The following is a 115,343-nucleotide window of genomic DNA, read 5'->3' as shown; positions in this document are numbered from 1 at the left end:
TTCGGTGCACCCGTACATCCGGCGCAAGAACGGCCAGGAACCGGTGACGTACCCGCACCCGCTGATGCGCAACGCGCTGGAGAAGACCCTCGGGGTGCCGCTGTTCCAGGAGCAGCTGATGCAGCTCGCCATCGACCTGGCCGGCTTCGACGCGGCCGGGGCCGACGAGCTGCGCCGGGCGATGGGGGCGAAACGGTCGGCGCAGCGGATGGCGCAGCTCGCCGACCGGCTCTACGCCGGGATGGCCGAGCGGGGGATCACCGGCGAGCTGGCCGACGACGTCTACCGCAAGCTGACCGCGTTCGCCAGCTACGGCTTCCCGGAGAGCCACGCGATGAGTTTCGCCTACCTGGTGTACGCCAGCTCGTGGCTCAAGCGCCACCACCCGGCGGCGTTCCTGGCCGCCCTGCTCAACGCCCAGCCGATGGGGTTCTACTCGCCGCAGACCCTGGTCGACGACGCCCGTCGGCACGGTGTCGAGGTCCGCCGGCCGGACGTCAACGCCAGCGCGGCCAAGGCGGTGCTGGAGTCCACCCCGCAGACCCGGTGGGGCGGGGTGCCGGGGGAGCCACCGCACGCCTGGGGGCTGGGCGGTCCGGCGGTCCGGCTCGGGTTGGGCGGCGTGCGTACCCTCGGCGATCCGGTGGCCGAGCGGATCGAGGCGGAGCGGACGGCGCACGGGGCGTACCGGGACATGCCGGATCTGGCCCGGCGGGTCGGTCTCACCGCCGGGCAGCTGGAGGCGCTGGCCACCGCGGACGCCTTCGCCTGTTTCGGGCTGACCCGGCGACAGGCGCTCTGGGCGGCCGGGGCGGCGGCCCAGGACCGGCCGGGCCGGCTGCCCGGCACGGTGACCGGCGCGGCGGCGCCCACCCTGCCCGGAATGGCGGCGGTGGACCGGCTCGTCGCCGACGTCTGGGCCACCGGGTTGTCCCCGGAGAGCCACCCGGCCCGGTTCGTCCGGGACCGGCTCGACGCGCTCGGTGCGGTGCCGATCGCCCGACTCGGCCGGGTGGAGTCGGGTCGGCGGGTCCGGGTCGGCGGGATCGTCACCCACCGGCAGCGGCCGGCCACCGCCGGTGGGGTGACCTTCCTCAACCTGGAGGACGAGACCGGAATGCTCAATGTCACGTGTTCGCCGGGGCTGTGGCAGCGCTATCGTCGAGTCGCCCGCACCAGCGTCGCCCTCGTGGTCCGCGGTCGGTTGCAGCGGCACGAGGGGGTCACCAACCTCACCGCCGACCGGCTGGACCCGATCACGCCGCCGGTTGCGCCCGCCTCCCGCGACTTCCGGTGAAGTGATCCACATTACGGTTTTCCGGGCCGGGAGACGGGAGACTTCCGGCACGCGCGGGCAGAGCGGCCCGCTCGTGGCAAGGGGGATGACCAGTGACGATGGACAGTACGTACACCGGTGGACTGGCGAACGCCCGGCGCACCCGGCTGGGTGCCGGTTGGACGCCCGCCCAGGACGCCGAGCCGCGCGAGTACCAGGTGACCGAGGGCCCGGTGGCGAACGACCGCCGGTCCCGTGCCGAGGAGGACCCGGCCGGCGGCGGGGAGATCTGAGCCGTCGACGTCGGTACCGCCAGCGGGGGGTCGGGTGGCACGGGTGACTAGGCTCCACCGGGTGGAACAGCGCACCCGAGGCCGGTTCGTCGAGCCGCCGTTGACCCCCCGTACCGCCGTCATCTGGTCGGTGCTCGCCGCCGAGCTGGACCGGCGGGCCGATGTCGCGTTGACCGTGCTCGACGTGGGCGGTGGCACCGGCGGGTTCGCCGTGCCGCTGGCCCAGGCCGGCCACCAGGTGACCGTGGTGGACGCCAGCCCCGACGCGCTCGCCGCGCTCACCCGCCGGGCCGCCGAGGCCGGGGTCGCCGACCGGGTCCACGCCGTGCAGGGCGACGGCGACGCGCTGACCGGCCTGGTCGAGCCGGCCTCCGTCGACCTGGTGCTGTGCCACGCGGTGCTGGAGGTGGTCGACGATCCGCTGCCGGTGACGACCGCGCTGGCCGCCGCGTTGCGCCCCGGTGGCGCGGCGAGTGTGCTGGTCGCCGGCCGGGCCGCCGCCGTGCTGGGCCGGGCGATGAACGGCCACCTCGACGTCGCCGCCGCCCTGGCCGCCGCCGCCGACGGCGCAGCCGGTCCACGGGACACCCTGCGTCGCCGGTTCGCCGCCGAGGAGGCCGCCACGCTGTTGCGCGCCGCCGGCCTCACCGTGGAGGAGATCCACGGGGTACGCGTCCTCGCCGATCTGCTGCCCGCCGCCGTCGCCGACGGCCAGCCGGGTGCCCTGGTCGAGCTGGAACGGGCGCTGGCCGGGCACCCGCCGTACCGGGATCTCGCCGCCCAACTGCACCTGTTCGCCCGCCGACCGGCATGACCGACCTGCCCCCGGCCGGTGCGCCGGTGCCGCCGGCCGGGACGGCCGTGCCGCCGGCCGGTGTGCCGGCGGACCGGCCGGCCGGTCCCGTGCCCCCGGCGGACCCGCTGGCGGTGGTGTCGCCGCGTTACGGCGGGGGCAGCCTGGCCGACGTGCTGCCCAGCGCGCTGGCCGTGCTCGGCGTGCCGGGCGCGGTCGACCTGCTCGGGCTCGCCCCGGGCCTGGCCGGGGTACGCCGGGTCGCCGTGCTGCTCGTCGACGGCCTCGGCTGGTACCAGCTCCCCACCGCCGCCCGGTACGCCCCGACCCTGACCGGGCTGGCCGCGACGGTGGGTCGCCCGCTCACCTCCGGCTTCCCCTCCACCACCCCGACCAGCCTGGTGACCCTGGGCGCGGGCGCGGCCCCCGGCGCGCACGGGGTGCTCGGGTTCACCGTCCGGGTGCCCGGCACCGACCGGGTGCTCAACCACATCGACTGGAACGGCGACCCGGACCCGCTGCGCTGGCAGCCGGTCCGCACCCAGTGGCAGCGGGCCCGTGCCGCCGGGGTCGCGGTGACCGTGGTGAGCCGCCCCGAGTACGCCGGCAGCGGGCTCACCCTGGCCGCCAACCGGGGCGGCGACTACCGGGGGGCCGCCGGGGTGGACGCCCTGGCCCGGACGATGCTGGCGGCGCTGGCCGCCGGGACCGGGCCCACCCTGGTCTCCGGTTACCACCCCGACCTGGACCGGCACGGGCACCTCAGCGGGGTCGACTCCGCGCCCTGGCGGATCGCCGTCGCCGAGGTGGACGGCCTGCTCGCCCGGCTCGTCGACGGGTTGCCGTCGGACGCGGCGTTGCTGGTCACCGCCGACCACGGCCAGCTCGACGTGCCGGCGGCGCACCGCTTCGACCTGGACACCGACCTGCGGCTGCGGGCCGGCGTCCGGGTGGTCGCCGGGGAGCCCCGGGTGCGTTACCTGCACGTCGAGCCGGGTGCGGTCGACGACGTGGTGGCCACCTGGTCGGCGGTGCTCGGGCCGGCCGCCCGGGTGCGTACCCGCGAGGAGATGGTCGCCGAGGGCTGGTTCGGCCCGGTCGGCGAGGACCACCTGCGCCGGGTCGGCGACGTGGTGGTGACCTGCCGTGACACCTACGCGGTGCTGGCCACCCGGTCCGAGCCGCCGGCGGCGTCCCGGCTGGTGGCCTACCACGGGGCGGACACCGCGGCGGAGATGACCGTGCCGCTGCTGGTGGTCCGGGGCTGACCGGCGGGTCGGTTGTCGTACCGGCCGGCGGGGCGGGACCTGTGCGGCGGCCGGCGGGTCGGTTGTCGTACCGGCCGGCGGGGCGGGACCTGTGCGGCGGCCGGCGGGTCGGTTGTCGTACCGGGCGGCTAGCCTGCGGTGATGGGTCGGAGTCAGTCGTTGCCGCGCGGTGGTGACCCGCGCTTCGGGCCCGACGCCGACGACTCGGCCAGCCCGATCCTGCACGTCGACATGGACGCCTTCTTCGCCTCCGTCGAGGTGCGCCACCGGCCCGAGCTGCGCGGCCGGCCGGTGGTGGTCGGCGGCATCGGGCCGCGCGGCGTGGTCAGCTCCGCCAGCTACGAGGCCCGCCGGTACGGCGTCCGCAGCGCGATGCCCACCGCCCGGGCGCGGGCGCTCTGTCCCGGTGCGGTCTACCTGCCTCCCGACTTCGCCCGCTACCGGGCGGCCTCCGACGCGGTGATGCGGATCTTCCGGGACGTCACCCCGCTGGTCGAGCCGCTCTCCCTCGACGAGGCGTTCCTCGACGTGACGGGTGCCCGCCGGCTGTTCGGCGCGCCCGCCGCCATCGCCCGGCGGGTTCGTGCCCGGGTGACCGCCGAGCAGGGGTTGACCTGCTCGGTCGGGGTGGCCCCGAGCAAGTTCGTGGCGAAACTCGGCTCCACCCGGGCCAAGCCGGACGGCCTGCTCGTGGTGCCGGCGGGCCGGGTGCTGGAGTTCCTCCACCCGCTGCCGGTCGACGCGCTCTGGGGAGTGGGGGAGCGGTCCGCCGAGACGCTGCGTCGGCTCGGCCTGCGCACCATCGGCGACCTGGCCGAAGCGCCCGCCGGGATGCTCCGCAAGGCGCTCGGGGTGGCGTCCGCGACCCACCTGCACGAGCTGGCCCGGGGGCGTGACCCCCGCCCGGTCAGCCCGGACCAGGTGGAGAAGTCGATCGGGGCCGAGGTGACCTTCGACGTCGACGTCGTCGACCCGCAGCAGATCCGCCGGGCGCTGCTCGCCCTCAGTGAAAAGGTGGGCAGCCGGCTGCGCGGGGCCGGTCAGGTCGGCCGGACGATCTCGCTCAAGGTTCGACTGTCGGATTTCCGCACCGTCAACCGGTCCCGCACCCTCGGCGTGGCGACCGACGTGGCCCGGGAGATATTCGACACGTCCTGGGGTCTCTGGACGGTTCTCGACCCGGGTGAGCCGGTCCGCCTGGTCGGCGTCCGGGTGGAGGGACTGGCCGGGACGGTCGAGACGCCGAGACAGCTCACCCTGGGCGCACCGGAGCGGGGTTGGCGGGAAGCGGAGACCGCAGCCGACGCGGCGGCTGCCCGTTTCGGGCGGTCCGTCATAGGTCCGGCCAGTCTGCTCGGTAAACGTGATCCCCGGCGCGGAGAAAATAGCAGTCGGCCGTAGGTCGTCCCGCTTTCCGACGCGCGACCCCCCTCGTAGACTTGGCGGCAAGCAGCCGGATGGCTGCCACGGTCTGTCGGCCCGACCGGGCCGACCAACGTGACCGGGGAGGAGTGCCGTGCCGCTCTCGGAGCACGAGCAGCGGCTGTTCGAGCAGATCGAGCGGTCGCTTGCCGAGGACCCCAAATTCGCCTCGGCCGTGCGCGCCAGCGACCCGCGTTTCCATACGCGGCGTCGCCTGCTCGTCGCTGCCGGCGTGGTGGTCGTCGGCCTGGCCCTGTTGGTCTACGGCGCGGTGATCAAGACACCGCCACTGGCAGTGGCGGGCTTCGTCGTCATGCTGGCCGCGTTGGGCTACGCGGTGCAGTCGCACCGGCGGGCGCAGTCACCGGACCTGCACGTGGTGGGCGGCACGACGAGTCGTCGTCCGCGTGGCCGGGGCGGCCGTCGGCCGTCGCTGCTGGACCGCATGGAGGATCGGTGGCGGCAACGTCCGGAGGGACATCGCTGAACCCGCCCACCCCCGAGGTGGACGGGCGTCACCGACGACGGTAGGTGCCGGACCTGGTCCGGCCACCTCCGTCGCATTGGCATGCCCGGGCCCCTGACGGGTTGCCGCCGTCCTTGATCCACTCCTGTGCGGCGACATGGCGGTATCCAGCACAGCTGATACCGCCATGTCGCCCCATGGTGGGCGTCGGGACGGACGAGGGCGGGTCAGGCGCGGCGGGTGGCGATCAGCCGGCGCGGGTTCCAGCGCAGCATCAGGCGACGGAGCCGACCGGAGGCCGTCACCAGTCGCGCCGAGGTGTCACCGAGCGAGGTACGCCAGCGCAGCAGCACCGAGGGCGGCAGCACGGCGGCGAGCAGCCGGGTACGCCGGTCCGCCCGCGCGGCGAGGGTGCCACGTACCGTCCGCAACGCCGGGTGCAGTGGTTCGCCGGTGAGCGGGTCCCGGGCGTACCGGGCACGTTCCTCGGCGCGGCCGAGCAGCCGTACCGCCGTGGCCGAACCGGCGTCCTCGCCGACCGCCTCCCGGGCCAGCCGCTCGGCGGTCGCCCGGGGGGTCTCCGTCCGGTCGATCCGGACCCGGTAGTCGACAAGCGTGTCGAGCAACTCGTCCCAGGCCGCATGGGCGTCCGCCCGGGCCCGTTCGGCGTCCGCGCCCAACACCGTCATCGGGATGCTCCCGCCCGCCCCGTCGTCCGGGGCCACCCCGGCCGCCACCGGGGTCGGCCGGTGGTGCCGTTGCCGGCGCAGCGCGCGCCGACGCAGCGCCGGGACGGCCAGCAGCGCCAATAACGCGAGCAGCGCGCCCACCGTCCACCAGGGCCAGGTCGGGGCGCGTTCGACGGGTGCGCCGGTGGTCGGGTCGAAGCCGGCATCGGTGTCCTTGTCGGCGGGCTCGTCCCGCTGCGGCCCGGTGGTGGCCCCCGGGTCCTCCGGTGCGGCCGGTGCGGCGGTGTCCGACGGCTCCGGGTCGGGGGCGTCGGAGTCCGGCGCCCACGCCGACCGGGACGACCCCTGGACGCCGTACGCCGGGGTGGCGTCGAACGGGACCCAGCCGAACCGGTCGAAGTAGACCTCCGTCCAGGCGTGCAGGTTCCGGTTGGTCAACGTGTAGGTGTCGCCGTTGGCGCTGCTGCCGTTGGTGAAGCCGAACGCCACCCGGGCCGGGATGCCGGCCTCCCGTACCAGCCAGGCCAGCGCCGCCGCGTACTGCTGGCAGTAGCCGACCTTGTTGCTGAGGAAGTCGACGATCTCCTGGCCGCTGGTGCCGCCCTTGGTGCTCAGCGAGTAGCTGAAGCCGTTCTCCCGGGAGAAGTAGTCGTAGAGCGCCCGGACCCGGTCGTAGTCGCTGGACTTCCCCGCCACCAGCCGGTTGACCAGCTCGCCGACCTCCCGTACCTCCGGGGTGCGGGTCTGTTGCAGCCGGATCGGGTGCTCGGCCGGCAGCGGCCGGGCCCGGCGCAACGCCGCCGGGGTGTACGTCGAGCGCACGTACTCGAACGAGTAACGCTTGCCCCGGGAGTTGTCCCGGTTGGAGAAGACCACCCCGAGGTTCTGGTCGTACGACCAGTTGCCGTTGAGCCCGTCGAAGCTGACCGGGTCGGTGTAGAGCGGCACGAAGGGCATGTTCAGCGTCCGGTTGACCTCCACGGTCGCCCGGTAGGTCTGCTGCTCCACCCCCGGCCCGGCCCGGCCCGACGGGTCGGGCAGCTCCCGGTTCACCGGCCGGCCGTTGGGCGGGCGTACCCGGAAGCCGTCCGGCCGGAGCTCGTCGGCGACGCCGAAACGCAGGTAGAACGGGCTCTGCTCGGTGGTGGTGACCTTGACCATGTCGGCCACCTCGGACTGGTTGAGCTGCCCGCTGAGGGAGGCGAAGAGGTCGATCCGGCCGGGGCCGCCGCCCTGCCCGGCGCGTCCGTTGCCGGTGCCGTTGCCGGCGGTGTTGAACTGGTCCAGCAGTCCGCCGGTCATCCCCGGCACGGCCAGCGGCAGCACCACGGCCAGCGCCACCCCGACCACCGCCAGCCGGCGACCGGCGGCGGCCAGCGGGGAGGACTCCCAGACGTCCACGTCACGGCCCTCGCCGGTGAACCGGCGGCCGAACCGGCGGACCCGGTCGACGTTGTCGGTCACCAGCAGCCAGAGGTAGCCGGCGGCGCCGACCACGAACGGCAGCGCGGGGACGCTGTCCACGTAGACCGCGACCGGCACCGAGTAGATGGCCAGCATCGGCAGCCCGGCCAGGGCCGGTCGGCGCAGCCCGACGGCGAGGACGTCGACCACCACCGCGACCGAGCCCACCCCGAGCACGCTGATGAACAGCAGCGGGGTGGTGTCCGGCACCTTCACCCCGTAGGAGCGCATGTCCTGCAACGAGCCCTGCGCCAGCTCGCCGAAGTGGGCGAGCGTCGCCGGCGTGGGCAGGAAGGCGATCAGCTCGCCGCCGCCCGGGAAGAGCCAGGTCAGGGCGAGCAGCAGGCCGGCGAGCATGCCCAGCACCTGACCCCAGAGCGGGGCCCGGACCAGCCGGGTGAGCGCCGCCGCGCCGGCCACCACGGCGACCGCGATGGTCGACTGGATCAGCCAGGTCCACTGTTGGAAGATCGACGACAGTGGGGCGGCGGCGAACAGGGTCGCCACGGCGGCCACGAAGCCGATGTTCCGGGACGCGATCACGACGTCACCCTCTCTGTCGTCGGACACCGGCGCCGGCATCCGGACCGGCGCGGTGGCCGGCGGTGGCGCGGACACCGGTGGGGCCTGCGACGGGCGCGCGGCGCGGGTGCGTCGGACGGCTCACCGGACCGCCCCGGCGACCGTCTCGGCGAGGGCCGCGCGCAGCGCGAAGCCCTGCGAACCGCGCCCCGCCTGTGGCCAGAGCACCGGTAGCTGACCGTCGTGGTCCACCCCGATGATCCGCCAGCCGCCCTGCAACAGGGCCAACGCGGCGGCGGCGTGGGTCTGTTCGGCCTCGAACCGGGCCCGTTCCGGCAGGCTGAGCCAGGTGGAACTGTTGAGCACGAAGCCGACACACGTCGCGCCGCTGCCGCGCAGCCCGCTCAGCAGCTCCGCCTCGCTGGTGGTCAGCGAGCCGAACAGCGCGATGATCAGGCCCCCGTCGGCGCGTTGCCGGACCCGCTGCACCAGGCTCGCCACGTCGCCGCGCTGGTCGAGCCGGACGTCGGCGAGCTGGTCGAGGAGCAGGCCGTCCCCGCTGGCCTCGGTGGCGTCCACGTCCACCCCGTCCCCGGTGACCAGGCGGAGCTTGTATCCGGCCTGCCGCAGGTGCGAGGCGATGCTGGCGGCGGCGGAGACCGACCACTCGAAACTGGCCGTCGGACCGTCGCCCCGGTGACCGTGCGCCCGGGTGTCCAGCAGCACCGTGGCCCGGCTCTCCCAGGGCTGCTCCTCCCGGCGCACCATCAACTCACCGGTGCGGGCGGTCGACTTCCAGTGCACCCGGCGCAGGTCGTCGCCCCGGCGGTATTCCCGGGTGGCGGCATCGTCCTCGCCGTGCACGGCCACCGACCGGGCCCGGCTGTCACCGCTGCCGGCGTACTCGCCGGGCAGGCGTACCGAGGGCAGCGGGGTGACCTGGGGGATCACGGTGAGCTGCTCGGTGCTGGGGAAGGCCCGGCTCAGCTCGCACAGCCCGAACGGGTCGGTCATCCGGACCACCAGGGGGCCCACCTCGTAGCGGCCGCGCACGTCGGCGCGGACCGTGTACGCCACCGAACTGGCCTGGTGCGCGCCGAGCCGTTCCAGCACCACCCGGGGCCGGCTGCCCAGCGCGTACGGCAGCCGGTCCTCCAGCAGCAGGGTGCCGGTGGGCAGCCGGGACATGTTCTGCAACCGCAGCACCACCCGGGAACTGGCCCCGACCGGCACCCGGTGCGGGTCCAGTGAGCGGTTGCAGGCCAGCTTGTACCGGGTCCGGCCGACGTACAGCGCGGCGAGCAGCGGCAGGACGCCGAGCAGCACCGCCACCCGCAGCAGGTCCCGTTCGCCGAGGATGCCGGCGGAGATCGCCGCGGCGATCGCCGCCGCCAGGAACGAACGGCCCCGGGTGGTCAGACCACGCAGCCCGGCACGCACGTCACGGCCTCCGCGGCTCGAACGGCGGGCGGCCGTTGCCGGCGGCGGGCCGGGGTGTGTCGTACCCGGTGGGGCGCTTGCGGTCGGCCGGCAGGGCCAGCCGGTGCACCAGCTCGGCGACGATCGCGTCGGTGGTGCGGCGGGCCAGCTGGGCGTCCGCGGTGGGGATGATCCGGTGCGCCAGCACCGGCACCGCGAGCGCCTGGAGGTCGTCGGGCAGCACGTAGTCCCGCCCCTCCAGGGCGGCCACCGCGCGGGCGGTGCGCAGCAGCTGGAGGGTGGCCCGGGGGGACGCGCCCAGCCGCAGGTCCGGGGCCTCCCGGGTGGCGGTGACCAGGTCGACGGCGTACTGCTTGACGGCGTCGGCGACGTGCACGTTACGGACGGTGGCGATCAGCCGCCGCACCGTGTCGGCGTCGGAGACCGGCCGCAGCTCCTGGAGCGGGTCGGCCGCACCGTGCCCGTCCAGCATGGCCAGCTCGGCCTCCGGGCCGGGGTAACCCATCGCGATGCGGGCGGTGAACCGGTCCCGCTGCGCCTCGGGGAGGGGGTACGTCCCCTCCATCTCGATCGGGTTCTGGGTGGCGATCACCATGAACGGCGTCTGGAGCTGGTAGGTCACCCCGTCGACCGTGACCTGGCGCTCCTCCATGCACTCCAGCAGTGCGGACTGGGTCTTCGGCGAGGCCCGGTTGATCTCGTCGCCGACCACCAGGTTGGCGAAGACCGCCCCCGGCCGGAACTCGAAGTCGTGCGTCTCCTGGTTGTAGACGCTGACCCCGGTGACGTCGCTGGGCAGCAGGTCGGGGGTGAACTGGATGCGCCGGACCGAGCAGTCGATGGACCGGGCGAGCGCCTTGGCCAGCTTGGTCTTGCCGACACCCGGGACGTCCTCGATCAGCAGGTGACCCTCGGCGAGCAGGACGGCCAGGGCGAGTCGCACCGTGGCTGTCTTGCCCTCGATGACCTGCTCGATGTTGGCCACGACGGCCTCGCTGGCGGCGCGGAACTCGTCGTGCGGCAGTACGCCGCCCACCTCGTCCCAGGTCTGTTGTGTCACGGGCCTTCTCCTCGTCGCGACGGCAGCTCGGTAAAGAGCACCTGGACCCGTCGTTCGGTTCGCAACGGGAAGCCTCGTCTGCCGCAGGAATCGCACTGGTCTCTCAGGCTAACCATGTTTGCGGTGAACGCCGAACCCTGCCGGAAGTCAGCCGGCCACACAGCGGATATTCGTCAGGTCGGGGGACCCGACGCGGCGGGGTGATCACGCAAGGTGACCGTCGGGTCGGGCGCGGTCCCCGGCCGGCGGAGGTCAGGGGGTACACTGCGGAACATGACCGGAGTCTCCCTGCTTCTTACCGGGCCGTGCTGATGCGCTGACGCGCGACAGCACGGCGGCCCCTCCTGTGCGAGGGGCTTTTTCGTGCCCGCGGCAGGGGCCCCGGGCCCTGACGCTCCCCAGATCCGACACGACCGCGCCGGTCCCGTCCGAGGGCACCGGTCCCCGATGATCGCGCCAGTGCGACATGACCGCGATGACCGCGCCAAGGAGAAGGCATGAGTGAGGCAGCTGCACCGGCGGGTGACATCCCCCCGTTCCGGTACACCGCGGTCCTGGCCGACGAGATCGAGCGTCGGTGGCAGGACACCTGGGCGCGGGAGGGCACCTTCCACGCCCCGAACCCGACCGGCCCGCTGGCCGACCCGGACCACCCGCGGGCGGGCGCGGAGAAGCTGTACGTGCTGGACATGTTCCCGTACCCGTCCGGTGCGGGGCTGCACGTCGGCCACCCGCTGGGCTACATCGGCACCGACTGCTACGCCCGTTACCAGCGGATGGCCGGGCGCAACGTGCTGCACGCGATGGGCTTCGACGCGTTCGGCCTGCCTGCCGAGCAGTACGCCGTGCAGACCGGCACCCATCCCCGGACGACCACCGTGGCCAACATCGCGCGGTACAAGACGCAGCTGCGCCGGCTGGGGCTGGCCCACGACGAGCGGCGCTCGGCGGCCACCATCGACACCGACTTCTACCGGTGGACGCAGTGGATCTTCCTGCAGATCTTCAACTCCTGGTACGACTCCGACGCCGCGAAGGCCCGGCCGATCGCCGAGTTGATCGCCGAGTTCACCGCCGGTGACCGGCCCACCCCGGACGGCCGGGCCTGGGCCGAGCTGACCGACGCCGAGCGGCGGCGGATCGTCGACGACCACCGGCTGGCGTACGTCTCGCAGGCGCCGGTGAACTGGTGTCCGGGGCTGGGCACCGTGCTGGCCAACGAGGAGGTCACCGCCGACGGCCGTTCCGACCGGGGCAACTTTCCGGTCTTCAAGCGTCACCTGAAGCAGTGGATGATGCGGATCACCGCCTACGGGGACCGGCTGCTGGACGACCTGGACACCCTGGACTGGCCCGAGTCGATCAAGCTGCAGCAGCGCAACTGGATCGGCCGGTCGACCGGCGCGCACATCGACTTCCCGACCGGGACCACTGATTCCGGTGTCGCGGGCGAAGCCCGCATCAGAGTCTTCACCACCCGGCCGGACACCATCTTCGGCGCCACCTACCTGGTGCTGGCCCCCGAGCACGAGTTGGTCGACGCGCTGGCCCCGGCCGCCTGGCCGGCCGGGACCCGGGACGCCTGGACCGGTGGGCACGCCAGCCCCCGGGCGGCCGTCGAGGCGTACCGCAAGGCGGCGGCGGCCAAGACCGACGTGGAGCGGCAGGCCGACACCAAGGAGAAGACCGGCGTCTTCGTCGGCGCGTACGCCACCCACCCGGTCACCGGCGGGCAGATCCCGATCTTCATCGCCGACTACGTGCTGGCCGGCTACGGCACCGGCGCGATCATGGCGGTGCCCGCCCAGGACGAGCGGGACTGGGCGTTCGCCGAGGTGTTCGAGCTGCCGATCGTGCGGACCGTGCAGCCGACCGACGGGTTCGCCGGGACGGCGTACACCGGGGACGGGCCGGCGATCAACAGCGCCGCGCCCGAGCGTGGCCTGGACCTGAACGGGCTGCGGGTGGCCGAGGCCAAGGCGGCGACGATCGGGTGGCTGGAGGCCAACGGCCACGGCGTCGGCGCGGTCACCTGGCGGCTGCGGGACTGGCTGTTCTCCCGGCAGCGCTACTGGGGCGAGCCGTTCCCGATCGTGTACGACTCCACCGGCGCGGCCATCGCGCTGCCCGAGTCGATGCTGCCGGTCGAGCTGCCCGAGGTGGACGACTTCTCGCCGAAGACGTTCGACCCCGACGACGCCGGGAGCAACCCGGAGACCCCGCTGTCCCGGCGGCGCGACTGGGTCGAGGTGGAGCTGGACCTGGGCGACGGGCCGCAGCGGTACACCCGGGAGACCAACGTGATGCCGCAGTGGGCCGGCTCCTGCTGGTACGAGCTGCGCTACCTGGACCCGACCAACACCGACCGGTTCGCCGACGCCGAGAACGAGCGGTACTGGATGGGGCCGCAGGCCGGAGGTGACTGCGGGGGCACCGACCTGTACGTCGGCGGCGCCGAGCACGCCGTGCTGCACCTGCTGTACGCCCGGTTCTGGCACAAGGTGCTGTACGACCTGGGCCACGTGTCGTCGTTCGAGCCGTTCCGCAAGCTGTTCAACCAGGGCATGATCCAGGCGTACGCGTTCACCGACCCGCGGGGCGTCTACGTGCCCGCGGAGGAGGTCGTCGAGGTCGACGGCCGCTGGTTCCACGGCGAGCAGGAGGTCACCCGGGAGTACGGCAAGATGGGCAAGTCGCTGCGCAACGTCGTCACCCCGGACGACATGTGCGCGGCCTACGGCGCGGACACCTTCCGGGTGTACGAGATGTCGATGGGCCCGCTGGAGGTGTCCCGCCCGTGGGAGACCCGGGCGGTGGTCGGGTCCTACCGGTTCCTGCAACGGGTCTGGCGGGCCGTGGTCGACGAGCAGACCGGCGCGCTGCGGGTCACCGACGCGTCCGCCGACGCGGAGACCTGCCGGCTGCTGCACCGGACCGTCGACGGGGTCCGGACCGACATGGAGGGCATCCGGTTCAACACCGCCATCGCCAAGCTGATCGAACTGACCAACGCGGTGACCCGGCTGGCGGAGACCCCCCGGGAGGTGGCCGAACCGCTGGTGCTGATGCTGGCCCCGTTCGCCCCGCACGTCGCCGAGGAGCTGTGGCGCACGCTGGGCCACGACACCTCCCTGGCGTACGCGGACTTCCCGACCGCCGACCCGGCGCTGCTGGTCGCCGAGACGGTCACCTATCCGGTGCAGGTCAACGGCAAGGTGCGGGGCCGGGTCGAGGTGCCCGCGGACGCGTCGCAGGACGTGGTCCGGGCGGCGGCCCTGGCGGCCGTCGCGTCCGCGCTGGCCGGCAAGGAACCCCGCAAGGTCATCGTGGTGCCGGGCCGGCTGGTCTCGGTCGTCGCCTGAGGCGCCGGGAAGGGCTCCTTGTCAGCGCTTCTGCGCAGCAAGGGGCCCTTCCTGACACCCTGTGCCGCCGGTCGGCGTGCGGCCGTGGCCGGCGGCGAGCCGGCCCCGGAGCTGCTCGGCTGCCGGATGTCCCATCTGCGTGAGGATCTCCAGCGCGCGGACCCAGCAGTGGCGGGCAGCCACCGGATCGCCGAGGACCTCGTGGTTGTCGCCGAGGTGCTGCAACGCCTCCGCCTCGTTGTAGCGGTGCCCCAACTCGCGGCTGAGCGCCAGCGCCCGCCGGAAGCAACGGGCCGCCCGCCGGTGGTGCCCGAGGTGGTGGTGGGCGTAGCCCAACGTGTCCCAGCTGTTCGCCTCGCCGAGCGCATCGCCGAGCCGCCGCTGCAGCACCAGCGCCCGCTGGCAGTAGCGCACCGTCTCGCGGTGTTCGCCGAGCACGGCATGGTCCCAGCCCACCGCGTTCAACGCCCGGGCCTCGCCCGCCTCGTGACCGGCGGCGCGAAAGAGCCGCAGCGCGACCTGATCGTGGCCCAGCGCGGTCGCCTGGTCACCCTCCTTCTCGCTGACCCAGCTCAGAGTCAGCAGGGTCTGCGCCTGGCCGACCTGGTCGGCCTGCTCCGCCAGCAGGGCCAGGGCCGACTCCAGGTGCGCCCGGGCCGACGGCAGCCGACCCGTCTCCGAGTAGGCGGCGGCGACGTCGCGATGTGCCTGCGCCGCCGCTGCCGGCTCGCCGGCGCGGTCGGCGGCGGCCAGTGCGTGTTTCTGCACGACGATCAGGTCCTCCCAGTAGCCCCGGCGGCTCAGGAAGGTGGTCAGCGCCGACGCCAGCTGCCACACGTGCCGGTCGAAGCCGTGCCGGCCGGCCATCTCGACCACCCGGACGAGGACCTGGTGCTCTTCGGCGAACCAGGCCAGGGCCCGGCCGCTGTCCGCAGGTGCCTCCGGCGTCACGCCGAGCCGCGCCGGTGGCGGCGTGATCGTGCTGCGCAGCGGGGACAGCCGTCCGTCGGCGGCCCGGGCGCTGTGTAGGTAGTGGTCCACGATCCGGTGCCGGGCCGCGCGGCGTACCTCCTCGGGCTTCGACTCCACCAGCTCGGCCGCGTACGCGCGCAGCAGGTCGTGGCAGCTGTACCGACCGGGCACCCGCTCCACCACCAGCTGTGCGCGGGCCAGCTCGGCCACGACGGGACGCGCCTGCCGTTCGGGCAGGGCGACGAGGCTGGCGGCGGCCCGGACCGAGATGTCCTGCCCCGGGTGCAGCGCGAGCAGGCGGAACATCCGGGCGGCGGGTTCGCCGAGGGCGCGGTACGACCAGGAGAAGACGGACCGTAGGTCGGTGGTCGGGTCCCCGGCGGCGAAGCCGTCGAGGCTGCCCTGCGACTCCGCGAGTTCGTGGGCCAGCGCGGTCAGCGAGAAGCCGGGATGGGCGGCCGCGCGGGCCGCCACGATCGCCAGGGCCAGCGGCAGCCGGGCGCACCGTTCGATGATGCCGTCGACCGACCCCGGCTCGGCGGCCATCCGACCGTCGCGCAGCCGTGTCGCCAACAACTCGCGGGCCTCGGCCACGGTGAGCAGGCCGAGCGTGATCGGGCGTGCGCCCTCGACGGCCACCAGGCCGGGCAGCTGCGACCGGCTGGTGACCACCACCGCGCATCCCGGCGTGCCGGGCAGCAGCGGGCGCACCTGCTCGGCGTCCCGGGCGTTGTCCAGCACGATCAGCATCCGTCGTGGTGACAGCAGGGAACGGTAACGGCCGGCCCGGCCCTCCCGGCTCGACGGAATCTGCTCCGGCGGCACCTGCAACACATCGAGAAAGAGCCGCAGGGCCTCGTCGCCCGAGAGTGCCGCGCCACCGGGGTCGAAGCCGCGGAGATTGACGTAGAGGCATCCGTCCGGCAGGTCACCGGCCAGCAGGTGCGCGAGTCGGACGGCAAAGCTGGTCTTACCCACTCCGGCCGCGCCGGTGACCAGCAGGATCTGGTTCCGGGAGGGGGCCAGGCAGTGCCGCCGGGCGTCGTCGAGTTCGGCGGCCCGGCCGACGAACTGTGGTGGGTTCGGCGGCAGCAGATCGAGCGGCGGCGGCGTGGACCTGGCAGCGACCGGCGTCGGCGTCGCGACGGGCAACTCCTCGCGGCGCAGGATCGCCGTGTGCAGCCGCTGCAACTGAGGCGCCTCCATGCCCCGGGCCCGCAGCAGGGCCGCGCCCTGACGGCACACCTCGGCGGCCTCGTCCACCCGCTGCTCGGCGTAGAGGGCCAGCGCGAGCAGGCGGCGCAGGCCCTCGTCGTACGGAAACTGGGCGACCGCGCCGGTGAGATCGCCGGCCGCTGCGGAGTGCCGGCCCAGCGCGATCAGCGCCTCGGCCGACCCCCGTCGGGCCGTGCGGCACAGCGCCTCCAGCCGGGCCACTTCGGACAGGGCGTACGGCCGGTCGGCCACGTTGGCGAATGCCGGCCCGCGCCAGCGGGCCAGTGCGGTGCCGAAGAGTTCCGTGGCGGGCAGGAAACCGGTGGGATCGCCATGGTCGAGCAGCCGCCTACCCTGCGTGATCTCCTCTTCGAACAGGTGGGCGTCCAACTGGTCGGGCGGAAGGTCCAGGCGGTACGCCAGGCCGGCGCCGGTGCCGACGGTGGTCACGACCGCCTCCCCGGCGTTGCCCTGTCGACCGGGGGCCAGGGTGCGACGCAGATGCGAGACGTGGCTGCGCAGGGTCGCCGCCGCGCCGTCACCGGCCCCGGCATCCCAGAGGAGGTCGACCAGCCGGTGGGCCAGCACCGGCCGGCCCAGCGCGAGGACCAGCACGGAGAGGAGTTCCGCCTGCCGGGGGCCGAGCGGCACGGTGACGCCGTCCCGTTCGACCTCCAGGGGACCGAGTACGGCGATCCGTAGCTGCGCCATCCGAATGCCCCCGAGCCCTTCGCATCTCGCCTCGCCGCACAGTGTATGGATTCGAAGCAATTATCGCGTGCGGGATTTGCACGCGTCTTCCACGCCGGTTCCACGGGGTGCCGGGAGGGTGTGCCTGCACGGGGCGGGAGAACCACCCCGGGACGTCGGGAACAGGCGACGTCCACACACCACACGGGAGGACACGTGAACAGAACCTGGCTACGCGGTCTGCGCATCGCCGTCGCCACCGGCCTGGTCGGATCCGCCGCGATCGTGCTGTCGCCCACGGCGGCCTCGGCGGCGGCCTGCCGCACGGGCACGAGCACGATCTCCGGCGCGAGGCTGCAATACCAGATCTGCCCGGAGGCGGTCACCACCGGCCTGAGCTACTTCCTGGAGGACACGGCCAAGGACGGTCGCCGCGCCGAGGTGTGGCTCCGCACCCCGAGCACCTCGTCCTCCGGCGTCAAGCTCGACGAGGCGACCCGCGGCGCCGGCGACTGGGCCGAGGACGAGTGGTACGGCCCGTTCAGCTCCGGCGTCTCCCTGAAGGTCTGCACCAGCGACGCCAACACCGACCGACGCTGCGGTTCCTGGCTGTGAGCCGGAGACAGGAGACTCGATTCCCCATGAAATCCATCCGCATGGCCCTGGTGGCCGTGGTCGCCACCGCCGCGGGCCTCGTCGTCGGCCCCGGCGTCGCGCACGCCGCCGACACCCAGCTCGGCATCGACGTCGGCAACATCGCCTGGGAGCAGTACACCTCCACCAACTCGGACGTGGCCTACCGGCTGAAGGAGCGCAGCGGCGCGGACTGCAACTTCTACACCGGCTTCTGGGCCGACCCGAACAACGACCGGTACGACGGTTCGGGCTACGGCACGTGCGGACCGGTGAGCCCGGGCTACATGTACCGCAACGGGTCGAAGACCTGGGACGACGTGCGGTGGCGGGCGCGGGCGTGGTGCGCCGACTTCGCGAAGTTCGCCTTCTACTGGGGCGGCGCGAAGTACACCGGGCTCACCGCCGCCGCCGGCAGCTTCCGCACGTACGGCATCAACAACGGCACCTGGCACGGCCGCGGCAGCGGTTACGTGCCGCGCAAGGGTGACGCGGCGGTCTACGACTGGGACGGCAACGGAAGCTACGACCACGTCGCGATCGTCACCTCGTACTACGACACCACCACCGACGGCAACCACTACGTGGTCGGCGGCAACCAGTCGAACGCGGTGACGCACGTCCTGCACGGCAACTGGGAGTCGGGCGTCGTCGGTTACGCGTCACCGGCGAAGAAGTAACCCCCCGTTGCGGGTGCGCGACCGGTCCGGGGCTGCGCGGCCCCGGACCGGTCGCGTGGTGCGCGGACCGGCCGGCGCGGTGTCCCGGGCGACCGGATGCGGTCGCCGCGGGTTGCGCCGACCAGGTCAGCCCGGGCCGGGCCGGCGCTGCCGCTCGGCCCGCCACCACTGGTACGCCAGCACCGCGCTGGCGATCAGCCCGAGGCTGGCCGGGGCGGCGGCGTACCAGTTGATGTGGCCGGGGGAACTGGCCGCCGCGCCGATGGCGGCGTAGCCGAAGGCGGTCGGGGCGGAGGCCAGCACGCTGCCGGTCAGGAACGGCAGCACCCGGGCCCCGGTGGTGCCGTAGCCGTAGCTGACCAGCCCGAATCCGGCGATCGGCAGCATCCGTACGGTGATCACGCCCAGCACGCTCTGCCGGGCGAACCAGCCGTCCAGCCGGGCCAGCCGGCCGCGTACCCGTTCGGCGACGAACTCCCGCCCCAGCACCCGGCCGACGGCGAAGCCGAGCGCGGCGGCCAGCAGCGCCGCGCCCAGCGCGTACGCCGCGCCCTCCAGCGGGCCGAAGACGGCCCCCGCCGCGAGCGTGACGAAGGTACGCGGGACCAGTGCCACCAGCAGCAACGCCCCGATGACGACCCCGGCGACCGGGGCGTACCCGCCGAGGGTGCCGGCGAGCCGGGGCAGCTCGGTGAGGTCCGGACGGGGTGCCAGCAGCAGCAGCGCCGCGAACCCGGCGAGCATGACCAGCAACAGGACGAACCGGCGTGCGGACGGCTGGCCGAACGACCGCCGGGCGGCGGCGATCGCGGCCGCCCGACGGTGGGTCATGTCCGGGCGGCGGCGGCCACCGCGGCGCGGCGTTCGGAGCGGAGCCGGTCGGTCCAGGTGTCGTCCAACGGCGGGAGCTGGTGGCTGCCGGTGGCCCAGCGCAGCAGCAGGTCGGCCAGGGCCGGGTTACGGGCCAGCGCCGGCCCGTGCGAATAGGTGCCCAGCAGGCTGCCCCGCCAGGCCCCCTCGGTGACGCCGTCGTTGCCGACCCCGGCGCTGACCCGGGCCAGCGGGGACACACCGGGGCCGAGGTGGGTCCGGCCGCCGTGGTTCTCGAACCCGGACAGCGCCGGCACCCCCAGCCTCGGGTCGATCTCGCCGGCCAGCTCGCCGACCGCCCGGGTGGGACCCCGGTCGGAGGAGAGGTCGAGCAGCTCCAGCCCGGCGCATTTGGTGCCCTTGGCGAAGAAGGAGGTGCCGAGGAGTTGGTAGCCGGCGCAGACGCCGAAGACCACCGAGCCCTGGGCGGCGGCCCGGTGCAGGCCGCCGTCGGCGCGCAGCCGCTGCGCGCCGAGCGCCTGTGGGCCGTCCTCGCCGCCGCCGAGCAGATAGATGTCGGCGGTGGCGGGCAGCCGCTGGTCGGAGCGGACCTCCAGCACCTCGACCGGCATCCCGCGCTGCTGCGCCCGGCGGGCCAGGATCAGCAGGTTGCCCCGGTCCCCGTAGGTGGAGAGCAGGTCGGGGTAGATCCAGACGATGCGCAGGCTCTCAGTTGACACGGTCCAACTCCGCTCGGATGTCCTGGAAGGCGGTGTAGTTCGCGATGACCTCCAGCCGGCCCGGCGGGACCGCCCGGACCGCCTCGCCGAACGCCCGGACGTGCTGGAACGGCACCCCGTTGACGTCGAGCCGGACCGCCAGGTCGTACGCCCGGTCACCGGTGATCAGCACCTGCCGGCCGCGCAGCGGCGCGAAGTCGACGTCGAAGAGCCAGGAGGTGTCCAGCCCGTCGGGGTCGCGGGCGTTGATGGAGAGCAGGGTGGGCGCCTCGTCTGCCATGTCGAACGCCTCCAGCCAGCTGGCCGGGTTCTTGGCCAGCAGCAGCCGGATGTTGCGACCGTCCCGGTCGACCTGGGCGTACCGGCCGGCGACCGAGCTCACGGTGTGCAGCCGGGAGACCGCGTCGACGGGGCGTACCCCGAACTCGGCGGCGACGGCGAGGGCGGTGGCCGCGTTGCCGAGGTTGACCTTGCCGGGGAGCTGGAGGGTCACCTTGTGCCAGGCCCCGGTGGGGTCGAGCACCCCGTCGTCCTCCACCGTCCACTGGGCGTCCGGGCGGCGCAGCGGGCAGCCGGTGCACCACCACTGCTCGCCGGAGCGCTGGATGGTGGAACCGCACTCCGGGCAGACCCAGGAGTCGTCGTGCCAGCGTTGGCCGGCGCTGAACCAGGTGACGTGCGGCGGTCGGACGCCCTGTGCGGGGTCGGCCGGTGGGGTGGCCGCCCAGACCACCATCGGGTCGTCGGCGTTGGCCACCACCCGCACGTCGGTGTGCCGGACCAGCGCGGCCCGCCAGAGCTGCGCCATCATGGCCACCTCCTTGGCCCGGTCGAGCTGGTCGCGGGAGAGGTTGAGCAGGGCCACCACGTGCGGTTCGGTGGCCTCCAGCACCTGCGCGAGATAGTGCTCGTCGACCTCCAGCACCGCGTACGGGGTGCTGCCGGCCTTGGCCAGCGCCGAGGTGTGCCCGGTGGGCATGTTGGCGCCGAAGGAGTTGGTCGCGACCCGGCCGAGCACGCCGACGGCGGCGGCGCTGAGCCGGGTGGTGGTGGTCTTGCCGTTGGTGCCGGAGACCAGCGCGATGGCGCGCCCGGCCGAGAGGTGGGCCAGCAGGTCCGGGTCGATCTTCAGCCCGATCCACCCGCCGATCACCGAGCCGTCGCCCCGGCCGGCGGCGCGCGACAGTGCCGCGGCGGTCCTCGACACGGAGCTGGCCACCTTCGCCCGCAGGGGCATCTTCGCGTCTGTCACCCGAGCGAGGTTACCGGACCTCCGCGCCCGCCAGATCGCCGCCGACGGCGAACCGTTCGGTCGGGGTGGGCCGGGCATCCGGTCGGCGGACGCTCCACCGGATGGAGTCGATCAATGTCGGGTAGCGGACGCGGGGCGGGAGCGCTCCGCCCCTCCACTTTGCTCCACCGGCTCTGACGTGCGGTTTTAGCCGCGACGGCGACGCGCCGGGCGGGCGATTCTGGTTGCAGGTGGAGGGAAGTGGAGTAGAGTGGGGCGCATTGGTGAGGCCGGGAGGGCCCACCGGCCCAGGGGGTCAGCGGCGCCGCGAACGCCGCTCAGGGCGAGGGGGTTGGGCCGATGTTCCTCGGCACCCACACTCCGCGCCTGGACGAAAAGGGCCGGCTGATCCTTCCGGCCAAGTTCCGGGACGAACTGGCGGGGGGTGTCGTGATCACCAAAGGACAGGATCGCTGTCTCTACGTCTTCCCCACGCCCGAGTTCCAGCGGATCGCCGACCAGTTGCGCGCGCAGCCGATGACGAACAAGGCGGCCCGGGCCTACAGCCGGGTCTTCTTCGCCAGCGCGCACGACGAGGTCCCCGACAAGCAGGGCCGGGTCACCATCCCCGCCCACCTCCGGTCGTACGCCGCGCTCGACCGGGACCTGGTGGTGATCGGGGCGAGCACCCGGGTGGAGGTCTGGGACCGGGCGGCCTGGGAGACCTACCTCGCCGAGAGCGAAGACGACTTCGCCGACATCGAGGAGGGGGTGCTGCCCGGCGGTCTGTAGGGCGTGGCGACGCCCGACGTACTGCGAGATCTCCAGCCGCTTTCGAGTTCCTGGCGCCCCTTCCCCGGTGCCAGGGGCACGATCTCCACCCCGGGCCGTGGCCCGGGGCCGGAGCGGGAGCGGATGGGGATCTGGCGGTACGACGGCACGACGTCGTCCGACGAGCAGAGCGCGACACGAAGAACTATTTCCACAGTGGGGGTCGACATGGGGGAGCTACGCGGCACGCACGTGCCGGTGCTGCTCGAGCGGTGTCTCGAGCTGCTGGCCCCCGCGCTGGACCGGGGCGGCCGGACGGTCCACGTCGATGCCACGCTGGGCCTGGCCGGGCACGCCGAGGCGGTGCTGGAACGGCATCCGCACACGGTGCTGATCGGCCTGGACCGGGACACCGAGGCCCTGGCGCACGCCCGGGTCCGGCTGGCCCGGTTCGCCGACCGGATCCACCTGGAGCACGCCGTCTACGACGAACTGCCCGAGGTGGTGGCGCGGCTCGGCTATCCGGGCATCGACGGGGTGCTGTTCGACCTGGGTGTCTCCTCGCTGCAGCTCGACGCGCCCGACCGCGGGTTCGCCTATGCCCAGGACGCGCCGCTGGACATGCGGATGGACCAGACCCGGGGGGTGACCGCCGAAGAGGTGGTCAACAGCTACTCCCACCCTGATCTGGCCCGGGTGCTGCGGGTCTACGGCGAGGAGAAGTTCGCCGGCCGGATCGCCTCGGCGGTCCTGCGGGAGCGGGAGCGGGGCCGGATCACGTCCTCGGCCCGGCTGGCCGAACTGGTCAGGGAGAGCATTCCGGCACCAGCACGACGAACCGGGGGACACCCGGCCAAGAGAACGTTTCAGGCTTTACGGATCGAGGTAAACAGGGAACTGGCAGTGCTGGAGACGGCGCTGCCGGCCGCCCTCGACACGCTCGATGTGGGCGGCCGCATGGTGGTCCTGTCCTACCACTCGTTGGAGGACCGGCTCACCAAGCAGGCGCTCGCCGACCGGGTCCGCAGTAAGGGCCCGGTCGACCTCCCGGTGGAGCTGCCCGGGTCGGGTCCGACGTTCCGGCTGCTCAGCCGGGGCGCCGAACTCGCCGGGGAGGCGGAGGTCACCGCGAACCCGCGGGCCGCATCGGTCCGGTTGCGGGCGGCGGAGCGACTCGACCCGGCCACCGGGCAGCAGGGGCGGACCGACCGCGAACGGTCCCGCCGACGGGTCAGGGCGACGCACCAACCGGAAACGGGGTCGACGGCGGGTCCCACAGTGGATCTGGGGTCGTCACCGGGGGACGGCAGGACGGACGAACAGGGGGAGGGGACATGAACGTCAACAAGCGTGACGGCCGCGACGCGGCCGTCGGGCAGCGCGCACCGCGGTCGGGGGGCCGGACCACGGCGCAGCGCACGAACCGCACCGCGACGCCGGCGGACCTCGCCGGTCAGCAGGGGGAGGCTCGCCGGGGGGCGCGCGAGTTCCCCACCCAGGGCAGCGCCGCGCTGCGGCCGGCAGAGCAGCCGGCCACCCGGGCCACCGGCACCGGGTCACCCCGGCTGCGGGTGGCGCCGCCGCCGCCGGTCCGGGTGCCCCGGGCGCCGTTCGCGGCGCTGATCGTGGTGCTCGTGGTCGGCGGGGTGCTGGGCATCCTCGCGGTCAACACCAAGATCAACGAGAATGCCTTCAAGCTCCAGCAGCTCCAGCAGCAGCAGGCCCGTCTCGACGTCGACCAGCAGCAGTTGGAGAAGGAGATCGAGGAGGCCAAGGAGCCGGGCAACCTGACCGCCGAAGCCCGCAAGCTGGGCCTGGTCGAGGCGGGCGAACCGGCGTACATCCGGCTGCCGGACGGTCGGCTGATCGGCGTGCCGCAACCGGCCGACGGGCAGCCGGCGATCACCAGCCAGCAGGGCAACGGGGGGTAGCGTCCGTGCCACCGAGATCGGACGAACCGCGCCGGGACGCCACAGGCTCCCGGCGCGGTGCGATTCGTGGTGGGACCGCCCGGGGCGGTGAGCCACGGACCGGTGAGCCACCCGCCACCGGACCGCGCACGGGGGAGTCCCGCACCGGGGAGCCCCGGGCCGGGGACGTCGGGGGGATCTCCGACGCGCGGGCGTACACGCCACGGGGCCGGACCATCCGGGAGAGCAGCGAGGAACGGGGCGGTCAGCGGCGTACCCCCCGGGCCGGCCGGTCCGGCGACCCGTTCCGCCCCGCCCTCCAGGTGCTCGACGGCGGTCGGGCCGCCGCCAACCGGGCCGGCCGCCGGGAGGCCGCCCCGACCAGGCGCACCGGTGTCATCCGGACCGTGCCGACCCGGGCCGCCCCCGACGACGACGAGTTCGCCGAGCCGCCCGCGCCGCGCCGTCGCCCCGGCCGCACCACCCCGCGTCGCACCGACACGTCCGGCCGGGGTGCCCCGCGCCGCACCGAGGCGCCCCGCCGTACCGACCGGCCCGCCGGCCGACGACCGGTGCGCAAGCCGCGCCGCCCGCCGAAGCTGGCCGAACCGCGTCGCCGACTGCGGCTGGGCACCGTGCTCGTGCTGGCGGTCTTCGCCGTGATCGGCATCCGGCTGGTCGTCCTGCAGGCCGTGGACACCCCGGCGTACGCCGGCGGTGGCGTCGGCAACCGGCTCAGCCGGGTCGACCTGCCGGCCCCGCGCGGGTCGATCGAGGACCGCACCGGCGCCCCGCTGGCCCGCAGCATCGAGGCGCGGTACGTCTTCGCCGACCCGACGATGGTCAAGGACCGGACGGAGACCGCGAAGCTGCTCTCCCCGCTGCTCGGCGTCCCCGCCTCCGAACTGGCCGAGAAGATGAAGCGCCAGGGCGAACTCCAGTTCCGCTACCTGGCCCGGGGTGTCGACATCGCCCGGGCCAAGCAGATCGAGGCGCTCGACCTCGCCGGCATCGGCACCCACCGCGACGAGCGTCGCGAGGTGCCCGGCGGCGACCTCGCCGCCAACCTGGTCGGCTTCACCAGCCTGGACCTGGACGCCCTGGAGGGGTTGGAGGCCCGCTACGACGACCTGCTGCGGGGGCAGGACGGCCGGTGGGTCTACGAGGCCGGCGCGGGCAACCTGAACGCGGCGATCCCCGGCGGCTACAGCCAGACCACCGCTCCCAAGCCGGGCAGCTCGCTGGTGCTCACCATCGACCGGGACCTCCAGTTCCAGGTGCAGCAGATCCTCAGCCGGCAGATGGCGCAGACCCGGGGCGCGATCGGCGCGGCCGTGGTGCTCGACGCCAAGACCGGTGAGGTGCTGGCCCAGGCCAGCAACCCCACCTACAACGCGGCCACGCCGGAGCAGAGCCGACCCACCGACCGGGAGGACGCGGCCACCAGTTTCGTGGTCGACCCGGGCTCGGTGCACAAGGCGATCACCTACGGCGCGGCCCTGCAGGAGGGGGTCATCACCCCGGACAGCGCCTGGCCGGTCGCCAACACCGTCACCAGGGGCGGGGTGACCTTCCGGGACACCCACCCGGCCGAGGGCAAGAAGCTGAGCGTGGCCGGGATGCTGGCCTACTCGTCCAACGTCGGCACCATCGAGATCGGCGACCGGCTCGGCCCGGACCGGCTGATCGACTACCAGAAGCGGTTCGGGTTGGGCCAGCCCACCGGCGAGGGGATGCCCGGCGAGGCGTCCGGACGGCTGCTCCCGGCCGACCAGTGGAGCGGTTCGTCGTACGGGTCGGTGCCGATCGGGCACAGCGTCGACGCCACCCCGCTGCAGATGGCCGCCGCGTACGCCACCATCGCCAACGACGGCACCTACGTGCAGCCGCACCTGATCAAGGAGGTGGTCGGGGCGGACGGCAAGCGCACCCCCTCCGCCGCCCCGGTCACCCGTTCGGTGCTCAGCCCGCAGAACGCCGCCGCGCTGCGCACCCTGCTGGAGGCGGTCACCACCGTCGACGGCGCGACCGGCCGGGCCGCCGCGGTGCCCGGCTACCGGATCGCCGGCAAGACCGGCACCGGCCTGCGCTACGTCGACGGCAAGCAGCAGCCCGGCGAGGTGGGGTCGTTCATCGGGATGGCCCCCGCCGAGGCACCCCGGTACGTGGTGGCGGTCTTCGTGTGGAACCCCGAGGGCGGTGGCGGCGCGGTCGTCGCACCGGCGTTCCGCGAGATGATGGGCTTCACGCTGCGTCACTACCGGGTCCCGCCGTCGCGCGGGAAATCCCCCAACTTCGAGGTCTTTCCGCGCTGACCGGGAACGGCGGGACATCATCGGTGAGTGCCGACGAACCACCGGGGCGGCTGTGCGGCCGGAACCGGACGACCGGGTAGGGTCTGACGCCGTGCCCGGCAATCCACGCCCCCGTACCGTGCCCGGAGTCCGGATCGGCGACCTCGCCGACCGGCTCGCCGTAGCGCCGCCGGCAGACGCCGCCGAGCTGGTCGTGACCGGGGTGACCCACGCCAGCCAGGAGGTGCGCCCCGGCGACCTGTACGCCGCGCTGCCCGGCGCCCGTCGGCACGGCGCGGAGTTCGCCGCCGGTGCCGCCGCGGCCGGCGCGGTGGCCGTGCTGACCGACCCGTCCGGTGCGGTGGCGGCCGGCGCGACCGGGCTGCCCGTCCTGGTGACGCCCGACCCGCGGGCCGTGCTGGGCGAGCTGGCGGCCGCGGTCTACGGCGACCCGACCGACGGACTCACCGTGATCGGGGTGACCGGCACCGCCGGCAAGACCTCCACCGCCTACCTGATCGAGTCCGGGCTGCGCGCCGCCGGTCACGTCACCGGCCTGATCGGCACGGTGGAGACCCGGCTGGGCGACCTGGTGATCGACAGCGTCCGGACCACCCCGGAGGCCACCGACCTGCACGCCCTGCTCGCCGCCGCGCGGGAGCGCGGGGTGACCGCGGTGGTCATGGAGGTGTCCAGCCACGCCCTGGCGATGGGCCGGGTCGGCGGGGTCCGGTTCGCCGTGGGCGGCTACACCAACTTCGGCTCCGACCACCTCGACTTCCACGCCGACTCGGCCGACTACTTCGCCGCCAAGGCGAAGCTGTTCGACGGGCGTTGCCGGGTCGAGGTGCTCAACCACGACGACGCGGCCCTGCGCCCGCTGTTCCGCCCGGCGACGGTCAGCTACTCGGCGGCCGGCGACCCGACCGCCACCTGGTGGGCCGACCGGGTCGGCGGCGAGGGCTACGCCCAGCGCTTCACCGCGCACGGCCCCGACGACCTGGTCCTGCCCGCCGGGGTGGCCCTGCCCGGCCGGCACAACGTGGCGAACGCGCTGCTCGCCGTCGCCTGCCTGGTCGCCGCCGGGGTCGACCCGGTGACCGCCGCCGCCGGGGTGGCCGCCTGTGGCGGGGTGCCCGGCCGGTTGGAACTGGTCAGCGGGGACGCGCCGGTGCGCGGGGTGGTCGACTACGCGCACAAGACCGACGCCGTGGTGGCCGCCCTGGCCGCGCTGCGCGCCACCGGCGCCGGCCGGTTGATCTGCGTCATCGGCGCCGGTGGCGACCGGGACCGGGGCAAGCGGCCGGTGATGGGTGCCGCCGCCGCCCGGGGCGCCGACGTGGTGCTGGTGACCGACGACAACCCGCGCACCGAGGACCCGGCGACGATCCGGGCCGAGGTGCTGGCCGGGGCGTACGGGGCCGACGCCGCCGCCGAGGTCATCGAGGTGCCGGGCCGGCGGGAGGCGATCGCCGAGGCGGTGCGGCTGGCCGAGCCGGGGGACGTGGTGGCGCTGCTCGGCAAGGGACACGAACGCGGTCAGGAGATCGCCGGCCAGGTGCACCCGTTCGACGACCGCACCGAGCTGGCGGAGGCGCTGCGCGTCCGCTTCGGCGACCTGGCGGGTCAGCGGTGATCCCGCTGAGCCTGGCCGAGGTCGCCTCGGCGGTCGGTGGTCGACTGCACGCCGCCGACCCGGCCGCCCGGGTCACCGGTCCGGTCGAGTTCGACTCCCGCAAGGTCGTCGCCGGGGCGCTCTTCGTCGCCTTCCCCGGCGAGCGGGTCGACGGACACGACTACGCCGCCGGTGCGGTCGCCGACGGCGCGGTGGCGGTGCTCGGCACCCGGGAGCTACCCGGGGTGCCGATGGTGCTGGTGGACGACGCGCTGGCCGCACTGGGCCGGCTGGCCCGGACCGTGGTGGACCGGCTGCCCGGACTCACCGTGATCGGGCTGACCGGTTCGTCGGGCAAGACCACCACCAAGGACCTGATCGCCCAGCTCGCCGTCCGGCTCGGCCCGACGGTGGCCCCGCCCGGGTCGTTCAACAACGAGCTGGGCCACCCGTACACCGCGTTGCAGGCCACCGCGCAGACCAGGTACCTGGTGATGGAGCAGGGCGCCCGGGGCGTCGGGCACGTCCGTTACCTCTGCGACGTGGTGCCGCCGCAGATCTCGGTGGTGCTCAACGTCGGGGTCGCGCACCTGGGCGAGTTCGGTTCGGTGGAGAACATCGCCCTGGCCAAGGGGGAGCTGGTGGAGGCGCTGCCGGCCGAGGGGCTGGCCGTGCTCAACGCCGACGACCCGCTGGTCGCCGCGATGGCGTCCCGCACCGCCGCCCGGGTGGTCCGCTACGGCGAGTCCGCCGACGCCGACGTCCGCGCGGTGGACGTCACCCTGGACGGGCGGGGTCGGCCGTCGTACACGTTGGTCACCCCGGAGGGGACCGCGCCGGTGCGGCTCGGCCTGACCGGCCGGCACCAGGTCTCCAACTCGCTCGCCGCGGCGGCGGTCGCCCGCGAGCTGGGCATGCCGCTGGCCGAGCTGGCGGCGGCCCTGGGCGACCTGGGGCTGGTCTCCACCCGCCGGATGGACGTCTTCGCGCGTCCCGACGGGGTGACCGTGATCGACGACTCGTACAACGCCAACCCGGCCTCGACGGCGGTGGCGTTGCGCGCGCTGGCCGGGATGCACCGGGGTGGGCGGACGTTCGCCGCGCTGGGCTACATGGCCGAGCTGGGCGAGTACGAGGACGAGGGGCACCGGGAGGTCGGCCGGCTCGCGGCCGAACTCGGTGTCGACCGGCTGCTCGTGGTGGGTGAGCCGGCCGCGCCGATCCACGAGGGCGCGACAGCGGTAAGTGACTGGGGAGGAGAGTCGGTGCTGCTCACCGATCAGGCGGCGGCCGTCGAGGTGCTGCGCAGCGAGCTACGGCCGGGAGACGTCGTCCTGGTGAAGGGCTCCCGGTACCGCACCTGGGAGGTCGCCGACGCGCTGCGGGTCGACGCCTCCGGTGCCGGGGCCAGCGCGGGCGCGGGGGGTGCCGCGTGAGGGCGGTCATCGTCGCCATCGGCGTGGCGTTCCTGGTGTCGTTGCTGGCCACCCCGCTCGCGATCAAGGTGTTCGCCCGGCTCAAGGCCGGCCAGCCGATCCGCTCGAACCTCGGGCTGGCCAGCAACGAGGGCAAGAAGGGCACACCGACGATGGGCGGCGTGGTCTTCATCCTGGCCACGGTGATCGCGTACGTCGCCGGTCACCTCGCCCTGACCACCCTGCCGGACGCGCAGATCGCCCAGGTCGAGCCGACCATCACCGCGCTGGTGCTGCTGGGGCTGATGGTCTTCTCCGGGGCGGTCGGCTTCATCGACGACTTTCTCAAGGTGCGCAAGCGGCACAGCGGTGGGCTCAACAAGCGCGGCAAGCTGTTCGGGCAGATCCTGGTCGGGGCGATCTTCGGGGTGGTCGCGCTCTACTTCCCGAGCAGCATGACCGACGCCAGCGGCGCGACGACCAACACCGAGACCGTGGGCAGCAGCACGCTGAGCTTCATCCGGGACATCCCGGCCCTGGAGATCGGCAAGATCGCCTCGGTGATCGTGATCATCCTGGTGGTGATGGCGGCGACCAACGGGGTCAACCTCACCGACGGCCTGGACGGGCTGGCCACCGGCGCGTCGGTGATGGTCCTCGCCGCGTACGCGTTGATCGCGTTCTGGCAGTACCGGCACTGGTGCGCCGACCCGACGTACACCGCCAACCCGGACAACTACTGCTACGCCGTCCGGGACCCGTTGGAGATCGCGCTGATCGCCGGGGCGGCGGCCGGGGCGTGCGTGGGCTTCCTGTGGTGGAACACCTCGCCGGCCCGGATCTTCATGGGCGACACCGGCGCGCTGGGCCTCGGTGGCCTGATCGCCGGGATGGCGATGTCCACCCGGACGATCCTGCTGCTGCCCATCCTCGGCGGGCTCTTCGTGATCATCACGATGTCGGTGGTGATCCAGATCATCTCGTTCCGGACCACCGGCAAGCGGGTGTTCCGGATGTCCCCGCTCCAGCACCACTTCGAGCTGGCCGGCTGGAGCGAGGTCAACATCGTGGTCCGGTTCTGGATCATCGCGGGCATCGGGGTGGCCATCGCGCTCGGCCTGTTCTACAGCGACTTCCTGGCCAGCATGGGCTGATCGCGCGCCGGGTCCAGTGCCGGCCCGCGTGCCGGTTCCGGCCGGCCCGGACCCGCCGCCGGACGACCACGGACGCGGGCTCCTCCTACCGGAGGGGCCCCTGTTCCGCATTTCGACACGCCGACCGGGGGGAACGGCCGGAACGGGCCGCCCGCAGCGGCGATGATGGGCGGGTGGGGGAGGACCGAGGCACCAGCACCGGCACGACGGCGCAGACCCAGCCACGGCGGGTCGCGGGCGCGGGGCGTACCGCCGATCCGCCGGCGGGGCGGGCCGGGCTGGACCCGGCCGGTGGCCTGGCGGCGCTGCGCGGCCTGCTGGCTCGCCCGCTGGCCTCCTACTACCTGCTGCTGTCCAGCGCCGGCCTGCTGCTGCTGATCGGCCTGACGATGGTCTTCTCGGCGACCAGCGTGCGGGACTACGCCGAGGCCGGCGACGCCGCGGCTTCGGTGACCAAGCAGGCGATCTTCGCGGTGATCGGCATCGTCGCGTTCTGGGCCTGCCAGCGGCTGCCGGCCAGCACCTTCCGCTCGCTGGGCCGGCCCCTGCTCGGGGGCGCCGTGGTGCTGCTGCTGGTGCTCAACCTGCTGGTGGCTCTGGACGCGCTGTTCGGGTTGGAGTCCCTCGGGCCGCTGCGGGCCAACCTGCTCTGGCTCTATCTCGGGCCGATCCAGGTGCAGCCCGCCGAGCTGGCCAAGCTGGCGCTGGTGCTCTGGGGGGCGCACGTGGTGGCCCGCAAGGGCGCGGCGCTGGGTTGGTGGAAGGAACTGGCCACGCCGCTGTTCCCGGTGGTCGGGCTGCTCTTCGTGCTGGTCGGCTACAACGACCTAGGCAGCATGCTCTGCCTGCTGGCCATCGTGGTCGGGCTGCTCTGGGCGGCCGGGGTGCGGCTGCGGGTCTTCGCCGCCCTCTCCGCGGTCGGCCTGGCCGGCATCGGCCTGCTGGTCGCGGTGGCCTCGCTCGGGGCCGGCTCCGGGGCGCGCGGCCAGGACAACTACCGGCTGGCCCGGCTCACCTCGTTCCTCGACACGCCGGACCCGGCCAAGTGCGTCGAGGACGCCTGCTGGCAGATGGTCCAGGCCCGCAACGCCATCGAGCACGGCGGCTGGTTCGGCGTCGGGCTGGGCAAGGGCAGCCTCAAGTTCGGTTGGCTGCCGGCCGCCCACAACGACTTCATCTTCGCCGTCATCGCCGAGGAGTTGGGCGTGGTCGGCTGCACCGTCATCCTGGTGCTCTTCGCCGTGCTGGCCTACACCGGGCTGCGGATCGCCCGCCGGGTCGCCGACCCGTTCCGCCGGCTCGCCGCCACCGCCGTCACCGCCTGGCTGGCCGGCCAGGCGGTGATCAACGTCGGTGGGGTGACCAAGCTGCTGCCGCTGACCGGCGTGCCGCTGCCGTTCATCTCCGACGGCGGCAGCGCCCTGGTCGTCACCCTGGCGGCGGTGGGCATGCTCGCCTCCTTCGCCCGCGCCGAACCCGACGCGGCCCGAGCCCTGCACGCCCGTCCGCCCGCCCGATGGGTCCGACTAGTCTGGGCCCCGTTGCCGCCGCTTCCCGGCGCGCGGAGCCGACCGGCACCGCCGCCGGCTGCCCCGGGGTCCGTACCCCGGGCGCGCGGGCGGCGACCCGACGATCAGGCCGTACCGCGCGGCGTCCGGCAGGACCGGACCCGGGGCGGGCCGGCGAGCGAGAGGAGACGCTGATGGGTCCGCTGCGTTCGGTGGTGCTCTGTGGAGGGGGCACCGGTGGGCACATCTACCCGCTGCTCGCCTTCGCCGACTGCCTGCGCCGACACGACCCGGGCGTCCGGATCACCTGCCTCGGCACCCCCAAGGGGCTGGAGAACGAGCTGATCCCGCCGGCCGGCTACGACCTGCGGACGATCCCGGCCTACCAGTTGCCCCGCTCGGTCAACCTGGGCCTGATGCGCACCCCGGACCGGATGTGGAAGGCGGCCCGCGCCGCCGGCAAGGTGATCGACGAGGTCGCCGCCGACGTGGTCGTCGGCTTCGGCGGGTACGTCTCGGTGCCCGGCTACCTGGCCGCCTGGCGACGCGAGATGCCGATCGTCATCCACGAGGTGAACGTCCCGCCGGGAGTGGCCAACCGGCTCGGCATGAAGTTCACCAAGAACCTCGCGGTCGGCTTCCCGCACCAGCCGGCCCAGTCCGAGGCGCTGCGCGACGCCCGGGTGGTCGGGGTGCCGCTGCGCCGGGGCATCGCCGGGCTGGACCGCAACGCCGCCCGCGCCGCCGCCCGCGCGCACTTCGGGCTCCGCCCCGACCTGCCGGTGCTCTTCGTCGCCGGTGGCTCGCAGGGGGCCCGGTCGATCAACCTGGCGGTCTCCGGCGCGGCCAAGGAGCTGGCCCGCAACGGCGTGCAGGTGCTGCACGTGATGGGCGCCCGCAACGAGCCGGTGCCGATCCCCACCGATCTGCCGGTGCCGTACGTGGCGCTGCCCTACCTGTCCGAGATGGAGCTGGGCTACGCCGCCGCCGACCTGATGCTCGCCCGGGGCGGGGCGATGACCTGCGCCGAGGTGGCCGCCATCGGGCTGCCCACCATCTATGTCCCCTACCCGCACTCCAATCAGGAGCAGAAGCGCAACGCGCTGCCCGTGGTGGAGGCCGGCGGCGGGCTGCTGGTCGACGACGCCGAGCTGACCCCGGCCTGGCTGGAGCGCACCGTGCTGCCCCTGCTGCGGGACCCGCAGCGGCTGTACGCGATGAGCAACGCCGCCGCCGCGTACGGCCGACGCGACGGCGACGTGGCCCTGCTCAACTTCGTCTACGAGGCGGTGGCCCGGTGAGCCGGTCCACCGCGACGGGAAGGTACCTGGCATGAACACCGCGCAGTTCACCCCGGCCGGCACGCTCACCGCGGAGGACCTGGGCCGGATCCACCTGATCGGGGTGGGTGGGGTCGGCATGAGCGGCCTGGCCCGGCTCTTCCTCACCCGGGGGCTGCCGGTCTCCGGCAGCGAGCTGCGCGAGTGGCCGTCGCTGGCCGGGATGCGGGCGCTGGGCGGCACCATCCACATGAGCCACGAGGCGGCCAACCTCGACGGGGTGGACACCGTGGTCTACTCCTCGGCCATTCCGCAGGACCACCTGGAGATGGTCGAGGCGCGGCGGCGCGGGCTGCGGGTGCTGCACCGCTCCGAGGCGCTGGCGGCGGCGATGACCGGGCGGCGTACCGTCGCGGTGGCCGGCACCCACGGCAAGACCACCACCACCTCGATGGTGACCATGGTGCTCCAGCAGGCCGGCGTCGACCCGTCCTTCGTGATCGGCGGGGAGATCTCCGAGGTCGGCTCGGGCGCGCACCACGGCACCGGTGAGCACTTCGTGGTCGAGGCGGACGAGAGCGACCGGTCGTTCCTGATCTACCGCCCGTTCGTCTCGATCATCACCAACATCGAGGCCGACCACCTGAACACCTACGGCGACCTGGCGACCCTGGAGGCGGCGTTCGCCGAGTTCGCCCGGCTCACCGACCCGGCCGGGTTCGTCATCACCTGCGCCGACGACCCGGGCAGCCGGCGGTTGGCCGAGACGCTGCGCGCCGAGGGGCGGCGGGTCTGGACGTACGGCGAGGCGCCCGACGCCGACCTGCGGCTGTCCGAGATGGCCTCGTCCGCCCAGGGGGCGCGGTACCTGGCCGCGCTCGACGGCCGTTCGCTGGGCGAGATCCGGCTGCCGGTGCCCGGCCGGCACATGGGGCTCAACAGCGCCGCGGCGGTGCTCGCCGCCCACCTGCTCGGCCTGCCGGTGGCGGCGGCGGAGGCGGCGTTGGCCGTGTTCCCGGGGGTACGCCGGCGTTTCGAACGCAAGGGCGTCGCCGACGGTGTGCTGGTCTACGACGAGTACGCCTACCACCCGACCTCGATGACCCTGGCCTTGCGGACGCTGCGCGAGGTGGCCGGCGACGGCCGGTTGATCGTGGTCTTCCAGCCGTACCGGCTGTACCGCACCCGGGATCTGCAGGCGGAGATCGCCGCCGCCCTGGGCATCGCCGACGAACTGGTGCTGCTGGAGGTCTTCGGCCCCGGTGAGCTGCGCCAGCCGGGCGAGGGGTCGGCGGCGTTGCTGGCGGCGGTGCCGCTGGACGCCGCGCACAAGGTCTTTGTGGACTCGCTCGACGACGCGCCGGTGGAGGTGGCCCGCCGGGCCCGCCCCGGTGACGTGGTGGTGACCATGGGCGCCCCACCGATCTCGTTGCTCGGTGACCAACTGCTCGACACGCTGACCGCCCGGGTCGGCGGGGTCGCCGCCCCGATCGCCCCGGGCCCGGTCGTCGGCCCGGACGGCGCGGTCTCCACCGCCGGATGAGTCCGGGCCCGGCGCGGGGTCGTCCCGCGGGCGCGGACGGCGGCGGCTCCCGACGTGGTCCGGCACGGCGCTGGCAGCTCGTCCGGGCCGGCAGCGATGCGGTCCCGCCGTCCACCCGGCGGTTCATGGCGCGGGCCCGGCAGCGGCGGATGCGGGCCGCCCTGCCCTGGGCGGTGCTGACCGGGGTGCTGGTCCTCGCTGGTCTGGTGGCCTGGGCGGTGCTCGGCTCCGGCCTGTTCGGGGTGCGTGAGGTCCGGGTGGAGGGGGCCCGGCTGGTCACCCCGGTCGAGGTGCGCGATGCGGCGGCCGTGCCGGACGGGGTGCCGTTGGCCCGGGTGGACCTGGCCGCGACGGCCCGGCGGATCGGTGGGTTGGCCCCGGTCGAGCGGGCCACCGTCCACCGGGACTGGCCGGACACCCTGGTGGTGACGGTGGTGGAGCGGACCGGGGTGGCGGTGGTGCCCCGGGACGACCGGTTCGTGGTGCTCGACCGGACCGGGGTGGTGTTCCGGACGCTGCCCCGCCCCCCGCAGGGGCTGCCGCTGGTGCGGTTGGCCGACCCGGGGCCGGACGATCCGGGCACCCGGGCGGCGTTGCAGGTGCTGACCGTCCTCACCCCCCAGTTGCGGGCCGTCCTGGTCGAGGTGACCGTCGAGGGGTTGGCCCGGATCGGGCTGACCCTGCGCGACGAGCGGACGGTGGTGTGGGGCGACGCGACCCGGGGCGAGGACAAGGCGCGGGTGGCGACGGCGTTGCTGAGTCGCAAGGCCGACACGATCGACGTGAGCGCGCCGGACGTGGTGACCTTCAGGTGAGGCCCGTGTGGAACGTGAGTCGTTACGCTCGCGGCGGCGACACGCCGGTGAGGTCCTTGGCTCTCGGCGTGGAGGCGCTTACCTTGCCCCGAAGAGGATCAGTGGTTGACATAACTGTAAGCCTCTAGTAGAGGGTTAGGGTTCAGCTCTGATCCTCGCTGGTGACAGCTCGTCGACCACCGGTCTGGGCCACGCCGTACCGGGGCGGTGCGAGCCAATCTCGAACGGAAAGGACCGGAGATGACACCTCCGCACAACTACCTGGCGGTCATCAAGGTCGTCGGCATCGGCGGCGGCGGCGTCAACGCCGTCAACCGGATGATCGAGGTTGGGCTCAAGGGCGTCGAGTTCATCGCGATCAACACCGACGCGCAGGCGCTGCTGATGAGCGACGCCGACGTCAAGCTCGACGTCGGCCGGGAGCTGACCCGGGGACTCGGCGCGGGTGCCAACCCGGACGTCGGCAAGAACGCCGCCGAGGACCACCGCGACGAGATCGAAGAGGTGCTCAAGGGTGCCGACATGGTCTTCGTCACCTGCGGCGAGGGCGGCGGCACCGGCACCGGCGGGGCGCCGGTGGTGGCCAACATCGCCCGCAAGCTCGGCGCGCTGACCATCGGCGTGGTGACCCGGCCGTTCTCCTTCGAGGGCAAGCGCCGCCAGGTGCAGGCCGAGGCGGGGATAGACGAACTGCGCAATCAGTGCGACACGCTGATCGTCATCCCGAACGACCGGCTGCTGGCCCTGGGCGACCGTGGGATCAGCATGATGGACGCCTTCCGCACCGCCGACCAGGTGCTGCTCTCCGGTGTCCAGGGCATCACCGACCTGATCACCACCCCCGGCCTGATCAACCTGGACTTCGCGGACGTCAAGAGCGTGATGAGCGGGGCGGGCAGCGCGCTGATGGGCATCGGCAGCGCCCGGGGTGAGAACCGGGCGGTGGAGGCGGCCGAGGCGGCCATCTCCAGCCCGTTGCTGGAGCAGAGCATGGACGGCGCGCGGGGCGTGCTGCTCTCCATCGCCGGCGGCTCCGACCTGGGCCTGTTCGAGATCAACGACGCCGCGCAGCTGGTCACCGACGCGGCCCACCCCGACGCGAACATCATCTTCGGCGCGGTCATCGACGACGCGCTCGGCGACGAGGTGCGGGTCACCGTGATCGCCGCCGGTTTCGACGGTGGCACGCCCGCGTACAAGGCGTCGGAGTCACCGCGTAAGAGCAACCAGAACCAGCCGACCCCGCAGTCCCCGGCGGTCACCGCGCCGGCCACCATGCCGCCGCCGCAGCAGTCGCCGCGCCGGGTGCTCTTCGACGACGTCGACGTGCCCGACTTCCTCAAGAACGGCTCCTGAGCCCGCCGATGACGAGCAGCCCCGTCGGTGACCACGCCGCCCCGCCGACGCCGAGCGGTCCACCGGGTGGTGACGTCGCCCCGCCGGTGACCGGGCGGCCCGGCCGATGACCGGCCGGCCCGACCCGGTGGGTCCGGATCGCCGCGCCGCACTCGCGGCCGGACTGGCCGTGGTGCGTACCCGGATCGCCGACGCCTGTGCCGCCGCCGGCCGGGACCCGGCCGGGGTGACCATGATCGCGGTGACCAAGACGTACCCGGCCGGCGACGCGGTCGCGCTGACCGGGCTCGGGGTCACCGACCTGGGGGAGAACCGGGACCAGGAGGCGGCGCCGAAGGCGGCCGAGGTGGCGGCGGCGGGGGTGACCGCCCGCTGGCACTTCATCGGTCAGTTGCAACGCAACAAGGCCCGTTCGGTGGTCCGGTACGCCGATGTGGTCCACTCCGTGGACAGTGTCCGGTTGGCCCGCGCGCTGGCCACCGCCGCCGAGTCCGGCCGGGACTGTCCGTTGGAGACGTTGGTGCAGGTCAGCATCGATGGTGACGCGGCCCGAGGGGGCGCCCTGCCGGGTGCCGCCGACGCCGACCGGGGGCTCGGTCCGGTGGCCGAGGCGCTGGCCGGGTCGGGGTCGCTGCGGCTGGCGGGGCTGATGGCGGTGGCGCCGTTGGGCTGGGAGCCGGAGCGGGCGTTCGCCCGGTTGGCCGAGGTGGCGGAGGGGTTCCGGGCCGGGCATCCGGCGGCGACCGCGCTCTCCGCCGGGATGAGCGGCGACCTGGAGGTGGCCATCGGATACGGCGCGACACATGTCCGCGTCGGCAGCGCGTTGCTCGGAATGCGTTCCACGCTGCGGTAGCCTGACCGCGATAGAAGCAAATTACATCAGTGTTGTTCAGGAGCGGCGTCCCCAGGTCGGGGGCCACGACGGGCGAGCCGCGAATCGCGCGTCGGGGGATTGCCACTTCGATCCGGTGGGCATGGAAGTCCATTCGCGATCATGGCGACACGGCACGGGGGTGCGTGCCGCACGGCGGACGGAAGGGCGCGGGATGGGTGCACTGCGCAAGGCGGGGGTCTGGCTCGGTCTCGTCGAGGAGGATGACGAGCGGGGCTACGACGAGGGCTACGACAAGCCCGGCTACCGCGAGTCGCGGTACCGGTCGAGCCGGTACACCGAGGAGTTCGCCGACGACGACGAGGACGACGCGGAGGAGCCGCCGGCACCGCGTCCGCGCCTCGGCGACCGGGGTCGGCTGGCCGACCGGTCGAGCCGGCTCGCGGAGGCCGACCGCGCCGACGACGAGCGGGCCGAGCGGGCCGAGCGGTCGGAACGGGCCGAGCGGTCGGAGCGGGCGAGCGTCCGGTCGATCACCCGGTCCGGTGGGTCGGAGACCTCGGGCGCGCTGAGCTACCACACCCGGGACAATCTCGCCCTGGCACCGCAGGCGTCGCCGCGGGAGCGGCCGGTGGTGGCCGAGGAGGAGCAGCGCTACCAGATCACCACGCTGCACCCGACCACCTACCGCGAGGCGCGGACCATCGGCGAGCACTTCCGCGACGGTGTCCCGGTGATCATCAATCTCACCGAGATGGATGAGGCCGACGCCCGCCGGCTGGTGGACTTCGCCGCCGGGCTGGCGTTCGGGCTGCGCGGTACGATCGAGCGCGTGACCAACCGGGTGTTCCTGCTCTCGCCGGCCAACGTCCAGGTCACCGCGGAGGACAAAGCCAAGATCGCTGAGGGCGGCTTCTTCTCCCTGAGCTAAGTCCACCCGACCGAGGGACGTCGCCTGCTGTGTTGTCGATCATGTTCCAGCTCTTGTACCTGATTGTGTATCTTTTTCTTATTGTGCTGTTGGCCCGATTCGTTCTCGGTGCAGTCCTCCAGTACGGTCGTCGGTGGCAACCGGGGCGTGGCGCGTCCGCCGGACTAGAGTCCGTGTGGAGCGTCACTGATCCGCCTCTCAAGGCGTTGAGGCGGGTGATCCCCCCACTGCGAATTGGTACCGTGAGCATCGACCTGGCCTCCCTTGTGCTCCTGGTTATCCTGTTCGTGCTGATGAGGTTTGTGTTAGATCCGCTGATCAGGAACTTCTCCTGACCAGCGCGCGCTTTCGCGGCCGCAACTGACCCGAGGAGTTTCGATGCCGCTGACACCGGCCGACGTGCACAACGTCGCCTTCAAAAAGCCGCCGATCGGCAAGCGGGGGTACGACGAGGAGGAGGTCGACGCCTTCCTGGACGAGGTCGAGCGTGAGCTTGCCCGTCTGATCGAGGAGAACAACGAGCTGCGCGCGCAGGTGGAGCGCGGCGGTCGCGGTGGGGCCCCTGCCGGCCCCGGTGGCGACGCCCGGCTCGCCGCGGAGCTCAACGACGTCAAGGCCCAGCTCGACCGGGTGCAGCGCGACAAGGCCGCCGCCGAGCAGGCCGCCCGCGCGATGCAGGCGGAGCTGGAGCAGGTCCGCACCACCGGCGGCCCGGCCGCCGGCGGCGACGGCGAGCAGCAGGCGCTGCGGGTGCTGATGATGGCCCAGCGCACCGCCGACGACCACGTCTCCGACGCCCGTCGCGAGGCCGACCAGCTGCTCTCCGAGGCCCGCTCCAAGGCCGAGGAGGTCACCCGCGAGGCGCGGGCCAAGGCCGACGCCCTGGAGCGCGACGCCCGTCAGCGGCACCAGGAGGCCATGGGGGGCCTGGACGCCAAGCGGACCGCGTTGCAGAAGCACATCGAGGAGCTCAAGCAGTTCGAGCGCGAGTACCGCACCCGGCTCAAGGCCTACCTGGAGAGCCAGCTGCGTGACCTCGACGGTCGGGGCCAGGGCCTCGAGGCCGAGATGACCCGCGCCGAGGGCACCCGTGCCGTCGGTGGCAACGGTCTTGCCGCAGCGGGCCTCGCCGGCTCGTACGGCGGCGGTCGCTCCGGCGCCCTCGAAGCGGGCCGCTGATCCGCGGTCGGCGGCCGTCCCCCGACGGTCGCCGACCCAGCCACGACCCACGACGCGGCGGGGGTGAGCCGTGCTAGTCGCCAGTCTTCTGCTCATCCTCGTTGCGGTGGTCCTGCTGGTGCTCGGTCTCGTCGACGGCTCCAGCACCCTGCTGACCAGTTCCATCGCGGCCAGTCTGCTGGCCGCCGTCGCGTTGGTGACCGGTGCCCGCCAGGCAGCCGCGACCAGGGCGAGGGCGGCGGAGCGGACCCAGGCGGCCGGTCCGAGCGCGGCAGCCGCCCGCCCGCCCGCCTCGCCGGCCGTGACCGTGCCGTCGGAGACTCCGACGACGTACGCACCGACGACGATCGACGCCGGTGGTGCCGGGTGGCGGCAACCACCCGGCCCGCCGGTCGCCGGCGAACCCGTCGGCGGTTCCACCCGCCCCGACGTCGGCGCCTGGGAGCCCGACGCGGAGGCCCCGTGGGACCCGGTCGTCGTGCCCTCCCCGCCGGACCCGGGCCGAGCCGACCCGCCGACCGACCACACCCCGGGCCGGGTGACCGACCCCGTCCGGATCGACGCGGACGACTACCCGGACGATCCCCGCGGGGACCCCGTGGACGACCCGGCCTGGGCGGCCGGGGACGATCTCGGGCCCCCCTGGGAGCCGTCGGACGACGCCGCGTCCCCGTGGGACCCGCCCGCCCAGCGGGTTCCGCCCGGTGACGCCGCCCGGGTGGCCCAGCTCGACGCCGAGGTCCTCGTCGTCGACGGGCATCCCCGCTACCACCTGCTCTCGTGTGCCCATCTGATCGAGCGGGAACACGAGCCGCTGCCGGTGCACGAGGCGATCTCCCTCGGGTTCACCCCGTGCGGTCTCTGCAAACCGGACACTGCCCTGCTCGCCGACACCTACCCCCGCTGAGGCCGGCCTCGATGCCCACGGACGACACGCTGACCGTCGCGGTGCGGGTCAAGCCCGGCGCGTCCCGGGCCCGGGTCGGCGGCTGCTTCGCGGGCCCGCACGGTCCCGCCCTGGTGATCGCCGTGACCGCCCCGGCGGTGGACGGCCGGGCCACCGAGGCGGCCCGTCGGGCGCTGGCCGGGGCCCTGGGCGTCCGGCCGGCGGTGGTGGCGCTGCGCGCCGGTGCGGCCAGCCGGGACAAGCTCTTCCTGGTCGACCGTCCGGCACCCGGCCTGACCGAGCTGCTGCGGCGGCTGCGCGACGGATCGGTCGGGTGACGGCGCCCCGGGTCGGGCGCCCGTGACGCCGGGACTGGATCTGGCCCTGCTCCTCGGGGCGGCCGTGTTGCTGGTGGCGATCGGGGCGGTGCGGTTCTCCAGCCGGCTGGGCGTACCGAGTCTCCTGGTCTATCTGGCGCTCGGGGTGGCGATCGGCGAGGCCGGGTTGGGCATCCGGTTCGACGACGCCGAGCTGACCCGGGTGCTCGGCTTCTGCGCGTTGATCGTGATCATCGCGGAGGGCGGGCTGACCGCCCGGTGGAGCACCCTGCGCCCGGTGCTCGGGTTGGCCGGCGCGTTGTCCACGGTCGGGGTGCTGGTCAGCATCGTCGTCGTCGGCCTGGTGGTGCACCTGCTGCTCGGGCTGGACTGGCGGTTGGCGCTGCTCTATGGCGCGGTGCTCTCCTCCACCGACGCGGCGGCGGTCTTCGCCACGCTGCGCCGGCTGCGGCTGCCACCCCGGCTGGTGGCCACCCTCGAGGCCGAGTCGGGGATGAACGACGCCCCGGTGGTGATCCTGGTGGTGCTGCTGTCCCGCAGCGGCCCGGTCGAGCATCCGTGGTGGTTCGAGGTCTTCCTGGTGGGCTACGAGCTGGGGGTGGGCGCGGCGGTCGGGTTGGCCGCCGGGTTGGCCGGCCGGTTCGCGCTGCGTCGGGCGGCGCTGCCCTCGTCCGGGTTGTATCCGATCGCCGCCGTCGGGTTCACCGTGCTGGCGTACGCCGCCGGGGCGATGCTGCACGCCTCCGGCTTCCTCGCCGTCTATGTGGCCGGGGTGCTGCTCGGCAACGCCCGCCTGCCGCACCGGCAGGCCATCCTGGGCTTCGCCGACGGGCTGGCCTGGTTGGCCCAGATCGGGCTGTTCGTGCTGCTCGGCCTGCTGGCCACGCCGGAGCGGCTGCACACCGCGCTGCTGCCGGCGGTGGTCACCGGGCTGGCCCTGCTGCTGCTGGCCCGGCCGCTGTCGGTGCTGGTCTCCGCGCTGCCGTTCCGGGTGAACCTGCGCGAGCAGGCGTTCCTGTCCTGGGCCGGGCTGCGGGGCGCGGTGCCGATCGTGCTGGCCACCATCCCGCTGTCGGCCCGGGTGCCCGGGGCGGACCGGCTCTTCGACGCGGTCTTCGTACTGGTGGTGATCTTCACGGTGCTCCAGGCGGGCACGCTCGCGCCGGCCGCCCGTCGGCTGCGGGTGACCGCCCCGGCCGAGCTGGCGGAGATCCGGGTGGAGACCGCCCCGTTGGAGCGGATGCGGGCGGACCTGCTCCAGTTGGAGGTGCCGGCGGGGTCCCGGCTGGCCGGGGTGCACGTCGACGAGCTGCGGCTGCCGGTGGGCGCGTCGGTGACCCTGGTGCTGCGTGACGGGGTGGGCTTCGTGCCCGGTGCGGGCACCCGGCTCAAGACCGGGGACAGCCTGTTGATCGTGGCGACCGCCGGGGTGCGGGACGAGGCGGAGCGCCGGCTGCGGGCGGTCAGCCGGCGGGGTCGCCTGGCGAGGTGGTTCGGCGAGTACGGCGAGGATCGGGACGCCTGATCTGCTAGTCTTCCTTTTGCCCCATTTATGGGTTATTAGGGGCTGAATAGCGGCACGACGGTCCGGCACGTTGTCGGACGCCTGTACGTTCCGTATTCTTGCCAACCTCCGGAGTGCGCGGCCACCGTTGCCGTGCGCCCGTTTTGTTACCTGGGGACGCCACGTCGGCGGACCCTGTCCGGGCACCGCCGACCGCCGCGTCCCGCGGCTGAGGGAGCTGACGATGGCGAAGCCAGCCGACACCAGGACCGCCGGTCGCAAACCGGCGGCGAAGGCCACTGCGCAGGCCACCCGCAGCTCGGCGGAGACCGAGAAGATCCGGGCGGCCCTGGCGGCCCGACGGGACGAGCTGCGCGCCGAGTACGATCAGACGCTGAGCGAGATCACCGAGCTGCAGCGCGACCGGTTGACCGACTCGGCCGGGGACGACCAGGCCGACACCGGCACCAAGACGTTCGAGCGCGAGCAGGAGATCTCCCTCGCGAACAACATCCGGGAACGGATCACTCAGGTCGAGCGTGCCCTGGAGCGGCTCGACGAGGGTGGCTACGGATGGTGCGAGCGGTGCGGGAACCCGATCCCGGTGGAGCGGCTCGCCGCCTTCCCGTCGGCGACCCTCTGCGTGACCTGCAAGCAGCTGGCGGAGCGGCGCTGACGTCCACTCCCCGGTGATCTCGTGAGACGGCGGACCCACGTCGTCGAGACAGTCGATGGGGAGTCGATGACCACAGCACCGACCGCCGGACCCGGCACCACCGAGCCGGCCGGCCGCACCCCCCGCCGCAGGGCGGTCGTGGTCCTCGTCAGCATCGCGCTGCTCGCGTTGCTGACGGATCTGCTCACCAAGCACCTCGCCCTGCAACTGCTCGACGACCGGGCGCCGGTCCGGCTGCTCGGTGGGGTGGTCTACCTCACCCTGACCCGCAACAGCGGTGCGGCGTGGAGCATCGGCGCCGACCACACCTGGGTGTTCCCGTTGATCACCATCGGGGTGGTCGGCTGGATCAGTTGGATGGCGGTACGGCTGCGCTCACTGCCCTGGGCGGTCTCCCTGGGGCTGGTGCTGGGCGGCGCGCTGGGCAACCTCACCGACCGGATCTTCCGGGCCCCCGGCCACTTCGTCGGTCACGTGGTGGACATGGTCAGCCTCTTCGACCCGTACGGCCAGGTCTGGCCGGTGTTCAACCTGGCCGACAGCTGCCTGGTCTCCGGGGTGCTGCTGGCCGTGCTGCTGGAGCTGACCGGTCGCCAGCGCGACGGGCGGCGGGTCGGCGGCAAGGGCGACGCCGCCCCCGCCGACGCCACCCCCACCGGACCGGCCGCCGCCGGGTCGACGAAGGCCGACGCCGAGCCGCAGGAGCGGGCATGACCGCCGCCTTCGCCGCCGGTGGCGACCACCGCTCCCTGCCCGTTCCGGACGGCCTCGACGGCATGCGGCTGGACCAGGCGGTGTCCCGCCTCTTCGGGCTCTCGCGTACCGCCGCCGCCGCGCTGGTCGACGCCGGTGACGCGCTGGTCGACGGCGCGGCCCGGCAGAACTCGCACAAGGTCAAGGCCGGTTCCTGGCTGGAGGTGACGCTGCCCGCGCCGGTCGCGCCGCCGACCGTGGTGCCGCAGGCGGTCCCCGGGCTGACCGTGGTCTACGCCGACGACGACATCGTGGTGGTGGACAAGCCGGTCGGGGTGGCGGCCCACCCCAGCCCCGGCTGGACCGGCCCGACCGTCATCGGTGGCCTCGCCGCGATCGGCCACCGGATCTCCACCAGCGGAGCCGCCGAGCGGCAGGGCGTGGTGCACCGGCTCGACGTGGGCACCACCGGGATCATGACGGTGGCCAAGAGCGAGCAGGCGTACACCGCGCTCAAGCGGGCGTTCAAGTACCGCGAGGTGGAGAAGCGCTACCACGCGGTGGTCCAGGGGCACCCCGACCCGTCGCGCGGCACCATCGACGCCCCGATCGACCGGCACCCGCACCACGACTACCGCTGGGCGGTGGTCTCCGACGGCAAGCCGAGCATCACCCACTACGACACCATCGAGGCGTTCCCGTCGGCCAGCCTGCTCGACGTCCGGCTGGAGACGGGGCGTACCCACCAGATCCGGGTGCACTTCTCGACCCTGCGGCACCCGTGCGTCGGCGACCTCACCTACGGGGCCGACCCGACCCTGTCGGCGCGGCTCGAACTGCGCCGGCAGTGGCTGCACGCCCGGTCGTTGACCTTCGCCCACCCGCGTACCGGCGACGACGTCACCTTCGTCAGCGAGTACCCGGACGACCTGGCCCGCGCGCTGACGCTCCTGCGCGACTGACCGGTGCCGCGCCGACCGTCGGGTGTCGACCCGCCCGTTGTCCCGCCCCGGCCGCGCCAGGGGCTGGTCACCGCGGCGGTGCTCGCTGTCGGCGCGGTGCTGCTCACCGTCGGCTGGGCGGCCCGCCGGTCCGAGCCGATGGGTGACCGCACCGTCGGGCAGGTGACCCGGGTCGGGGTGCTGCCGGGCGACTCGCTGCCCGGGTACGCCGCCGCCACCCGGGCCGAACTCGCCGCGCTGACCGCCGGGGCGTACGCGCTGGTCAGCCTCGACCGCTACCTCGCGCCGGACCGGCTGCCGGCGCTGCTCGCCGACGTCGAGGTGGCGGCGGTGGTGGTCCGGGTGCCACTGCCGGACCGGCAGACCGAGGTGGTCCGGCTGCCGGCGCAGCTGCTGCCGCAGGACGTCACCGCCGGGATGGCCGGCCTCGCGGACCGCAAGGACCGGGAGGCCGCCGACCAGCGGAGCCGGGCCGCCGACACCGCCGACCCGACGACCCGCCAGGGGTACGAGACCGGGGCGCAGGTCGCCGCGCGGGAGGCGGCCGGCTACCGGTCGGCCTGCGCCTGCGTCTACGCGGCGGTGGTCCGCGCCGCACCGGCCGCCCTGCGCGCCCTGGCCGGACGGGACGGCGTGCGGGCGCTCGACCCGGCCCCCGAGGTGACCCGACTGGACCGGACGGTGTTCCTGCCCCCGCTGCCGGAGCAACGGGACACGGCCCGGCCACCGGCCGACACGGCCCGGCCACCCGCCGGACAGGCCCCGACGCCCGCCGACCCGGTACCGTCGCCGGGCGCGGCGATGGGCGATTCGTCGGAAGGAGCACCCGCCGTGATCGCCCCGGTACCCTCGCCGACCGGGACCGGATCGGCGCGGTCGGTGTCGACCCCCGCTCCCACCTCCCCGGACTCCCGTCGCAGCGGGTCGTCCGTCCGGTCGCCGTAAGTATTGTGCCCGGGGGATGTGTGCAGACCGGTGTGGTCCGAATAGGGTTTCGTTCGTAGCCTGTCAGGCGGAGATCGACGGCGCGGGAGGGCGAGCCTTGGACGGCAGCGAGACCGGCTGGGGTCGGTCGGCCGAACCGGCACCGCGATGGCGGGCGCTCTTCGAGCGCGCCCGCCTCGGCGGACGCGCCGCCGAACAGGCGGAGCCGGAGCGCCGCGGCGAGGACCCGGCCCGGGACCCGCTGCCCGGCCGTGGGCCCGCCGGTGGTTGGTCCGGACGGGGGTCGGCGGCCGTGCCGCCACCCGCCGACCCGGGCTATGGTGCGAACCCCGGCTACGACCCCGACCCGGGCTACCGGGCCGAAGCCAGCTACCGGGTCGACCCGGCCCACCGCGTCGCGGCGGACTATCCGGCCGAGCCCGGCGGCTACCGCGCCGAGCCGGGCTACCCGGCCGAGCCCGGCTACCCGGCCGACCCCGGCTACCGTGCCGCCCCCGGTTATCCGGCCGACCCCGGGTACCTGCCGGAGCCGGCCCGGCCGCCGGAGCCGCCGGTCGTCCCGTCCCGCTACGCCCTGCTGGACAACGGCTACCGGTCCGAGCCGCCACCCCCCGAGTCCCGGTACGCCCTGCTGGACAACGGTTACCGCGCGCCCGGCTACGCGCCGCCGGAGCCGACGTACCAGCCGCCGCAACCCGCCTACCCCGAGCCGGCGTACCCGGAGCCCGGCTACCCGGCCGCGCCGACGTACCAGCCGGAGCAGCCGGCCTACCAGCCGGAGCAGCCGGCCTACCAAGCGGAGCAGCCGGCCTACCCGCCGGCGGTGACCGCCGACCGGGGCTACCCGGCCCGGATCGAACCGGCCCGCATCGAGTGGCGTCAGCAGGGTCCCCAGGACGAGCAGGAACGGGCCGCCGGCATCCTCCGCCGCGACCTGGGCACCCCCCGGGTGCTCGCGTTCGCCAACCCCAAGGGCGGGGTGCACAAGACCACCGCCACGGTGCTCGCCGCCGCCACCGTCGGCAGCGTCCGGGGCCGGGGCGTGCTCGCCTGGGACGACAACGAACTGCGCGGCACCCTCGGCCTGCGCGCCGGCAGCGCCCGGCACGCCCGGACCATCCGGCACCTGATCAGCGACCTGGCGCACATCGAGATCCGGGACGGCGCCGAGCTGCTGGAGTCCCTCGACGACTACCTGCGGCACGCCTCCGACGGCTCGTACGACGTGCTGGCCGGGGAGGAGAGTCCCCGGTTCGCCCAGCGCCTCGACCAGTTCACCGTCAAACGGGTGCTGGAGCTGCTGCGCCGCACCCACGACGTGGTCTGCGTCGACACCGGCAACAACGTGGAGAGCCCCAACTGGCGCACCGTCATGCACGCCGCCGACCAGCTCGTGGTGACCACCGTGCCCCGGGAGGACGCGGCGTTCAGCGCCGACTGGATGCTCGACCTGCTGCACGAGGAGGGGATGGGTGAGCTGGCCGACAACGCGATCACCCTGATCTCCTGCCCCACCCCGGGCCGGTCGACCCTCCAGGACGACCTGGAGCGGCACTTCGCCACCCGGACCCGGGCCGTCGCGGTGGTGCCGTACGACCCGGTGCTGGAGACCGGTTCGTCGATCGAGTACCACCAGCTCCAGGCGGAGACCCGGGCCGCCTGGCTGCGGGCCGCCTCGGTGATGTTGGAGCCGTTCGCCCGCTGAGGGGCGGTACGGGCTCCGCCGCCCCGCCGCACCGCTACGCCTGAGAGGATCATCGGGTGAGCCCGGACACCCCCGATCCGCACCGCCCGGCCGACGCCCCGGCGGGTGTCGCGCCCACCCCGTCCGCGCCCGGGTACGACCCCGCGGGGTCGTACCTGCCGTGGCCGCCGCCGTCCGCCGCGCTGCCGCAGCCGCCCGACCAGCAGCCCCGGCACACCCCGGCGGTGGCGATCACCCTGGTGCTGGGCCTGACCGCGCTCGGGGCGCCGCTGGGGCTGCTCTGGGCGGCGCTGGCCCCGGACACCCCGGTGCTCAAGACCGCCGAGGGCGCCATCTACGCCCAGCCGCAGCCGGAGCAGCCGATCGCCGCCGACGGCTGGTTCAGCCTGCTCGGGCTCGGCTTCGGGGTGCTCGCCGCGATCGCGGTGTGGACGCTGCTGCGCCGCCGACGCGGGCCGGTGGGGTTGGTCGCGACGACCGTCGGCGCGCTCGGCACCGCCCTGGTGGCCTGGCAGTTGGGCCGCCGGATCGGGCTGGACGGCTACCAGCGGCTGCTCGCCTCCGCCCCCGCCGGCACGCCGTTCGACAAACCGGCGGACCTGCGGGCCGGGGGCATCGAACGGGTCCTCGGCGTGCTGCCGCTGCCGTACGGCAACCTGCTGCTGCCGGCGTTCGCCGCCGCCGTCACGTACACCCTGCTGGCCGGCTGGTCCCGCTGGCCCTCGCTGCGCCCGGAGCCGGAGCCCGACTGGCCGACCGGCCCCGAGGTCGCCGGTCGGCCGGGCCCCGCCGCCACCGACCGGCCCGACGGCCCGACCGGCACCGCCCCACCGACCGGCAGCACCGTCCCGGACCGCCCCGACGGCTACCGCGACTGGGACCGTCCCGACGCCTACGACCGCCAGGACCGGCCCGACGCCCACGGCGACCAGGACCGGCCCGGCGTCGACAGCGGTCGGGACCGGCCCGGTGCTCCCGGGGTGCCGGGCGGGGTCAGTTGGGGGCCGGTGGGGAGGCCAGCTCCGACAACGGCACCGGAACCGCCCGCACCTGACGCAGCAGGGCCGACTCGCGATTGAGCAGCCGCAGCTCGGCGCGGAGCCGGGCGGCGGTGTCGTCGATGGCGAGCAGCCGCTGCCGGTCCGCCACGGTCAGCACGGCGGTGGCCGCCACCAGGTGCGACAGCACCGTCGGGTCCTCCGGCAACTGCTCGGACAGCTCCTGCGGGTCGGCCCGGATCAGGCCCAGGTACTGCCGGAAGACCGCGATCACCCGGGCCGCCAGCAGCTCCGCCGCCTCGTCCGGGCCGGTCGGCTCGGGCAGCCACTCGACGGCGGCGGTCAGGTAGGGGGCGGACTCCCGGTCGACTTCGGCGACCCGGAACCGTCGCCGGCCCACCGTGACGATGTCGAAGCCGCCGTCGTCCAGCTCGGTGACCTGACGCAGCTCGGCGGTGCAGCCCACCTCGTGCAGGGTCACCTCGCCGCCGCCCGGGGTGGCCCGGCCCGCGCCCGGGGCGACCTCCCAGCCGGAGCGGATGGCCAGCACACCGAACTCCCGGGGCGCCCCCTCGGGCTGCCCGACCAGGTCCCGCACCAGGTGGCGGTAACGCTCCTCGAAGATGTGCAACGGCAGCACCAGACCTGGGAAGAGCACCGTGGCAAGGGGAAACACCGGCAGCCGTACGGTCACGTGTCCGAGCGTAGCCGGACCGTGCGACGTCGGCGTGTCCCGGCTCACCGTCTCGCGGTACGGGCGGCGCGGGTCGCCCTCCGGGCCGCCGCCTAGACTCGGGAGCGTGTTGAATCGGATCGACCTGCGCGGCGGGGTCCGTGACCCGCGCCGACTGCTGCCCCGTGCCCAACTCGACGTGTCCGTCGCCGTCGAGCGGATCCGCCCCCTCGTCGAGGCGGTCCGGGACCATGGGTACCCGGCGATCCGGGAGGCCAGCGAGCGGTTCGACGGCATCTGCCCGGCGGTGCTGCGGGTCCCGACCGAGGCGATCGCCGAGGCGGAGGGGACGCTCGACCCCGACGTGCGGGCCGCGCTGCTGGAGTCGATCGACCGGGCCCGCCGGGTGCACGCCGACCAGCGCCGCACCGACCACACCACCCAGGTGGTGCCCGGCGGCACGGTGACCGAGCGCTGGGTGCCGGTCGACCGGGTCGGCCTCTACGTCCCCGGCGGGCTGGCGATGTATCCGTCGACCGTGGTGATGAACGTGGTCCCGGCCCAGGTGGCCGGGGTCCGCTCGCTGGTGGTGGTCAGCCCGCCGCAGCAGGACAACGGGGGCCTCCCCGACGCCCGGGTGCTCGCCGCCTGCGCGCTGCTCGGCGTCGACGAGGTGTACGCCGTCGGCGGCGCCCAGGCGGTCGCCATGCTGGCCTACGGTGCGGCGGTCGACGCCGGGGGCACCCAGCACTGCGCGCCGGTCGACATGATCACCGGGCCGGGCAACATCTGGGTCACCGCCGCCAAGCGGCTGCTGCGTGGCGTGGTCGGCATCGACGCGGAGGCCGGTCCGACCGAGATCGCCGTGCTGGCCGACGACACCGCCGACCCGGTGCACGTCGCCGCCGACCTGATCAGCCAGGCCGAGCACGACCCGCTGGCGGCCAGCGTGCTGGTCACCCCGTCGGTCGAGCTGGCCGACGCGGTGGACCGGGAGCTGGCCCGGCAGGTGCCGGCCACCAAGCACGTCGAGCGGGTCGGCACCGCGCTCGGCGGGGAGCAGAGCGGCATCGTGCTGGTCGACGACCTCGACGCCGGGTTGCGGGTGGTCGACGCGTACGCGGCCGAGCACCTGGAGATCCAGACCCGGGACGCCCGCGACTGGGCGCTGCGGGTGCGCAACGCCGGGGCGATCTTCGTGGGCGCCTGGGCGCCGGTGTCGCTCGGCGACTACTGCGCCGGCTCCAACCACGTGCTGCCCACCGGCGGCTGCGCCCGGCACTCGTCCGGCCTGTCCGTGCAGTCCTTCCTGCGCGGCGTGCACCTGGTGGAGTACACCCGGGAGGCGCTGCGCGACGTCGCGCCGCACGTGGTGACCCTGGCCAACGTGGAGGACCTGCCGGCGCACGGCCAGGCGGTCGCGGTGCGCTTCGCCGGGGAGCCGTCGTGACCGGCCTGGACGACCTGCCGATCCGCGACGACCTGCGCGGTCGCTCGCCGTACGGGGCGCCGCAGCTCGACGTGGCGGTCCGGCTGAACACCAACGAGAACTCCTACCGGGTGCCCGAGCCGGTGGTGGAGGCGATCGGCAAGGCACTCGCCGCCGAGCTGCGTGACCTCAACCGCTACCCGGACCGGGACGCGCTGGCGCTGCGCGCCGACCTGGCCGGCTATCTCGGTCACGGGATCACCGTGGCGCAGGTCTGGGCGGCCAACGGCTCCAACGAGATCCAGCAGCAGCTGCTCCAGGCGTTCGGTGGGCCGGGGCGGTCCGCGTTGGGCTTCGTGCCGGCGTACTCGATGCATCCGTTGCTGGCCCTGGGCACCGGCACCCGGTGGGTCCCGGTCCAGCGGGGGGCGGACTTCGGGCTGACCGCCGACGAGGCGGTCGCCGAGGTCCGGACACACCGCCCCGACGTGGTCTTCCTCTGCTCGCCGAACAACCCGACCGGCACCGCGCTGGACCCGGCGGTGGTCACCGCCGTGCTCGACGTCGCGCCCGGCATGGTGGTCGTCGACGAGGCGTACGCCGAGTTCGCCCGACCGGGCACGAGCGACGCCCTGGCGCTGCTGCCGGGCCATCCGAGGCTGGTGGTGACCCGGACGATGAGCAAGGCGTTCGGGTTCGCCGGTGGCCGGCTGGGCTACCTGGTCGCCGACCCGGCGGTGGTGGCGGCGGTGCAGCTGGTCCGGCTGCCGTACCACCTCTCGTCGCTCACCCAGGCCGCCGCCCGCGCGGCCCTGGCCCACCGCGACGCCCTGCTCGGCACCGTCGACGCGATCAAGGTGCAGCGGGACCGGATCGTCGGCACGCTGCGGGACCGGGGTTTCCGGGTGGCCGACAGCGACGCCAACTTCGTGCTCTTCGCCGTCGGCGGCGACCAGGCCACCGCCTGGCGGACCCTGCTCGACGCCGGGGTGCTGGTCCGGGACGTCGGCCTGCCCGGCTGGTTGCGGGTCACCGCCGGCACCCCCGCCGAGACCGACGCCTTCCTCACCGCGATGGAGAAACTGTCATGAGTCGCACCGCCCGGGTGGAGCGGACCACCAAGGAGACCAAGGTCCTCGTCGAGATCGACCTCGACGGCACCGGCCAGGCCGAGATCAGCACCGGGGTCGGCTTCTACGACCACATGCTCCACCAGATCGCCCGGCACGGCGGCTTCGACCTGACCGTCCGCACCGTCGGCGACCTGGAGATCGACGCCCACCACACGATGGAGGACACCGCGCTCGCCCTGGGCGCCGCGTTCGACCAGGCGCTGGGCGACAAGGCCGGCATCCGGCGGTACGGCTCGGCCACCGTCCCGATGGACGAGGTGCTCGTCCGGGCCGCCGTCGACCTGTCCGGCCGCCCGTACGTGGTGCACGACGAGCCGGCGCTGGCCCCGTACATCGGGCCGGTCTATCCGACCAGCATGACCCGGCACATCTGGGAGTCCTTCGGCCAGTCGGCCCGGGTCACCCTGCACGTGGACGTGCTGCGGGCGGCCCGCCCGGGCGGCCACCCGGATGCGCACCACGTGGTGGAGGCCCAGTTCAAAGCGGTCTCCCGGGCGCTGCGGGAGGCCACCGCGCTCGACCCGCGCAACGCCGGCGTGGTGCCGAGCACCAAGGGCGCGCTGTGACCGGCCTGCCCCGACCCGACCGCGCCGTCGCGACCGGGCCCGGCCCGGACCGGCGCTTCCCGGTCGGGGCGGACCGGGCCGGGGGGCCGCGCTGATGGGCCCGGTGCTGCCGACCCTGCTGCTGATCCTCGCCGGCATCCTCGTCGGCGGGGCCTGGTCGTTGTACCGGCAGGACGCGCCGCGCGGTGCGATCGTGGTCACCGGGCTGCTCGCCGTGCTGGCCACCGTCGGCGGGGTGCTCTGGCTGCTACCCGGGGAGGGCTGATGGGCGCGCACGACACCGGCACGGCCGGGCGGGGGCGCGGCAAGCGGATCGTGGTGCTCGACTACGGCTCGGGCAACCTGCGTTCGGCCGAGCGGGCCCTGGCCCACGCCGGGGCGGACGTGACGGTCACCGCCGACCTGACCGCCGCCGCCGGGGCCGACGGGCTGGTGGTGCCCGGCGTCGGGGCGTACGCGGCCTGCATGGCCGGGATCGAGGCGTCGGGTGCCGGCCCGGTGATCGCGGAGCGGGTCGCCACCGGCCGCCCGGTGCTCGGCATCTGCGTGGGCATGCAGGTGCTCTTCGACCACGGCGACGAGCACGGTGTGGTGACCAAGGGGCTGGGGCTGTTGCCGGGCGGGGTGACCCGGCTGCCCGCCGAGCGGCTGCCGCACATGGGTTGGAACACGGTGACGCCGCCGGCCGGTTCGGTGCTCTTCGCGGGGCTGCCCGCCGACAGCCGGTTCTATTTCGTGCACTCCTACGGGGTGCTCGACCGGGCGGCGCTGGCCGAGGCGGGCGTCCGGGTCACCACCGCCCACCACGGCACGGACTTCGTCGCCGCGGTGGAGCGGGGTTCGCTGTCGGCCGCCCAGTTCCATCCGGAGAAGTCGGCCGAGACCGGTGCCCTGCTGCTGCGCAACTGGCTGGCCACGGTTGACTGAGACCCGGGGCGGCGCGTCCGGCCGGACCGGGTCGGGTGCGCGGTGAGCAAGGAGCGGGCCCGTCGGCGGGCCGTCCGGGAGGCGGAGGCCGCGCGCGACCGCGTCGTACGGCAGCGCAAGTTGGCGCGTCGGCAGCGTCGCCGCGCCCTGGTCCGCCGGGTCACCCCGCAGTGGCGGCGGGGCCGGACCGGCCGGTTGGCCCGGCGCAGCCGGGGGGAGCGGGCCGCCATCGTCGGGTTGACCGGGGCGGCGCTGGTGCTGATCTGGGTGTTCGTCGACGATCTTGCGCTGCGGGTGGCGCTGGTCGTGCTGTTGCTGCTGGTCCTGCCGGCGATCGTGGTGATCGCCCTGGACCGTCGGATCTGACCGAGGAGTAGGAAACGTGAGCCTGACCCTGTTGCCCGCTGTGGACGTCGCCGACGGCCAGGCCGTCCGGCTCGTGCAGGGCGCCGCCGGCAGCGAGACCGCCTACGGCGACCCGCTCGACGCGGCGTTGGCCTGGCAGAACGACGGGGCGGAGTGGATCCACCTGGTCGATCTGGACGCGGCCTTCGGTCGGGGCTCCAACGCCGCGCTTCTCGCCGAGCTGGTCGGGAAGCTGGACGTGCGGGTGGAACTCTCCGGGGGCATCCGGGACGACGCGTCGCTGCGGGCCGCACTCGGCACCGGCGCGGCCCGGGTGAACATCGGCACCGCCGCGCTGGAGGACCCGCAGTGGTGTGACCGGATCTGCGGCGAGTACGGCGACCGGGTGGCGATCGGCCTGGACGTGCGGGGTCGTACCCTCTCGGCGCGGGGCTGGACCCGCGACGGCGGTGACCTGTGGGAGGTGCTGGCCCGGCTGGACGCGGCCGGCGCGTCCCGGTACGTGGTGACCGACATCACCAAGGACGGCACGATGCGCGGGCCGAACCTGGAGCTGCTGGCCGAGGTCTGCGCCCGCACCGATGCCCCGGTGATCGCCTCCGGTGGCGTCTCGACCCTGGACGACCTGCGCGCGCTGGCGACCCTGGAGCCGGCGGGCGTGGAGGGCGTGATCGCCGGCAAGGCGCTCTACGCGGGCGCGTTCACGGTGGCCGAGGCGCTGGCCACGTTGCGCGCCGCCGGGTGACCGACGCCGGCCGGGAGCCGGGTGACGCGACCGTCACCCGGCTCGGCTCGGGCGGCCCGTGGGAGGCGGTGTACGGCTACTCGCGGGTGGTGCGGGCCGGTCGGTCGGCCTGGACGGCCGGCTGCACGTCGACCGCCGACGGGGTGGTGACGCACGTCGGGGACGCCGCCGCGCAGACCGCCCAGGCGTTGCGGATCGGCCTGGCCGCCCTGGCCGAGGTGGGTGCGAGCGCCGCCGACGTGGTGCGGACCCGGATGTACGTGACCGATCGGCTCTTCGTCGACGAGGTGGGCCGGGCCCACAACGCCGTCTTCGGCGCGATCCGGCCGGTCGCGACGATGGTCGTGGTCGCCGGCCTGGTCGATCCGGACCACCTGGTGGAGATCGAGCTGGAGGCGTACCTCCCGCCGTCCTGATCCGTTCCGGTCTCCCCGGTGCGAGACGTGGGTCACTTCGGGCCAGATAAGTTGTGCGCAATTGGATTGCGAGCTACGTTTCCCGGGTGAGTGACCATCTGGTGTTGCGGGGGCAGGTGTGCTTCGCCCTCTATGCGGCGTCCCGCGCGCTCACCGACGTCTACCGGCCCATCCTCGACGAGTTCGGACTCACCTACCCGCAGTACCTGGTGCTGCTGGTGCTCTGGGAGCGCGGCGACGACCCACCCACGGTCTCCGAGCTGGGTGCCGCGCTGCGGCTCGACTCCGGCACGCTCTCCCCGCTGCTCAAGCGGTTGGCGGCGGCGGGCCTGGTGGTCCGCACCCGCTCCGTGCTCGACGAGCGGCGGGTGGAGGTGGGGCTGACCGCCGACGGCGCGGCCCTGCGCCAGCGGATGACCGACGTGCCGTTGCGGGTGGCCTGTTCCACCGGCCTCGACGAGGCCGAGCTGGTCGCGTTGCGCGACACCCTCACCCGGGTCACCGAGACGATCCACCGACAGAAGGAGCAGTGATTCCCATGCAGGTGCTCTACACCGCGTCCGCGACGGCCACCGGCGACGGCCGCGACGGCCACGTCCGCACCTCCGACGCCACCGTCGAGCTGGACCTGGCCATCCCGAAGGAGATGGGCGGCGCGGGCGGCGCAGCCAACCCCGAGCAGCTCTTCGCCGCCGGCTACGCGGCCTGCTTCCACTCCGCGCTGCGCATGGTCGCCCGCCGCAGCAAGGCCGACGTGACCGGTTCGGTCGTCGAGGCCGAGGTCGGCATCGGCCCGAACGGCAGCGGTGGCTTCGGACTGGCCGTCACCCTGGTGGTGGACCTGCCGGCCGTCGAGCGCTCCGCCGCCCAGCAGCTGGTCGAGGCCGCCCACCAGGTCTGCCCCTACTCCAACGCCACCCGGGGCAACATCGACGTGGCGCTCACCGTGCGCGAGGCCGCCGCGGCCTGAGCGCCGCACCGGGCCACCACCATCGCGTACGAGAGGACGACAGCCGATGACCAGCAACCGTGAGATCCACCTGGCCTCCCGCCCACAGGGTTGGCCGACCGCAGACAACTTCCGTCTCGTCGAGACCGAGGTGCCCACCCCGGGTCCGGGGCAGATCGTGGTCCGCAACCAGTTCATGTCGGTCGACCCGTACATGCGCGGCCGGATGAACGACGCCAAGTCCTACGTGCCACCGTTCGCCCTAGACGCGCCGCTCGACGGCGGGGCGATCGGCGAGGTGGTGGCCGGTGGGGCCGACGGGATCAACGTCGGCGACACCGTGCTGCACGGGCTCGGCTGGCGGGAGTACGCGCTGCTCGACGGCGCGTCGGCCCGCCGGGTCGACCCGGACGTCGCCCCGGTCAGCGCCTACCTGGGTGTGCTCGGGATGACCGGGCTGACCGCGTACGCCGGGCTGCTCGACGTGGCGGCGATGCAGCCGGGAGAGACGGTGTTCGTCTCCGGCGCGGCCGGCGCGGTGGGCAGCATGGTCGGTCAGATCGCCAAGCTGCGGGGCGCCGGCCGGGTGGTCGGCAGCGCCGGCTCGCCGGCCAAGGTGCAGCGGTTGACGGCGCTCGGCTTCGACGCCGCCTTCGACTACCACGACGGGCCGGTGCGGGACGCGCTGAAGGCCGCCGCCCCGGACGGGATCGACGTCTACTTCGACAACGTCGGCGGCGAGCACCTGGAGGCCGCCATCGGCGCGCTGAAGCTGCACGGCCGGGCCGCGATCTGCGGCATGATCGCGCAGTACAACTCGGCCGAGCCGCCGGCCGCGCCGCGCAACCTGGCGCTGGTCATCGGCAAGCGGCTCACCCTGCGCGGCTTCCTGGTCGGCGACCACGGCGGCCTGCGCGAGCAGTTCGTCGCCGAGGTCGGCGGCTGGCTGCGCGAGGGCCGGCTCTCCTACGACGAGACGATCGTCGACGGCATCGGCAACGCCCCCGACGCGTTCCTCGGCCTGCTACGCGGCGAGAACCTCGGCAAAATGCTAGTCCGCCTCTAGCCCCCACCCACCCCGCCGCCCGCCCCGGCCCCGGGCGCCCCGCCGCCCCCGCCGCCGCAGCGGTGATCAAGAGGTCTGCGTCATTCTTGGAGATCGAACTGACGTAAACCTCTTGATCACCGTCGGGAGCCCCGGGTCGGTCGCACAGGGCGGTCGCCGGGGCGGGGGTGTTGGATAGGCTCATCGCATGACGGTGGCGGTACGGGTGATCCCATGTCTGGACGTGGACGCCGGTCGGGTGGTCAAGGGGGTCAACTTCCTCGACCTGCGCGACGCCGGTGACCCGGTGGAGCTGGCGGCGGCGTACGACCGGGCCGGCGCGGACGAGTTGACCTTCCTGGACGTCACCGCGTCCTCCAGTGACCGGGGCACCATGCTCGACGTGGTACGCCGTACCGCCGAGTCGGTCTTCATCCCGCTCACCGTCGGCGGCGGCGTCCGGCAGGTCGCCGACGTGGACACCCTGCTGCGCGCCGGGGCGGACAAGGTCGGGGTGAACACCGCCGCCATCGCCCGCCCCGAACTGATCGCCGAGATCGCCGACCGGTTCGGCCGGCAGGTCCTGGTGCTCTCGCTGGACGTCCGCCGGGCACCCGCCGGCACCACCCCCAGCGGTTTCGAGGTGACCACCCACGGCGGCCGCCGGGGCACCGGGCTCGACGCGGTCGAGTGGGCGGCGCGCGGTGCCGAGCTGGGCGCGGGGGAGATCCTGCTCAACTCGATGGACGCCGACGGCACCAAGGCCGGCTTCGACCTCACCCTGATCGAGGCGGTCCGCGCGGTCGTCGACGTGCCGGTGATCGCCAGCGGCGGTGCCGGCCGGGTGGCGCACTTCCCGCCCGCGATCGGGGCGGGCGCCGACGCGGTGCTCGCCGCCAGCGTCTTCCACTTCGGCGAGCTGACCGTGGGTGAGGTCAAGGACGCCCTGCGCGACGCCGGCCACCCCGTCCGCTGACGATCCACGCCACCGGGACACCCTGATCCCCGCGCGCTCTACACACGGCGGGTGGTCCGCGCTCCGCGCACGGGCGGGTGGCTCCCTTACCCAGCTGGCTGGGCAAGGGACACTGCCCCACGCGCGGGCGGGTGGCTCCCGGCGGAGCCTGGACAAGGCTCCGCCGGTCACCCCTGCTCCGCGCGCGGGCGGGTGGCTCAGCGGCCGGTCTGCCCCTCCGGGGAGCGGCGCGGGGCCGGAATCGACCGGACCACGTACTCCTGCACGGCGGCGGCGTGGTCCTCCTCGGGCAGGTGCCACTGCGCGCTGCCGGGGGCGTGCCGCCGGACCAGCACCCCCTGCACGCTGTCGACCGTGCCGCCCACGCCGGCCCGGGGCCGGGTACGCCAGAGCTGCTCGCCGTCCGGGGTGATCCGGAACCAGCCGTCGGAGACGGTGACCAACCCCGCGCCGACCAGCCGCTGGACCGCTGTCTCCACGTCGTGCCGTTCGGGTATCGCCTGGTTGAGGTGGTCGGCGGTGGACAACACGTCAGTGAGCCGGACCCCCTCCGGGCGGCGGGAATCCGCCGCGCGGCGGTGCCGTCCGGCACCGCTGGCGATCACCAGTGACACGAAGATCCAGGCGTCCGTCCAGCGCCACGCGTTCTCCCCCATGCACGAATGATGCCCGTAGGTGTCCGTTGAGGAAACACCTACTTTCCCCCTGTCGTGTCAGCGCAGCTCAGCGTGGTCACCTCCGGACCCTCGGGGAGCGGTTCCACCGGAAACCGGTTTCCCGGGGCCGGCGGGTCGGCGGACACCGGCGGCACGGACACCGGTGCCGTGCCGCCCGATGCTGTGCCACCCGATGCTGTGCCGCCCAACGCCGTGCCACCCGATGCCGTGCCACCCAACGCCGTGCCGACCGGTGCCGGGCGGCTCCGGTTCGACTGGACCGGTTCGGCGGGGACGGCGAAGCGGGGGATGAAGAACTGGGCCAGCGGGCCGATGCCCAGCGCGTACGCGACGGTGCCGATGCCGACCGTGCCGCCGAGCAGCCAGCCCAGGGCCAGCACGGTGATCTCGATGACGGTGCGGACCAGCCGGACCGAGCGGCCCGGTCGGCGGGCGACGTACCCGGTCATCAGGCCGTCACGGGGGCCGGGGCCGAGCCGCGCGCCGAGATAGAGGCCGGTGGCGGCACCGTTGGCGACGATCCCGCCGAGCAGCAGGCCGATCCGGGCGGCCAGCGGTAGCCCGGCCGGCAGCAGGGCCATCGTGGCGTCCACCACCAGCCCGAGCACCACCACGTTGCTCACCGTGCCGAGCCCCGGGCGTTGCCGCAGGGGGATCCAGAGCAGCAGCACCACCGCGCCGACCGCGATGGTCACGGTGCCGAACGACAGGCCGGTCTGCCGGGCCAGCCCCTGGTGGAAGACGTCCCACGGGTCCAGCCCGAGCCCGGAGCGGATCATCATGGCCATGCTGGCCCCGTAGAGGACCAGCCCGGCATAGAGCTGGGTGAGTCGCCGGGCGGGGCGGTGCCGGAGATTGCCAATCGGAGCCATGCATGCCACCCTAGGGTCCAATGTTGCCCATAGAAGAGCCAATTCCTCAGGGGTGGCCGTGACCAGCCAGGTGCGAGGGGTCCAATTGGCCCGGCTGCTCGGGCAGTGGCACGCGCTGCCGGGCCGCCGCCGCAGCCCCGACTACGCCGCGCTCGCCGCCGCCGTCCGGGGACTGCTCGCCGACGGCCGCCTCCCCCTGGGGGTACGCCTGCCGGCCGAGCGGGAACTGGCCGAGGCGCTGCGGATCAGCCGGACCACGGTCACCGCCGCGTACCGGCAGCTGCGGGAGACCGGCCACCTGGCCAGCCGGCGCGGCGCGGGGAGCTGGACCATGCTGCCCGGCACCCACCGGGTCGCCAGCACCGGCCTGTGGACCCCGTTGGACGACCGCGACATGATCGATCTCGGGGTGGCCGCGCTGGCCGCGCCGCCCGAGCTGGTGCCGGCCGCCCACGCCGCCGTGGAGGACCTGCCGCGCTACCTGTCCGGCGCGGGCTACCACCCGACCGGCATCATCGAGCTGCGCGAGGCGGTCGCCCGGGCGTACACCGCACGGGGGCTGCCCACCAGCGCCGAGCAGATCATGGTGACCAGCGGCACCCAGCACGCGCTGGACCTGGTGCTGCGGCTGGCCCTCGCACCCGGCGGGAACGTCCTGGTGGAATCGCCCACCTACCCGAACGCGCTCGCCGCGCTGGCCGCCCGACGGGCCCGGATCAGCACCCACGGCCTCGCCGTCGACGGCCCCGGCTGGGACGCCGACCTGCTGCTGGGCAGCGTCCGGCAGACCCGGCCCAAGCTTGCCTACCTGATCCCCGAGTTCCAGAACCCGACCGGTCACCTGATGCCTGCCGAGCTGCGCGAACGGCTCGTCGCCACGGCCCACGCCGCCGGCACCGACCTGGTCATCGACGAGTCCTTCGTGGACCTGCCGCTGGACGGCACGCCGCTGCCGCCGCCGACCGCCGTCTTCGACCGGCACTCCCGGGTGATCTCCATCGGGGGGATGAGCAAGCCGTACTGGGGTGGCCTGCGGATCGGCTGGGTACGCGCCTCCGCGCCGCAGGTGCAGCGACTGGCCGCCGCCCGGGTCGGGGTGGACATGGCCAGCCCGGTGCTCGACCAACTGGTGGCGGTGCACCTGCTCGCCCAGGCCCCGGCGATCGTCGCGGCCCGTCGTGACCAGCTCGTCACCCAGCGGGACGCCCTGCTCGACGTGCTGGCCGAGCGGCTGCCGGACTGGCGGGTCGAAGTGCCCCGCGGCGGTGTCACCCTCTGGGCCGAGCTGGACGGCCCGATCTCCAGTGCCCTGTCCCGCGCCGCCGAGGAGGTCGGCGTACGGCTGGCGCCCGGCCCCCGGTTCGGCCTGGACGGCACCCTGGAGCGCTTCCTGCGGCTGCCCTTCACCCTGCCCGCCGCCGACCTGGTGGAGGCGGTCGGCCGGCTGGCCGCGATCCGCTACGACCTCGACCGGGGCGCCGGCCGCCCGCGCTGGCGGGAACCGGCCGTCATCGCCTGACCCACCCGCCCCGGGGCCGCCGAGGGACCCGGTGGGGACGAACCGGCCCGGTCGGCCGGCGGCGGCTGGGAGACTGCCGAGGTGGGCAGCCCGGGGTGGTCGCGCGGCGTCCGGCTCGGTGCGCCCGGCTCCCGGACCACCCGGCTGGAACTCTTCTACGACCTGGTCTTCGTCTTCGCGTTCTTCAACGTCACCGCGTTGACCTCCCAGGAGCCCACTGCCAGCAACCTACTGCGCTGCCTGCTGGTGTTGGGGTTGCTCTGGTGGTGCTGGACCGGGTTCGCCGGCCTCGGCAACGCGGTCCGCGCCGACCAGGGGCTGCTGCCGGTGCTCGGCTTCGTCACCGTCACCGCCACCTTCCTGCTGGCGCTGAGCATGCCGGGGGCGTTCCTCGACGAGCCCGGCGGTCTGCACGGCCCGCTGGTCTTCGCCGGCTGCTACTTCCTGGTCAGGGCCAGCCAGCTGTCCGTCTTCGGGGTGGTGGCCCGGGGCGACCCGGTCCGGTGGCGGCAGTGGACCCGGCTCGCGCTGCTGCCGGTGGGCGCCACGGCGCTGCTGGTCGTCTCCGCGGTGCTGCCCCACCGGCTCGCCGGGGACGGCATCGCGACCGCCCTGCAACTCGCCCTCTGGACGCTCGCCCTGCTGCTGGAGTACGTGGCCGGGGTACGCCTGGGCGGGGCCTACTGGTCGGTGCTCTCCGCCGGGCACTGGGCGGAACGGCACGCCCTGATGGTGCTGATCGCCCTCGGCGAGTCGATCATCGCGCTCGGGGTCGGCCCGAAGTTCGTCACCGGCCTGCCGCTGACCTGGCCGGTGGTGATCGCCGCGACGCTCGGCATCGCCGTCGCCTCGGTGCTGTGGTGGACCTACTTCGACACCCTGGCGCTCGCCATGGAGCAGGCGTTGCACCGCAGCCGCGATCCGGTGTCCCGGGCCCGGCTGGCCCGGGACGCCTACACCTACCTGCACCTGCCGATCGTCGCCGGGGTGATCTTCTTCGCCCTCGGGCTCAAGGATCTGCTGGCCGAGGTGGCCGACCCGGGCAATCCGGACTGGGGCCTGCCGCTGGGCGGCCGGTGGGTGCTGGTGCTCTACGGCGGGGTGAGCCTCTACCTGCTCAGTCTGGTCGCCTGCGGACTGCGGACGGTACGGGTGCTGCGCTGGCCACCGGTGCTGGCGGTGCTGGCGCTGGGCGCGTTCGCCCCGCTGGGGGCCCGGGTGCCCGAGGTGGGCGCGTTGGCCCTGTTGGCACTGGTCTGCGTCGCCCTGGTCGTGCTGGAGACCCGGGGGCAGGGCCGTCGCCGGCACCGGGTGCGCCAGCTGGCCCTGGCGGAACAGGAGGCCACCGAGGCCGAGCAGAGCCGGTGGCGTCACGAGCACCTGTGACCGGTCGGCGGCCGTGTCCCGGGACGGGGGGACACGGCCGCCGACCGACCCGGACGGCTCAGATCTCGGCCAGGCTGCCCGCGTACATCCGGTCGATCTCGGCGGCGAAGTTGCTCTCCACCCCGCGCCGCTTGATCTTCAGCGACGGGGTCATCTCGCCGTCCTCGATGGTCAGGTCGCGGGGCAGGACGGTGACCTTCTTGATCGTCTCCCAGCGGTTGAGCTTGGCGTTGAGCTGGGCGACGTGCTCCTCGACCATGGTCCGGGCCTCGGGCGAGGCGACGATCTCGGCGTAGTCCCGTCCGTCGAGCGGGCCACCCGCCGCCCAGCCCCGGATCGCGTCCGGGTCCAGGCTGACCAGCATGGTGCAGTAGTTGCGGGCCTGACCGATCACGATCGCCTGCGAGGTGTACGGGCAGATCGCCTTGAACATGCCCTCGATGTGCGACGGCGCGACGTACTTGCCGCCTGAGGTCTTGACCAGGTCCTTCTTGCGGTCGGTGATGCGCAGGTAGCCGTCGTCGTCGAGGGTGCCGATGTCGCCGGTACGGAAGAAGCCGTCCTCGGTGAACGCGGCAGCCGTCTCCCCGGGCAGGTTGTGGTAGCCGCGCATCACCGGCCGACCCCGGACCAGGATCTCGCCGTCGGTGTCGATCCGGCACTCCAGGTCGCCCATCGCCCGGCCGACCGTGCCGATCCGCAGCCCGTCGGGCGGGTTGACGAAGTTGCCGGCGCTGGTCTCGGTCAGGCCGTACCCCTCGGAGATGGGCAGGTTCGCGGCGGCGAAGAAGGTGGCGATCTCCGCGCTCAACGGGGCCGCACCGGAGACGAGCACCCGGATCCGTCCGCCGAGCCGGGCCTGGAGCTTGCTGAACACCAGCTTCTCGGCCAGCGCGTACCTGAGCTTCAGGCCGCCCGGCACCGGCCGGCCAACCTGCTCCAGGGCGACCTTCTCCTTGCCGACCGCGACGGCCCAGGCGAAGATCTTCGCCTTCGCGCCGCCGGCGTCCTGCGCGGTGGTGACCGCCTTGTTGTAGACCTTCTCGTAGACCCGGGGCGCCCCGCACATCAGCGTCGGCCGGATCACCGCCAGCATCTCGACCAGCTTGTCCACCCGGCCGTCGACGTAGGTCGGCAGCCCGACGTGCGTCGAGCCGCAGAGCAGCGTCTTGCCGAACGAGTGCGACAGCGGCAGCCACAGGTACTGCACGTCGTCGTCGCGCAGCAGACCCGTCTCGGCCTGCACCACCCCCTCCCAGCACCAGCCCCCGTGCAGCAACTCGACGCCCTTCGGCCGGCCGGTGGTGCCCGAGGTGTAGATCAGTGTCGCCAGGTGCTCCGGGCCGACCGGGGCGACCAGCCGGGCGATCAGGTCGGGCTCGGCGGCGAGGGCCTGTGCCCCCTGCGCCTCCAACTCGGCGAGGGTGAGTTGCGGCACCGCGGCGGTCGGGTCGGGGGTGCCGTCGAAGAGCACCACGTGGGTGAGCGCGGGCAGTCGCGCCCCCGCGATCTTCGCCGCCTGGGTCGGGTTCTCCGCGAACAGCACCCGGGAACCGGAGTCGGCGATGATGTACGTCGCGTCCTGCGGCTCGGTGGTGGGATAGACGGTGGTGGTCGCCCCACCCGCGCACATGATGCCGAAGTCGGCGATGATCCAGTCCAGCCGGGTGTTGGCCAGGATCGCCACCGGGTCCTCCAGCCCGACCCCGAGCCCGTGCAGGCCGGCGGCGACCGCGTCGGCCCGCCGGCCGACCTGGGCCCAGGTCAACCAGACCGGGCCGGAGTCGTCCGGCGCCGGGTGGGCGAAGGCGTGCTGATCGGGGGTCGCGGCCACCCGCTTGCGGAACATGTCAGGGATGGAACGGTATGGGATATCGAGAGCCATCGTGATAGCCGCCTTCAGGGGGTGGGTGACGTGACGGGGGTCACGTCGCGCTGCGGTTACCGAAGGGTATTGCCTGCGCCGGGGCATCGGCTAGCCCCCGTACCTGTGAGGCGGCTGAGTCCCGACGGGGTCGGTCCGACGCCCGCGCCGGACCGGCTGCCGCGTGCGCTGCGGGGGCGCGGTCAGCCGTACCGGTCCACCCGCACCGACCAGTCGTAGGTGGCGCGCAGCCACGAGCGGCGGGCCGCCAGGTAGGGCGTCAGTGCGGGCCCGCCGTGCGCGACCAGCGCCGCCTCGCGGACCAGGTAGCCGGCCAGCCCGTCGTTGAACCACCCGGCGGCCAGTTGGAACGCCGCCGCCTCGCCCCGCCCGGTCTGCGTGGCGAGGACGGTCACCAGGTTGTGCGGGTCGGCCGCCGTGTCCCGTTCCTTGCGGTAGGAGAACAGGTCGTTGCACCAGCAGACCAGGTCGACCGCGAGGTCGTCCAGCGCGATCACCGCGGGATCGACCCGCCGCGTCGGGCCGGGCAGTCGGCCGTACGCCAGGTCGGTGAGGGTCAGGCTGGGGCGTACCCCGCCGGTGTGCCGCCGCATCTGGCGGTACTCGGCCACCCCCGGGACCCGTCGGTGCTCCCGGTTCGCCGCCTCCCACAGCAGCGCGAGCAGGTACGCCCGCAACTGGCTGACCAGCCGCAGCAGCAGCGTGGGGCGGCGCTGGTCGCGGACCCGGCGGCACAGGTCGGCCAGGGCGGCACCGAGCGCCCCGCCCGGTGCGCCCCGGCTGTCCGGCCCGGCGTGGTCGGTCGGCCTGCTGCCGGCGGGCCGGCTGGTCGGCCCGATGCGGTCGGTCGGCGCGGGCCGGCTGGTCGGTACGGCGCGGTCGGTCGGCGCGGGTCGGCCGGTCGGCACGGTGCGGCCGGCCGGGGGCGACCGGTCGGCCGGTGCGCCGTGCCGGTCGAGGACGTCCAGCAGCGCGGCGATCGTCGGCGCGAGGGTGGCCGGCGCGCTGCCCAGCCCGTCGTCATCGCAGACGTCGTCCATCACGAACAGCCAGGAGAGCAGGTCGGTGAGCAGCCGCAGCTGCGCCACCGACGCCTGCGGGCAGGCGCGTCCGGCCAGCTCGGCGGCACCGGCCCGGTGCAGTCGGGCCGTCGCCCGCCCGCCCTCGATCAGGCCCTGCCGGCGGGCCCACTCCGTACTCTCCGCCGCCACCCCGTCGGTGGCGGCGTGCCGCCGGCTGACGAAGGGTGGTTCGAGTAACGCCGAGACGTTGAAACTGTGCATGGTTTCCCCAGTCGGCCACCCCCCACCGGTGGCGTCGCCGGAGAGTACGCCAAGGGAATCGACATCGATCATTGCTGACGGGGGTCGAAGTGACCGATTCCACCGCTACCGCCAACAGCGACGTGGTCCGCTCCGTCGGGTGATCCGTCGGCCGCGCAGGGTGTTCGTCGCGGGGGCGAACGGTCCCGTGCCCGGGTGGGCGCGGTCGGTCCCGCCGGGTGCCGACGACCCCGGGGCCGGTCCCACCGCCGTGCCGACGACCCCAGGGGGCGGTCCCGCCGGGGTGCCTACAACCCCAGGGGGGCGGTACGCAGCCGTTCGGCCAGCGCCGGTGGACCGTCGATCTGGACCCGGGCCACCCGCTGCCGGCCGGAGAGGAACAGCACCAGCTCGCCGGGGGAGCCGACCAGGCGTACCCGGTCGCCACCCCGGCCGGCGGTCACCTCACCCTGGCCCGGTGCCTGCACCAGCAGGTTCGCCGGGAACCGTCGGGCCCGGGTCCGGGTGAGCAGGGCGACCGGCTTCCACAACCGGGCGGCCAGCCCGGGCGGGAGGTCCCGGGGTTGCCACCCCGGCCGGGCCCGCCGGACGTCCTCGTGGTGGATGAAGAACTCCATCGTGTTGGCCAGCTCGTCGGTGAGTGGGTTGCTGACCGGGCTCCACACCGGGGGGCGGCGCACCTGGTCGAGCAGCTCCGGCCAGGGCCGGGCGGCGACCCGCAGCCGCACCCGCTCGGCGTACCCGTGCAGGGGCGGCAGCAGGATGCCGCCGGCGGCGTCGGGGCGGCGCTCCCGCACCACCAGGTGGGCGGCGAGGTCCCGGGCGGTCCACCCCTCGTTGATCGTCGGGGCGTCCGGGCCCACTTCCAGCATCAGGTCGGCGAGCGCCTCGCGCTCCGCTCGGGCGTACCGCGGCATGCAGCGATCGTAGGTCGGTGGGCCGCCGTCGGCGCGGCGAGCGGTCCGCTCCACCGGCGGGGGACGCGTGGGGGCGGCGCGATCGGCGACGTGATGGTCGACATACCACGCCGGGCGGCGTAGGTGGCTGCGAGCGGTAAGGATAAGGGAGATAATTGCGGCTTACGGCGGGGGAGAGCGTGGCGAGCGGGACGAGTCGGGACGTGATCCACCGGGGGCTGTGGGTCCTTGGCCGGGCAATCCGGGAACAACCACGCATCTTCGCGGTGGCGGTCGCCGGCAGCGTGCTCTTCGGTGGGCTGGTGATCGTCAGCGCGTACGTGGTCGGCGCGGTCGTCGGCGACGTGGTGGTGCCGGCGGTCGAGTCCGGCGAGGTCGGCACCAGCACACTGGCCCTGGCCGCCGTGGCGTTGTTCGGGATCAGCGTGCTGCGGGTGGTCGGCATCTTCGGCCGCCGGCTCGGCGCGGGTTACATGCAGTTCCGCCTCCAGGCCGCCTACCGCCGCCGGGTGACCCGCCGCTACCTGGAACTGCCGCTGTCCTGGCACCACCGCAACGCCACCGGCACGCTGCTGTCCAACGCCAATTCCGACGTCGAGGCGGCCTGGTATCCGATCGCGCCGCTGCCGTTCGCGGTGGGCACGCTGGTGATGCTGGTCGGCGCGGTCGGCTCGCTCTTCTTCACCGACTGGGCGCTCGCCCTGGTCGGGCTGGCCGTGTTCCCCGCCCTGTTCGCGCTCAACGTGGTCTATTCCCGCCGGATGGCCCCCCGCCAGGCCCTCGCGCAGCGGTTGCGGGCCGAGGTCAGCGGCATCGCCCACGAGAGCTTCGACGGCGCCCTGGTGGTCAAGACCATGGGCCGGGAGGCCCAGGAGACCGCCCGGTTCGCCGGTCGGGCCCGGGAGTTGCGGGACTCGCTGATCTCGGTCGGTCGGCTGCGGGGGGTCTTCGACCCGCTGCTGGAGACGCTGCCCAGCCTAGGCACCCTGGCCGTGCTCGTGGTGGGCACGATCCGATTGCGGCAGGGCGCGATCACCGTCACCGAACTGGTCAGCGTCGCCTTCCTCTTCACCGTGCTGGCCTTCCCGGTGCGGGCCATCGGCTGGGTGCTGGCCGAACTGCCCCGCAGCGTGGCCGGTTGGGACCGGGTCAGCCGGGTGCTCGACGCCACCGGCGAGATGCCCTACGGGGACGACACCCTCGACGACAGCGGGACGCCCGCCACCCTCGCCTTCGACGGCGTCCACTTCGGGTACGAACCCGCCGAGGCGCACCTGCCCGGGACGCAGGTGCTCGGTGCGGTCGCCTTCACCGTGCCCGCCGGACGGACGGTGGCGCTGGTCGGCCCGACCGGCGCCGGCAAGTCCACCATCGCCTCGCTGGCGGTCCGGCTGGTCGACCCGGACACCGGCACGGTCACCCTGGACGGGGTGGACGTACGCCGGCTCACCGCCGCGTCACTCGCCTCGACCGCCGCCCTGGTCGCCCAGGTGCCGTTCGTCTTCGACGACACCGTCCGGGCCAACATCAGCCTGGACCGGCCGGGCATCGACGACGAGGACGTCTGGGCGGCGCTGCGGCTGGCCGAGGCGGACGGTTTCGTCGCGGCCCTCCCCGACGGGCTGGACACCATGGTCGGTGAGCGGGGCACCTCGCTCTCCGGTGGTCAGCGGCAACGGCTCACCCTGGCCCGGGCGTTGGCCGGCCGGCCCCGGCTGCTGGTGCTCGACGACGCCACCAGCGCGGTCGACCCCCGGGTCGAGGCCGCCATCCTGGCCGGGCTGCGCGCCCCGGCGCCCGGGCAGCAGGCCGCCGCGTCGATCCTGGTGGTGGCGTACCGGCGGGCCACCATCGCGCTCGCCGACGAGGTGATCTATCTGGAGCAGGGCCGGGTGCTGGCCCGGGGCACCCACACCGAGTTGCTGGCCACCGTGCCCGGCTACGTCGACCTGGTCACCGCCTACGAGCAGGCCGAGCAGGAGCGGGAACAGAACCGGACATACGACGAGGTCGCCCCGCTGCCGTCGGGCCTGGAGATCGAGGTGGACCGGTGAGCGCGAGGAGTGCAGCGCAGCGGAGCCCCGCAGTCGTGAACGAAGGGTTGGCCCGGTGAGCGTGAGGAGTGCAGCGCAGCGGAGCCCCGCAGTCGTGAACGGAAGGTCGGCACCGGTGAGCGCCAGTGATGGGGACGAGCGGGTCGAGGGGACCTGGCAGACGTTGCGGCGGGGGTTGGCGCTCTCGCCGGAGCTGCGTACCGGCCTGGCCGGCACCATCGCGCTGGCGCTGTTCTACATGGTCGGCCGGGTGGCCGTGCCGGTGGCCGTGCAGCGCGGCATCGACCAGGGGATCGCGGTGCCCGGTGGCCCGGATCTGGGGGTGATCGTCACCGTGGTCACCGCCACGGCGGCGGTGCTGGTGGCCACCACCGCCTGCGGTTACCTGATGATGCGGCGACTGTTCACGGTCAGTGAGACCGCGTTGGCCAACGTCCGGACCAGGGCGTTCCGGCACGTGCACGACCTGTCGATGCTGCACCAGCAGTCGGAGCGGCGCGGTTCGCTGGTCTCCCGGGTGACCAGCGACGTCGACCAGATCACCCAGTTCCTCCAGTGGGGCGGGGTCATCCTCCTGGTCAACCTGGGTCAGCTCGCGGTCACCACGGCGGTGATGCTGGCGTACTCCTGGCAGCTGACGCTGGTGGTGCTCGTCGCCTTCGCGCCGGCGGTGCTGATGATCCGGCTGTTGCAGCGTCGGTTGGCCGGGGCCTACGGGGTGGTCCGGCAGCGGATGGGCACCCTGCTCGGCACGATCGCCGAGAGCGTGGTGGGTGCGCCGGTGATCCGGGCGTACGGGGTTTCCGGCCGGACGGCCCGCCGGTTGGACACGGCGATCGAGGGGCAGCGGGTGGCCCAGCAGCGGGCGATCCGGATCAGCATCATGGGCAGCTCGGTGGGGGAGTTGGCGGCCGGGGTGGCGCTGGCCGGGGTGGTGGTGGTCGGGGTGTCGCTCGGGGCGGACCGGACGCTGTCCGTCGGCCAGCTCACCGCCTTCCTGTTCCTGGTCACCCTGTTCATCCAGCCGGTGCAGATCGCCACCGAGGTCCTCAACGAGGCGCAGAACGCCATCGCCGGTTGGCGGCGGGTGCTCGACGTGCTGGACATCGCGCCGGACGTGGCCGACCCGGGGGAGCAGGGCCGGGAGTTGCCGGCCGGGCCGTTGGACATTCGCTTCGCCGGGGTGACGTTCGCCTATCCGGGCGGGCCGCCGGTGCTGCACGGCGTCACCCTGGACATCGCGGCGAAGAGCCGGGTGGCGGTGGTCGGCGAGACCGGCAGCGGCAAGACCACCTTCGCCAAGTTGCTCACCCGGCTGATGGACCCGACCGAGGGGCGGGTGCTGCTGTCCGGGGTGCCGCTGGACGAGGTGCGGTTCGATTCGTTGCGGTCCCGGGTGGTGATGGTGCCGCAGGACGGGTTCCTGTTCGACGCCACGGTCGGGGACAATGTCCGCTTCGCCCGTCCCGAGCTGACCGACGCGCAGCTCACCACCGCCTTCACCGAGCTGGGCCTGGCCGACTGGTTGGACGGTCTGCCGGCGGGCCTGGCCACCCCGGTGGGTGAGCGGGGGGAGGCGCTGAGCGTCGGGGAGCGGCAGTTGGTGGCGCTGGCCCGGGCGTACGTGGCGGATCCGGATCTGCTCGTCCTGGACGAGGCGACCAGCGCCGTCGACCCGGCCACCGAGGTACGCCTGCAACGCACCCTGGACGCGGTGACCCGGGGTCGGACCACGCTGGCCATCGCGCACCGGCTCTCCACCGCGCAGGCCGCCGACGAGGTGGTGGTGGTGGACCGGGGCCGGATCGTGCAGCGCGGCCCGCACGAGGAGCTGCTCCGCGACCCCGACTCGGTGTATGCCCTGCTCTTCGCCTCCTGGCTGGAACAGACCCGCTGACGTTCGACGTGGGCACCGGGGCGGGGGAGCACCGCCCGGGTCGGGCGTCGCCGAAAGCGCGTCCCACGGTGGAGTCGGTGGTCGGTGGACGCCGTCGCCCCGGGTGCTCTACGCTGCGGTTAGGTAAGGCTAACCTTTATCGGAGGTGCCCGGTGGCCCCGACCCCTGCTGAGCTGATCCGCACCCTGGTGGCCGGTCGGCTGCCCGGCCTGGTGCACCTCGCCCACCGGCCCGGACCGTTCCACGTCCGGCACGCCACCGACCTGGAGGGGCGGGTGCTGCTGCTCGTTCCGGTCTTCAGCGACCTGGCCGCCGAACTGGACCCGGGTGCCGCCCGGGACGTCGCCGTGGTGCTCGACGTGCTCGACCTGCCCCCGGCCGCCGGAGCGCCGTCGGCCGGTCGGGCCTGGGTCTCCGGCTGGGCGGTGCCACTGGACGGCGAGTCGGCCCGCCGCGCCGCCGTCGACTTCGCCGCCGTGGACCCGACCGGTGATCTGCTCGACGTGGGGAGCCGCTTCCGGCTGCACCGCTTCGAGGTGGCCGAGGCCCGGCTGGAGACCGCCGGCGTGGTGCACCGGGTCGATCCCGGCGAGTACGCCGCCGCCGAGCCGGACCCGCTGCACGCCGACGAGGCCGCGCTGCTGGCCGACCTCGCCGACCACCACGGGCCGGAGGTGGTCGCGTACCTGCGCGGTCGGCTCCACCTGACCGGCGACGAACCCCGGGTGGTACGCCTCGACCGCTACGGCCTAGTCGTGGCGTACGGCCGCCCCGGCGACCGCCGCCGGGCCCGCCTGCCCTTCCCCCACCCGCTCGCCGACCCGGCGGACCTGCCCCACCTCCTGCACCCCCTGCTCCCCCTCCCCGCCCCCGCCCACCACCACCCCTGACCCGCCCCCCGCCCCCGCTCCACTCGCCGCCTCCCGCCCGCCGCCGGCGGCTCCCGGTGATCAAGAGGTTTACGTCATGCCGGACGGCTGTCGTGACGTAAACCTCTTGATCACCGGGGCGGGGCCGGACGGGACCGGGCGGGACGGGGCCGGACGGGCGGGGCACGGGGGGTTAGGGGAGGGGGGCGGTGAGGTAGCGGTGGATGGTGGGGCCGAGGGTGGCGGCCAGGGTGTCGGGGGTGGCGGAGGCGACCGGTTCCAGGCGGATGACGTAGCGCATCATGGCCAGGCCGATCATCTGGGTGGCCACCAGTGCGCCGCGTAGCGGCAACTCCGCCGGGTCCAGGTCGAGTTGGTCGAGCACCCGGCGGAGCACCTGGGTGACCAGGAACTCGCGCAGCAGCCGGGCCGTCCACTCGTTGTTGGTCGCCGAGCGGAGCAGCGCCACCGCCGCCGACCCGGCCGGCGAGTCCCACACCCCGAGGAACGTGCGGACCAGCCGTTCCCCGATCCGGTCCGGGTCGCCGACCAGCACGGCGGGCAGCAGCACGGCCGGGTCGATCGGGATGTCGATGGTGGCCCGGAACAGCTCCTCCTTGCTGCCGAAGTAGTGGTGCACCAGGGCCGGGTCCACTCCGGCGGCGGTGGCGATCTGGCGGATCGAGGCGGCGTCGAAGCCGCGTTCGGCGAAGGCCGACCGGGCGGCGGTGAGGATCGCCTCCCGGGTGTCCGGGTTGCCGGGGCGGCGGCCGGTCCGTCGGATCACCGGGATCACCCGCTGCGTCGGCGCAGGGTCGCCGCCGCCAGCACCAGGGCCGCCAGTGCCGCACCGGCCACGATCGTCACGTCCCGCCACATCAGGCCGGTCGGTTCGGCGTGTGCGCCGACCTCCTGGAGCGCCTCCACCGCGTACGACAGGGGCAGCACGTCGCTGACCGCCTGGAGCCAGCCGGCCATCTGCCCGCGCGGCACGAACAGCCCGCACAGCAGCAGTTGCGGGGCGACCACCACCGGCATGAACTGCACCGCCTGGAACTCGGTACGGGCGAAGGCGCTGCAGAACAGCCCCAGCGCGACGGCCAGCACGGCGTTGACCGCGGCGACCAGGATGACCAGCCCGGCGGCCCCGGCCGTGGCCAGCCCGAACAGCCAGTACGCCGCAGCGGTGGCGACGGTCGCCTGCACCACCCCGGCCAGCCCGAACGCGATGCCGTAGCCGAAGAGCAGGTCGAGCTTGCCCAGCGGGGTGGTGAGCAGCCGTTCCAGCGTCCCGCTGGTGCGTTCCCGCAGCATCGCGATGCTGGTCACCAGGAACATGATGATGAACGGGAAGAAGCCCAGCATCACCAGGGCGACCCGGTCGAAGGGGGCCGGTTGGCCGGGTGGGGCGGGCTGGTCGGCGTACATGTAGTAGACCAGGGTGAGCAGTACCGTCGGCACCACCACCAGCAGCGCCACCGTACGCCGGTCGTGCCGCAGTTGACGCAGGATGCGTCCGGTGGTGGCGGCCAGGATCGTCGGTTTCACGCCGCCTCCCCGGTGGTCGTCGGGTCGGTCCCGCCGGCCCGGATCAGGCGCAGGAACGCCTCCTCCAGGTCGTCCACCCCGGTCGCGGCGCGGACGGCGTCGGGGGTGTCGTCGGCGATCAGCCGGCCTTGACGGATCAGCAGCAGCCGGTCGCAGCGGGCCGCCTCGTCCATCACGTGGCTGGACACCAGCAGGGTGGTCCCGGCGGCGGCCAGGGCGTGGAACCGGGCCCACAGGTCGGCCCGCAGCACCGGGTCCTGCCCGACCGTGGGCTCGTCCAGGACGATCAGTTCCGGTTCGCCGACGAGCGCGCAGGCCAGCGAGGCCCGGCTGCGTTGCCCGCCGGAGAGGGTGCCGACCAGTTGGCCGGCGGCGGCGGCCAGGCCGACGTCGGTGACCGCCCGGTCGGCGTCGGCGGCGGGGCGCCCCTGGAGGGTGGCGAAGTAGCGGGCATTTTCCCGGACCGTGAGGTCGGCGTAGACGCTGGGTGCCTGGGTCAGGTAGCCGACCCGGTGGCGCAGCTCGGCCGTGCCGGCCGGTCGGCCCAGCACGGTGACCGTGCCCGAGTTGATGGTCTGCACCCCGACCACGGCCCGCATCAGGGTGGTCTTGCCGCTGCCGCTCGGGCCGAGCAGCCCGGTGACCGCGCCGCGCGGCACCGTGCAGCCGATGCCGTCCAGCACCCGTCGTCGACCCCGGTCGACGACCAGGTCGCGGACGGCGATGGCGTCGTCCATCGCGCCTCCTCAGAAACTCATCGTTCGTTGAAATCAACGCTAGATGAATTAACCGACCGCGCGCAACTGTTGACTTCGAGCGCGCTCGAACTGGAAGCCTGGAGCCCGTGGACATCAGCACGCGGGACAGCGGCCTGTCGGTCGGCGAGGCGGCGGCCCGGGTCGGCCTGACCACCTACACGCTGCGCTGGTACGAGCAGGAGGGGCTGGTCGCCCCGGTCGGCCGCGACTCGGCCGGCCGCCGCCGCTACACCCAGGGCGACCTGGACTGGCTGGTGCTGCTCACCCGGTTGCGCCGCACCGGCATGCCCGTGCGCGACATGCGCCGGTACGCCGAGCTGGCCCGCCTGGGCGACCGGACGCTGGCCGCCCGCCGGGCGCTGTTCGAGAGCCACCGCATCCGGGTGCTGACCCGGATGGCCGAACTGGAGGAGGACCTCAAGATGCTCGACTACAAGATCGATCTCTACCGCCGCACCGAGGAGGAACGATGATCCGTCGACAGATCGGGGCGGGCGGTCCGGAGGTCTCCGCCATCGGGCTGGGCTGCATGGGCATGAGCTTCGCCTACGGCGGGCCGGACGACGCCGAGTCGACGCGCACCCTGCACCGTGCCCTCGACCTGGGGGTGAACCACCTCGACACCGCCGACATGTACGGCTTCGGCGCCAACGAGCGGCTGCTCGCCCCGGTGGTGCGGGCCCGTCGCGACGAGGTCTTCCTGGCCACCAAGTTCGGCAACCGGCGCACCGCCGACGGCTCCGGGGCATACGTCGACAGCAGCGCCGCCTGGGCCCGTCAGGCCTGTGACGCCTCCCTCGGCCGGCTCGGGGTCGACACCATCGACCTGTACTACCTGCACCGTCGCCACCCGGGCACCCCGATCGAGGAGACCGTCACGGCGATGGCCGAGCTGGTCGAGGCGGGCAAGGTGCGCCTGCTCGGCTTGTCGGAGGTCAGCCCGGCGACCCTGCGGACGGCCCACGCGGTGCACCCGATCTCGGCCGTGCAGATGGAGTACAGCCTGTTCACCCGGGACGTCGAGGGGGAGATGCTGGACACCTGCCGGGAGCTGGGGGTGACGCTGGTGGCGTACTCGCCGGTCGGGCGGGGGCTGCTCACCGGGGCGATCACCGGCCGGGACCAGCTCACCGAGGGTGACTGGCGGGCGGCGGCGCCCCGGTTCGCGACGGAGAGCCTGGACGCCAACCTGCGCCTGGTGGCCGCCGTCCGGGCGGTGGCCGACGAGATCGGCTGCACGCCGGCCCAGGCCGCCCTGGCCTGGCTGCTCGCCCAGGGCCCGGACGTGCTCCCGATCCCGGGCACCAAGCGGGTCCGCTACCTGGAGGAGAACGCCGCCGCCGCCGAGCTGCGGCTCACCGCCGCCCAGCAGGCCCGGCTGCGGGAGGCGGTCCCCGCCGATGCGGTGGTCGGCGCGCGGTATCCGGCCTCCGGGATGCAGACGGTCGGGCACTGACCTGCGCACCGGGCGCGGCGCTGCCGGCACCGGCCGGCAGCGCCGCCGGGGCCGGCGCGCCGGCCCGACCCCGCGCTGCCGGCGTGCCACCTGCGCGGCGGGGCCAGGGTCCCGGCCGCATCGGTCGGCAGCGATCCATCGGGCGCCAGCCTTCGTATCGGACTTTAAGCATCGTCCCGGGCACTAGCCCCCGACTCGGGGCGCTTGTCTTGGGATCGGGCGCTAGCCTTCGGATCGGACAGGAAGTCCGCCTTCGGGCATTGCGCCCCGATCGGACCTACGGCACGATGGCGCGGTGGATCACGCTCCGTTGCCGGAGGCCGCCTTCCTGGCCGACTGGACCGACCGGTTGCGCGCTTCCGCCGAGCGCCCGGTGGTCGGGATACTGCTGCGCGGTAGTCACGCCCGGTCGGCCGCCACCGCCTACAGCGACGTCGACGTCGACGTCCTGGTCGCCGCGGCCAACCAGCCCGCCCCGCCGGGCTCGGCACACCCGCCGCCGCCGTCGGATTCGGCCGAGACGCCGTACGATGCCCGCCGCGCCTATCTGACCGAGGTGGACGGGCGGATCGTGCACGTCTCGGTGGCCGCCCGGGACGTCCGCACCTGGGTCGACCGGCTCGGCGAACCGGCCGACTGGGCGTTCGGGCTGCCGGTGACCACCCCCGCCCGACTGCTCTGGGCCGACCCGACCTGGCGTCGCCGGATCGACCTGCCGGTGCTCTGCCAACCCGCCGACCAGCCCCGCCTGGAGGAACTGGTCGCCACCCTCGGCAAGGTGGCCGGGGCCCTCGCCGCCGACGACCCGCTCGGCGTCCGGCTGGCCGCCGCCGACCTGGCCCGGCTCTGCCCGTGCGTGCTGCGACCGGCCAACCCGGGCGTCCGGGTGGCATCCCGCCGGACCGCCTTCGCCGCCGCCCTGGACCTGCCGGTCGCGCCGCCGGGCTACCGCGACGACATGCTGCTCTGCCTGGGGGTACGCCCCGCCACTGCCGTCGAGGTCGGTGCCGCCGCAGCCCGCCTGGTGACCGGGGTGCTCCCGCTGGTCCGCCCGTACGCGGACCGGATCGCCGAGACGGCCGGCCCGGACCTCGCCCTGGCGTTGCGCGACGGTCGGCTGGACGGGTACGTCGTCCAGTTGTCCCGGGCGATCGGGGACGGGGCGCAGGTGCCCGCGCCGCGTGCGGGACAATCGGTAACTGTGCCCGTACCTGACTCTGCTCCCAGCGACGGCGGACCCGCCGCCGCGGCCCGCCCGTCCCGTCTCGACCCGGCCATCGCCGCCCGGCTGCGCCGCACCCCGGACGGCCTGGTCGCCGCGGTCGTGCGCCAGCACGACACCGACGAGGTGCTGATGGTCGCCTGGATGGACGACGAGGCGCTGCACCGCACCCTGACCACCGGCCGGGCCACCTACTGGTCACGCAGCCGCCGGGAGTACTGGGTCAAGGGTGCCACCTCCGGCCACCACCAGTACGTCCGTTCGGTGGCGCTGGACTGTGACGGCGACGCGTTGCTGGTCGGCGTGGACCAGGTCGGCGCGGCCTGCCACACCGGCGAGCGCACCTGCTTCTTCACCGAACTCCCGGTCACCTCCCCGCAGGGAGCGTCCTCATGACCGACGGCGCGCTCAGCCCGGACCTGGCGGGCTTCGTGGCGGCGGCGGCCCGGTGGCGGGTGGTGCCGGTGACCCGGCGGCTGCTGGCCGACGCGGAAACCCCGGTGGGGGTCTACCGCAAGCTGGCCGGTGGGCCGGGCACCTTCCTGCTGGAGTCCGCCGAACAGGGTGTCGGCTCGGCCGGCATGGCCTGGTCGCGGTACTCGTTCATCGGGGTGCGCAGCAGCGCCACCCTGGTCGAGCGGGACGGTGTCGCGACGTGGACCGGCACCCCGCCAGCCGGGGTGCCGGCCTCCGGCGACCCGGTGCACGTGCTGCGGGAGACCGTCGCGGCGCTCGCCGGTGGGACCCCCGACCCGGATGCCGGCCTGCCGCCGCTGACCGGCGGCATGGTGGGCTACCTGGGGTACGACCTGATCCGCCGGTTCGAGCGGCTGCCCGAGCTGACCGAGGACGACCTCGGGGTGCCCGAACTGGGCATGATGCTCGCCACCGACCTGGTGGTGCTCGACCACTACGACGGCTCGGCGATCCTGGTCGCCAACGCGGTGCTGCCACCGCTGGACGACCCGGACCGGGCGGAGCGGGTCACCGCCGCCTACCACCATGCGGTGGGTCGACTCGACGCGATGACCACCGCGCTGTCCCGACCGATTCCGCCCATGATCTCGACGGTGGGTCGGCCACCGGCCGGCAACGTGGTCAGCCGGACCCCCGACGGCGGTTACCCGAAGGCGGTCGAGGCGGCGAAGGAGGCGATCCGGGCCGGGGAGTGCTTCCAGATCGTGCTGGCCCAACGGTTCGAGCGGGCCACCGACGCCGACCCGCTGGACGTCTACCGGGTGCTGCGGACCACCAACCCGAGCCCGTACATGTACCTGCTCCGCTTCGACGGGTTCGACATCGTCGGCTCCTCCCCGGAGGCACATCTCAAGGTCAACGCCGACACCGACGGGCAGCGCCGGGCGATGCTGCACCCGATCGCCGGGACCCGGCCGCGCGGGGCCACCCCGGTCGCCGACGCCCGGCTCGCCACCGAGCTGCTGGCCGACCCGAAGGAACGGGCCGAGCACGTGATGCTGGTCGACCTGGGCCGCAACGACCTGGGCCGGGTCTGCCAGCCGGGCACCGTCCAGGTGCCGGAGTTCGCCACCATCGAGCGGTACAGCCACGTGATGCACATCGTCTCCACCGTGGTGGGCACCCTGCGCGAGGACCGGACGGCCTTCGACGCGCTGGCCGCGACCTTTCCCGCCGGCACCCTGTCCGGTGCACCGAAGGTCCGGGCCATGGAGATCATCGAGGGGTTGGAACCGGTCCGCCGGGGCCTCTACGGCGGCACCGTGGGCTACTTCGGGTTCGGCGGCGACCTGGACATGGCGATCGCGATCCGTACCGCGCTGATCCGTGACGGTCGGGCGTACGTGCAGGCCGGGGCGGGGGTGGTGGCCGATTCCGATCCGGCCGCCGAGGACCAGGAGACCCGGAACAAGGCCGCCGCCGTGCTGGCCGCGATCGCCGCCGCCGAGACTCTGCGACCGGCCCGGTGAACGGCACCGGGGCCGGCGGGACGAACGCGACCGGCCCGTCCGCCGTTGCCTCGACCGGCCGGCGCGAGTTGACGTACGCCGTGCTGCTCTGCCTGGTCGGTGCGGGCCTGGCCAGCTGGGCGGCGACCCGGACCTGGTCGGTGGAGGTGCTCGCCCGGGGGGCGCTGCCGCCGACCCGGCAGGACCGCTCCGGGGCGGACCTGCTGCCGTGGCTCTCCGCGTTGGCGCTGGTCGCGCTGGCCGGTGGCGGTGCGGTGCTGGCCACCCGGGGACGGCTCCGGCAACTGCTCGGCGGCCTCATCACCCTGCTCGGCCTGGCGGTGGCGGTCGGCGGCGGCTACGGGCTGGTCGCCGACGTCGGTGCCGAGGCGCACCGGCAGTGGCCGGCGCTCTGCCTGCTCGGCGGGCTGGTGGCGGCCGGCGGGGGCCTGTTCACCGCACGGCGCGGTGGGGGCTGGCCGGCGATGGGCGCCCGTTACGAGCGGACGGCACGCACCGATGCCCCGGACGGGCCGGGCCTGCCGATCGCCGACCGGGGCAACCGGGCGGCGTGGGATGCGCTCGACCGGGGTGAGGACCCGACCGTCAGCTGACGGGCTGCGGGGCGCGGGCGGCGTGCCGGTCCTGGCTCGCGTGCCGGTCCCGGGCCGCGGCCCGGGTGGCGGCCAGTTCGGCGACCAGGCGGTCCAGTTCGGCGCGCTGGTCGGCGCGGGCCCGGTCGGCGCAGACCGCCTCCCAGGCGTTGCCCCGGGCGGTCCGCACCCGCCCCTCGCCCGCCACGACCCGTTCCAGGGTGTGCACGACCTCGACGGCCAGCGAGACGACGGTTCGGGAGATGGTGGTGAGTCCGATGCCGGCGTTCGGCTCCGCAGTGCTCATAGATCACCCCGCACGATGAGATCCGATGGTGGGCAGGCGCATCGTCGAGTCTGCCCGAAACCGATGCTGCCGGACTCACGTTTCGCCCTGGTGACGGGCCGGTCAACGGCCCTCACCTGCACCGGACGGGCGTCCTTGAGCTTCGTCACAGCCGCCGGGAGCCGGGCCGAGCTGCGCGCCGCGCCGGGACGTGATCTCATAGCGTATGGGTGTCGATCGATGGTCCGGAGTGCTCCGGACGACTGATGTCGATGACACCGACCGACGGGTATGGTGGCGCTGCGTGACATTCCGTTCACCGGAGGTCCGGCATCATGCCACAGCCCATTTCGTGAGGAGCGCCATACCCCCGGCGCTTGTCGCCAGGTGGCGCCCCCTAGCATCGGCCCATGACACCCGGAGAGGGGAGTCCGTTGGTGACTGCTGAGCATGCGCACGCAGAGGGGGACGGGGCCGGTTCGGCGGCGTCCACAAGCGTGCTCGACGAGATCCTGGCCGGCGTCCGCGAGGATGTGGCGCGGCGGCAGGAGCAGCTTCCGCTGGAGCGGCTGCGCGAACTGGCCGCCGCCGCGCCGCCGCCGCTGGACGCGTACGCGGCCCTGCGCAAGCCCGGCGTGGCGGTGATCGCCGAGGTGAAGCGTTCCTCGCCGAGCCGGGGCCGACTGGCCGAGATCGCCGATCCGGCCGAACTGGCCGGTGAGTACGCCTCGGGCGGCGCGCGGGCGATCAGCGTGCTGACCGAGGGGCGCTGGTTCGGCGGCTCGCTCGACGATCTGGCGGCGGTCCGCGCGGCCGTACAGGTGCCGGTCCTGCGCAAGGACTTCGTGGTCTCCAGCTACCAGGTGCACGAGGCCCGGGCGCACGGGGCCGACATGGTGCTGCTGATCGTCGCCGCGCTGGAGCAGAACGCCCTGGTCGGGCTGCTGGAGCGGATCGAGTCGCTCGGCATGTGCGCGCTGGTCGAGGTGCACACCGAGGAGGAGGCCGACCGGGCCCTGGAGGCCGGCGCGCAGGTGATCGGGGTCAACGCCCGTGACCTGCGTACCCTGGAGGTCGACCGGTCCGTGTTCGAGCGGATCGCCCCCGGCCTGCCCAGCAGCGTCGTCAAGATCGCCGAGTCCGGCGTGCGGGGCCCGCACGACCTGATCCGGTACGCCTCGGCCGGCGCCGACGCCGTCCTGGTGGGCGAGGGCCTGGTCACCCAGAAGAGCCCCCGCGAGGCGGTCGCCGAGCTGGTCAACGCCGGGAACCACCCGGCTACGCCCCGCCCGGCGCGCTGACCCGACGGGCAGATCTGCGCAGCGAGAGGACATCGCGATGAGCGAGCGCGAGCGATTCGTCACCGGCGACGCGACGGAGCGTCGGCGCGCGGCCGGCCGGGGAGCGGCGGCATGAGCGCCGACGTGTCGACCCCGGCCGAGCGGTTCCCCGACTCCGCCGGTCACTTCGGCCGGTTCGGTGGCCGGTTCGTCCCCGAGGCGCTGGTCGCCGCGCTCGACGAGCTGGACGCCGCGTACCGCAAGGCGATGACCGACGAGGAGTTCCTCGCCGAGTTCGCGGCCCTGCTGCGCGACTACGCCGGCACCCCCTCCCTGCTGTACTCCGCCGAGCGGTTCTCCGCCAAGGTCGGCGCGCGGGTGCTGCTCAAGCGGGAGGACCTCAACCACACCGGCGCGCACAAGGTGCGCAACGTGCTGGGCCAGGCGCTGCTCACCCGGCGGATGGGCAAGCGGCGGGTGATCGCCGAGACCGGTGCCGGCCAGCACGGGGTGGCCACCGCCACCGCCGCCGCCCTGTTCGACCTCGACTGCGTGGTCTACATGGGCGAGGTGGACACCGAGCGGCAGGCGCTCAACGTGGCCCGGATGCGGATGCTGGGCGCCACCGTAGTGCCGGTGACCACCGGCTCGCGCACCCTCAAGGACGCGATGAACGAGGCGATGCGGGACTGGGTCGCCAACGTCGACGACACCCACTACCTGATCGGCACCGCCGCCGGCCCGCACCCGTTCCCGGAGATGGTCCGGGACTTCGTGCGCGGCATCGGTGACGAGGCCCGTCAGCAGTGCCTCGACCTGACCGGTGGGCTGCCGGACGCGGTGCTCGCCTGCGTCGGCGGCGGCTCCAACGCGCTGGGCATCTTCCACGCCTTCGTGCCCGACACCGACGTGCGGCTGTACGGCTTCGAGGCCGGCGGCGAGGGCGTGGACACCGACCGGCACGCGGCCAGCATCACCGGCGGCAGCGCCGGGGTGCTGCACGGCGCCCGCACGTACGTGCTGCAGAACGCCGACGGCCAGACCATCGACTCGCACTCGATCTCCGCCGGCCTGGACTACCCCGGGATCGGCCCCGAGCACGCCTGGCTGCACGACACCGGCCGGGCCCGCTACCAGCCGGTGACCGACCGGGAGGCGATGGCCGCGTTCGAGCTGCTCTGCCGCACCGAGGGGATCATCCCGGCGATCGAGAGCGCGCACGCCCTCGCCGGCGTGGTGCAGGTCGCCCCGCAACTCGCCGCCGAGCTGGGCCGGGAACCGGTCCTGGTGGTCAACCTCTCCGGTCGTGGTGACAAGGACGTGCACACCGCCGGTGAGTACTTCGGCATCCTCGACAAGGAGCAGTGAGACCGTGAGCCGGATCGGGGTGGCCTTCGACAAGGCCCGGGCCGACGGGCGGGCCGTCCTGGTCGGCTGCATGCCGGCCGGGTTCCCCACCGTCGAGGGCAGCATCGCCGCGATGACCGCCATGGTCGAGGCCGGGGTGGACGTCATCGAGGTGGAGATCCCCTACTCCGACCCGGTGATGGACGGCCCGGTGATCCAGAAGGCCAGTGACATCGCGCTGGCCGGTGGCGTCCGTACCGCCGACACGCTGCGCATCATCGAAGCGGTCGCGGCCACCGGGGCGCCCGTGGTCACCATGACCTACTGGAACCCGATCGAGCAGTACGGGGTGGACGCGTTCGCCCGGGACCTGGCCGCCGCCGGGGGCACCGGCCTGATCACCCCCGACCTCATTCCCGACGAGGCCGGCGAGTGGCTGGCCGCCTCGGACGCGCACGGGCTGGACCGGACGTTCCTGGTCTCCCCGTCGTCCACGGACGCCCGGCTGCGGATGACCGTCGGGCACTGCCGGGGCTTCGTCTACGCCACCGCCATCATGGGGGTGACCGGGGCCCGGCCGCAGACCTCGGACGCCGCCCCGGTGCTGGTCTCCCGGCTGCGGGAGGTCACCGAGCTGCCCGTCGGGGTGGGGCTCGGCGTCGGCACCGGCGCGCAGGCGGCCACCGTCGCCGGGTACGCCGACGGGGTGATCGTGGGCAGCGCGTTGATCCGCCGCCTGCTGGAGGCACCGGACCTCGACGCCGGCCTGGCCGCCCTGCGTACCCTCTCCGCCGAACTCGCCGAGGGCGTCCGCAACCCCACCCGCTGAGCCGCCGCCCAGCGGGGCCTTCCCACCCGGCTCGACCCGGCCCCCGCCCGACCTGGCCTGTCTGGGGCTGATCAACTCAATGGGGGCGAAATGGCGGTATCCGCCGGAGTGGATACCGCCATTTCGCCCCACCGGTGTCAACCGTGGGACCGGGTCGCGGTGGGGTGGAGCGGCCCGGCGGCAGGTCTGACCGGACCGGGGTGCCACGGCGGGGGTCCGCAGCGGTAGCCTGTGCACCCGTGACCCACGTCTCGATGACGCCCTTGGCGGCGCTGCCCAGCCCGACGACCGCCGTCTGGCAGCTCGGGCCGGTCCCGCTCCGGGCGTACGCCCTCTGCATCGTCGCCGGCATCGTGGTTGCCTGTCTGGTGACCGAGCATCGGCTGCGCCAGCGCGGCGTCGCCCCCGGCGCGGTGCTCGACATCGCGGTCTGGGCGGTCCCGACCGGCATCATCGGCGCCCGGATCTACCACGTCATCACCTCACCCGAGAAGTACTTCGGCACCGGTGGCGACCCCTGGAAGGCCTTCGCCATCTGGGAAGGCGGTCTCGGCATCTGGGGGGCCGTCGCCGGTGGCGCGGTCGGCGCCTGGATCGCCGCCCGGCAGCTCGGCATCCCGCTCTCGGTGGTGGCCGACGCCCTGGCCCCGGGCCTGCCGCTGGCCCAGGCGGTGGGCCGGCTCGGCAACTGGTTCAACAACGAGCTGTACGGCGGGCGGACCAGCCTGCCGTGGGGCCTGGAGATCCACCGGATGGACCCGGACAATCCCGGGCACGCGCTGCGCGACGACGCCAACCAGCCCATCCTGGAACCCGGCCTCTACCACCCGACGTTCGCCTACGAGGCGCTGTGGAACCTCGGCGTCGCCGGCCTGGTGTTCGCCCTGGACCGCCGGTTCAAGCTGGGTCGTGGCCGGGCCTTCGCGCTGTATGTGATGGGCTACACCGCCGGCCGGTTCTGGATCGAGCTGATGCGCAGCGACGAGGCGAACCGGATCCTCGGTGTCCGGCTCAACGTGTGGACCGCCGGCCTGGTCTTCGTCGGCGCGCTGATCTACTTCCTGCGGGTGCGAGGCCCCCGTGACTACCTGATCCCGATCGACGCCCCCACGCCGGCCCCGGTGACCGGCGGCGACGTCTCCCAGGTCGACCTGTCCCGTACCGGTAAGGGATCCGCGCCGGTCGCGCCGGTGGGCTACCAGGTGGTCGACGAGGAACAGTTCACCACGTACCAGGAGACCGGGGTGCGGCCCGCCGGACCCGCCGACGACGACGTGCCGGTGACCGACGACCAGCCCTCGGGCCACGACGACCGGTCGTCGGAGCCCGACCGGCTCAGCGGCGGTGCGGACGCGACGGCCGGCGGTGACCGACCCGCCGGAAGCGGTGACGGGCCCGACGCGGGCGACGGCACCGACGCGCCGGCGGGGCCGACCGGGCCGGCGGCGCGGGTGGCCGGCCCGCCGACCGGGACAGCTGAGCGGGCGCGGCGTGCGCAGCGCGGTGGTGGTCGGCGCCGGGCTCGGCGGGCTGTCGGTGGCCGGGGCGCTGGCTCGCTCCGGCTGGCAGGTCACCCTGCTGGAACGGGCCGACCGGGTCCGCCCGGAGCCCACCGCCGTGGTGCTGTGGCCCAACGGGGTACGCGCCCTGCGGGTGCTCGGCCTCGGCGCCGGCCTGGACGCCATCGCCACCCCGCTGCCCGACGGCGGCATCCGCCGCCCCGACGGTCACTGGCTGGCGCAGCCCCGGCCCACCCCGGCCGACCGGATGCCGGTGGTCGTGCACCGGGAGGATCTGCACGACGCCCTGATCGCCGGCCTCGGCGACCGGGTCGAGCTGCGGACCGGGGTCGCGGTGGACAGCGTCCGGGCGAACGCCGACGAGCGGCCGGGAGTCGGGCTGAACGGACAGTTCCTCGAGGTGGACCTGGTGGTCGCCGCCGACGGCACGGACAGCGTGCTGCGCCGTCAGCTCGCTCCCGAGGCCGCCGTGGTCAGCTCCGGCTGCGCCGCCTGGCGGGCGGTGATCCCCTGGTACCGCGCGCCGCTGCCGGCCGACCAGCCGGTCGGTGGCGAGGTGCTGGGTGCCGGCTACCGCTTCGTGGCCGCCTCGCTCGGCGAGCGGGGGTCCTCCGGCGCGTCCCGTCGGGGTGGCATCTACTGGGTGGCCACCGCCGCCGGTGCGCCCCGCCCGGAGCCCCCGCAGACCCAGCTCGCCCTGCTCAAACGCTGGTACGCGGGCTGGCCCGCGCCGATCGGCGACCTCCTGGCGGCCACCGAGCCCGCCGACCTGGTCCAGCAGGAGATCCGTGAGCTGCGCCCGCTACCCCGGGCGTACGGCTTTCCTGCCGGGCCGGGCGGGGTGGTGCTGCTCGGCGACGCCGCCCACGCCATGCCGCCGCACCTCGGGCAGGGCGCCTGCCTGGCCTTCGAGGACGCGGCCACCCTGTCGTCGCTGCTGCGGGAGTCCCGGCTGCCCGACGCCGTGCTGGCGTACGACCGGTTGCGCCGTCCCCGGGCGGCCACCGTGGTCCGGCAGACCCGCCGGATGTCAGCGGTGCTCCAGACCCGGGGCCGGCTGGCCTTGCGCGCGCGTGACGCGGCCCTCGGCACGATCAGCCCCCGCCTGCTCTCCGGCGCCGCCGCCGCAGCCGCCGCCTGGCGCCCCCCACCCACCCCCTGACCCACCCCCACCCCCTCCCCGCCGCGCGCCCCCGCCCCCGCCCGTCCCTGGTCGGTGATCAAGAGGTTTACGTCATTCGCGGCGCATTTCCTGACGCAAACTTCTTGATCACCGGGCCGGGCCGGGCCGGGGCGAGCCGGGGCGGGGCGGGGCGAGCTGGGGCGGGGGAGGGTGGGGAGGTCAGATGAGGGCGGTGGGTTCGGCTATGCAGGCGGTGCCGATGCGGCGGAAGCCGACGCGGAGGTAGATCCGGGCGACGTCCTCGCTGCCGGCGGAGAGGAAGACCAGGTCGGTGCCGGCGTCGCGCAGGGTGCGGGCCAGGGTGGCGGTGACCGCCGCGGCGAGCCCCCGGTGGCGGGCGGCGGGCAGGGTGGCCACCCCGGCGATCTCGGCGATGTCGTCGACCCGCATCGCCATCCCGCTGGCCAGGGCGCCGTCGTCCGGCGTCCAGGCGATCGCCGAGATTCGCCGGCCGTCGGCGATCCGGGCCCGTTCCTCGTCCAGCGCGGCGACGTCCAGTTCGGTCATCGCGGCGTCCCGCTCGGCCGGGCCGGCGTCACCCCGGGCGGTGCCGGCGGCGGAGAAACCGACCGCGGCGACCGCGCGCCGGGCCGCCACGTCGAGCGCGAAGCCGGGCGCATCCGGGTCCAGCACCCGCACCGGTACGTCGGTGAGCGTCGCCGGGTCGGCCGGGGTGGCACCCGGGTCGAGCACCATCAGCGGGGCCTCCAGCACGCTCAGGCCGGCGGCCCGGGCGGTGGCGAGCAGGTCCGGGGTGGTCTCGTGCACCCACTCGAACGCCTCCGGCAGGCCCAGCTCGCGTTGCCGTTCGCGGACCGTGTGCACGTCGGCCAGCGAGGGTGTCGCGGTGGCGTCGAGGCGGGGTCGGGCATAGAACGGCCAACCGGCCCCGTCCCGGGCGAACAGCACCAGTGCGCCGTGTTCCTCGGCGCGGGCGGCGTCCCGGGGCACCGCGTCATAGAAGCGTTCCAACCGGTCGAACAGGTCGCGGTGTGCAGGATCCACCGCGCGAGACTACACGTCCCAGAGTCTGGAAGGTGTGATCAATCTGCACTGGCCCTGCCCGGGCCGCCCTAACGTAGACTCAACAGACCGCCCTGGGCCGACGTCGTCCCGACCATGAAACAACCTGAGTGACGACAGGAGACCCGGTGGCCCTTCCGTACCCGCACAGCCCGCAGCCGGTCCCTTCCGCGGCCGGTCTGTACGACCCGGCGCACGAGCACGACGCGTGCGGGGTGGCCTTCGTGGCCGACCTCTACGGGCGGCGCTCCCACGCGGTGGTGGCGAACGGCCTCGGTGCGCTCTGCCGGCTCGACCATCGCGGTGCCCGGGGCGCCGAGCAGAACACCGGCGACGGCGCGGGCATCATGATCCAGGTTCCGGACGCGTTCCTGCGCGCGGTGGTGGACTTCCCGCTGCCCCCGGCCGGCCAGTACGCCACCGGCCTGGTCTTCCTCCCCGACGACGACGGCGGCGAGGCCCGCGCCCGTCAGGTGGTGGAGAAGTACGCCCTGGTCGAGGGGGCCGAGGTGCTCGGCTGGCGCGAGGTGCCGACCGACCCGAGCGGGCTGGGCGAGACGGCGCTGGCGGCGATGCCCCGGATCCGGCAGCTCTTCCTGGCCGCGCACCGGCTCACCGACACCCCGGCGGGCCCGGCCGGCTCCCCACTGGCCGGCATCGACCTGGACCGGGTGGCGTTCTGCGTCCGTAAGCAGGCCGAACGGGAGACCGCCGAGCGGGGGGTGACCGCATACTTCCCGTCGCTGTCGGCGCGGACGATGACCTGGAAGGGGATGCTCACCCCCGACCAGTTGCCGGAGTTCTTCCCGGAGCTGACCGACGCGCGGGTCGACAGCGCGATCGCGCTGGTGCACTCCCGGTTCTCCACCAACACCTTCCCGTCCTGGCCGCTGGCCCACCCGTACCGGTTCATCGCGCACAACGGCGAGATCAACACGATCCGGGGCAACCGGAACTGGATGCAGGCCCGCGAGGCGCTGCTGCGTAGCCCGCAGCTGGCGGGCAACATCCGGCGGGTCTTCCCGGTCTGCACCCCGGCCGCCTCCGACTCGGCCAACTTCGACGAGGTGCTGGAGCTGCTGCACCTGGCCGGTCGGAGCCTGCCGCACGCGGTGCTGATGATGATCCCGGAGGCGTGGGAGAACGACCCGGCGATGAGCCCGGACAAGCGCGCGTTCTACCGCTTCCACGCCAGCCTGATGGAGCCGTGGGACGGCCCGGCGTCGGTCGCCTTCACCGACGGTGAGGTGGTCGGCGCGGTGCTGGACCGCAACGGCCTGCGGCCGGGACGCTGGTGGCGTACCGCCGACGGGCTGGTGGTGCTGGGCAGCGAGGCGGGCGTGCTCGACCTCGACCCGGCCACGGTGGTCGCCAAGGGCCGCCTCCAGCCGGGCCGGATGTTCCTGGTCGACACGGTCAACGGCCGGATCGTCTCGGACGACGAGATCAAGACCGAGCTGGCCGCCGCCCAGCCGTACGACGAGTGGCTGCACGCCGGCCTGATCGAGCTGGACGACCTCCCGCCCCGCGAGCACGTGGTCTACACCCACGACTCGGTGCGCCGGCGGCAGCAGACCTTCGGCTACACCGAGGAGGAGCTGAAGATCCTGCTCGCCCCGATGGCCCGCACCGGGGCGGAGCCGCTCGGCTCGATGGGCACCGACACCCCGATCGCGCCGCTGTCGACCCAGCCCCGGCTGCTCTACGACTACTTCCACCAGCTCTTCGCGCAGGTCACCAACCCGCCGTTGGACGCCATCCGGGAGGAGCTGGTGACCAGCCTGGCGTCGACCATCGGCCCGGAGGGCAACCTGCTGGACCCGGGCGCGGCGAGCTGCCGGCAGATCGTGCTGCCCTACCCGGTGATCGACAACGACGAGCTGGCGAAGCTGCTCGACGTCGACGAGGACGGTGACCTGCCCGGCTTCAAGGCGGTCCGGGTCTCCGGGCTCTACCGCATCCGCGACGGCGGGGCCGGCATCAAGGCCCGGCTGACCGAGATCTGCCGGCACGTGTCCGAGGCGATCGAGGACGGCGTCCGCATCCTGGTGCTGTCCGACCGGGACTCCAACGCCGACCTGGCGCCGATCCCGTCGCTGCTGCTCACCGCGGCGGTGCACCAGCACCTGGTGCGGGAGCAGACCCGGACCCAGGTGGCGCTGATCGTGGAGTCCGGCGACTGCCGCGAGGTGCACCACGCGGCGGTGCTCATCGGGTACGGCGCGGCGGCGGTCAACCCCTACCTGGCCTTCGAGTCGGTGGAGGACATGATCGCCACCGGGGCCCTGGCCGGGGTGGAGCCGGCGAAGGCGGTCCGCAACTATGTCAAGGCGCTCGGCAAGGGCGTCCTGAAGATCATGTCCAAGATGGGCATCTCGACGGTGTCGTCGTACTGCGGCGCGCAGGTCTTCGAGGCCGTCGGCCTGGACACCCGGCTGGTCGACCGCTATTTCCGGGGCACTCCCAGCACCATCGGCGGGATCGGGCTGGCCGGGATCCACGCCGAGGTCGCCGCCCGGCACGGGCAGGCCTGGCCGACCCCCGGCACCGTCGGCTCCGACCGGTTGGAGGTGGGCGGCGAGTACCAGTGGCGGCGCGAGGGCGAGCTGCACCTGTTCAACCCGGAGACGGTCTTCCTGCTCCAGCACGCCACCCGCAGCCGGCAGTACGACGTGTTCCGCCAGTACACCGCCAAGGTCGACGAGCTGGCCGCCCGGGCCGGATCCCTGCGGGGGCTGTTCACTCTGCGTACCGGGCTGCGCCCGGCGGTGCCGATCGAGGAGGTCGAGCCGGCCACCGAGATCGTCAAGCGGTTCGCCACCGGGGCCATGTCGTACGGGTCGATCTCGGCCGAGGCGCACGAGACGCTCGCCATCGCGATGAACCGGCTCGGCGGCAAGTCCAACACCGGCGAGGGCGGCGAGGACGTCGACCGGCTGCACGACCCGGCCCGCCGCTCGGCGGTCAAGCAGATCGCCAGCGGGCGCTTCGGGGTGACCAGCGAATACCTGGTCAACGCCGACGACCTCCAGATCAAGATGGCGCAGGGCGCAAAGCCCGGCGAGGGCGGGCAGCTGCCCGGCAACAAGGTCTGGCCGTGGATCGCCCGGACCCGGCATGCCACCCCCGGCGTCGGCCTGATCTCCCCGCCGCCGCACCACGACATCTACTCCATCGAGGACCTCGCCCAGCTGGTGCACGACCTCAAGTGCGTCAACCCGGCCGCCCGGGTGCACGTCAAGCTGGTCAGCGAGGTCGGCGTGGGCACGGTCGCGGCCGGGGTCGCCAAGCTCAAGGCCGACGTCATCCTGATCTCCGGGCACGACGGCGGCACCGGCGCGTCCCCGCTCAACTCGCTCAAGCACGCCGGCACCCCCTGGGAGCTGGGCCTGGCCGAGGCGCAGCAGACGCTGCTGCTCAACAAGCTGCGCGACCGGGTCACCGTGCAGGTCGACGGCCAGCTCAAGACCGGTCGGGACGTGGTGGTGGCGATGCTGCTCGGCGCGGAGGAGTTCGGCTTCGCCACCGCCCCGCTGATCGTCGAGGGCTGCGTGATGATGCGGGTCTGCCACCTGGACACCTGCCCGGTCGGCATCGCCACCCAGAACCCGGTGCTGCGGGAACGCTTCACCGGCCGGCCGGAGTTCGTGGAGAACTTCTTCCTCTTTCTCGCCGAGGAGGTCCGCAGCTACCTGGCCGAGCTGGGCTTCCGCAGCATCGAAGAGGCGATCGGGCAGACCGAGGTGCTCGACGTCGTACCGGCGATCGACCACTGGAAGGGTCACGGGCTCGACCTGGCCCGGGTGCTGCACACCCCGCAGCTGCCCGAGGGCGCCGCCCGGCGCGGCATCCGGGCCCAGGACCATGGCCTGGAGCTGGCCCTGGACAACGAGCTGATCGCGCTGGCCCAACCGGCGCTGCGCGACGGCAGCCCGGTGCGGGTGGAGGTGGCGGTGCGCAACGAGCACCGCAGCGTCGGCGCGATGCTCGGTGGCGAGGTGACCCGCCGCCACGGTGGTGCCGGCCTGCCGGACGACACCGTGGAGTTCGTGCTGCGGGGCACCGCCGGGCAGTCCTTCGGCGCGTTCCTGCCGCGCGGGGTGACCCTGCGGCTGCACGGCGACGCCAACGACTATGTCGGCAAGGGGCTCTCCGGCGGCCGGATCGTGATCCGCCCGGACGCCGCCGCGCCGTTCGTCGACCCCGAGGCCGCCGCCGGGCAGCGCGCCGAGGACCAGATCATCGCCGGCAACACCATCCTGTACGGGGCCACCGGCGGCGAGCTGTTCCTGCGCGGCCGGGTGGGTGAGCGCTTCGCGGTCCGCAACTCCGGCGCGGTGGCCGTCGTCGAGGGCGTCGGCGACCACGGCTGCGAGTACATGACCGGTGGCACGGTGGTGGTGCTCGGTGCGACCGGCCGCAACTTCGCCGCCGGCATGTCCGGCGGTACGGCGTACGTGCACAAACTGGACACCGGCCGGGTCAACGCGGAACTGGTCGACCTGGCCCCGCTGCGCGACGCCGAGCGTGAGCTGCTGCACGACCTGGTGCAGCGGCACGTCGCGGAGACCGACTCGGCGGTCGGCGCGGAGCTGCTGAAGAACTGGGCGGAGGCGGTGGAGGAGTTCACGGCCGTGGTCCCCCGGGACTACCGCCGGGTAATGGAGATCATGAAGGCCGCCGAAGCCGCCGGCCGCGACGTCGACGACGCGGTCATGTCAGCGCTGACCGCGTCGGTGCCGCCCGTCCCGCGGGCGGTCGCCCAGGAGGTGGCTCGTGCCTGACCCGAACGGTTTCCTGCGTTACGAGCGGCAGCTGCCGGCGCGTCGCCCGGTGGCGGTGCGGATCACCGACTGGCGCGAGGTCTACCCGCCCGCCGGTGCCGAGCTGATCCGGGAACAGGCCACCCGCTGCATGGACTGCGGCATCCCGTTCTGCCACGACGGTTGCCCGCTGGGCAACCGCATCCCGGACTGGAACGACCTGGTCCGCACCGGCAACTGGGACGCTGCGGTCGAGTCGCTGCACGCCACCAACAACTTCCCCGAGTTCACCGGCCGGCTCTGCCCGGCGCCCTGCGAGGCGGCCTGCGTCCTCGGCCTGGGTGGCCAGCAGCCGGTCACCATCAAGCAGGTCGAGGTGGAGATCGCCGATGCGGCGGTGGCCCGGGGCGGGCTGAACCCCCACCCGGTGCCGGCGTCGACCGGCCGGTCGGTCGCCGTGGTCGGTTCCGGGCCCGCCGGGCTCGCCGCCGCCCAGCAGCTAGCCCGCGCCGGTCACGCCGTCACCGTGTACGAGCGGGACGACGCGATCGGTGGCCTGCTCCGGTACGGCATCCCCGACTTCAAGCTGGAGAAGCAGCACATCGACCGGCGGGTGGCCCAGCTGGCCGCCGAGGGTGTGCAGTTCCGTACCGGCGTGAACATCGGCGTCGACGTGAGCGCCGAGGAGTTGCGGGGCCGGCACGACGCGGTGCTGCTGGCCTGCGGCGCGCTCCAGGGCCGGGACACCCCGGAGACGCCCGGTCGGCCGCTGCGCGGCGTCCACCAGGCGATGACCCACCTGGTCGCCGCCAACCGGGTGGTCGCGGCGGCCGGGGACGGTCGACCCGCGCCGGCGGTGCTGCCCGACGGCATGCCGATCGACGCGGCCGGCAGGCACGTGGTGATCATCGGCGGTGGCGACACCGCCGCCGACTGCCTGGGCGTGGCCCACCGGCAGGGCGCGGCCGGCGTCCACCAGCTCGACCTCTACCCGGAGCCGCCGCACGGCCGGGACGCCGAACGGGACCCGTGGCCGACCTGGCCGTGGGTGCTGCGCAACTATCCGGCGCACGAGGAGGGCGGCGACCGGGTCTTCGCGGTGGCCGTGCAAGAGTTCGTGGACGACGGCACCGGCCAGGTCAAGGGCGTCCGGATCGCCGAGGTGACGGTGGAACGGCGCGACGGGCGACGGGTGGTCACCGCGCTGCCCGGCTCCGAGCGCGAGCTGCCGGCCGACCTGGTGCTGCTGGCCATCGGCTTCGAGGGCACCGAGGAGCAGCCGCTGCTGGCCCAGTTCGGGGTGACCCGCAACGCCCGGGGCGCGGTCGACGCCCGCCCCGACTGGCAGACCGACGCTGACGGCGTCTTCGTCGCCGGGGACATGCACCGTGGAGCGTCGCTGATCGTCTGGGCGATCGCCGAGGGACGGGCTGCCGCCGCCGCGATCCACTCCTACCTGGGCGGGATCGGTTCCCTGCCCGCTCCGGTCGACCCGGCCCGCCAACCCCTCGCCGCCCGCTGACCCCCTAACCCGCTGTTCCGCTCGGTTCGCTGTTCCGCTCGGTTCGCTGTCGCGTTCGGTTCGCGGTCTCGCTCCGTTCGCTGTTCCGCTCGGTGTGCTCGACCGGCTGGCCCACCCCGACGGAGCAGAGCGATTGGTGGCCGTCAGTCGACCTGGTCCGCAGGTCGGCTGACGGCTGGGGTCGCCCGGTCCACTCCGCCAGTTGGCAGCTGGTTTCGCGGCATGACCTGTCACGGTTCCCGTGCTGTACCTGTCCCGGGTTTCGTGCTGTGCGCCAGGGCCGTTGCGGGTCGGCCCCCGGGCGGGGGGGCACTGTCTCGCAGAGGAAGCTATGCCCAGCAGGCATGAATATGCCTGCTGGGCATAGTGCTCTCCGGGGGTTGCTGTTCCGGCCGGGTCGAAGCTGGCCCCGAAGCTGGTCTCACGCCGAGTCGGAGCAGGGGCCAACACCGGGGTCGGGGTGGGGACCAGCGGGATGGTGCCAGCGTCGGAGCCTGCGAGCGGTGAGTGTCGAGCCCGTCGAGCCCGTCGGAACCGCCGGGGCCCTGGTACCGCTGGGGTGGCAGGACAGCCGGGACAGCCGGGACAGCCGGGGCCGCCGGGACAGCCGGGATAGCCGGGATAGCCGGGGCAGTTGGCCCACCTAGGCCGCCCAAGGCCGGGGCCGCTGTGCCGTCGGGACCGCTGGGGCCGCCGGGCCGCTGGGACAGCTGGGCGGTGGGGGCTATCGGGGCGGTGGGGGTGCTCGGGAGATGCGTGGGGACGGGGCCGGTTCGGGCTGCCTGCCCGGTGCCGGGGGCAGGCAGCCCGGAACCGGGGTCGGTCAGCGCGCCAGCAGTTGGTGCGCCGCCCGGATCTGGGACCACGACTTCGGCTGTGCCGGAGCGGTCGTGGTGCGGGTGGCAGCGGCCGGGGTGGGGCGGCCGGGGGTGAACAGCCAGGTCGTGAAGACCGGGTCCAGGTCGACGCCGGAGATCCGCTCGGCGAGGGCCTGGAACTGGGCGATGGTGCCGTTGCCGTACCGGTGCTCGGCGGTCCAGGCGGGCAGGATCCGGAAGAACGCGTCGTCGCCGACGGTCAGCCGGAGCTGGTGCAGGGCCATCGCGCCCCGGTCGTAGACCGCGCCGTCGAAGACCGCGCTGGCACCCGGGTTGCCCGGCAGGACCTGCCAGAACTCGTCGTCCGCGGGGTAGTCGGCGTAGGTGAAGTCGAACAGTTCCTGCGCGGTGCCCTCACCCTGCGCCTCCGACCAGAGCCACTCGGCGTACGAGGCGAAGCCCTCGTTCAACCAGATGTTGCTCCAGTTCGCCACCGAGACCGAGTCACCGAACCACTGGTGGGCGTTCTCGTGCACCACCACGTACGGGTTGCTGCCGCGTCGCCAGAAGCCGGGCCCGTACACCGGGCGGGTCTGCGTCTCCAGGGCGAAGCTCAGGCTGTCGATCGGCGCGGCCACGCCCCCCTGCGCCTCGAACGGGTACGGCCCGAAGATGCCGCTCTCCCAGTCCACGATCTCGGCGGTGCGTTCGATGCTGGCCCGGGCGGCGGGACCCCGATCGCCCAGCGTGGTGCTGTAGGCGTTGATCACCGGCTGGCCGTTCGGTGCGGTGTCGGTGACGATGTCGTACTGGCCGATCGCCAGGAACGCGAGGTAGGTGGCGCCGGGCTTGGTGCTGCGCCAGCCCCACCGCATCCGGTTGCCGGCCTCGGCCAGCGGGGGCCGGGGCTGGACGCCGTTGCTGATCACCTCGACGCCGTCGGGCACGGACACCGAGACGTCCCAGGTGGCCTTGTCGAGCGGGTGGTCGTTGGAGGGGAACCACCACCAGGCCGACTCGGGCTCGTTGACGGCGAGCGCGCCGTCGCTGGTGCGGGTCCAGCCGGAGTAGCCGTCCACCAGGGTCTCCGACGGCACGCCGGCGTAGGTGACCACGATGGTCAGCGCCTGGCCGGTGGTGATGCCGCGCGGCGCGGTGACCGCCAGCTCGTGGGCGCCCTCCCGGGCGAACCGGGCGGTCCACCCGTTGACCCGCACCGACTCCACGTCGAGCAGGAAGTCCAGGTTGAACCGGGAGAGGTCCTGGGTGGCCGTCGCCAAGATGGTGGTGGTGCCGCTGAGCCGGTCGGTGGCCGGCTCGTAGCGCAGCCGCACGTCGTAGTGGTCGACGTCGTAGCCACCGTTGCCGTAGTCGGGGAAGTAGGGGTCACCGAGACCGGGGCTGCCGGGTTTCGGGGCGGCCGAGACCGCGACCGACCGGCTCTTGCCCGGTCGGGCGTCGGCCTGGCCGGGGGCGCCGGTCACCAGGGTGCCGGCGGTGGTGACGGTCAGGGCGGCGATGGCCGCCGTGAAAACACGTCGCACGGGGTGGACTCCCTCCATCGGGGTGTTCGCACCGACAACCTAATCGACGGCGGTGGAACCGTGCGCCCCGGACGGTGGGGATCATCTGTTCTCTTTATGTCGATGTTTCGCTAGCATTACCGACTAGTAACAACGCCTCACCCCCTTGGCCACGCGCGCGGTCCAGAGGCCCTTCCCTTCCTGCCCCCGGAGGACCGTCATGCCCCACCGCGCCCTACCCCGCCGTGCCCTGGCCCGTGCCGTCACCGCACTCGCCGCCCTGCTCGCCACCGTCGCCGGTGTCGTGCTCGTCCCCACCGCCGCCCAGGCCGCCACCGTCCACTACGTGGCGCTCGGCGACTCGTACTCCTCCGGTGTCGGCGCCGGCCCGTACGACCTGTCCACCTGCCTGCGCAGCCAGAAGTCGTACGCCCCGCTCTGGGCCGCCGCCAACGCGGTGAGCAGCTTCGCCTTCCCCGCCTGCGGCGGTGCGGTCACCTCCGACGTGATCAACAAGCAGGTCGGTACGCTGAGCGCCGGCACCACGTTGGTCACCATCACCATCGGCGGCAACGACGCCGGCTTCGCCGAAGTGATCACCAGTTGCCGGTTCGGCAGCACGGCGAACTGCACGGCAGCGGTCGACAAGGCCAAGAGCTTCGCCACCTCGACGCTGCCCGGCCGGCTCGACGCCACCTACGCCGCGATCCGCAACCGGGCCCCGAACGCCCGACTGGTGGTGCTCGGCTACCCCCGGCTCTTCGAGACCGGCTCCTGCGGCGTGCTGGCGATGAGCAGCTACAAGCGGACCATCCTCAACGAGGCCGCCGACGCGCTCGCCACGGTCACCGCCGCGCGGGCCGGCGCGGCCGGGGCCACCTTCGCCGACACCCGGCCGTTCTTCACCGGGCACGGCGTCTGCGCCGCCGCCCCGTGGATCCGCGACGTCAGCGGCGTCATCGAGGCGTACCACCCGAACGCCGACGGCTACCGGTACGGCTACCTGCCGGCGCTCACCGCCGCGCTGCGCTGACCGGCACCGGCGGTCGGCGGCCCGGCACCCGGGTCGCCGACCGCCGCGCGCCCGGCGCCGGTCAGGCCGGGCAGGTCCGGCGCCATCGCTGGCGCGTCAGGACGCACGCGCGCCCACCATGGCGGGACGCCCACGTCCGACGCGCCCGGACCCTGGTCGGTCGGCCCGGGTCACCGGTGGCGATCCACCGGACACCGTCAGTTGCCCACGTCGTCGACAATGGGGGTCTGGTTCCCAGGACGCGGCGGAGGTACCCGTATGCGCGAGCCGGTGACGCCACCGCTGGCCCGGCCCGCCCCGGACGGTCCCCCGACCGGCGGGGCGGAGCTGCTGTCCCTGTTGACCCGGTTGCTGCGCCGGCCGCGCCGGGGCGACCGGCGGTTGCCGGTGCTCTGGCTGGTGCGGGCCGCCACCGGCGGCGACCCGGGTGCCCTGCTGCGGCGTTTCGTCGGGCAGGGCGCCGGTCGTCGGGTACCGCACGCCGTGCTGGACCTGACGGCCCGGCCCGACGTCGCGGACGTGCCGGCGGTCCTGCGCGAGCTGCACCGGCAGTTGTCGTTGGAGGCGTTCGGGGCGGCCCGGCTGCGGTTCCGGCACTACCCGCTGGCCGACTGGCTGATGCACCAGAGCCTCGACGTGGGGGCCGACACCGCCGCCAGCGGCCGGGCCACCCTGGTCCGCCGGCTGCGCGACTGGCGGGGGCGGCGCTCCGTCGAGGAGCCGCAGGTCAGCGGGGAATCGGTGGTCGGTACGGCGCTTCAGGTGCTGCTCTGGCTGCTGCGCCGCGCGGTGCCCAGCGCGGTGTTCCGGGTCGCCGTCTCCGGCCGGGTGCCGGTCGTCGGGGGGCAGTACCGCTGGTTCATGCGGCAGCAGTACCTTGCTCCCCGCCAGTCGGTGACCTTCCTCGGGTTCGCCGAACGACTCACCGCCGGCTGGCGCGACGGCGAACAACCGGCCCAGGTGGACAAGCTGCTGCTGCACGCGTTCCTGGAGGACCTGCGGCAGGCGTACCGGCGGCGGGTCTGGCGGCCCGGTGACTGGCGGCGCACCGCCTACCCGGTGCTGCTGCTCGACGGGGTGACCGTCGACGGCGTCGGGCACACCCTGGCCCGGCTGCTCAACGATGTGCGCAACGAGACCGGACGCAACGACCCGCTGCTGGTCGTGGCGCTCGCCACCGCACCACCACCGGAGCTGCCCGGCACCCGTCCGCTGCGCGAGGCGGACGACGCCTGCGACGAGTGGGCCGAGGCGCTGCCCGAGACCCGGCGGCTGCGGCGGGCCGCCGCCTGGCTGGTGACGCTGCGCCCGGACGACGACGACGTCACGCCACCACCGGGGTTGGCCCCGCCCGCGCTGGTCGCGCCAGACCCGCCGTGGTGGGCGCGGCGGTTCCTGCCGGCGGCGGTGGCGCTGGCCCTGCTGGTCGGGGCCGGCGCGTGGGCGGACAGCCGCTGGACGCTGGACTGCCACCCGGCGCTGACCGGTCAGGTGCGGGTCCAGTTGATCGCCGGGGAGTGCGTCGGCTACAGCGACGGCGCGGCGCAGGTGTTCAACAGCGAACCCGGCCAGGACCGGCTGCGGGCGGTGCAACGGCGGATCTTCGCGCAGAACCGGGCCGCCGAGGAGGTCTGGCAGCGCAGCGACCGGCGTCGTCCCTATCTCACCCTGGTCTATCTGGGCACCCTCACCGGCAACCGGACCCGGGCGGACGAGGAGTCGTACGTCTCCGAGCGGGAGGAGCTGGAGGGCCTGGCCACCGCCCAGTACGCCCTGCTCAAGGAGTCCGCGGCGGCCGACGGCGCGGCCCTGCTGCACGTGGTGGTCGCCAACGGGGGCCGGCAGATGCGCCACGCCGGGCCGGCGGTGCGGATGCTGGAGGCCCTGGCCCGCGACGATCCGACCGTGCTCGGGGTGGTGGGGCTGGTGGAGAGCCGGACCAGCACCGCCTCGGCGTTGCGGGAACTCAACCGGGTCGGCCTGCCGGTGCTCGCGCCCACCCTGTCGGCCGACCGGATGGACGACAACTCCAGCCTCTACCTCCAGATCTCCGCGCCCAACTCGGCGCAGGCCGCGATGATCGAGACGTACGCCCGGCAGGTGCTGCGGGTGACCGAGGCGCACGCCTACTACAGCACCGGGGAGGACAGCTCCCTCACCGAGGACCTCTACGTCGGCACCCTGGTCGACGGGCTGCGCGAGCGGTTCGGCACCCGGCTCACCCGGCTCGACGAGTGGCGTACCGGGCGACGGTTGACCGCCGAGTGCGGCTACCGGGGGCTGCTGCTGTTCGCCGGGCGCTGGTCGGAGTTCGACGGGTTCCTGCGGGCGTTGAAGGAGTGCGGCGCAGACCCGCCCCGGCACCTCGTCGCCGACGACTCGGTCAACCGGTACATGGCCAATCCGGGGCTGCGGGCCAGCGCCCCGGGCAACCTCCCGGTGACGTACGTGTCGAAGGCGTCGCTGGCCACCTGTGCCTCCCTGCGGGCCGCGCAGGCCGGCCGCGACGACGCCCGGGGCAGCTTCCTGACCTGGGTCGGTGCCGCCGACCTGCTCGACCCGCCGCGCTGCCGCGACGGGGCCGGCGCACCGGTCGGCGAGCGGGTCAGCCTCGCCTACGACGCGGCGATGATGGTGGTGCGGGCGGTGGAGAGCCTCGCCGCCCGGCTGCGGCACGCCGACACCGGCCGGCGCTGGGAGCCCCGCTCGGTCAACCCGGTCGGTGTGCACGCCGAGGTGCTGCGGCAGAACGCCGCCGCCGGCTACCCGGGGGTGGCCGGCGTGATCCGGTACGCCCCCGACTCCGGGGAGCCGGTCGCCAAGCGGTTGGCGTTGCTGCGGGTGGCCCGGGTGCCGGACGTCGCCGCCGAGCCGGTCGAGGTGTTCCACTGCGGTGCCGCCGACAGCGGGCCGGACCCGGGCTGCCGCCCGACGTGACCACGGCTGCCGGCCGGTCCGGCCCGTGGGCGGGTCGTGCGCCCTGACCCGGTGGGGCGCTAGGGTTCCCCTCGATTCGTCCGCGCGTCGGTGGGGAGCAGTGGGTGGGCAGGCTCGCATCGGCGTACGGGCAGGCGGTCGCCGCGCACCGGCAGGCCCGGCAGCGGTGGACGGCGGCCCGTGCGCTGCTGGACCGGCTGGCCGGGGAACCCGTCCCGGAACGTACCGCCGACCTGGTCGCCCGGTTGGCCCGGCTCGCCGACGCGCTGGCCGCCCCGCCACCCGGCGGCAGCGACCGGGCGGGTCCGTCGGGCCCGCCGACCGGCCCCGTCGGAGCGTCACCCGGTGGCCCGCCGCCCGGGTACGTCGCCGTGTCCCCGGGTGCCGGCCCGGCCCGTGCCACCCGCACCGTCGCGCCCGTGGACGGCCCGGCGCCGGTGCGCATCGGGGAGGCGTCCACCGCGGACGGTCGGTTCCCGTTGCTGCTGCCGTTGGGCGCCGGCCGGCACCTGGCGGTCGACCGGGACGCCCGCGATCCCCGGGTGGCGGTGCTGCTGCGGGTGCTGGTGCTGCGGCTGCTCACCACGGCCGCGCCGGGCAGCGTGCGGGTGGTCGGCATCGACCCGGCCGCGTGGGGCGCCACCTTCATTCCGCTGCGCCCGCTGCGCGACGCCGGGGTGCTCGGCGGCGTCGCCACCACCGAGGCGGAGATCGGCGCGCTGCTGGACGCCGCCGAGGCGCACGCCCGCGCCGCCCAGCACGCCGACCCGGCCCGGTCCGCCGCCGGCCAGCCCGGCGTGGCGTCGTACGGCGTGGGCCAGCCCGGCGCGGTGTCGGGCGTCGCGGTGTCGGGCGGCGTGGGCCAGGCCGGCGTGGCGTCGGGCGGCGGCCAGGTCGGTGCGGGGAGGCGGAACTGCTGCTGGTGGTGGCCGCGTCCGCGCCCGGCCCACGGGAGCTGGCCCGGCTCGCCGCCCTCACCCACGCCGGGCCGACCGCCGGGGTGTGCGTGCTGTTCGCCGGGCGCGCGGTGACGACGCCCGGTCAGGCCCCACCCGCGCTGGGCGGCACCACCGAGATACGCCTCGACGAACGCTACGCCCGCATCGGCGACCCGCCGGGGCAGCCGTTCAGCGACGACGGCACCGGGCTGGCCGTGCCGGTGCTGCTCGACGGCGATCCGCCCGCCCCGGCCGTCCAGGCGTTGGCCGACCGGCTGGGCGCGCAGGTGCGCCGGGACACCGCCCTGCACCTGGCCGACCTGCTGCCCGAGCGGCGCTGGACCGAGTCCGCCCGCGCCGGCCTGCGGACCGTGGTGGGCCGCTCCGGTCGTACCCCGGTGACTTTGGCTTTCGACGACGCGACCCCGCACTGGCTGGTCGGTGGCCGCACCGGCGCGGGCAAGACGGTCTTCCTGCTCGACGTGCTCTACGGCCTGGCGGCCCGCTACTCCCCGGCCGAGTTGCAGCTGTGGCTGCTCGACTTCAAGGAGGGGGTGAGCTTCACCGAGTTCGTCCCCACCGACCGCGATCCGTCGTTCCTGCCGCACGCGCGGGCCGTCGGCGTCGAGTCCGACCGGGAGTACGGCCTGGCCGTGCTCCGGGAGCTGCGCCGGGAGCTGGGCCGGCGGGCCGGACTGTTCAAGCGGCACGGGGTGACCAAGCTCGCCGACCTGCCGGACACCGAACCGGTGCCCCGCACGGTGGCCGTGATCGACGAGTTCCACGTGCTGTTCGCCGGCAACGACCGGCTGGCCCGGGAGGCCGTCGACCTGCTGGAGGAACTGGCCCGCAAGGGCCGCTCGTACGGCGTACACCTGGTGCTGGCCAGCCAGAGCACCAGCGGCGTGGAGGCCCTGTACGGCCGGGCCGAGTCGCTGTTCGGGCAGTTCGCGCTGCGGGTGGCGCTGCCCGGCGGTGAGCCGGTGCTCGGCCCGCGCGGGGTGGTCGGCGGCGCGACGCGGATCGGCACGGCGGTGGTCAACACCGCCGCCGGGGCAGCCGGCGCGGACATCCTGCTGCGGTTCCCCGACGCGCACGCCGACGCCCGGCAGCTCGCCCGGCTGCGCTACGAGCTGTGGGACGCCCGCCCCGACGGCACCGCCCCGCCCGCGGTCTTCCGGGGCTATGCCACCGCGCACCTGGAGGACGAGCCGACGCCGTCCGCTGCCTCCACCCGCCGCCCGGCCGTGCTGGTGGGCCGGACGGTCGACGTGGCCGGCAGCACCGCCCGGTGCGACCTGGACGCCTCGCCCGGCCGGCACCTGGCCGTGGTGGGCACCTCGGCGACCGGCGGGCACGTGCTGCGGGCCGCCGCGTTGAGCCTGGCCGGTCAGCACCGGCCCGGGGAGGCCGAGTTCGTGCTGGCCCCGCTGGTGGCCGCCGCCGACGAACTGGCCGACGACACGGCCGCCGGGCTGAAGGCCGCCGGGCACCCGGTGACCCAGGTCGACGCGGCCGGGCTGCGGGCGCGCATCGGCGAACTGGCCGCCGGCCCGGGGGAGCGTAGCCGGACCTACCTGGTGCTCTTCGGGGTGGACGCGGCCGGTGCGGCGCTCGCCGCCGCCGATCCCGACACCTACCGTTCGGGCCACGACGACCTGCGGGCGCTGCTGCGGGAGGGGCCGGGGCGCGGGGTGCACCTGCTCGGCTGGTGGCGGGGCCTGCGCCGGCTCGCCGACGACCTCGGCGGCAGCCAGAACCGCGACGACGTGGCCTGCCTGGTGGCGTTGAACGTGCCCGCCGACGACCTCGGGCTGTACCTCGGGGTGACCGACCTGGCCTGGACCCCGCGCCCGGACCGGGCCCTGCTGGTCGACCGGCACGCCCAGCGCACCGCGCTGATCGTGCCGTTCGTCCGCCCCGGACACCACCCCGAAGAGGAGCGCTGAGTGGCCGGCTACGACGAGTACGCGGCGGCCGTCCGGCAGCTCTCCGCCCGGATCCGGGAGGGGGAGCGCGGTGCCGCCGCCGAGGCGGAACGCCGCCGCACCCTGCACGCCGGGGTGGCCCAGCTCGGTCAGCGGCTGACCGCCCAGGAGCAGCGCCTCACCCAGCTCGGGGCCGCCGCCGGCCTGCCCCCGGTGACCGACCCGGCGTCGGGAACCGGGCCCGGTCCGGCCGTGGCCCCGGCCGCTGGTCCGGGTCCTGGCGCGGCTGTCGGGCCCGGCTCGGTGCCGGGGTCGGGCTCGGTGCCTGGCTCGGGCTCGATGGCCGGGTGGGGCTCGGTGGCCGGGTCCGGTCCGGTGGCCGGGTCCGGTCCGGGAGCGGGCCACGACGGGGCAACAGGTGACGTCGATCCGGTGGTCGTGTTGGCGGAGGCCGGACGGCTGGTCGACGAGGCGGACCGGCTGGGTCAGCAGGCTGAGGCGTTGGCCCAGCGGCCCGCTCTGCTGCCCACCTGGTCACCGACCGCCCGCGCGGTCGCCGTCTATGTCGGCTGTGCCGCGATCGGGGCGCTGGTCATGCTGGTGCTGGTGGTCGCCAACGGCATCGGCGTGGTCGACGGCGTCACGCTGGGCGCGCTGACCTGCGCCGGGCTGCCGCTGATCTCCTTCGTCGCCGGCTGGCTGATCCTCGGGCGTTGGGGGCGGCCGGCCCTGGCCAGTACCGATCCGCCCCGGTACGCCCCGCTCGGCTTCGTCATCTGCGTCCTGCTGGTGCCGCTGGCGTACTGCGTGACGCTGCTGGTGTTCCGCCTGGTGCGCTGAGCAGGTGGTGGCGTGTGCGGGTGGTCGCGTCCGGGGGATCAGCTCCCCGCAACCGCACAACTCCGTGCTGAGCATGGGGTCTCGGCGGGCGTTGTCCGGCAGGTGATCCTCGTGCTGCAAGCCCAGGGCCTCGTCGAGGGCGTCGGCGGGCTTTGGGGGTGTTCGTCACGGAGCGGGAATGACCGGGATGCGGCACCGTTGCAGGGGTGGCTGCGTTGGGTGCTCACCTCGTAGGCTCGCGGTGGTCGTTGCCGGTGCAGCGGCGTGACCGTGGCATGTCGGTCGACCCGGGGAGTGCGTGTGAGCGCGGCGGAGATGATCGCGAAGCTGGCAGCGGCCTCGCAGAAGCTCGACGAGGCGCGGGCCAAGACGGCAGCGGCGGCGCAGGACGCCGCCGAGGCGCGCTCGCTGGTCGCCGGGGCGTTGCAGGGCATCGCCGCCGGCCCGCTGATCGGCGCGATCGACAGCTACCAGCAGGCGCTCACCCGGGCCGTCCAGGGCGGTCAGCCGGCGACCCAGCAGGTCCAGGAGACGATCGCGAAGGTACGCGCGTTGGGCAACTGACCTCGGATGGTCGGTGGTACACCCCACCGACCATCCGAGGTACTTCGGCTCAGCGCTCCCGACAACTCTTGAGCCGGGCTCACCGCGAAGCGGATGCTCCGGATGAAGCACGGGTGGTGGGTGCATCCCACCGCCCTGGGTTGTCCGGTCAGTGGTTGTCAGCGATGCCGTGTGGCGGTCCGAGCGCCCGCAGCGCTGCCACGAGGTCGGGTGGCACGGTGAAGTGGGTCGCTTGGACGCCGTGGTCGTAACCCGTCTGGAGCGGATACTCCACTTCCTCGGGAAGACGGCCCTGCTCGATGAGAGTGGCCGTGATGCGGTTGGTGGGGCGGGTCAGTCCGCGCAGCGTGCGATCCGATGGGAAATCGGCGATGTCGTACACCTCATCCCGCTCCAACCGACCATGCTGGAGCGCCGCCCTACGGATCAGGTTGGCCCGCATCGGGTAAGATATGTCGAGCACCGTCATCAGCTCCTCCGCTGACCGTACCGACCAGCCTCGCACCTCGCGTGGCAGCCGCGCAGTCCGGCTTCCGGTCGCGATCCGTGCCTCGGGGCGTTCCCGCTGCCGAGGCCGTGCCGGGAGGCTGCGGCGCAGGAACGAGGTGTCGGCTGCGTCCGTCCCTGCATCGCCCTCGACCTGCTCCTCCTCGGGGGAAGGCCCGGCAGGCGCTTGCACGGGTTGGTACCGCAACCGGATCAGTCGGTCTTCCAGAAACAGGCTGATCGTCGGCAACAGGAGCTGTCTCGACTCGGCCGCACGCCGACGTTCCTGCTCGGGCACGGACAACAACCAGGCCTCGAGCGCGCCGGGGAGCCCGAAAGACAATCGGAAAGCCTCAGGATCCGCCACGGGGGTGATGGTCCAATCCCCGCGGGCACCTTCCCGCCCGAAACGAATGTCCACGTCGATGTTCGGGCCGTGTGTGGCGATGAAATCCTCGAATTCCTCCATGCTGTCGGGGTGCATGGCCAGAATGAACGGCGCTGCGGGGAAGCCCAAGATGAGACCTTCACCGGTCGCCGAATCCTGGAGTTCGGCGGTCACCAGGGCCGCCCAGGACGCCAGGACATCCCCGGGCAGGCCGTCGCCTGTGCCCTGAGGGGGCGCTTCGGCCGCAGTCATCTCGGCACCTGCGCTGCTGAACGCGTTCCGGAGTGCCAGCCGTACCTGCCGGACTGGGAAAGTCGTGAGGTCCGCGCTCACCGCTTCGGCGAGGATCAGCCTCGCGGCCCGTTCCACCGTGGTGACGAGGGGCACGAACGCCGGCCCGGACAGGTCGACGAGCGAGATCTGTTGCGCGAGCGCGTAGCTCTGCGCCTCCTTCTTGAAACCAGCGGCGGAGAACAGCGCGTAGCGGTACTGGTACCGGCGTAACGGATGCCGGTAGGACCTCGACAGTTCGGTCGAGTAGTGCTGGTTTACGTCGTCGATGACACCGTGGGCGTTCCGAACCTCCGCCAGGCCGACCTTTGAACTGCGGTTCTTCGCCTCGACGAACAGCCGGACAGGTAGCGAGAACGGCGTCGGCATCAGCAGATCACCCAACACGTCAGCCTGGTGGTCAGCACCTCGGCCGCGAACGAGCAGGCCGTGCCCCGCTTGCCGCAAGGCTTGCTCGTCGGCATCCGAGTCCTGCAGGAGCCGGTATCCGTTCGAACTGAGCAGGAAGGCGATTGCCTCCTCGAGGAGATACCCGGCGAGGGCATTGGCAGAGACCAGGGCCATACCCTGATCGTCGCATGTGGACAGCGATACGAGGCGGCTGGCCGCCTAGACAAACTTCTGGGTGACACGGATGGTCCGCTGTGATGGAGTGATCACCTCTCGTGGCGGTGCTGCGGACTGGAGGCAGGGTGGCGATGGCGGTGGAGATGGGCGGGCGCGATGGTGGCGAGTTGGACGGGTTCCACGTGGGGCGGGTGCCGGAGGAAGCCGGGGATCTGGTGTCGGACTTCGCCTCCGAGTGGGAGGACGTCACTTTCGCCAGCCGGGTCTGGGAACGTGCGGTGGAGGACGGTCATCGGGTCGACCTGCGGGTGCACGTGTTGCGGGGGGAACGGCTGACCACCCTTGTGCAGGTGCGCGAGTTCCTGGCCGAATACCACGAGCGGGATTCCGCCGAGTGGCCGCTGGCCGAGTTCAGTCGCGGCGAGGGCGTCGGGCTGGCCGGCGGGGACGAGGCGTTCTGGCTCGTCCGACCGGGCCTCGCGGTCGACGTGCTGGTGGACGTCGAGCGGTTCGGCGCGGAGGCGTCGATCGAGGTCGCCTCCTCCATCACGGAGCTACCCCACGCCTGACCCTCGGCTCAGGTGGGAGTCGCCGGGGCGTTGTCGGCTTTCCGATAACGCACGGGGTTCCGAAGATGTACGCGCGTTCATATTCTGATGTGTTCACCGTCGGCTATGGACGTGGAGAGTCGTGGATCATCGACAGGTACGCCGCCTGGCGGAGCAGTCTGCCAACTTCGGATTCTTGGCGGACCATCCGCTGCTGGTCTGGTACGGCGCCGGGGCGGAACTGCTCGTCTACGTCGACGCGCAGTCGGCGATGTTCAAGGCCCGCGCGTTCGGCGACGTCCTCGCGCGGGACCTGGTACGGCGTACCCAGGTCACCCCGGCCAAGGACAGCTTCTTCCACCAGGTGCAGGCGCTGCACAGCGCGGGTGCGGTCACCGCGAAGGTCTATGCCGCCTTCGACCGGCTGCGGGACACCGGAAACCGGGCCGTCCACGACCACCTCGGCGAGGTGCGTGAGGCGCTGGAACTGCTGCGGACCTGCTTCGAGCTGGGAATCTGGTACCACCGCGCGTTGACCGACGACCGTTCGCCGATCGGTTTCGTGCCACCCACCCCGCCACCGGCACAGGTCCCCGCGTCGATCGCCGAGGGGCTACGAGCCGAGATCGAACGGTACAAGCAGGAGCTTGCCGAGACGAAGTTGTTGCTGGACGGGCAACCGTCCCTGGCGCTCGCCCAGGCCGCCGCGAACGTCGCCGCCGAACAGGCCGTCCGCGACGCCGACGCGCGCCGGCCGCAGGCCGCCGCGTTGGTCGCCAGTCTCGGACCGGCCGCCGAGGCGGCGCAGCAGGCATTCGACACCGCGCAGCCGGTGAAGGTGTCCGCCGCGAAGCGTGAGGCCTTCATCGCCCGCGCCCGCCGAGCCTCACACGAGCCGCTGAACGAGGTGCAGACCCGGGTCGAGATCGACCGTCAGCTCACCGCCGCCGGCTGGCAGGTACAGGACCAGAACCAACTCAACCTCTTCGCGGGCAGCGGCGTCGCGGTGCGCGAGGTGACCCTGGCGACCGGCCGGGCCGACTACCTGCTCTACGTCCACCAGCGTCTCGTCGGGGTGGTCGAGGCCAAGCGGGAGGGCACCGCCCCGCGTGGTGTCGAGGCGCAGCTCGACCGCTACCTCAACGGGTTGACCGCCGAGCAGCGGCTCAGCGCCTGGCGGCGGGAGGCGGCGCTGCCCTTCGGGTACGTCGCCACCGGCACCGAAACCGCGTTCGTCAACCGGCTCGACCCGTTTCCGCGTACCCGGGAGGTGTTTGCGTTTCATCGGCCGGAGACGCTCGCGCGGTGGATGCGGGAGGCGGACGACGAGCCGGCCGCGCCGACGCTGCGGGCCCGGCTGCGCCGGATGCCGGCGCTGGACCGGCTGGGCCTGCGCCCGGCGCAGATCGACGCGGTCGACGGCCTGGAAGGTTCGCTGGCCGAGGACCGGCCCCGGGCGTTGATCCAGATGGCCACCGGGGCGGGCAAGACCTTCACGGCGGTCACCGGCAGCTACCGGCTGCTCAAGCACGCCCGTGCCCGCCGCATCCTGTTCCTGGTCGACCGGAACAACCTCGGCAAGCAGACCCTGCGCGAGTACGCCGGCTACCAGACCCCCGACGACGGGCGGAAGTTCACCGAGCTGTATACGGTGGACCGGCTCTCCGGGGCCGGCCTGCTCGACTCGTCGAACGTGGTGATCTCGACGATCCAACGCCTGTACGGGGCGTTGCGCGGCACCGAACTGCCCGACATCGATCTCGACGATCGGGCCTACGACAGCTACGACCTTGACGAGCCGGCCGAGGTCGGCTACAACCCGCAGCTTCCCCCGGAGACGTTCGACCTGATCGTGGTCGACGAGTGTCACCGGTCGATCTACGGCAAGTGGCGGGCGGTCATCGAGTACTTCGACGCCTTCGTGGTGGGGCTGACCGCGACCCCGGTCAAGCAGACCCTCGGCTTCTTCCAGCAGAACCTGGTCTCGGAATACACCTACGAGCAGGCGGTCGCCGACGGGGTGAACGTCAATTTCGACGTCTACCGGATCAAGACCGAGATCACCGAGGGCGGGCAGAAGATCGAGGCCGGCACCGTCGTGCCGCTGCGCGACCGCCGCACCCGCGCCGAGCGCTACCAGGAGCTGGAAGACGACTTCTCGTACGCGGGCCGCCAGGTCGGTCGGTCGGTGATCTCGAAGGGGCAGCTCAAGCTGGTGCTGGACACCTTCCGCGAGCGGTTGTTCACCGAGATCTTCCCCGGCCGCTCCACGGTGCCCAAGACGCTGATCTTCGCGTGCGACGACAACCACGCCGAGGAGATCGTCGCCATGGTCCGGCTCGTGTTCGGGCGCGGCAACGAGTTCGCCAGGAAGATCACCTATTCCTCCCGGCGGGACGGCGACAACCCCGACACCCTCATCCAGGCGTTCCGCAACAGCCCGGAGATGCGCGTCGCGGTCACCGTCGACATGATCGCCACCGGCACCGACGTACGCCCGCTGGAGTGTGTGTTCTTCCTCCGGCCGGTGCGCAGCGCCACCTACTTCGAGCAGATGAAGGGGCGCGGGGCGCGCACCATCGACCCGGCCGACTTCCAGTCCGTCACCCCCGACGCCCAGGTCAAGGACCGGTTCGTCATCGTCGACGCGGTCGGCGTCACCGAAGCCGACCTCGACGAGGCGGTGCCGCTGCAACGGCACACCGAGCAGCAGATCTCGCTGCGTGACCTGCTGCGCAAGGCCGGCACCCTGACCGCCGACGCCAACGAGGTGGCCACCCTCGCCTCGCGGCTGTCCCGCCTCGACCAGCAGCTCACCGACGCCGAGCGTGCCGAGCTGGCGGAGCTGGGCGGGCAGCCGCTCACCGGCATCGTCCGTGGCCTGGTCGACGCCGTCGCCCCCGAACAGCTCAATCCGGCCACCCAGGCCGGGCCGGACGCCGTCCGCGAGCTGCTGGCCGGGGCGCTGCGCCCGCTCGCCGCGAACCCGCAGCTGCGCGACCGCATCCTGGAGATCCGCCGCGCCCACGACATCACCATCGACGAGGTCAACGTCGACAAGCTGGTGTCGGCGGCCGGGGTGCCCGCCGCCGAACGCGCCCAGGTGACCGTGCGGAGCTGGCACGAGTACCTGGATCAGCACCGCGACGAGATCACTGCTTTGCAGGTGTTCTATGAGGGCAAGGGTCGGATCAGCTACGACCAGCTCAAGGAGTTGGCGGCGCGGATCGCCCGGCCTCCGCAGGCGTGGACGCCGGAGTCGCTGTGGAAGGCGTACGTGCTGCTCGGCCGGACCGCCGAGCAGGCCGGGCCGCGCGGGGTGACCGACCTGGTCGCCCTGATCCGCTACGAACTCGGCCTTGACCAGGAGCTACGTCCATTTCGTACGGCCACAGAGGAGCGTTTCCGTGGGTGGCTGCTGCGGCAGCAACAGGCGGGCGCTACCTTCACTGCCGATCAGGTGTGGTGGCTGGAGAGGATCAAGGACGTGATAGCGGTCAGCGTGGAGATCACCCCCGACGACCTGGAAGGGGCACCCTTCACCGAACGCGGCGGCATCGACGGGTACGCGGGCGCCTTCGGCAACCGCGCCGAACCCCTCCTCAGCGAACTCAACCAGGAGCTAACCGCGTGACCGACCTGCCACCTGGTTGGACTGAAGTAACTCTTGGAGATATCGCCGAATCTGTGAAGAACGGCATCTTCGTTTCTCGCCCAGGGTTTGAGCCGAATGGGGTTCCAATTCTCCGTATTAGCTCTGTGCGACCGGGTGTTCTGAATCTTCGCGATGTTCGCTACAGTGCCAAAGGCATACGCGAGCTAAGAGACTCCGACGCGCTGCTTCTGCCTGGTGACCTGCTCTTTACCCGCTACAACGGAAATATCGATTATGTCGGTGCATGTGCGATGGTTCCTGAGGGTATTGGCGATCTCACTTATCCCGACAAGCTGATCCGGGTTAGAGTGAATCCAGCGTTCGTTGATCCCCGCTATATTCAATATTCTTTTGAAACTGCACGAGTGCGGTCGCTTGTGCGTGCTGTTGCGCGCACGACCGCCGGACAAGCGGGTGTCTCGGGTGCGAGTTTGAAGTCAATCGCCCTGCTACTTCCGCCACTTGCCGAACAGCGCCGCATCGTTGCTACCCTTGACGAGCGCTTGCTGCGTCTGCGGGCTGCGGAGGTCGGCCTGGTGCAGGGTGCTGGGCGATCTGTCCAGCTCAAGGCTGCTGTTCTGAGAAGCGCTATAGCCGGTCGGCTCTCGAATTTCGAAGAGAATGCGTATGCGGCCGAGTGTCGGAGGGTGCAGATGCTGGAATTGCGCCGAGAGATCTCTGGAAATGTCCGACGCGGTAGACCTGATCCTCTGCCTGTTGTTGCTGGTCATGGCCTTGACTTTCCGGAGCGCTGGGCTGTGATGTCGATGGAGGAGTTGACTCACCCGGAAAGAACCATTTCCTATGGGATACTGAAGCCTGGCCCTAATCTTTCCGATGGTGTTCCGTATGTGCGTGTCGTTAATATGAGGAATGATCGAATCTCGTCGGGGGATCTCCATCGGACATCCTCCGAGATCGACGACCAGTATTCGCGAGCCCGACTTGCCTCGGATGATGTGTTGATATCCATCAGGGGAACCTATGGTCGTGTCGTTAAAGTGACCCCAGGCTTGGCTGGTGCGAACATTACCCAGGATTCGGCTCGATTGAGTTTTCTGGCGGGTGTGGATCCGAACTTCGCATGCATCTACCTGCGGAGTCCTCAGGTGCAGCGACATCTAACGAGAATCGCAAGGGGTGTTGCGGTCAAAGGTGTCAACATCAGTGATCTGCGGGAGATGCCGTTCCCGCTACCGCATCCCTCTGAGCAAATTGCCATCGTGCAAAAGGTAGATGAGTTGCTGGCAGTGCAGGAGACGGTGGCAAAGGCTGTTCTGCATAGCCAGGCGAAGGCCAAAAGCCTGCATCGCTCTCTGTTGGCGGAGGCGTTCGCGGGGCGGTTGGTGGCGCAGGATCCAAATGACGAGCCGGCCTCGGAACTGCTGGCCCGGATCAAAGCGGAGCGGGCGGCGACCATTCCGAAGCAGCGGACGCGCTCCCGGCGTACCCCGAAGGAGTTGGCGGCGCCGCCGACCAGGGTGACCGGCGACGACTATCAGCAGGAGACCTTGCCACTGTGAGCACTGTGGATTCGCGCCGTCTGGTGCAGAAGCTGTGGAACTACTGCGACGTGCTGCGGGACGACGGCGTGTCGACCATCGACTACGTGGAGCAGTTGACCTACCTGCTGTTCCTCAAGATGGCCGACGAGCGGGCCAACCGGACGTTCCGGCCGGAGCAGATCGTGCCCGACGAGCTGAGCTGGCAGACCCTGCTGGACGCCGAGGGCGACGACCTGGAGGTGCAGTACCGGCACATTCTCACCGGGCTGGCCCGGGAGGGTGGGACCCTCGGCACCATCTTCCGCAAGGCGCAGAACAAGATCCAGGACCCGGCGAAGCTCAAGCGGCTGATCGTCGACCTGATCGACAAGCAGGAGTGGTCGGGCACCGGGGTCGACGTCAAGGGCGACGCCTACGAGGAGTTGCTGGCCAAGGGCGCGGAGGACGCGAAATCCGGCGCGGGGCAATACTTCACCCCGCGTGCGTTGACCGCCGCGATGGTCGACTGCATGCTGCCCACCGCCGACGACACGATCACCGACCCGGCCTGCGGCACGGGCGGATTCCTGCTCGCCGCCTACGACCACATCCAGCGCCACCACGGCAGCACCCTCACTCCCGACCAGCGGCGGCGGCTCGCCCACGGCGCGATCACCGGCACCGAGCTGGTCGACGGCACCGCCCGCCTGGCGGCGATGAACATGCTGCTGCACGGCATCGGCACCCCCAACGGCCCGTCGCTGATCGCCGTGCGCGACGCCCTCGGCCGGGAGCCGGACCAGCGGGTCAGCCTGGTGCTCGCCAACCCGCCGTTCGGGCGCAGCTCGTCGATCCGGATGGTGGGGGAGGACGGCCGGTCCTCCCGCGAGGAACGCGAGATCGAACGCGCCGACTTCTGGGCCACCACCGCCAACAAGCAGCTCAACTTCGTCCAGCACATCGCCGCGCTGTTGGAGATCGACGGCCGGGCGGCGGTCGTCCTGCCCGACAACGTGCTGTTCGAAGGCGGCGCGGGGGAGACCATCCGCCGCCGGCTGCTCAAGCAGTACGACCTGCACACCATGCTGCGCCTGCCCACCGGCATCTTCTACGCCGGTGGCGTCAAGGCCAACGTGCTGTTCTTCGAGCGCAAGCGCGCCCGCGAGGAACCCTGGACCCAGAACCTCTGGGTGTACGACTTCCGCACCAACCAGCACTTCACGCTCAAGCAGAACCCGCTGCGCCGGGAACACCTCCAGGACTTCGTCGACTGCTACCTGCCCGGCAAGGACCGCGCCGAGCGGGTGGAAACCGAACGTTTTCGCCCCTTCTCCTACGACGAGCTGATCGCCCGCGACAAGGTGAACCTGGACATCACCTGGCTCAAGGACGCCTCCCTGGAGGACGCCGACGCGCTGCTGCCACCCGAGGTGATCGCCCAGGAGATCGTCGAGGACCTCCAGGCGGCCCTACGCGAGTTCGCCGCTATCGCCGAAGCCCTCGGCGCGACGGGTACCCGGGTCGACACCGACTGACCGCAACTGCTGTTCGGGACGGGGCCTTCGGCACGACGGCCGGGCGTGATTCGATCTCGCCCGGCCGTACCCATGAACTACCGTGAGGCCAGCCCATCTGTGCCGTAGACCGGTATGGGGCATGTGTGAAGGAACGAGGGTGCTGTGAACAGCGGTTACGTGCGGTGGAAGGACATCCGCGTGGAGCACGTCGAACAGGCCGGTGGGGAACAGGCTGTCGAAGCTGGCAAACAGGAACTGCGCAACGCACAGCTCCGACACCGCCTTGCCGAGGTACGTCGGGCCACCCCGCGACACACCGTTCCGCCGTACGCCGGCCCTCGGTCTCCTTTGTGAAGAGTTCTTGCCGTCCTGGCGGCAAGAACTCTTCACAATCAATGTTGACCTCTGACGGCGGGGACATTGCCGTCGTTGCCCGACCCGCTCACGCCAAGATCCGACTGTGTCGCGTACGTCGTGAGTGCCGGCCACGAGCGGACGTGCGCCGAGGGGCGGCCGGTTACTCCGGGGTGTCGTCCTCGGTGGGGCGCGGCGGCCGGTGCTTCGTGATCCACTCTTCGACGTCCTCGGCCAGCCACACCTTCATGCCGCGTAGCTCCTGGTAGGGCCGCGGGAAGGTGGGATGCCGGGTGAGCTGCTGGAACCGCTGCCGCGAGACACCCATCCGCTGGGCGATCTCGTAGGGACCCATCAGGCTCCCAGGGCCACGATCCATGAAGCGAACGTATGGTGGTAACTTCTAGTCAAGAGGATATTGCCAGTTGACTAATCGACTGGCTGACGGGCATCGTGTTCGTATGCGACGGAACGTGTCATACCAGGAGTATTTACTCGCTACGGCCATGACGTTGGCGCGGCGGCACCGGCCGGCGTGGTCGTGGCGGCGGTGGCGGTTCGTCTGTCGGTGCGGCAACGAACTGGCCTGTCGCTACCGGCACCGCATCCCGATCAACCAGCGGCACTGGCCGAGCCAGGAGGGGCCGCGATGATCGCGCTGCGAGCCGGGGTGCTCGTGCAGGTGACGCGGAAGGCGAGCCCGCAGTTCGTCAAGCCGATCCTGTTCCGCCTGATCCGGGTCCGCACCGAGTGGATCACGTACGACGGTTGGGCCTGGCTCGACGGCTACCAGATCAACGCCAAGGGTGACGCGGTGGCCCGCCGCTCGATTTACGTCCAACCCGCCGAACTCCTGCCACCCGAGCCCGCCCCGCAAGCCACCCCGACCCGCCGGCCCGTCCCCGCCTCCCGCGCCGCCACCTCCCGGCGCGTCCCATCGACCCGACCGCCCCCGCCCGCAGTGACTCGGAGCCGATGACCGAGGCGATCATCCCTCCGCGTCGCGGAGATTTTCGTTCACCTCGGCTCCGCCAGCCGCACGGTGCAACTCGTCAAGGGTGCGTCTGGCTGCTTGACGACGTTCCTCGAACGCTGCCGGATACGCCGCCGCGAGTTCGTCGAAATAGCAGACACCTTCGGCGGTCAAAGCAATAGCCTCTTCGGTCACGCTGTCGGCTATGAGTCCGACATATCCGATGTTCCACAGCGAGTTCGCGAGATCGGGGAGATGAGCGTCGCGGTTGGTGGTGGTGAGTTGTCGGTAGAGGTTGACGGCTTCGTGGCTGGTGGTGAGGGCTTCGGTGTGTTGTCCGGCTTCGGCCAGTCGGTTCGCGTGGTTGTTGAGGGACATAGCGATGTAGGCGAGGTGGGGGTCGCGGTTGGTGGTGAGTTGTCGGTAGAGGTTGACGGCTTCGTGGCTGGTGGTGAGGGCTTCGGTGTGTTGTCCGGCTTCGGTGAGTCGATTCGCGTGGTTGTTGAGGGACCCGGCGAGGTAGGGAAGGTAGGCGTCGCGGTTGGTGGTGAGTTGTCGGTAGAGGTTGACGGCTTCGTGGCTGGTGGTGAGGGCTTCGGTGTGTTGTCCGGCTTCGGTGAGTCGATTCGCGTGGTTGTTGAGTGATTTGGCGAGGTCGGGGAGGTGGGCGTCGCGGTTGGTGATGGTGAGTTCGCGTCGAAGGCAGACGGCTTCTTGGCTTGCGGTGAGGGCTTCAGCCCGTCGCCCGATTTCGGCTAGGCGGATGGAGTGCGTGCTCATCCAGCGAGCATGGACTTCACGCGGGGTGTCCGGGGTGAAGCCGGCGACGATGCGGGTCGTCAGCGCCACCGCCAGCCGCCCCAACTCCATCGACGGGTACGGCACACGTTCAGCGGTCCACTGCGCCCAGTCGAGATCGATGTCCGCGTCCGCCAGCAGCCGCACCGCACCCGGCGTGAACACCCCCGGGAACTGCACCCCAACCTGGAGCACCGCCTCGACCATCCGGGGCACGTCCACCCCCAACGCCACCTCGATCAGCGCCGCCGCGTCGGCCTGGTGCGTCCTCGCCCGGCCGAGCACCGTCAGCGCCCGTACCGCCTGCGCCACCGTCAGGCCGGTGAACACCCGCGCCCGGTCGGCCGCCGGGTAGTCCCGCAGCACCCGCACCACGAGCGCCTCGGCCAGCAGGTCGGGCTGCACCACGCCGAGCCCGGTGCCGTCGGCAGCCGGATACAGGTCGGCCAGCCACGCCGCGTACCGGGCCACCCGCTCCTGCTCGGCGGCCACCAGCGCGGGGACCCGCCGGACCAGGCCGGCGACCTCGTCCGGCCCGTCCGCGCCGAGCAGCGCCGCCACCCCGACGACCTGCCGCAGCAGCGCGTCCGACGCCGGGTCGTCGGCGGTCAGCAGGCCCGCCCGCCGAGCCGCGAACCGCCAGTAGCGGGCCTCGTGCCCCAGCACCTCGGTCAGCACATCGTACCGGCCGTGCCGGGGTTCCCCGTCCAGGACGGCCAGCAACGCCTCGGCGTGCAGGCGCAGCACCGGCGTGTCCGCCGGGCGGTCCCGCTCCTCGACCGCCGGCACCGGCAGCGCCAGGTGGGCGGCGAACTCCCCCGCCGCGAGGGCGACGATCTCGTCGGGTTCGCTCTCCTCGATCCGGGCCGGCAACTGCACCACCTGGGACCGGCCGGTCAGCGCGTCGAGCAACTGCGCCTGCTGCGGGTACGCCGCCGACAGCGTCTCCCACCACAGCCCGGCACCCCGGGCGATGAGCAGCACGCGTACCCGTACCCCGGTGGCCCGCTGCGCCGCGCAGACCAGCGCCGCCACGCCGGCCCGGTCCCGCGTCTCGGCGTAGTCGACCACCACGAGCAACCGCGACGGTACGCCACCCGAGGTGATCAGGGCGGCCGTCTGCTCCTCGGCCCCGGCGTGGATCCACTCGCACCGCCAACCGGGCAGCCGGCCGGCGAACTCCCGGGCCAGCCGGGTCTTGCCCACCCCACCCGCGCCGGTCAGCAGGCGTACCGCCACCGTGTCGAAGTCGGTCGTCCAGGATTCCAACTGGCGCAGCACCCAGCCGCGACCGATGAAGTCGACCACCGCCTGTCCGGGGTGCAGCAGCCACGCCACCGACTCCGGCAGTTCGGCCGACGTCACCCCGCGCAGCGCGTCCTCCCGCTGCCGCCGGGTCTCCCGCTTCGCCGCCAGCCGGTCGGCGACCGTCGGCCCGAAGCCCCCGACCACCCCGGCGGCGGCAGCGGAGACCACCGTCCAACCGGTCTTGTCGTCGGCGAGCGCGGCCCACGCGCCGAACCCGG

92 protein-coding genes and 7 pseudogenes (2 of these 99 only partly in view) are annotated in these 115,343 nt (G+C 73.4%); 77 read left to right on the top strand and 22 right to left on the bottom strand.

Annotated features, from left to right (window positions below; all coding sequences use genetic code 11):
* From ACQP1S_RS23140 to ACQP1S_RS23115, 6 genes are all read left to right on the top strand, one after another.
* On the top strand, positions 1-1,297 hold the end of the coding sequence (locus tag ACQP1S_RS23140; protein WP_432899069.1) for an error-prone DNA polymerase. It extends 2,249 nt beyond the left edge of the window; the window shows 1,297 of its 3,546 coding nt (coding positions 2,250-3,546); its start codon lies off the left edge, out of view; its stop codon occupies positions 1,295-1,297.
* A 98-nt stretch (positions 1,298-1,395) separates the two neighbouring features.
* Positions 1,396-1,569 (top strand): hypothetical protein, encoded by a 174-nt coding sequence (locus ACQP1S_RS23135; RefSeq protein ID WP_244253196.1) that lies wholly within the window; start codon positions 1,396-1,398, stop codon positions 1,567-1,569.
* Positions 1,570-1,612: 43 nt separating this feature from the next.
* Positions 1,613-2,383: a methyltransferase domain-containing protein gene (locus tag ACQP1S_RS23130; protein WP_091238847.1), complete on the top strand. Its 771-nt coding sequence runs from the start codon at positions 1,613-1,615 to the stop codon at positions 2,381-2,383.
* The gene (locus ACQP1S_RS23125) at positions 2,380-3,630 is read left to right on the top strand and encodes an alkaline phosphatase family protein (protein WP_432899066.1); all 1,251 of its coding nucleotides are present in this window, start codon (positions 2,380-2,382) and stop codon (positions 3,628-3,630) included. The genes ACQP1S_RS23130 and ACQP1S_RS23125 overlap by 4 nt, the downstream gene beginning before the upstream one ends.
* A gap of 141 nt (positions 3,631-3,771) precedes the next feature.
* Positions 3,772-5,031 (top strand): DNA polymerase IV, encoded by a 1,260-nt coding sequence (locus tag ACQP1S_RS23120; RefSeq protein WP_432899064.1) that lies wholly within the window; start codon positions 3,772-3,774, stop codon positions 5,029-5,031.
* 115 nt (positions 5,032-5,146) lie between these two features.
* Positions 5,147-5,539, top strand: a complete 393-nt coding sequence (locus tag ACQP1S_RS23115; RefSeq protein WP_396849453.1) for a DUF3040 domain-containing protein — start codon at positions 5,147-5,149, stop codon at positions 5,537-5,539.
* A 206-nt stretch (positions 5,540-5,745) separates the two neighbouring features.
* Here ACQP1S_RS23115 and ACQP1S_RS23110 read toward each other — a convergent pair whose 3' ends face one another.
* The 3 genes from ACQP1S_RS23110 to ACQP1S_RS23100 all read right to left on the bottom strand — a co-directional run bounded on the left by ACQP1S_RS23110 (position 5,746) and on the right by ACQP1S_RS23100 (position 10,693).
* Complete coding sequence (locus tag ACQP1S_RS23110; protein WP_432899062.1) at positions 5,746-8,214, bottom strand: transglutaminase TgpA family protein; 2,469 nt, start codon at positions 8,212-8,214, stop codon at positions 5,746-5,748.
* 120 nt (positions 8,215-8,334) lie between these two features.
* Positions 8,335-9,633: a DUF58 domain-containing protein gene (locus ACQP1S_RS23105; RefSeq protein WP_357890975.1), complete on the bottom strand. Its 1,299-nt coding sequence runs from the start codon at positions 9,631-9,633 to the stop codon at positions 8,335-8,337.
* Between the two features lies 1 nt (position 9,634).
* A complete protein-coding gene (locus ACQP1S_RS23100; protein ID WP_091237553.1) occupies positions 9,635-10,693 on the bottom strand; it encodes an AAA family ATPase in 1,059 nt (352 codons plus the stop codon).
* Positions 10,694-11,190: 497 nt separating this feature from the next.
* Between ACQP1S_RS23100 and leuS the strand changes: the two genes are divergently transcribed.
* Complete coding sequence (gene leuS / locus ACQP1S_RS23095; RefSeq protein WP_432899059.1) at positions 11,191-14,055, top strand: leucine--tRNA ligase; 2,865 nt, start codon at positions 11,191-11,193, stop codon at positions 14,053-14,055.
* 21 nt (positions 14,056-14,076) lie between these two features.
* Here leuS and ACQP1S_RS23090 read toward each other — a convergent pair whose 3' ends face one another.
* A complete protein-coding gene (locus ACQP1S_RS23090; protein WP_432899057.1) occupies positions 14,077-16,953 on the bottom strand; it encodes an AfsR/SARP family transcriptional regulator in 2,877 nt (958 codons plus the stop codon).
* A 195-nt stretch (positions 16,954-17,148) separates the two neighbouring features.
* On the opposite strand from ACQP1S_RS23090, the gene ACQP1S_RS23085 reads away from it, so the two are divergent.
* Positions 17,149-17,547 (top strand): hypothetical protein, encoded by a 399-nt coding sequence (locus tag ACQP1S_RS23085; RefSeq protein ID WP_091237547.1) that lies wholly within the window; start codon positions 17,149-17,151, stop codon positions 17,545-17,547.
* Between the two features lie 26 nt (positions 17,548-17,573).
* Positions 17,574-18,245: a CHAP domain-containing protein gene (locus ACQP1S_RS23080; RefSeq protein ID WP_432899054.1), complete on the top strand. Its 672-nt coding sequence runs from the start codon at positions 17,574-17,576 to the stop codon at positions 18,243-18,245.
* Positions 18,246-18,371: 126 nt separating this feature from the next.
* Here ACQP1S_RS23080 and ACQP1S_RS23075 read toward each other — a convergent pair whose 3' ends face one another.
* From ACQP1S_RS23075 to ACQP1S_RS23065, 3 genes are read right to left on the bottom strand one after another with little or no spacing between them, the layout of a single operon-like run.
* Entirely contained in the window at positions 18,372-19,076 is a 705-nt protein-coding gene (locus tag ACQP1S_RS23075; protein WP_432899052.1) for a TVP38/TMEM64 family protein, read from the bottom strand.
* Complete coding sequence (locus ACQP1S_RS23070) at positions 19,073-19,795, bottom strand: type 1 glutamine amidotransferase (RefSeq protein WP_432899049.1); 723 nt, start codon at positions 19,793-19,795, stop codon at positions 19,073-19,075. The genes ACQP1S_RS23075 and ACQP1S_RS23070 overlap by 4 nt, the downstream gene beginning before the upstream one ends.
* Positions 19,785-21,032, bottom strand: coding sequence for a MurT ligase domain-containing protein (locus ACQP1S_RS23065; RefSeq protein ID WP_091237539.1), 1,248 nt, complete (start codon positions 21,030-21,032; stop codon positions 19,785-19,787). Before ACQP1S_RS23065 ends, ACQP1S_RS23070 begins: the two co-directional genes overlap by 11 nt.
* A 354-nt stretch (positions 21,033-21,386) precedes the next feature.
* On the opposite strand from ACQP1S_RS23065, the gene mraZ reads away from it, so the two are divergent.
* The 25 genes and pseudogenes from mraZ to ACQP1S_RS22940 all read left to right on the top strand — a co-directional run.
* Positions 21,387-21,818, top strand: a complete 432-nt coding sequence (gene mraZ, locus ACQP1S_RS23060; protein WP_091237536.1) for a division/cell wall cluster transcriptional repressor MraZ — start codon at positions 21,387-21,389, stop codon at positions 21,816-21,818.
* Between the two features lie 207 nt (positions 21,819-22,025).
* Positions 22,026-23,135: a 16S rRNA (cytosine(1402)-N(4))-methyltransferase RsmH gene (gene rsmH / locus ACQP1S_RS23055; protein WP_432908233.1), complete on the top strand. Its 1,110-nt coding sequence runs from the start codon at positions 22,026-22,028 to the stop codon at positions 23,133-23,135.
* Positions 23,132-23,728 (top strand): hypothetical protein, encoded by a 597-nt coding sequence (locus tag ACQP1S_RS23050; protein ID WP_432899044.1) that lies wholly within the window; start codon positions 23,132-23,134, stop codon positions 23,726-23,728. The genes rsmH and ACQP1S_RS23050 overlap by 4 nt, the downstream gene beginning before the upstream one ends.
* Before the next feature lie 62 nt (positions 23,729-23,790).
* The gene (locus ACQP1S_RS23045) at positions 23,791-26,022 is read left to right on the top strand and encodes a peptidoglycan D,D-transpeptidase FtsI family protein (protein ID WP_432908230.1); all 2,232 of its coding nucleotides are present in this window, start codon (positions 23,791-23,793) and stop codon (positions 26,020-26,022) included.
* Positions 26,023-26,074: 52 nt separating this feature from the next.
* A complete protein-coding gene (locus ACQP1S_RS23040) occupies positions 26,075-27,637 on the top strand; it encodes a UDP-N-acetylmuramoyl-L-alanyl-D-glutamate--2,6-diaminopimelate ligase (protein ID WP_432899041.1) in 1,563 nt (520 codons plus the stop codon).
* On the top strand, positions 27,634-29,052 hold the full coding sequence (locus ACQP1S_RS23035) for a UDP-N-acetylmuramoyl-tripeptide--D-alanyl-D-alanine ligase (protein ID WP_432899038.1): 1,419 nt from the start codon (positions 27,634-27,636) through the stop codon (positions 29,050-29,052). The genes ACQP1S_RS23040 and ACQP1S_RS23035 overlap by 4 nt, the downstream gene beginning before the upstream one ends.
* Positions 29,049-30,185, top strand: coding sequence for a phospho-N-acetylmuramoyl-pentapeptide-transferase (gene mraY, locus ACQP1S_RS23030; protein WP_091237523.1), 1,137 nt, complete (start codon positions 29,049-29,051; stop codon positions 30,183-30,185). Before ACQP1S_RS23035 ends, mraY begins: the two co-directional genes overlap by 4 nt.
* Before the next feature lie 296 nt (positions 30,186-30,481).
* Positions 30,482-31,888, top strand: coding sequence for an FtsW/RodA/SpoVE family cell cycle protein (locus ACQP1S_RS23025; RefSeq protein WP_091238838.1), 1,407 nt, complete (start codon positions 30,482-30,484; stop codon positions 31,886-31,888).
* Positions 31,888-32,994, top strand: a complete 1,107-nt coding sequence (murG, locus tag ACQP1S_RS23020; RefSeq protein ID WP_091237520.1) for an undecaprenyldiphospho-muramoylpentapeptide beta-N-acetylglucosaminyltransferase — start codon at positions 31,888-31,890, stop codon at positions 32,992-32,994. The genes ACQP1S_RS23025 and murG overlap by 1 nt, the downstream gene beginning before the upstream one ends.
* Before the next feature lie 31 nt (positions 32,995-33,025).
* The gene (gene murC / locus ACQP1S_RS23015; protein ID WP_432899034.1) at positions 33,026-34,516 is read left to right on the top strand and encodes a UDP-N-acetylmuramate--L-alanine ligase; all 1,491 of its coding nucleotides are present in this window, start codon (positions 33,026-33,028) and stop codon (positions 34,514-34,516) included.
* Positions 34,513-35,331: a cell division protein FtsQ/DivIB gene (locus ACQP1S_RS23010; RefSeq protein WP_432899031.1), complete on the top strand. Its 819-nt coding sequence runs from the start codon at positions 34,513-34,515 to the stop codon at positions 35,329-35,331. Before murC ends, ACQP1S_RS23010 begins: the two co-directional genes overlap by 4 nt.
* 240 nt (positions 35,332-35,571) lie before the next feature.
* Positions 35,572-36,687: a cell division protein FtsZ gene (ftsZ, locus tag ACQP1S_RS23005; protein WP_091237516.1), complete on the top strand. Its 1,116-nt coding sequence runs from the start codon at positions 35,572-35,574 to the stop codon at positions 36,685-36,687.
* Positions 36,688-36,793: 106 nt separating this feature from the next.
* Positions 36,794-37,540, top strand: coding sequence for a YggS family pyridoxal phosphate-dependent enzyme (locus ACQP1S_RS23000; protein WP_432899026.1), 747 nt, complete (start codon positions 36,794-36,796; stop codon positions 37,538-37,540).
* Positions 37,541-37,733: 193 nt separating this feature from the next.
* Positions 37,734-38,450: a cell division protein SepF gene (locus tag ACQP1S_RS22995; RefSeq protein WP_432899023.1), complete on the top strand. Its 717-nt coding sequence runs from the start codon at positions 37,734-37,736 to the stop codon at positions 38,448-38,450.
* A gap of 29 nt (positions 38,451-38,479) precedes the next feature.
* The gene (locus tag ACQP1S_RS22990) at positions 38,480-38,785 is read left to right on the top strand and encodes a YggT family protein (RefSeq protein WP_091237509.1); all 306 of its coding nucleotides are present in this window, start codon (positions 38,480-38,482) and stop codon (positions 38,783-38,785) included.
* A 43-nt stretch (positions 38,786-38,828) separates the two neighbouring features.
* Complete coding sequence (locus tag ACQP1S_RS22985) at positions 38,829-39,629, top strand: DivIVA domain-containing protein (RefSeq protein WP_091237507.1); 801 nt, start codon at positions 38,829-38,831, stop codon at positions 39,627-39,629.
* 70 nt (positions 39,630-39,699) lie between these two features.
* Positions 39,700-40,026, top strand: a pseudogene (locus tag ACQP1S_RS22980) (hypothetical protein); the annotation flags it as partial.
* 521 nt (positions 40,027-40,547) lie between these two features.
* A complete protein-coding gene (locus ACQP1S_RS22975; protein WP_432899019.1) occupies positions 40,548-40,853 on the top strand; it encodes a DUF167 domain-containing protein in 306 nt (101 codons plus the stop codon).
* 22 nt (positions 40,854-40,875) lie between these two features.
* Entirely contained in the window at positions 40,876-42,378 is a 1,503-nt protein-coding gene (locus ACQP1S_RS22970) for a potassium/proton antiporter (RefSeq protein WP_432899016.1), read from the top strand.
* 223 nt (positions 42,379-42,601) lie between these two features.
* Complete coding sequence (locus tag ACQP1S_RS22965; protein WP_432899013.1) at positions 42,602-43,033, top strand: TraR/DksA family transcriptional regulator; 432 nt, start codon at positions 42,602-42,604, stop codon at positions 43,031-43,033.
* A 66-nt stretch (positions 43,034-43,099) separates the two neighbouring features.
* On the top strand, positions 43,100-43,747 hold the full coding sequence (gene lspA / locus ACQP1S_RS22960) for a signal peptidase II (protein ID WP_432899010.1): 648 nt from the start codon (positions 43,100-43,102) through the stop codon (positions 43,745-43,747).
* Complete coding sequence (locus ACQP1S_RS22955) at positions 43,744-44,688, top strand: RluA family pseudouridine synthase (RefSeq protein WP_432899007.1); 945 nt, start codon at positions 43,744-43,746, stop codon at positions 44,686-44,688. The genes lspA and ACQP1S_RS22955 overlap by 4 nt, the downstream gene beginning before the upstream one ends.
* A gap of 3 nt (positions 44,689-44,691) precedes the next feature.
* Positions 44,692-45,633, top strand: a complete 942-nt coding sequence (locus ACQP1S_RS22950) for a hypothetical protein (protein WP_432899004.1) — start codon at positions 44,692-44,694, stop codon at positions 45,631-45,633.
* A gap of 97 nt (positions 45,634-45,730) precedes the next feature.
* On the top strand, positions 45,731-47,338 hold the full coding sequence (locus tag ACQP1S_RS22945; RefSeq protein WP_432899001.1) for an AAA family ATPase: 1,608 nt from the start codon (positions 45,731-45,733) through the stop codon (positions 47,336-47,338).
* Between the two features lie 56 nt (positions 47,339-47,394).
* Positions 47,395-48,177, top strand: a pseudogene (locus ACQP1S_RS22940) (DUF2567 domain-containing protein); the annotation flags it as partial.
* A gap of 154 nt (positions 48,178-48,331) precedes the next feature.
* On the opposite strand, the gene ACQP1S_RS22935 reads toward ACQP1S_RS22940, so the two are convergent.
* The gene (locus ACQP1S_RS22935; protein ID WP_432898998.1) at positions 48,332-49,030 is read right to left on the bottom strand and encodes an LON peptidase substrate-binding domain-containing protein; all 699 of its coding nucleotides are present in this window, start codon (positions 49,028-49,030) and stop codon (positions 48,332-48,334) included.
* 106 nt (positions 49,031-49,136) lie between these two features.
* Between ACQP1S_RS22935 and hisD the strand changes: the two genes are divergently transcribed.
* The 12 genes from hisD to hisF all read left to right on the top strand — a co-directional run bounded on the left by hisD (position 49,137) and on the right by hisF (position 57,561).
* Positions 49,137-50,459 carry a histidinol dehydrogenase gene (hisD, locus tag ACQP1S_RS22930; protein ID WP_432898995.1) on the top strand — a complete coding sequence of 441 codons (1,323 nt, stop codon included), beginning with the start codon at positions 49,137-49,139 and terminating at the stop codon, positions 50,457-50,459.
* Positions 50,456-51,529 carry a histidinol-phosphate transaminase gene (locus tag ACQP1S_RS22925; RefSeq protein ID WP_432898992.1) on the top strand — a complete coding sequence of 358 codons (1,074 nt, stop codon included), beginning with the start codon at positions 50,456-50,458 and terminating at the stop codon, positions 51,527-51,529. The genes hisD and ACQP1S_RS22925 overlap by 4 nt, the downstream gene beginning before the upstream one ends.
* Entirely contained in the window at positions 51,526-52,137 is a 612-nt protein-coding gene (gene hisB, locus ACQP1S_RS22920) for an imidazoleglycerol-phosphate dehydratase HisB (RefSeq protein ID WP_432898989.1), read from the top strand. The genes ACQP1S_RS22925 and hisB overlap by 4 nt, the downstream gene beginning before the upstream one ends.
* A gap of 94 nt (positions 52,138-52,231) precedes the next feature.
* Complete coding sequence (locus tag ACQP1S_RS22915; RefSeq protein WP_168222542.1) at positions 52,232-52,402, top strand: hypothetical protein; 171 nt, start codon at positions 52,232-52,234, stop codon at positions 52,400-52,402.
* On the top strand, positions 52,402-53,064 hold the full coding sequence (gene hisH, locus ACQP1S_RS22910) for an imidazole glycerol phosphate synthase subunit HisH (RefSeq protein ID WP_432898985.1): 663 nt from the start codon (positions 52,402-52,404) through the stop codon (positions 53,062-53,064). The genes ACQP1S_RS22915 and hisH overlap by 1 nt, the downstream gene beginning before the upstream one ends.
* Before the next feature lie 42 nt (positions 53,065-53,106).
* Positions 53,107-53,430: a hypothetical protein gene (locus ACQP1S_RS22905; protein WP_091237477.1), complete on the top strand. Its 324-nt coding sequence runs from the start codon at positions 53,107-53,109 to the stop codon at positions 53,428-53,430.
* A gap of 16 nt (positions 53,431-53,446) precedes the next feature.
* Positions 53,447-54,175 carry a bifunctional 1-(5-phosphoribosyl)-5-((5-phosphoribosylamino)methylideneamino)imidazole-4-carboxamide isomerase/phosphoribosylanthranilate isomerase PriA gene (gene priA, locus ACQP1S_RS22900; protein ID WP_357890889.1) on the top strand — a complete coding sequence of 243 codons (729 nt, stop codon included), beginning with the start codon at positions 53,447-53,449 and terminating at the stop codon, positions 54,173-54,175.
* Positions 54,172-54,591, top strand: a complete 420-nt coding sequence (locus tag ACQP1S_RS22895; RefSeq protein WP_432898981.1) for a RidA family protein — start codon at positions 54,172-54,174, stop codon at positions 54,589-54,591. The genes priA and ACQP1S_RS22895 overlap by 4 nt, the downstream gene beginning before the upstream one ends.
* Before the next feature lie 86 nt (positions 54,592-54,677).
* Positions 54,678-55,124, top strand: coding sequence for a MarR family winged helix-turn-helix transcriptional regulator (locus ACQP1S_RS22890; RefSeq protein WP_091237469.1), 447 nt, complete (start codon positions 54,678-54,680; stop codon positions 55,122-55,124).
* Between the two features lie 5 nt (positions 55,125-55,129).
* Entirely contained in the window at positions 55,130-55,561 is a 432-nt protein-coding gene (locus ACQP1S_RS22885) for an organic hydroperoxide resistance protein (RefSeq protein WP_091237467.1), read from the top strand.
* 46 nt (positions 55,562-55,607) lie between these two features.
* Positions 55,608-56,606: an NADP-dependent oxidoreductase gene (locus ACQP1S_RS22880; protein WP_091237465.1), complete on the top strand. Its 999-nt coding sequence runs from the start codon at positions 55,608-55,610 to the stop codon at positions 56,604-56,606.
* A 187-nt stretch (positions 56,607-56,793) separates the two neighbouring features.
* Positions 56,794-57,561 (top strand): imidazole glycerol phosphate synthase subunit HisF, encoded by a 768-nt coding sequence (gene hisF, locus ACQP1S_RS22875; RefSeq protein WP_088643065.1) that lies wholly within the window; start codon positions 56,794-56,796, stop codon positions 57,559-57,561.
* A 197-nt stretch (positions 57,562-57,758) separates the two neighbouring features.
* Here the strand turns inward: hisF and ACQP1S_RS22870 are convergent, their stop codons facing one another.
* Entirely contained in the window at positions 57,759-58,217 is a 459-nt protein-coding gene (locus ACQP1S_RS22870) for a hypothetical protein (RefSeq protein ID WP_091237460.1), read from the bottom strand.
* 281 nt (positions 58,218-58,498) lie between these two features.
* Positions 58,499-59,110: pseudogene (locus ACQP1S_RS22865) on the bottom strand (YczE/YyaS/YitT family protein); the annotation flags it as partial.
* Between the two features lie 58 nt (positions 59,111-59,168).
* Here ACQP1S_RS22865 and ACQP1S_RS22860 point away from each other — a divergent pair.
* Positions 59,169-60,629, top strand: a complete 1,461-nt coding sequence (locus ACQP1S_RS22860) for a PLP-dependent aminotransferase family protein (protein WP_432898974.1) — start codon at positions 59,169-59,171, stop codon at positions 60,627-60,629.
* A gap of 81 nt (positions 60,630-60,710) precedes the next feature.
* Positions 60,711-62,015, top strand: a complete 1,305-nt coding sequence (locus ACQP1S_RS22855; RefSeq protein WP_432898971.1) for a low temperature requirement protein A — start codon at positions 60,711-60,713, stop codon at positions 62,013-62,015.
* Between the two features lie 58 nt (positions 62,016-62,073).
* On the opposite strand, the gene ACQP1S_RS22850 is transcribed toward ACQP1S_RS22855, so the two are convergent.
* The 3 genes from ACQP1S_RS22850 to ACQP1S_RS22840 all read right to left on the bottom strand — a co-directional run bounded on the left by ACQP1S_RS22850 (position 62,074) and on the right by ACQP1S_RS22840 (position 66,100).
* Positions 62,074-63,900 (bottom strand): AMP-dependent synthetase/ligase, encoded by a 1,827-nt coding sequence (locus tag ACQP1S_RS22850; protein ID WP_432898968.1) that lies wholly within the window; start codon positions 63,898-63,900, stop codon positions 62,074-62,076.
* A 182-nt stretch (positions 63,901-64,082) separates the two neighbouring features.
* Entirely contained in the window at positions 64,083-65,183 is a 1,101-nt protein-coding gene (locus ACQP1S_RS22845; protein ID WP_432898965.1) for a terpene synthase family protein, read from the bottom strand.
* Between the two features lie 287 nt (positions 65,184-65,470).
* Positions 65,471-66,100 (bottom strand): TIGR03085 family metal-binding protein, encoded by a 630-nt coding sequence (locus ACQP1S_RS22840; protein WP_091238831.1) that lies wholly within the window; start codon positions 66,098-66,100, stop codon positions 65,471-65,473.
* Between the two features lie 179 nt (positions 66,101-66,279).
* On the opposite strand from ACQP1S_RS22840, the gene ACQP1S_RS22835 reads away from it, so the two are divergent.
* From ACQP1S_RS22835 to ACQP1S_RS22825, 3 genes are all read left to right on the top strand, one after another.
* Positions 66,280-68,154, top strand: a complete 1,875-nt coding sequence (locus tag ACQP1S_RS22835; protein WP_432898961.1) for an ABC transporter ATP-binding protein — start codon at positions 66,280-66,282, stop codon at positions 68,152-68,154.
* Between the two features lie 115 nt (positions 68,155-68,269).
* Positions 68,270-70,051 (top strand): ABC transporter ATP-binding protein, encoded by a 1,782-nt coding sequence (locus ACQP1S_RS22830; protein WP_432898958.1) that lies wholly within the window; start codon positions 68,270-68,272, stop codon positions 70,049-70,051.
* A gap of 152 nt (positions 70,052-70,203) precedes the next feature.
* Complete coding sequence (locus ACQP1S_RS22825) at positions 70,204-70,941, top strand: DUF2470 domain-containing protein (RefSeq protein ID WP_432898955.1); 738 nt, start codon at positions 70,204-70,206, stop codon at positions 70,939-70,941.
* Between the two features lie 172 nt (positions 70,942-71,113).
* Here ACQP1S_RS22825 and ACQP1S_RS22820 read toward each other — a convergent pair whose 3' ends face one another.
* The 3 genes from ACQP1S_RS22820 to ACQP1S_RS22810 are packed head-to-tail and all read right to left on the bottom strand — an operon-like array spanning position 71,114 to position 73,205.
* Positions 71,114-71,707, bottom strand: a complete 594-nt coding sequence (locus ACQP1S_RS22820) for a TetR family transcriptional regulator (protein WP_432898952.1) — start codon at positions 71,705-71,707, stop codon at positions 71,114-71,116.
* A gap of 5 nt (positions 71,708-71,712) precedes the next feature.
* Positions 71,713-72,468 (bottom strand): ABC transporter permease, encoded by a 756-nt coding sequence (locus ACQP1S_RS22815; RefSeq protein ID WP_432898949.1) that lies wholly within the window; start codon positions 72,466-72,468, stop codon positions 71,713-71,715.
* Positions 72,465-73,205, bottom strand: a complete 741-nt coding sequence (locus ACQP1S_RS22810; RefSeq protein ID WP_432898946.1) for an ABC transporter ATP-binding protein — start codon at positions 73,203-73,205, stop codon at positions 72,465-72,467. Before ACQP1S_RS22810 ends, ACQP1S_RS22815 begins: the two co-directional genes overlap by 4 nt.
* A gap of 107 nt (positions 73,206-73,312) precedes the next feature.
* On the opposite strand from ACQP1S_RS22810, the gene ACQP1S_RS22805 reads away from it, so the two are divergent.
* The 6 genes and pseudogenes from ACQP1S_RS22805 to ACQP1S_RS22780 all read left to right on the top strand — a co-directional run bounded on the left by ACQP1S_RS22805 (position 73,313) and on the right by ACQP1S_RS22780 (position 78,443).
* The gene (locus ACQP1S_RS22805) at positions 73,313-73,699 is read left to right on the top strand and encodes a MerR family transcriptional regulator (protein ID WP_091237438.1); all 387 of its coding nucleotides are present in this window, start codon (positions 73,313-73,315) and stop codon (positions 73,697-73,699) included.
* Positions 73,696-74,682 (top strand): aldo/keto reductase, encoded by a 987-nt coding sequence (locus ACQP1S_RS22800; RefSeq protein WP_432898943.1) that lies wholly within the window; start codon positions 73,696-73,698, stop codon positions 74,680-74,682. The genes ACQP1S_RS22805 and ACQP1S_RS22800 overlap by 4 nt, the downstream gene beginning before the upstream one ends.
* Positions 74,683-74,977: 295 nt before the next feature.
* A pseudogene (locus ACQP1S_RS22795) lies at positions 74,978-75,676 on the top strand (phosphoribosyl-AMP cyclohydrolase); the annotation flags it as partial.
* Between the two features lie 174 nt (positions 75,677-75,850).
* Complete coding sequence (hisI, locus tag ACQP1S_RS22790; RefSeq protein WP_425413126.1) at positions 75,851-76,300, top strand: phosphoribosyl-AMP cyclohydrolase; 450 nt, start codon at positions 75,851-75,853, stop codon at positions 76,298-76,300.
* Complete coding sequence (locus tag ACQP1S_RS22785) at positions 76,297-77,850, top strand: anthranilate synthase component I (protein ID WP_091237434.1); 1,554 nt, start codon at positions 76,297-76,299, stop codon at positions 77,848-77,850. Before hisI ends, ACQP1S_RS22785 begins: the two co-directional genes overlap by 4 nt.
* On the top strand, positions 77,847-78,443 hold the full coding sequence (locus tag ACQP1S_RS22780; protein WP_432898940.1) for a Trp biosynthesis-associated membrane protein: 597 nt from the start codon (positions 77,847-77,849) through the stop codon (positions 78,441-78,443). Before ACQP1S_RS22785 ends, ACQP1S_RS22780 begins: the two co-directional genes overlap by 4 nt.
* Here ACQP1S_RS22780 and ACQP1S_RS22775 read toward each other — a convergent pair.
* Positions 78,436-78,729 carry a hypothetical protein gene (locus ACQP1S_RS22775; protein WP_091237429.1) on the bottom strand — a complete coding sequence of 98 codons (294 nt, stop codon included), beginning with the start codon at positions 78,727-78,729 and terminating at the stop codon, positions 78,436-78,438. The genes ACQP1S_RS22780 and ACQP1S_RS22775 overlap by 8 nt on opposite strands.
* Positions 78,730-79,205: 476 nt before the next feature.
* On the opposite strand from ACQP1S_RS22775, the gene trpC reads away from it, so the two are divergent.
* From trpC to ACQP1S_RS22750, 5 genes and pseudogenes are all read left to right on the top strand, one after another.
* Positions 79,206-80,009, top strand: coding sequence for an indole-3-glycerol phosphate synthase TrpC (trpC, locus tag ACQP1S_RS22770; protein ID WP_432908226.1), 804 nt, complete (start codon positions 79,206-79,208; stop codon positions 80,007-80,009).
* A gap of 111 nt (positions 80,010-80,120) precedes the next feature.
* On the top strand, positions 80,121-81,356 hold the full coding sequence (gene trpB, locus ACQP1S_RS22765) for a tryptophan synthase subunit beta (RefSeq protein ID WP_432898936.1): 1,236 nt from the start codon (positions 80,121-80,123) through the stop codon (positions 81,354-81,356).
* Between the two features lie 4 nt (positions 81,357-81,360).
* Positions 81,361-82,164 carry a tryptophan synthase subunit alpha gene (trpA, locus tag ACQP1S_RS22760; RefSeq protein WP_432898934.1) on the top strand — a complete coding sequence of 268 codons (804 nt, stop codon included), beginning with the start codon at positions 81,361-81,363 and terminating at the stop codon, positions 82,162-82,164.
* A 239-nt stretch (positions 82,165-82,403) separates the two neighbouring features.
* Positions 82,404-83,644 (top strand): annotated as a pseudogene (gene lgt / locus ACQP1S_RS22755) (prolipoprotein diacylglyceryl transferase).
* Positions 83,645-83,655: 11 nt separating this feature from the next.
* Positions 83,656-84,846, top strand: a complete 1,191-nt coding sequence (locus ACQP1S_RS22750) for an FAD-dependent oxidoreductase (protein ID WP_432898931.1) — start codon at positions 83,656-83,658, stop codon at positions 84,844-84,846.
* 180 nt (positions 84,847-85,026) lie between these two features.
* Here ACQP1S_RS22750 and ACQP1S_RS22745 read toward each other — a convergent pair whose 3' ends face one another.
* Positions 85,027-85,872 carry a GNAT family N-acetyltransferase gene (locus ACQP1S_RS22745; RefSeq protein WP_432898928.1) on the bottom strand — a complete coding sequence of 282 codons (846 nt, stop codon included), beginning with the start codon at positions 85,870-85,872 and terminating at the stop codon, positions 85,027-85,029.
* 146 nt (positions 85,873-86,018) lie between these two features.
* Between ACQP1S_RS22745 and gltB the strand changes: the two genes are divergently transcribed.
* Positions 86,019-90,674 (top strand): glutamate synthase large subunit, encoded by a 4,656-nt coding sequence (gene gltB / locus ACQP1S_RS22740; RefSeq protein WP_432898926.1) that lies wholly within the window; start codon positions 86,019-86,021, stop codon positions 90,672-90,674.
* Complete coding sequence (locus ACQP1S_RS22735) at positions 90,667-92,175, top strand: glutamate synthase subunit beta (RefSeq protein ID WP_432898923.1); 1,509 nt, start codon at positions 90,667-90,669, stop codon at positions 92,173-92,175. The genes gltB and ACQP1S_RS22735 overlap by 8 nt, the downstream gene beginning before the upstream one ends.
* An 823-nt stretch (positions 92,176-92,998) precedes the next feature.
* Here ACQP1S_RS22735 and ACQP1S_RS22730 read toward each other — a convergent pair.
* A complete protein-coding gene (locus ACQP1S_RS22730; RefSeq protein ID WP_432898920.1) occupies positions 92,999-94,537 on the bottom strand; it encodes a M1 family metallopeptidase in 1,539 nt (512 codons plus the stop codon).
* A gap of 199 nt (positions 94,538-94,736) precedes the next feature.
* Between ACQP1S_RS22730 and ACQP1S_RS22725 the strand changes: the two genes are divergently transcribed.
* From ACQP1S_RS22725 to ACQP1S_RS22695, 7 genes and pseudogenes are all read left to right on the top strand, one after another.
* Positions 94,737-95,549: an SGNH/GDSL hydrolase family protein gene (locus ACQP1S_RS22725; RefSeq protein WP_432898917.1), complete on the top strand. Its 813-nt coding sequence runs from the start codon at positions 94,737-94,739 to the stop codon at positions 95,547-95,549.
* 258 nt (positions 95,550-95,807) lie between these two features.
* On the top strand, positions 95,808-98,486 hold the full coding sequence (locus tag ACQP1S_RS22720; protein WP_432898914.1) for a hypothetical protein: 2,679 nt from the start codon (positions 95,808-95,810) through the stop codon (positions 98,484-98,486).
* Between the two features lie 104 nt (positions 98,487-98,590).
* Positions 98,591-99,517, top strand: coding sequence for a hypothetical protein (locus ACQP1S_RS22715; protein WP_432898911.1), 927 nt, complete (start codon positions 98,591-98,593; stop codon positions 99,515-99,517).
* Positions 99,412-101,373, top strand: coding sequence for an FtsK/SpoIIIE domain-containing protein (locus ACQP1S_RS22710; protein ID WP_432898908.1), 1,962 nt, complete (start codon positions 99,412-99,414; stop codon positions 101,371-101,373). Before ACQP1S_RS22715 ends, ACQP1S_RS22710 begins: the two co-directional genes overlap by 106 nt.
* On the top strand, positions 101,374-102,192 hold the full coding sequence (locus tag ACQP1S_RS22705; RefSeq protein ID WP_432898905.1) for a hypothetical protein: 819 nt from the start codon (positions 101,374-101,376) through the stop codon (positions 102,190-102,192).
* A gap of 30 nt (positions 102,193-102,222) precedes the next feature.
* A pseudogene (locus tag ACQP1S_RS22700) lies at positions 102,223-102,374 on the top strand (GntR family transcriptional regulator); the annotation flags it as partial.
* 118 nt (positions 102,375-102,492) lie between these two features.
* Positions 102,493-102,756 (top strand): DUF6244 family protein, encoded by a 264-nt coding sequence (locus tag ACQP1S_RS22695; protein WP_432898902.1) that lies wholly within the window; start codon positions 102,493-102,495, stop codon positions 102,754-102,756.
* A 148-nt stretch (positions 102,757-102,904) separates the two neighbouring features.
* On the opposite strand, the gene ACQP1S_RS22690 is transcribed toward ACQP1S_RS22695, so the two are convergent.
* The gene (locus tag ACQP1S_RS22690) at positions 102,905-104,485 is read right to left on the bottom strand and encodes a hypothetical protein (protein ID WP_432898899.1); all 1,581 of its coding nucleotides are present in this window, start codon (positions 104,483-104,485) and stop codon (positions 102,905-102,907) included.
* Between the two features lie 134 nt (positions 104,486-104,619).
* On the opposite strand from ACQP1S_RS22690, the gene ACQP1S_RS22685 reads away from it, so the two are divergent.
* The 5 genes and pseudogenes from ACQP1S_RS22685 to ACQP1S_RS22665 all read left to right on the top strand — a co-directional run.
* Complete coding sequence (locus tag ACQP1S_RS22685; protein ID WP_432908223.1) at positions 104,620-105,057, top strand: hypothetical protein; 438 nt, start codon at positions 104,620-104,622, stop codon at positions 105,055-105,057.
* A gap of 121 nt (positions 105,058-105,178) precedes the next feature.
* A complete protein-coding gene (locus ACQP1S_RS22680; protein ID WP_432898896.1) occupies positions 105,179-108,670 on the top strand; it encodes a DEAD/DEAH box helicase family protein in 3,492 nt (1,163 codons plus the stop codon).
* Positions 108,667-110,214 carry a restriction endonuclease subunit S gene (locus ACQP1S_RS22675; protein WP_091237401.1) on the top strand — a complete coding sequence of 516 codons (1,548 nt, stop codon included), beginning with the start codon at positions 108,667-108,669 and terminating at the stop codon, positions 110,212-110,214. The genes ACQP1S_RS22680 and ACQP1S_RS22675 overlap by 4 nt, the downstream gene beginning before the upstream one ends.
* 5 nt (positions 110,215-110,219) lie before the next feature.
* Positions 110,220-111,710 carry a type I restriction-modification system subunit M gene (locus ACQP1S_RS22670; RefSeq protein ID WP_218108121.1) on the top strand — a complete coding sequence of 497 codons (1,491 nt, stop codon included), beginning with the start codon at positions 110,220-110,222 and terminating at the stop codon, positions 111,708-111,710.
* A gap of 144 nt (positions 111,711-111,854) precedes the next feature.
* Positions 111,855-111,992, top strand: a pseudogene (locus tag ACQP1S_RS22665) (helix-turn-helix domain-containing protein); the annotation flags it as partial.
* A gap of 217 nt (positions 111,993-112,209) precedes the next feature.
* Here the strand turns inward: ACQP1S_RS22665 and ACQP1S_RS22660 are convergent.
* Positions 112,210-112,425, bottom strand: a complete 216-nt coding sequence (locus tag ACQP1S_RS22660; protein ID WP_245722241.1) for a helix-turn-helix transcriptional regulator — start codon at positions 112,423-112,425, stop codon at positions 112,210-112,212.
* Between the two features lie 270 nt (positions 112,426-112,695).
* Between ACQP1S_RS22660 and ACQP1S_RS22655 the strand changes: the two genes are divergently transcribed.
* The gene (locus ACQP1S_RS22655; RefSeq protein ID WP_091237397.1) at positions 112,696-113,025 is read left to right on the top strand and encodes a hypothetical protein; all 330 of its coding nucleotides are present in this window, start codon (positions 112,696-112,698) and stop codon (positions 113,023-113,025) included.
* Between the two features lie 9 nt (positions 113,026-113,034).
* On the opposite strand, the gene ACQP1S_RS22650 is transcribed toward ACQP1S_RS22655, so the two are convergent.
* Positions 113,035-115,343, bottom strand: the 3' portion of a protein-coding gene (locus tag ACQP1S_RS22650) for a hypothetical protein (RefSeq protein WP_432898891.1). Its footprint extends 58 nt past the window's final position; the window shows 2,309 of its 2,367 coding nt (coding positions 59-2,367); the start codon falls outside the window, past its right edge; it ends in the stop codon at positions 113,035-113,037.

Origin of the sequence: Micromonospora matsumotoense (genome assembly GCF_050951065.1) — a bacterium.
Classification (GTDB): domain Bacteria; phylum Actinomycetota; class Actinomycetes; order Mycobacteriales; family Micromonosporaceae; genus Micromonospora; species Micromonospora matsumotoensis.
The sequence above is the reverse complement of the archived record's forward strand: the minus strand, read 5'-3'. Positions and strand labels throughout refer to the sequence as shown.

Bases quoted from the DNA above. Each gene is read 5' to 3' on its own strand.
- ACQP1S_RS22915 (WP_168222542.1), top strand. From the start codon at position 52,232: ATGGGCCCGGTGCTGCCGACCCTGCTGCTGATCCTCGCCGGCATCCTC.
- ACQP1S_RS22725 (WP_432898917.1), top strand. From the start codon at position 94,737: ATGCCCCACCGCGCCCTACCCCGCCGTGCCCTGGCCCGTGCCGTCACC.
- ACQP1S_RS22870 (WP_091237460.1), bottom strand. From the start codon at position 58,217: ATGGGGGAGAACGCGTGGCGCTGGACGGACGCCTGGATCTTCGTGTCA.
- ACQP1S_RS22885 (WP_091237467.1), top strand. From the start codon at position 55,130: ATGCAGGTGCTCTACACCGCGTCCGCGACGGCCACCGGCGACGGCCGC.
- ACQP1S_RS23090 (WP_432899057.1), bottom strand. From the start codon at position 16,953: ATGGCGCAGCTACGGATCGCCGTACTCGGTCCCCTGGAGGTCGAACGG.
- ACQP1S_RS23075 (WP_432899052.1), bottom strand. From the start codon at position 19,076: ATGACCCACCGTCGGGCGGCCGCGATCGCCGCCGCCCGGCGGTCGTTC.
- ACQP1S_RS23065 (WP_091237539.1), bottom strand. From the start codon at position 21,032: ATGCCCCTGCGGGCGAAGGTGGCCAGCTCCGTGTCGAGGACCGCCGCG.
- ACQP1S_RS22975 (WP_432899019.1), top strand. From the start codon at position 40,548: ATGCCCACGGACGACACGCTGACCGTCGCGGTGCGGGTCAAGCCCGGC.
- ACQP1S_RS22685 (WP_432908223.1), top strand. From the start codon at position 104,620: ATGGCGGTGGAGATGGGCGGGCGCGATGGTGGCGAGTTGGACGGGTTC.
- ACQP1S_RS22985 (WP_091237507.1), top strand. From the start codon at position 38,829: ATGCCGCTGACACCGGCCGACGTGCACAACGTCGCCTTCAAAAAGCCG.
- hisF (WP_088643065.1), top strand. From the start codon at position 56,794: ATGACGGTGGCGGTACGGGTGATCCCATGTCTGGACGTGGACGCCGGT.
- ACQP1S_RS23050 (WP_432899044.1), top strand. From the start codon at position 23,132: ATGAACGTCAACAAGCGTGACGGCCGCGACGCGGCCGTCGGGCAGCGC.
- mraZ (WP_091237536.1), top strand. From the start codon at position 21,387: ATGTTCCTCGGCACCCACACTCCGCGCCTGGACGAAAAGGGCCGGCTG.
- ACQP1S_RS23000 (WP_432899026.1), top strand. From the start codon at position 36,794: ATGACCGGCCGGCCCGACCCGGTGGGTCCGGATCGCCGCGCCGCACTC.
- ACQP1S_RS22775 (WP_091237429.1), bottom strand. From the start codon at position 78,729: ATGAGCACTGCGGAGCCGAACGCCGGCATCGGACTCACCACCATCTCC.
- trpB (WP_432898936.1), top strand. From the start codon at position 80,121: ATGAGCGCCGACGTGTCGACCCCGGCCGAGCGGTTCCCCGACTCCGCC.
- murG (WP_091237520.1), top strand. From the start codon at position 31,888: ATGGGTCCGCTGCGTTCGGTGGTGCTCTGTGGAGGGGGCACCGGTGGG.
- hisB (WP_432898989.1), top strand. From the start codon at position 51,526: ATGAGTCGCACCGCCCGGGTGGAGCGGACCACCAAGGAGACCAAGGTC.
- ACQP1S_RS22850 (WP_432898968.1), bottom strand. From the start codon at position 63,900: ATGGCTCTCGATATCCCATACCGTTCCATCCCTGACATGTTCCGCAAG.
- ACQP1S_RS22845 (WP_432898965.1), bottom strand. From the start codon at position 65,183: ATGCACAGTTTCAACGTCTCGGCGTTACTCGAACCACCCTTCGTCAGC.
- ACQP1S_RS22965 (WP_432899013.1), top strand. From the start codon at position 42,602: ATGGCGAAGCCAGCCGACACCAGGACCGCCGGTCGCAAACCGGCGGCG.
- ACQP1S_RS23010 (WP_432899031.1), top strand. From the start codon at position 34,513: ATGAGTCCGGGCCCGGCGCGGGGTCGTCCCGCGGGCGCGGACGGCGGC.
- ACQP1S_RS22810 (WP_432898946.1), bottom strand. From the start codon at position 73,205: ATGGACGACGCCATCGCCGTCCGCGACCTGGTCGTCGACCGGGGTCGA.
- ACQP1S_RS23120 (WP_432899064.1), top strand. From the start codon at position 3,772: ATGGGTCGGAGTCAGTCGTTGCCGCGCGGTGGTGACCCGCGCTTCGGG.
- murC (WP_432899034.1), top strand. From the start codon at position 33,026: ATGAACACCGCGCAGTTCACCCCGGCCGGCACGCTCACCGCGGAGGAC.
- ACQP1S_RS22720 (WP_432898914.1), top strand. From the start codon at position 95,808: ATGCGCGAGCCGGTGACGCCACCGCTGGCCCGGCCCGCCCCGGACGGT.
- ACQP1S_RS22785 (WP_091237434.1), top strand. From the start codon at position 76,297: ATGACCGACGGCGCGCTCAGCCCGGACCTGGCGGGCTTCGTGGCGGCG.
- ftsZ (WP_091237516.1), top strand. From the start codon at position 35,572: ATGACACCTCCGCACAACTACCTGGCGGTCATCAAGGTCGTCGGCATC.
- ACQP1S_RS22880 (WP_091237465.1), top strand. From the start codon at position 55,608: ATGACCAGCAACCGTGAGATCCACCTGGCCTCCCGCCCACAGGGTTGG.
- ACQP1S_RS22800 (WP_432898943.1), top strand. From the start codon at position 73,696: ATGATCCGTCGACAGATCGGGGCGGGCGGTCCGGAGGTCTCCGCCATC.
- lspA (WP_432899010.1), top strand. From the start codon at position 43,100: ATGACCACAGCACCGACCGCCGGACCCGGCACCACCGAGCCGGCCGGC.
- ACQP1S_RS22840 (WP_091238831.1), bottom strand. From the start codon at position 66,100: ATGCCGCGGTACGCCCGAGCGGAGCGCGAGGCGCTCGCCGACCTGATG.
- leuS (WP_432899059.1), top strand. From the start codon at position 11,191: ATGAGTGAGGCAGCTGCACCGGCGGGTGACATCCCCCCGTTCCGGTAC.
- ACQP1S_RS23125 (WP_432899066.1), top strand. From the start codon at position 2,380: ATGACCGACCTGCCCCCGGCCGGTGCGCCGGTGCCGCCGGCCGGGACG.
- ACQP1S_RS22955 (WP_432899007.1), top strand. From the start codon at position 43,744: ATGACCGCCGCCTTCGCCGCCGGTGGCGACCACCGCTCCCTGCCCGTT.
- ACQP1S_RS22995 (WP_432899023.1), top strand. From the start codon at position 37,734: ATGGGTGCACTGCGCAAGGCGGGGGTCTGGCTCGGTCTCGTCGAGGAG.
- hisH (WP_432898985.1), top strand. From the start codon at position 52,402: ATGGGCGCGCACGACACCGGCACGGCCGGGCGGGGGCGCGGCAAGCGG.
- ACQP1S_RS22690 (WP_432898899.1), bottom strand. From the start codon at position 104,485: ATGGCCCTGGTCTCTGCCAATGCCCTCGCCGGGTATCTCCTCGAGGAG.
- ACQP1S_RS22660 (WP_245722241.1), bottom strand. From the start codon at position 112,425: ATGGATCGTGGCCCTGGGAGCCTGATGGGTCCCTACGAGATCGCCCAG.
- ACQP1S_RS23080 (WP_432899054.1), top strand. From the start codon at position 17,574: ATGAAATCCATCCGCATGGCCCTGGTGGCCGTGGTCGCCACCGCCGCG.
- ACQP1S_RS23135 (WP_244253196.1), top strand. From the start codon at position 1,396: ATGGACAGTACGTACACCGGTGGACTGGCGAACGCCCGGCGCACCCGG.
- rsmH (WP_432908233.1), top strand. From the start codon at position 22,026: ATGGGGGAGCTACGCGGCACGCACGTGCCGGTGCTGCTCGAGCGGTGT.
- ACQP1S_RS22655 (WP_091237397.1), top strand. From the start codon at position 112,696: ATGATCGCGCTGCGAGCCGGGGTGCTCGTGCAGGTGACGCGGAAGGCG.